This window comes from Nonomuraea sp. NPDC050310, assembly GCF_040655795.1.
Classification (GTDB): domain Bacteria; phylum Actinomycetota; class Actinomycetes; order Streptosporangiales; family Streptosporangiaceae; genus Nonomuraea.
In genome coordinates, this window is record NZ_JBFAKP010000005.1 from 56,285 (window position 1) to 169,867 (window position 113,583).

94 protein-coding genes and 1 pseudogene (2 of these 95 only partly in view) are annotated in these 113,583 nt (G+C 74.0%); 45 read left to right on the forward strand and 50 right to left on the reverse strand.

Annotation, left to right across the window (positions count from 1 at the left end):
- Window positions 1–145, reverse strand: partial view of a hypothetical protein gene (locus AB0I67_RS15380; RefSeq protein ID WP_357923418.1) — the beginning only. 389 nt of this gene lie to the left of the window's left edge; the window shows 145 of its 534 coding nt (coding positions 1–145); its start codon is at window positions 143–145; its stop codon lies off the left edge, out of view.
- 128 nt (window positions 146–273) lie between these two features.
- Here AB0I67_RS15380 and AB0I67_RS15385 point away from each other — a divergent pair, with 128 nt between their 5' ends.
- The gene (locus tag AB0I67_RS15385) at window positions 274–1,026 is read left to right on the forward strand and encodes a hypothetical protein (RefSeq protein WP_357923420.1); all 753 of its coding nucleotides are present in this window, start codon (window positions 274–276) and stop codon (window positions 1,024–1,026) included.
- Here AB0I67_RS15385 and AB0I67_RS15390 read toward each other — a convergent pair.
- The 4 genes from AB0I67_RS15390 to AB0I67_RS15405 form a co-directional block, all read right to left on the reverse strand.
- The gene (locus AB0I67_RS15390) at window positions 998–1,828 is read right to left on the reverse strand and encodes an alpha/beta fold hydrolase (protein WP_357923422.1); all 831 of its coding nucleotides are present in this window, start codon (window positions 1,826–1,828) and stop codon (window positions 998–1,000) included. The two genes, AB0I67_RS15385 and AB0I67_RS15390, sit on opposite strands and share 29 nt — an antisense overlap.
- Window positions 1,803–2,300, reverse strand: a complete 498-nt coding sequence (locus AB0I67_RS15395; protein WP_357923424.1) for a hypothetical protein — start codon at window positions 2,298–2,300, stop codon at window positions 1,803–1,805. Before AB0I67_RS15395 ends, AB0I67_RS15390 begins: the two co-directional genes overlap by 26 nt.
- A gap of 45 nt (window positions 2,301–2,345) precedes the next feature.
- A complete protein-coding gene (locus tag AB0I67_RS15400; protein WP_357923426.1) occupies window positions 2,346–2,897 on the reverse strand; it encodes a VTT domain-containing protein in 552 nt (183 codons plus the stop codon).
- Window positions 2,898–2,990: 93 nt separating this feature from the next.
- Window positions 2,991–3,824: an NmrA family NAD(P)-binding protein gene (locus AB0I67_RS15405; RefSeq protein WP_357923428.1), complete on the reverse strand. Its 834-nt coding sequence runs from the start codon at window positions 3,822–3,824 to the stop codon at window positions 2,991–2,993.
- Window positions 3,825–3,948: 124 nt separating this feature from the next.
- Between AB0I67_RS15405 and AB0I67_RS15410 the strand changes: the two genes are divergently transcribed.
- The 3 genes from AB0I67_RS15410 (at window position 3,949) to AB0I67_RS15420 (ending at window position 6,211) form a co-directional block, all read left to right on the forward strand.
- On the forward strand, window positions 3,949–4,698 hold the full coding sequence (locus AB0I67_RS15410; RefSeq protein ID WP_357923430.1) for a class I SAM-dependent methyltransferase: 750 nt from the start codon (window positions 3,949–3,951) through the stop codon (window positions 4,696–4,698).
- Between the two features lie 65 nt (window positions 4,699–4,763).
- On the forward strand, window positions 4,764–5,621 hold the full coding sequence (locus tag AB0I67_RS15415) for a metalloregulator ArsR/SmtB family transcription factor (RefSeq protein ID WP_357923432.1): 858 nt from the start codon (window positions 4,764–4,766) through the stop codon (window positions 5,619–5,621).
- A 2-nt stretch (window positions 5,622–5,623) separates the two neighbouring features.
- Window positions 5,624–6,211: a dihydrofolate reductase family protein gene (locus AB0I67_RS15420; RefSeq protein ID WP_357923434.1), complete on the forward strand. Its 588-nt coding sequence runs from the start codon at window positions 5,624–5,626 to the stop codon at window positions 6,209–6,211.
- Window positions 6,212–6,232: 21 nt separating this feature from the next.
- On the opposite strand, the gene AB0I67_RS15425 is transcribed toward AB0I67_RS15420, so the two are convergent.
- Window positions 6,233–6,886, reverse strand: a complete 654-nt coding sequence (locus AB0I67_RS15425; RefSeq protein WP_357923436.1) for a TetR family transcriptional regulator — start codon at window positions 6,884–6,886, stop codon at window positions 6,233–6,235.
- Between the two features lie 88 nt (window positions 6,887–6,974).
- Here AB0I67_RS15425 and AB0I67_RS15430 point away from each other — a divergent pair, with 88 nt between their 5' ends.
- On the forward strand, window positions 6,975–7,916 hold the full coding sequence (locus tag AB0I67_RS15430; RefSeq protein WP_357923438.1) for a zinc-binding dehydrogenase: 942 nt from the start codon (window positions 6,975–6,977) through the stop codon (window positions 7,914–7,916).
- Window positions 7,917–8,055: 139 nt separating this feature from the next.
- On the opposite strand, the gene AB0I67_RS15435 is transcribed toward AB0I67_RS15430, so the two are convergent.
- Window positions 8,056–8,772 (reverse strand): MerR family transcriptional regulator, encoded by a 717-nt coding sequence (locus tag AB0I67_RS15435; RefSeq protein WP_357923440.1) that lies wholly within the window; start codon window positions 8,770–8,772, stop codon window positions 8,056–8,058.
- Between the two features lie 41 nt (window positions 8,773–8,813).
- On the opposite strand from AB0I67_RS15435, the gene AB0I67_RS15440 reads away from it, so the two are divergent.
- Window positions 8,814–9,287, forward strand: a complete 474-nt coding sequence (locus AB0I67_RS15440) for a DUF6194 family protein (RefSeq protein WP_357923442.1) — start codon at window positions 8,814–8,816, stop codon at window positions 9,285–9,287.
- A 53-nt stretch (window positions 9,288–9,340) separates the two neighbouring features.
- Here AB0I67_RS15440 and AB0I67_RS15445 read toward each other — a convergent pair whose 3' ends face one another.
- Both AB0I67_RS15445 and AB0I67_RS15450 read right to left on the reverse strand, forming a co-directional pair.
- On the reverse strand, window positions 9,341–10,546 hold the full coding sequence (locus AB0I67_RS15445; protein ID WP_357923444.1) for an MFS transporter: 1,206 nt from the start codon (window positions 10,544–10,546) through the stop codon (window positions 9,341–9,343).
- Window positions 10,543–11,499, reverse strand: a complete 957-nt coding sequence (locus AB0I67_RS15450; protein WP_357923446.1) for an EamA family transporter — start codon at window positions 11,497–11,499, stop codon at window positions 10,543–10,545. The genes AB0I67_RS15445 and AB0I67_RS15450 overlap by 4 nt, the downstream gene beginning before the upstream one ends.
- A gap of 105 nt (window positions 11,500–11,604) precedes the next feature.
- Here AB0I67_RS15450 and AB0I67_RS15455 point away from each other — a divergent pair, with 105 nt between their 5' ends.
- Window positions 11,605–12,105, forward strand: coding sequence for a MarR family transcriptional regulator (locus AB0I67_RS15455; RefSeq protein ID WP_357923448.1), 501 nt, complete (start codon window positions 11,605–11,607; stop codon window positions 12,103–12,105).
- Here AB0I67_RS15455 and sigJ (AB0I67_RS15460) read toward each other — a convergent pair.
- Window positions 12,102–13,025 carry an RNA polymerase sigma factor SigJ gene (gene sigJ, locus AB0I67_RS15460; protein ID WP_357923450.1) on the reverse strand — a complete coding sequence of 308 codons (924 nt, stop codon included), beginning with the start codon at window positions 13,023–13,025 and terminating at the stop codon, window positions 12,102–12,104. The two genes, AB0I67_RS15455 and sigJ (AB0I67_RS15460), sit on opposite strands and share 4 nt — an antisense overlap.
- 128 nt (window positions 13,026–13,153) lie before the next feature.
- On the opposite strand from sigJ (AB0I67_RS15460), the gene AB0I67_RS15465 reads away from it, so the two are divergent.
- The 5 genes from AB0I67_RS15465 (at window position 13,154) to AB0I67_RS15485 (ending at window position 17,687) form a co-directional block, all read left to right on the forward strand.
- Complete coding sequence (locus AB0I67_RS15465; RefSeq protein WP_357923452.1) at window positions 13,154–13,675, forward strand: YceI family protein; 522 nt, start codon at window positions 13,154–13,156, stop codon at window positions 13,673–13,675.
- Between the two features lie 42 nt (window positions 13,676–13,717).
- Window positions 13,718–14,410 (forward strand): TetR/AcrR family transcriptional regulator, encoded by a 693-nt coding sequence (locus AB0I67_RS15470; protein WP_357923454.1) that lies wholly within the window; start codon window positions 13,718–13,720, stop codon window positions 14,408–14,410.
- Window positions 14,411–14,549: 139 nt separating this feature from the next.
- Window positions 14,550–15,677, forward strand: coding sequence for a VOC family protein (locus AB0I67_RS15475; RefSeq protein ID WP_357923456.1), 1,128 nt, complete (start codon window positions 14,550–14,552; stop codon window positions 15,675–15,677).
- Window positions 15,674–16,393 carry a hypothetical protein gene (locus tag AB0I67_RS15480; RefSeq protein ID WP_357923458.1) on the forward strand — a complete coding sequence of 240 codons (720 nt, stop codon included), beginning with the start codon at window positions 15,674–15,676 and terminating at the stop codon, window positions 16,391–16,393. Before AB0I67_RS15475 ends, AB0I67_RS15480 begins: the two co-directional genes overlap by 4 nt.
- 82 nt (window positions 16,394–16,475) lie before the next feature.
- Window positions 16,476–17,687 carry a serine hydrolase domain-containing protein gene (locus AB0I67_RS15485; protein WP_357923460.1) on the forward strand — a complete coding sequence of 404 codons (1,212 nt, stop codon included), beginning with the start codon at window positions 16,476–16,478 and terminating at the stop codon, window positions 17,685–17,687.
- 2,544 nt (window positions 17,688–20,231) lie between these two features.
- Here the strand turns inward: AB0I67_RS15485 and AB0I67_RS15490 are convergent.
- Both AB0I67_RS15490 and AB0I67_RS15495 read right to left on the reverse strand, forming a co-directional pair.
- Window positions 20,232–21,050: pseudogene (locus AB0I67_RS15490) on the reverse strand (AfsR/SARP family transcriptional regulator); the annotation flags it as partial.
- Between the two features lie 215 nt (window positions 21,051–21,265).
- Complete coding sequence (locus tag AB0I67_RS15495; RefSeq protein ID WP_357923462.1) at window positions 21,266–22,000, reverse strand: NAD(P)H-binding protein; 735 nt, start codon at window positions 21,998–22,000, stop codon at window positions 21,266–21,268.
- 87 nt (window positions 22,001–22,087) lie between these two features.
- Between AB0I67_RS15495 and AB0I67_RS15500 the strand changes: the two genes are divergently transcribed.
- Entirely contained in the window at window positions 22,088–22,750 is a 663-nt protein-coding gene (locus AB0I67_RS15500) for a TetR/AcrR family transcriptional regulator (protein ID WP_357923464.1), read from the forward strand.
- Here AB0I67_RS15500 and AB0I67_RS15505 read toward each other — a convergent pair whose 3' ends face one another.
- Entirely contained in the window at window positions 22,751–23,494 is a 744-nt protein-coding gene (locus AB0I67_RS15505) for an NAD(P)-binding domain-containing protein (RefSeq protein WP_357923466.1), read from the reverse strand. It abuts the gene before it with no gap.
- Window positions 23,495–23,601: 107 nt separating this feature from the next.
- Here AB0I67_RS15505 and AB0I67_RS15510 point away from each other — a divergent pair, with 107 nt between their 5' ends.
- Both AB0I67_RS15510 and AB0I67_RS15515 read left to right on the forward strand, forming a co-directional pair.
- Window positions 23,602–24,462 (forward strand): helix-turn-helix transcriptional regulator, encoded by an 861-nt coding sequence (locus AB0I67_RS15510; protein WP_357923468.1) that lies wholly within the window; start codon window positions 23,602–23,604, stop codon window positions 24,460–24,462.
- Window positions 24,463–24,498: 36 nt separating this feature from the next.
- On the forward strand, window positions 24,499–25,233 hold the full coding sequence (locus AB0I67_RS15515) for a VOC family protein (RefSeq protein WP_357923470.1): 735 nt from the start codon (window positions 24,499–24,501) through the stop codon (window positions 25,231–25,233).
- On the opposite strand, the gene AB0I67_RS15520 is transcribed toward AB0I67_RS15515, so the two are convergent.
- Window positions 25,230–25,592, reverse strand: coding sequence for a nuclear transport factor 2 family protein (locus AB0I67_RS15520; protein ID WP_357923472.1), 363 nt, complete (start codon window positions 25,590–25,592; stop codon window positions 25,230–25,232). The two genes, AB0I67_RS15515 and AB0I67_RS15520, sit on opposite strands and share 4 nt — an antisense overlap.
- Window positions 25,593–25,709: 117 nt before the next feature.
- On the opposite strand from AB0I67_RS15520, the gene AB0I67_RS15525 reads away from it, so the two are divergent.
- The 5 genes from AB0I67_RS15525 to AB0I67_RS15545 all read left to right on the forward strand — a co-directional run bounded on the left by AB0I67_RS15525 (window position 25,710) and on the right by AB0I67_RS15545 (window position 29,983).
- Window positions 25,710–26,078 carry a metalloregulator ArsR/SmtB family transcription factor gene (locus tag AB0I67_RS15525; protein ID WP_357923474.1) on the forward strand — a complete coding sequence of 123 codons (369 nt, stop codon included), beginning with the start codon at window positions 25,710–25,712 and terminating at the stop codon, window positions 26,076–26,078.
- A complete protein-coding gene (locus tag AB0I67_RS15530) occupies window positions 26,071–27,387 on the forward strand; it encodes an alpha/beta fold hydrolase (protein ID WP_357923476.1) in 1,317 nt (438 codons plus the stop codon). Before AB0I67_RS15525 ends, AB0I67_RS15530 begins: the two co-directional genes overlap by 8 nt.
- A complete protein-coding gene (locus AB0I67_RS15535) occupies window positions 27,384–29,087 on the forward strand; it encodes a prolyl oligopeptidase family serine peptidase (RefSeq protein ID WP_357923478.1) in 1,704 nt (567 codons plus the stop codon). Before AB0I67_RS15530 ends, AB0I67_RS15535 begins: the two co-directional genes overlap by 4 nt.
- 69 nt (window positions 29,088–29,156) lie before the next feature.
- The gene (locus AB0I67_RS15540) at window positions 29,157–29,501 is read left to right on the forward strand and encodes a metalloregulator ArsR/SmtB family transcription factor (RefSeq protein WP_357923480.1); all 345 of its coding nucleotides are present in this window, start codon (window positions 29,157–29,159) and stop codon (window positions 29,499–29,501) included.
- Entirely contained in the window at window positions 29,498–29,983 is a 486-nt protein-coding gene (locus AB0I67_RS15545; protein ID WP_357923482.1) for an SRPBCC domain-containing protein, read from the forward strand. Before AB0I67_RS15540 ends, AB0I67_RS15545 begins: the two co-directional genes overlap by 4 nt.
- Window positions 29,984–30,082: 99 nt before the next feature.
- Here AB0I67_RS15545 and AB0I67_RS15550 read toward each other — a convergent pair whose 3' ends face one another.
- Window positions 30,083–31,030 (reverse strand): hypothetical protein, encoded by a 948-nt coding sequence (locus tag AB0I67_RS15550; RefSeq protein ID WP_357923483.1) that lies wholly within the window; start codon window positions 31,028–31,030, stop codon window positions 30,083–30,085.
- Between the two features lie 122 nt (window positions 31,031–31,152).
- Here AB0I67_RS15550 and AB0I67_RS15555 point away from each other — a divergent pair, with 122 nt between their 5' ends.
- From AB0I67_RS15555 to AB0I67_RS15565, 3 genes are read left to right on the forward strand one after another with little or no spacing between them, the layout of a single operon-like run.
- Entirely contained in the window at window positions 31,153–32,292 is a 1,140-nt protein-coding gene (locus AB0I67_RS15555; RefSeq protein ID WP_357923484.1) for a histidine kinase, read from the forward strand.
- The gene (locus tag AB0I67_RS15560; protein WP_357923486.1) at window positions 32,232–32,879 is read left to right on the forward strand and encodes a response regulator transcription factor; all 648 of its coding nucleotides are present in this window, start codon (window positions 32,232–32,234) and stop codon (window positions 32,877–32,879) included. Before AB0I67_RS15555 ends, AB0I67_RS15560 begins: the two co-directional genes overlap by 61 nt.
- A complete protein-coding gene (locus AB0I67_RS15565; protein ID WP_357923488.1) occupies window positions 32,876–33,778 on the forward strand; it encodes an aminoglycoside phosphotransferase family protein in 903 nt (300 codons plus the stop codon). Before AB0I67_RS15560 ends, AB0I67_RS15565 begins: the two co-directional genes overlap by 4 nt.
- 14 nt (window positions 33,779–33,792) lie before the next feature.
- On the opposite strand, the gene AB0I67_RS15570 is transcribed toward AB0I67_RS15565, so the two are convergent.
- Window positions 33,793–34,734: a haloalkane dehalogenase gene (locus tag AB0I67_RS15570; RefSeq protein WP_357923490.1), complete on the reverse strand. Its 942-nt coding sequence runs from the start codon at window positions 34,732–34,734 to the stop codon at window positions 33,793–33,795.
- A gap of 127 nt (window positions 34,735–34,861) precedes the next feature.
- Between AB0I67_RS15570 and AB0I67_RS15575 the strand changes: the two genes are divergently transcribed.
- From AB0I67_RS15575 to AB0I67_RS15585, 3 genes are read left to right on the forward strand one after another with little or no spacing between them, the layout of a single operon-like run.
- Window positions 34,862–35,449 carry a peroxiredoxin-like family protein gene (locus AB0I67_RS15575; protein WP_357923491.1) on the forward strand — a complete coding sequence of 196 codons (588 nt, stop codon included), beginning with the start codon at window positions 34,862–34,864 and terminating at the stop codon, window positions 35,447–35,449.
- Window positions 35,446–36,315 (forward strand): RNA polymerase sigma factor SigJ, encoded by an 870-nt coding sequence (sigJ, locus tag AB0I67_RS15580; RefSeq protein WP_357923493.1) that lies wholly within the window; start codon window positions 35,446–35,448, stop codon window positions 36,313–36,315. The genes AB0I67_RS15575 and sigJ (AB0I67_RS15580) overlap by 4 nt, the downstream gene beginning before the upstream one ends.
- Before the next feature lie 31 nt (window positions 36,316–36,346).
- Window positions 36,347–37,156: a 3-keto-5-aminohexanoate cleavage protein gene (locus AB0I67_RS15585; RefSeq protein WP_357923495.1), complete on the forward strand. Its 810-nt coding sequence runs from the start codon at window positions 36,347–36,349 to the stop codon at window positions 37,154–37,156.
- Here the strand turns inward: AB0I67_RS15585 and AB0I67_RS15590 are convergent.
- The 3 genes from AB0I67_RS15590 to AB0I67_RS15600 form a co-directional block, all read right to left on the reverse strand.
- On the reverse strand, window positions 37,128–37,844 hold the full coding sequence (locus AB0I67_RS15590; RefSeq protein ID WP_357923497.1) for a TetR/AcrR family transcriptional regulator: 717 nt from the start codon (window positions 37,842–37,844) through the stop codon (window positions 37,128–37,130). The two genes, AB0I67_RS15585 and AB0I67_RS15590, sit on opposite strands and share 29 nt — an antisense overlap.
- A 45-nt stretch (window positions 37,845–37,889) precedes the next feature.
- Window positions 37,890–38,222, reverse strand: coding sequence for a YnfA family protein (locus tag AB0I67_RS15595; protein WP_357923499.1), 333 nt, complete (start codon window positions 38,220–38,222; stop codon window positions 37,890–37,892).
- Between the two features lie 88 nt (window positions 38,223–38,310).
- Window positions 38,311–39,456, reverse strand: a complete 1,146-nt coding sequence (locus AB0I67_RS15600) for an MFS transporter (protein ID WP_357923500.1) — start codon at window positions 39,454–39,456, stop codon at window positions 38,311–38,313.
- A 152-nt stretch (window positions 39,457–39,608) separates the two neighbouring features.
- On the opposite strand from AB0I67_RS15600, the gene AB0I67_RS15605 reads away from it, so the two are divergent.
- The 6 genes from AB0I67_RS15605 to AB0I67_RS15630 are packed head-to-tail and all read left to right on the forward strand — an operon-like array spanning window position 39,609 to window position 47,233.
- On the forward strand, window positions 39,609–40,805 hold the full coding sequence (locus AB0I67_RS15605; RefSeq protein ID WP_357923502.1) for an ROK family transcriptional regulator: 1,197 nt from the start codon (window positions 39,609–39,611) through the stop codon (window positions 40,803–40,805).
- The gene (locus AB0I67_RS15610; protein WP_357923504.1) at window positions 40,802–41,740 is read left to right on the forward strand and encodes a sugar ABC transporter permease; all 939 of its coding nucleotides are present in this window, start codon (window positions 40,802–40,804) and stop codon (window positions 41,738–41,740) included. The genes AB0I67_RS15605 and AB0I67_RS15610 overlap by 4 nt, the downstream gene beginning before the upstream one ends.
- Window positions 41,733–42,539, forward strand: coding sequence for a carbohydrate ABC transporter permease (locus AB0I67_RS15615; protein ID WP_357923506.1), 807 nt, complete (start codon window positions 41,733–41,735; stop codon window positions 42,537–42,539). Before AB0I67_RS15610 ends, AB0I67_RS15615 begins: the two co-directional genes overlap by 8 nt.
- A 13-nt stretch (window positions 42,540–42,552) precedes the next feature.
- Window positions 42,553–43,806 carry a sugar ABC transporter substrate-binding protein gene (locus AB0I67_RS15620; protein WP_357923508.1) on the forward strand — a complete coding sequence of 418 codons (1,254 nt, stop codon included), beginning with the start codon at window positions 42,553–42,555 and terminating at the stop codon, window positions 43,804–43,806.
- A 26-nt stretch (window positions 43,807–43,832) separates the two neighbouring features.
- Complete coding sequence (locus AB0I67_RS15625) at window positions 43,833–45,026, forward strand: glycoside hydrolase family 15 protein (RefSeq protein WP_357923510.1); 1,194 nt, start codon at window positions 43,833–43,835, stop codon at window positions 45,024–45,026.
- Window positions 45,023–47,233, forward strand: coding sequence for a TIM-barrel domain-containing protein (locus AB0I67_RS15630; protein WP_357923512.1), 2,211 nt, complete (start codon window positions 45,023–45,025; stop codon window positions 47,231–47,233). The genes AB0I67_RS15625 and AB0I67_RS15630 overlap by 4 nt, the downstream gene beginning before the upstream one ends.
- Here the strand turns inward: AB0I67_RS15630 and AB0I67_RS15635 are convergent.
- From AB0I67_RS15635 to AB0I67_RS15650, 4 genes are all read right to left on the reverse strand, one after another.
- Window positions 47,212–47,970, reverse strand: coding sequence for a MerR family transcriptional regulator (locus tag AB0I67_RS15635; RefSeq protein WP_357923514.1), 759 nt, complete (start codon window positions 47,968–47,970; stop codon window positions 47,212–47,214). The genes AB0I67_RS15630 and AB0I67_RS15635 overlap by 22 nt on opposite strands.
- A 48-nt stretch (window positions 47,971–48,018) precedes the next feature.
- Window positions 48,019–48,903 (reverse strand): DUF2268 domain-containing putative Zn-dependent protease, encoded by an 885-nt coding sequence (locus AB0I67_RS15640; RefSeq protein ID WP_357923516.1) that lies wholly within the window; start codon window positions 48,901–48,903, stop codon window positions 48,019–48,021.
- Window positions 48,904–49,010: 107 nt separating this feature from the next.
- Entirely contained in the window at window positions 49,011–49,766 is a 756-nt protein-coding gene (locus tag AB0I67_RS15645; protein WP_357923518.1) for an NAD(P)H-binding protein, read from the reverse strand.
- A gap of 13 nt (window positions 49,767–49,779) precedes the next feature.
- Complete coding sequence (locus tag AB0I67_RS15650) at window positions 49,780–50,241, reverse strand: carboxymuconolactone decarboxylase family protein (RefSeq protein ID WP_357923520.1); 462 nt, start codon at window positions 50,239–50,241, stop codon at window positions 49,780–49,782.
- Window positions 50,242–50,398: 157 nt separating this feature from the next.
- On the opposite strand from AB0I67_RS15650, the gene AB0I67_RS15655 reads away from it, so the two are divergent.
- Window positions 50,399–51,307 (forward strand): RNA polymerase sigma-70 factor, encoded by a 909-nt coding sequence (locus AB0I67_RS15655; protein WP_357923522.1) that lies wholly within the window; start codon window positions 50,399–50,401, stop codon window positions 51,305–51,307.
- 324 nt (window positions 51,308–51,631) lie between these two features.
- The gene (locus AB0I67_RS15660; RefSeq protein ID WP_357923524.1) at window positions 51,632–52,372 is read left to right on the forward strand and encodes a VOC family protein; all 741 of its coding nucleotides are present in this window, start codon (window positions 51,632–51,634) and stop codon (window positions 52,370–52,372) included.
- Between the two features lie 3 nt (window positions 52,373–52,375).
- Here the strand turns inward: AB0I67_RS15660 and AB0I67_RS15665 are convergent, their stop codons facing one another.
- The 5 genes from AB0I67_RS15665 to AB0I67_RS15685 form a co-directional block, all read right to left on the reverse strand.
- On the reverse strand, window positions 52,376–53,296 hold the full coding sequence (locus AB0I67_RS15665; RefSeq protein ID WP_357923526.1) for an aminoglycoside phosphotransferase family protein: 921 nt from the start codon (window positions 53,294–53,296) through the stop codon (window positions 52,376–52,378).
- A gap of 72 nt (window positions 53,297–53,368) precedes the next feature.
- Window positions 53,369–54,253, reverse strand: a complete 885-nt coding sequence (locus AB0I67_RS15670) for a LysR substrate-binding domain-containing protein (RefSeq protein ID WP_357923528.1) — start codon at window positions 54,251–54,253, stop codon at window positions 53,369–53,371.
- 301 nt (window positions 54,254–54,554) lie between these two features.
- Window positions 54,555–55,208 (reverse strand): PepSY domain-containing protein, encoded by a 654-nt coding sequence (locus AB0I67_RS15675; protein ID WP_357923530.1) that lies wholly within the window; start codon window positions 55,206–55,208, stop codon window positions 54,555–54,557.
- Between the two features lie 86 nt (window positions 55,209–55,294).
- Window positions 55,295–55,840 (reverse strand): pyridoxamine 5'-phosphate oxidase family protein, encoded by a 546-nt coding sequence (locus tag AB0I67_RS15680; RefSeq protein WP_357923532.1) that lies wholly within the window; start codon window positions 55,838–55,840, stop codon window positions 55,295–55,297.
- A 5-nt stretch (window positions 55,841–55,845) separates the two neighbouring features.
- Complete coding sequence (locus tag AB0I67_RS15685; protein WP_357924069.1) at window positions 55,846–56,076, reverse strand: helix-turn-helix domain-containing protein; 231 nt, start codon at window positions 56,074–56,076, stop codon at window positions 55,846–55,848.
- 191 nt (window positions 56,077–56,267) lie between these two features.
- On the opposite strand from AB0I67_RS15685, the gene AB0I67_RS15690 reads away from it, so the two are divergent.
- Window positions 56,268–56,492 (forward strand): hypothetical protein, encoded by a 225-nt coding sequence (locus tag AB0I67_RS15690; protein WP_357923534.1) that lies wholly within the window; start codon window positions 56,268–56,270, stop codon window positions 56,490–56,492.
- Window positions 56,493–56,589: 97 nt separating this feature from the next.
- Window positions 56,590–56,757, forward strand: coding sequence for a hypothetical protein (locus AB0I67_RS15695; protein WP_357923536.1), 168 nt, complete (start codon window positions 56,590–56,592; stop codon window positions 56,755–56,757).
- Window positions 56,758–56,767: 10 nt separating this feature from the next.
- Here AB0I67_RS15695 and AB0I67_RS15700 read toward each other — a convergent pair whose 3' ends face one another.
- A complete protein-coding gene (locus AB0I67_RS15700) occupies window positions 56,768–57,175 on the reverse strand; it encodes a MerR family transcriptional regulator (RefSeq protein ID WP_357923538.1) in 408 nt (135 codons plus the stop codon).
- Between the two features lie 48 nt (window positions 57,176–57,223).
- On the opposite strand from AB0I67_RS15700, the gene AB0I67_RS15705 reads away from it, so the two are divergent.
- Window positions 57,224–58,108, forward strand: coding sequence for an NAD(P)-binding domain-containing protein (locus AB0I67_RS15705; RefSeq protein WP_357923540.1), 885 nt, complete (start codon window positions 57,224–57,226; stop codon window positions 58,106–58,108).
- Window positions 58,109–58,112: 4 nt separating this feature from the next.
- Here AB0I67_RS15705 and AB0I67_RS15710 read toward each other — a convergent pair whose 3' ends face one another.
- From AB0I67_RS15710 to AB0I67_RS15720, 3 genes are read right to left on the reverse strand one after another with little or no spacing between them, the layout of a single operon-like run.
- Window positions 58,113–59,186, reverse strand: coding sequence for a hypothetical protein (locus AB0I67_RS15710; protein ID WP_357923542.1), 1,074 nt, complete (start codon window positions 59,184–59,186; stop codon window positions 58,113–58,115).
- A gap of 22 nt (window positions 59,187–59,208) precedes the next feature.
- A complete protein-coding gene (locus AB0I67_RS15715; protein WP_357923544.1) occupies window positions 59,209–60,228 on the reverse strand; it encodes an ArsO family NAD(P)H-dependent flavin-containing monooxygenase in 1,020 nt (339 codons plus the stop codon).
- 57 nt (window positions 60,229–60,285) lie between these two features.
- Window positions 60,286–61,467 carry an MFS transporter gene (locus AB0I67_RS15720; RefSeq protein ID WP_357923546.1) on the reverse strand — a complete coding sequence of 394 codons (1,182 nt, stop codon included), beginning with the start codon at window positions 61,465–61,467 and terminating at the stop codon, window positions 60,286–60,288.
- Window positions 61,468–61,552: 85 nt separating this feature from the next.
- Here AB0I67_RS15720 and AB0I67_RS15725 point away from each other — a divergent pair, with 85 nt between their 5' ends.
- Complete coding sequence (locus AB0I67_RS15725; protein ID WP_357923547.1) at window positions 61,553–62,146, forward strand: TetR family transcriptional regulator; 594 nt, start codon at window positions 61,553–61,555, stop codon at window positions 62,144–62,146.
- Here the strand turns inward: AB0I67_RS15725 and AB0I67_RS15730 are convergent.
- Window positions 62,136–62,774, reverse strand: coding sequence for a TetR/AcrR family transcriptional regulator (locus AB0I67_RS15730; RefSeq protein ID WP_357923549.1), 639 nt, complete (start codon window positions 62,772–62,774; stop codon window positions 62,136–62,138). The two genes, AB0I67_RS15725 and AB0I67_RS15730, sit on opposite strands and share 11 nt — an antisense overlap.
- A gap of 86 nt (window positions 62,775–62,860) precedes the next feature.
- Here AB0I67_RS15730 and AB0I67_RS15735 point away from each other — a divergent pair, with 86 nt between their 5' ends.
- Window positions 62,861–63,505, forward strand: coding sequence for a DUF4386 domain-containing protein (locus AB0I67_RS15735; RefSeq protein WP_357923551.1), 645 nt, complete (start codon window positions 62,861–62,863; stop codon window positions 63,503–63,505).
- On the opposite strand, the gene AB0I67_RS15740 is transcribed toward AB0I67_RS15735, so the two are convergent.
- Together AB0I67_RS15740 and AB0I67_RS15745 are read right to left on the reverse strand one after the other, a co-directional pair.
- Window positions 63,498–64,256: a PIG-L family deacetylase gene (locus AB0I67_RS15740; protein WP_357923553.1), complete on the reverse strand. Its 759-nt coding sequence runs from the start codon at window positions 64,254–64,256 to the stop codon at window positions 63,498–63,500. The genes AB0I67_RS15735 and AB0I67_RS15740 overlap by 8 nt on opposite strands.
- Entirely contained in the window at window positions 64,256–65,209 is a 954-nt protein-coding gene (locus tag AB0I67_RS15745) for an aminoglycoside phosphotransferase family protein (protein WP_357923554.1), read from the reverse strand. Before AB0I67_RS15745 ends, AB0I67_RS15740 begins: the two co-directional genes overlap by 1 nt.
- A gap of 121 nt (window positions 65,210–65,330) precedes the next feature.
- Between AB0I67_RS15745 and AB0I67_RS15750 the strand changes: the two genes are divergently transcribed.
- Both AB0I67_RS15750 and AB0I67_RS15755 read left to right on the forward strand, forming a co-directional pair.
- Window positions 65,331–66,590, forward strand: a complete 1,260-nt coding sequence (locus tag AB0I67_RS15750; RefSeq protein WP_357923556.1) for a carotenoid oxygenase family protein — start codon at window positions 65,331–65,333, stop codon at window positions 66,588–66,590.
- Between the two features lie 20 nt (window positions 66,591–66,610).
- Window positions 66,611–67,489, forward strand: a complete 879-nt coding sequence (locus tag AB0I67_RS15755) for a GntR family transcriptional regulator (RefSeq protein ID WP_357923557.1) — start codon at window positions 66,611–66,613, stop codon at window positions 67,487–67,489.
- A gap of 15 nt (window positions 67,490–67,504) precedes the next feature.
- On the opposite strand, the gene AB0I67_RS15760 is transcribed toward AB0I67_RS15755, so the two are convergent.
- Window positions 67,505–67,855 carry a VOC family protein gene (locus tag AB0I67_RS15760; RefSeq protein ID WP_357923559.1) on the reverse strand — a complete coding sequence of 117 codons (351 nt, stop codon included), beginning with the start codon at window positions 67,853–67,855 and terminating at the stop codon, window positions 67,505–67,507.
- Window positions 67,856–67,913: 58 nt separating this feature from the next.
- Here AB0I67_RS15760 and AB0I67_RS15765 point away from each other — a divergent pair, with 58 nt between their 5' ends.
- A complete protein-coding gene (locus AB0I67_RS15765) occupies window positions 67,914–68,456 on the forward strand; it encodes a TetR/AcrR family transcriptional regulator (protein ID WP_357923561.1) in 543 nt (180 codons plus the stop codon).
- A gap of 3 nt (window positions 68,457–68,459) precedes the next feature.
- Here the strand turns inward: AB0I67_RS15765 and AB0I67_RS15770 are convergent, their stop codons facing one another.
- From AB0I67_RS15770 to AB0I67_RS15820, 11 genes are all read right to left on the reverse strand, one after another.
- A complete protein-coding gene (locus AB0I67_RS15770; RefSeq protein WP_357923563.1) occupies window positions 68,460–69,215 on the reverse strand; it encodes a glucose 1-dehydrogenase in 756 nt (251 codons plus the stop codon).
- Between the two features lie 81 nt (window positions 69,216–69,296).
- Window positions 69,297–70,154 (reverse strand): helix-turn-helix transcriptional regulator, encoded by an 858-nt coding sequence (locus AB0I67_RS15775; RefSeq protein WP_357923565.1) that lies wholly within the window; start codon window positions 70,152–70,154, stop codon window positions 69,297–69,299.
- Window positions 70,155–70,237: 83 nt separating this feature from the next.
- A complete protein-coding gene (locus AB0I67_RS15780; RefSeq protein WP_357923567.1) occupies window positions 70,238–72,049 on the reverse strand; it encodes a non-ribosomal peptide synthetase in 1,812 nt (603 codons plus the stop codon).
- Window positions 72,046–77,361 carry an amino acid adenylation domain-containing protein gene (locus AB0I67_RS15785; RefSeq protein WP_357923569.1) on the reverse strand — a complete coding sequence of 1,772 codons (5,316 nt, stop codon included), beginning with the start codon at window positions 77,359–77,361 and terminating at the stop codon, window positions 72,046–72,048. Before AB0I67_RS15785 ends, AB0I67_RS15780 begins: the two co-directional genes overlap by 4 nt.
- On the reverse strand, window positions 77,358–77,525 hold the full coding sequence (locus tag AB0I67_RS15790; protein WP_357923571.1) for an MbtH family NRPS accessory protein: 168 nt from the start codon (window positions 77,523–77,525) through the stop codon (window positions 77,358–77,360). Before AB0I67_RS15790 ends, AB0I67_RS15785 begins: the two co-directional genes overlap by 4 nt.
- A gap of 5 nt (window positions 77,526–77,530) precedes the next feature.
- Entirely contained in the window at window positions 77,531–82,585 is a 5,055-nt protein-coding gene (locus tag AB0I67_RS15795) for an SDR family NAD(P)-dependent oxidoreductase (RefSeq protein WP_357923573.1), read from the reverse strand.
- A gap of 11 nt (window positions 82,586–82,596) precedes the next feature.
- Window positions 82,597–85,914 carry an amino acid adenylation domain-containing protein gene (locus AB0I67_RS15800; protein WP_357923575.1) on the reverse strand — a complete coding sequence of 1,106 codons (3,318 nt, stop codon included), beginning with the start codon at window positions 85,912–85,914 and terminating at the stop codon, window positions 82,597–82,599.
- Entirely contained in the window at window positions 85,911–88,940 is a 3,030-nt protein-coding gene (locus tag AB0I67_RS15805) for a thioesterase domain-containing protein (protein ID WP_357923577.1), read from the reverse strand. Before AB0I67_RS15805 ends, AB0I67_RS15800 begins: the two co-directional genes overlap by 4 nt.
- Window positions 88,937–90,547 carry a beta-ketoacyl synthase N-terminal-like domain-containing protein gene (locus AB0I67_RS15810; RefSeq protein ID WP_357923579.1) on the reverse strand — a complete coding sequence of 537 codons (1,611 nt, stop codon included), beginning with the start codon at window positions 90,545–90,547 and terminating at the stop codon, window positions 88,937–88,939. The genes AB0I67_RS15805 and AB0I67_RS15810 overlap by 4 nt, the downstream gene beginning before the upstream one ends.
- Window positions 90,544–91,905 (reverse strand): DUF6002 family protein, encoded by a 1,362-nt coding sequence (locus AB0I67_RS15815; RefSeq protein ID WP_357923581.1) that lies wholly within the window; start codon window positions 91,903–91,905, stop codon window positions 90,544–90,546. Before AB0I67_RS15815 ends, AB0I67_RS15810 begins: the two co-directional genes overlap by 4 nt.
- A gap of 15 nt (window positions 91,906–91,920) precedes the next feature.
- Window positions 91,921–92,991, reverse strand: a complete 1,071-nt coding sequence (locus AB0I67_RS15820; protein WP_357923583.1) for a hypothetical protein — start codon at window positions 92,989–92,991, stop codon at window positions 91,921–91,923.
- Between the two features lie 270 nt (window positions 92,992–93,261).
- Here AB0I67_RS15820 and AB0I67_RS15825 point away from each other — a divergent pair, with 270 nt between their 5' ends.
- A complete protein-coding gene (locus tag AB0I67_RS15825) occupies window positions 93,262–94,290 on the forward strand; it encodes an LLM class flavin-dependent oxidoreductase (RefSeq protein ID WP_357923585.1) in 1,029 nt (342 codons plus the stop codon).
- A 63-nt stretch (window positions 94,291–94,353) separates the two neighbouring features.
- On the opposite strand, the gene AB0I67_RS15830 is transcribed toward AB0I67_RS15825, so the two are convergent.
- From AB0I67_RS15830 to AB0I67_RS15840, 3 genes are read right to left on the reverse strand one after another with little or no spacing between them, the layout of a single operon-like run.
- A complete protein-coding gene (locus tag AB0I67_RS15830; RefSeq protein WP_357923587.1) occupies window positions 94,354–99,768 on the reverse strand; it encodes an SDR family NAD(P)-dependent oxidoreductase in 5,415 nt (1,804 codons plus the stop codon).
- A gap of 3 nt (window positions 99,769–99,771) precedes the next feature.
- Complete coding sequence (locus tag AB0I67_RS15835; protein ID WP_357923589.1) at window positions 99,772–104,835, reverse strand: amino acid adenylation domain-containing protein; 5,064 nt, start codon at window positions 104,833–104,835, stop codon at window positions 99,772–99,774.
- Window positions 104,832–105,956: a thioesterase domain-containing protein gene (locus tag AB0I67_RS15840; protein ID WP_357923591.1), complete on the reverse strand. Its 1,125-nt coding sequence runs from the start codon at window positions 105,954–105,956 to the stop codon at window positions 104,832–104,834. Before AB0I67_RS15840 ends, AB0I67_RS15835 begins: the two co-directional genes overlap by 4 nt.
- 475 nt (window positions 105,957–106,431) lie before the next feature.
- Here AB0I67_RS15840 and AB0I67_RS15845 point away from each other — a divergent pair, with 475 nt between their 5' ends.
- Together AB0I67_RS15845 and AB0I67_RS15850 are read left to right on the forward strand one after the other, a co-directional pair.
- The gene (locus tag AB0I67_RS15845) at window positions 106,432–112,683 is read left to right on the forward strand and encodes an amino acid adenylation domain-containing protein (protein ID WP_357923593.1); all 6,252 of its coding nucleotides are present in this window, start codon (window positions 106,432–106,434) and stop codon (window positions 112,681–112,683) included.
- Window positions 112,680–113,583 carry the 5' end (the start) of an amino acid adenylation domain-containing protein gene (locus AB0I67_RS15850; RefSeq protein WP_357923595.1) on the forward strand. The gene runs 2,180 nt beyond the window's last position, so 904 of the gene's 3,084 nt are visible here — the first part of the coding sequence; the start codon lies at window positions 112,680–112,682; its stop codon lies beyond the right edge, outside the window. The genes AB0I67_RS15845 and AB0I67_RS15850 overlap by 4 nt, the downstream gene beginning before the upstream one ends.

The following is a 113,583-nucleotide window of genomic DNA, read 5'->3' on the forward strand; positions in this document are numbered from 1 at the left end:
TGTTGTCCGACACGGTGCCGGAGTTGATGGAGAGCAGCCCCCCGGTCAGCGTGACGTTCGTCAGCGCGTGCGCCGGCGCGGCGGCCAGCACCAGCGGTGCGGCAGCCAGGAGGCCGACGGTGAGGGCCTTGAACGTGGTGCGCATGGTTCTCCTCGACGGAATCGGTTGTGTCGAGGGGAAGTACATCCTGTGCACCCGCCCGCGCTCCGCGTCCTCCTGCACACTGCGACTGTGTCATCTTCCGTTGCCTTTTGTGGTGAATGATGAGGGCCGTGAGTCGCATCATCACCCCCATCGCGGTCGCCGCGGCCGTCGTCGTCCAGGTGTTCCATCTCGTGCTCGTGCTCAGCGGCATGTTCCTGCTGGACGGCTACTGGCTGCTGCTGGCCGTTCCCCTGCGCCTGGCCGCGCTGGCGTGGGCGTTGCGGGAGGTGCTGCGGCTGCGGACGCTCGTGCTGCGCGGCGCGCTGCGGGTCCTCCTCTACCTGTCGATCATGTACGCGCTGCTGGGGTCCTTCCTGGTAGACCTCCTGCTGGCCTGGAGCGGGCCGCAGCCGCTCGGTGACGCCGTGGAGGCGGCCGTCCCGCGGGCCTTGCAGGCGCCGCTGACGGTCCTGCTGGTCCTGGCGGTCAGCCGCGGCCGGTCGCGCCTGCGGATCGGCGGGCTGGCCTTCGCCGCCTTCTACATCGCGGTGCTGGTCATGGAGGTGATCCAGGAGGTCCCGTTGAGCGGGGTGGTGGTGTCGATCCTGGTCTCCTACGGGGCCGAGGCGGCCTGGCTGCTCGTGGTGCTGGCCGGGCAGTGGGCCGACGGGCGCTGGAGCAGGACGACCGTCCTGGTCGGGGCGGCGGCGTTCCTGCTGGAGGTCCTGTGGCTGGCGTTGCTCGCCGCCGGGGTGGAGACGGCCGTGCTGGCCTTCCAGGGCGTCGGCGTCATCGGCGTGGTCTGGCTCGCGCGCACCGCCCGCGAGTTGGAGGCCCCCATGCCGCCGCCGGTCAGCGTGCTTCGTCCAGGAACCGCCTGACCAGGTCGCCGACCGCCTCGGGCTGCTCGGTGAGCATGGTGTGGCCCGCCTCCATCTCCACCACCCGTACGGCAGGCGGCAGCCCGGCCAGGTCGCGCTGGACCCCGCGCCGGAAGGCGGCCATCAGCTCGCCACCGGCCAGCCCCGGCGGGTCCTGGGTCGCGACGACGACCAGCGTGGGGCAGCTCAGCTTGTGCAGCAGCGGGATGCTGTCGCGAAACTCCGGCGTGTAGCGCACCGCCTCCAGCAACTCCGCCGCCGGCCGGGCGTAGACCTGGCCGTCGCGCTCGACCAGCGCCCGGGGCGGGAACATCGGGCGGGCCTCGGCCGGCAGCGGCGCCCCCATCAGGGCGGCCTGCCCGTCGAACATGGCCTTGAGCCGCGCCAGCGCCTCGTCCCGGGCGGCCGGATCCATGCCCGGGTAGTTGTCCGGATGGTTCTCGGCCGAACGCAGGCCGTCCAGGTTGACGACGGCCGGGGTGCGCGGGTGGCGCAGCGCCCACTGCACGGCGATCATGCCGCCCAGCGAGTGCCCGACGACCGCCGGGGCGCCCAGCCCGAGGGCCCGCACGACCGCCTCCAGGTCGTCCAGGACCGCCTCCCACGACCAGGGGCCGTCGCCGGAGTGCCCGTGCCCGCGCAGGTCCACCGCGACCGTGCGCCGCCCGCCCAGGTCGAGGCCCGCCCAGGCCTCCAGTGTGCCGCCCAGCCCGTGCAGCAGCAGGACGGCCTCGCCGTCCCCGCCGGAGTCGCGCACGGCCAGCGGGATCTCGTGCTCAGTGATGACCTTGTCGTACGGCATGGCGCTCCTGGGGGTGGTTGAGCCGTTCGCGGATGGAGTCGGTGCTGACGCCGCCGTCCGGGTGGCGGTCGAGCTTGGCGCGTTTGACCAGGTCGTGGACGCCTTGGCGGGTGATGCCGAGCATGGCCCCCGCCGTGGCGAACGACACCGCCGCCCGGCCCGGGAACCCGGCCCGCCGGGCCGTCGCCCGCCCGAAGGCCGTGCCCCACCACTCGTCCGGCGGGTCGAACGGGGCGTCCGGGTCGTCGCCGGGGAACAGCGCGGCGATCAGCCGGGCCGAGGTGCGCACGGCCAGCCGCTCGTCCGGGCCGAGGAGCTGGGCGGCCCAGACCTCGGCCTCGATGCGCAGCCGCTCGCGCACCGGCGCGACCGGTCCGGCCTCGCCGAGCAGGATCTCCAGGGGATCGGTGACCCGCCGCTCGACCAGCGCGGCCAGCTCGGTGGCGAGGGCGACGTGCTCGCTGGTACTCACTTGACGGACAATAGCAAGTACTTGCTCTAAAGTGTCAAGTAGCGCTCAGGCCGGGCGGCGCAGGCGCTGGACGAGCAAGGTGACCCCGGCGACCAGCAGGGACACCCCCGGCCCGATCAGCAACGCCCCCGGGCCGCCCACCGGGAGCAATCGGCCACCGAGGTAGCCGAGTCCCACGGTGCAGGAGACGAAGATGAGCTCGGACAGGACGGCGGCGAGCAGGAACCTGCGGAACGGCAGGCCGACGATGCCCGCGGTGACCGCCCCCATGCCGCGCCCTCCCGGGATGAAGCGCACCCCGATCACCGACGGCACGCCGTACCGCTGGAAGCGGTCGGTCGTCCAGGCGAGTGCCGTGCGGCGCTTGGGTTTGCGCGACAACCACGTGGTGGCCGGCTCGCTCCACTTCCGGCCCACGCCGTAGACGGCCAGGTCGCCCAGGACCGTCCCGGCCAGGACGAGCGAGGCCAGGAGCGGAAGGCTGAGGCCGCCCGTGGCGGCGAGCGCGCCCGCGCCCGCCAGCAGGGCGGAGTTCGGGATCATCGGCGGGACGGTGGCGAGAAGCAGGAGCGCGTAGAGGTGCAGCGCGCTGTCCATGCCGCCCAGGCTTCCAGGCGGACTCCGGCCGCGGCAACGGGCGCGAGCCGGTCCCAGGGGGATCTCCGAGATCGCCCCTAGGGGACCGCAGGGTTAAGGAGCGGGCTGGAAGTGGGCGGCGTGGTCGCGCACCCACTGCTCGAAGGAGCGCGGCTCCCGGCCGGTGAGCTGGGCCACGAACGGGGAGACGGTACGGGCCTCGGCGGGCGGGTCGCCCTGCCAGGCGGCCAGGATCTCGACCAGCTCCTCGGCGTGCCCGGCCTCGCGCCAGCGCTGCTTGGCCTGCTCCTCGGTCAGCTCGTCGAAGGCGAGGTCGCGGCCCACGACCTCGGCGATGGTCGCCAGCCGCTGGCGCGGCGTGAGCGGCTCGGGGCCGGTCAGCGGGTAGGCCCGGCCGCCGTGGCCGCCGTCGGCCAGCACCCGAGCCGAGACCGCGCCCACGTCGCCCTCGTGCACGACGGCGATCGGCACGTCGCCGAACGGCTCGCTCACCCCGGCCCGCGAGCCGATCGCCGCCGCCCAGCCGAGCGTGTTGCCCATGAAGTCGGTGGGCTGCAGCAAGGTCGTCTCCAGGGAGCCGGCCAGGAAGGCGTCCTCGACCGGCCCGCTCTGCCCGTTCCACAACACCGCCACCCGCGCCACGCCGGCCTCCTCGGCCAGGGCCGCGAGCTCCGGGCCGGTGCGCAGGGTGGCGTAGTCGTCGCCGCCGACCGTCAGCAGGTGCACGCCGACCACGCCCTGCAACGCCTGCCGTACCGTCCGGGGGTCGGTCAGGTCGCCGCGGACGATCTCGGCCCCGGCGGGCAGGACGGCGGCGGCGCGCTCGAGGTCACGGGTCAGGGCGCGCACCGGGTGGCCCTCGCTGAGCAACTGGCGCACGACGTGGCGGCCGGCCCGGCCGGTGGCTCCGGTCACAAGGAATGTCATGCCGGCTCACGCTAGGCGGATGCCCCGCCGGCCGCCTCGGTCCGCGGACCGAGGCGGCTCGGACTTTCGGCCTAGTCCGTTAACCGGTGGACATCGCGCCGCGCCCGAGGCGAGGGTGTACGGCATGCGACAGGAGGACATCTGGGACGCCGAGGCGGCCCAGAGCTATGACACCCCGGGCCGTGGCATGTTCGCGCCGGAGGTGATCGGCCCCACCGTGGAGCGCCTGGCCGAGCTGGCGGGCGGCGGGCGAGCGCTGGAGTTCGCGATCGGCACCGGCCGCGTGGCGGTGCCCCTGGCCGAGCGCGGGGTGCCGGTCGCCGGGATCGAGCTGTCGCAGCCGATGATCGACCAGCTCCGCACCAAGGCCGGCGAGCAGGCCATCCCGGTCGTCGCCGGCGACATGGCGAGCGCGACCGCGCCGGGCGAGTTCACGCTCGTCTACCTGGTCTACAACACCGTCGCCAACCTGCTCACCCAGGCCGAGCAGGTGGCCTGCTTCCGCAACGCGGCCCGCCACCTGAGGCCGGACGGCCGGTTCGTGATCGAGCTGTGGGTGCCGGAGCTGCGCAAGCTGCCGCCGGGCGCGGCGGCCACGGTGTGGCACCACGAGCCCGGCTACCTCGGCCTGGACACCTACGACGTGCTCGGCCAGCAGGTCGTCTCGCACCACTTCCGCTTCGGCGAGGGCCGCGAGGCCCGGGTGTATCGCACCCCGCACCACTACATCTGGCCGGCCGAGCTCGACCTGATGGGGCAACTGGCCGGGTTCGAGCTGGAGTCGCGGCACGCCGACTGGTCGGGGGCGGAGTTCACCGCCGACTCGCGCTCGCACGTGTCGGTCTACCGCTTGCCGGAGGCGCTCGAGCGGTGAGCCAGGAGCGCGCGGTTAGTCATATTCCTTGACACGAATATTCTCTATGACGAATACTTCTCGGCATGGACGGACTTCTCGCCGCGCTGGCCGATCCGGCCCGGTGGCGGCTCGTGAGGTTGCTGGCCGAACGGCCCCGGGCGGTCGGCGTGCTGGCCCGGCTCGCCGAGGCGCGCCAGCCGCAGACCACCAAACACCTGCAAGCCCTCGAACGGGCCGGCCTCGTCGCGGTCCAGCGCTCCGGCCAGCGCCGCATCTACGCGCTGCAGGCCGAGCCGCTGCGGGAGCTGGCCGCCGAGCTGAACCGGCTCGCCGAGCTGGCGGAACAGGCTCGGCAGACCTTCGACCGCTACGGGCTCAACCTCGACGCCGAACGGCTCGCCGCCGCCGAGCCGGGGTGGGCCGACCAGCGGTCGTTCCGCTTCCGGCGCTCGCTGGCCGGGCCGCCCGAGCTGGTCTGGCGGCACCTCACCGACGCCGGGCTGCTGGCCCGCTGGTGGACGCCCGACGACCTGCGTGTCTCCGAGCTGGTCTTCGAGGCTCTGCCCGGCGGGCGGATCGTCCACGAGTACCGCGACGCCGAGGACCTCGACGGCGCCGACCCGGTCGCCGGACGGGCCCTCGGGACCGTCGAGGAGGTGCTGCCGGGGGAGCGCCTGACCTACCGGCTCTCCCCGCTGCTGGCCGACGGCGGGGTCGCCTTCACCGCCCACCTCGACCTGAACCTGCGGCCCGCACCCGGTGGCAGCGAGCTGGACGTGGACTTCCGCATCACCGGCAGCACGATCGGCTCCGCGGACTTCATCGCGGGGATCGAGCTCGGCTTCGGCCAGAGCCTCGACCGGCTCGTGACCACCATCGCCACCACGCAAACCGAGGGCCCAGCCCCCTCCGCCACGAACCCTTCCTCGTCAGGAGCATGAGCATGTCCCGCAAGGTCACCGCCAACCTCGCCCTCACCCTCGACGGCCGCTACAACGGCCCCGGTGGACCCGGCGACTTCGGACCGTTCGCCCCGTACGTCGCCACCGACGTCGCCCGCGACCACATGACGCGCATCTGGGAGCACGCCACCACCGCCCTGCTCGGCCGGCTCAACGCCGAAGGCTTCCTGGGGTACTGGCCCCCGGTCGCCGACGACCCCGGCGCCGACCCGCGCGACCGCGGCTACGCCAAGTGGCTGGTCGACGCCGAGAAGATCGTCTTCTCCAGCACCCTGACCGAGGCGCCCTGGGAGCGCACCCGCGTCGTCAACGCCCCGGCCGCCGACGTCGTCACCGAGCTCAAGGCCACCGGCAGCGGCGACCTGCTGGTCAACAGCAGCGCGAGCCTGATCAAGCCGCTCCTGGCCGCCGACCTGATCGACCGCCTCCACCTCCTGATCTGCCCCGAGATCGCCGGCGGCGGCGAGCGGCTGTTCCTGGACGGCCTGCCCGGCACCCGCTGGACCCTCACCGACCGCCAGGCCGGCGACCTCGGCGAGCTGGCCCTGATCTACGACCGCGCCCGCTGACCCGGGCGTTCCATCCGGCGGTCAGGGCTGGTGCTCCCAGCGTTCGGTGAGGAGCTCCGGCGCGGGCGCCTCGCCCGGCAGCGGCGGGTGACCGGCACGCAGGCCGTCGAGCGCGATGGCGATGGTACGGCGGCGCGCCGCGCGGGCGGCCTCGATCAGGTCATCCCGCCCCTGCCGCTCCAGCTGCTGCATCAACGGCGACTTGGCGAGCTGCTCGATCAGCAGCGAGACGTCCATGGCTGTCGCGTCAGGCCGGAGTACCCCGGCGGCGTGCGCGCGCTCGATCAGCTCGCCGAGGAGCTCGTCGGAGCGGGCGAAGCGGGCGGCCATCTCGTCGGTCACCGCGATGCTCCCCGCCAGCGGCCCCAGAGACCCGCCGCTGAACTCGACGGCGGCCGTGACGTAGTAGGCCAGCCCCGCCCACGGATCCTCGTGCGCCAGGCCGTGCTCGCCTGCCCGCACCCACTGCTCCAGCGACAGCTCGCACAGGTGCTGGAACAGCTCGTCCTTCGAGCGGTAGCGCCGGTAGAGGCTGGCGATGCCCACTCCGGCCCGGGCGGCGATGGCCGCGACCGAGGCATGAGCCCCGTCCACGGCCAGCACGCTCCGGGCCGCCTCCAGCAGGGCCTGGTCGTTGCGCGCGGCCTCGGCGTGCCTGGGGGCTTTGCGTGCCATGCGTCCCACTGTAGCCCCGTTGCGAAGCGATTCGCTCCGTTATAGGTTCGCCATGAAACGAAGTGAATGTATCCGTTTGGGGTGGGTCATGCGCGCAGTGGTGATGGACGAGTTCGGCGGGCCCGAGGTGTTGCGGGTGCGGTCCGTGGAGGACCCGGCGCCCGGGCCGGGACAGGTGCTGATCGCGGTGCAGTACGCCAGCGTCACCTTCGTCGAGACGCAGGTGCGGGCGGGTGCCGGGCCGTTCGGCCGGCCCGCCTTGCCGCGGGTGCCCGGCAACGGGGTGGGCGGCCGGATCGTGGCGGCCGGGCCGGAGGCGGACCCGGCGCTGGTCGGCACCCTGGTGGTGAGCACCACCGGCGGCGTCGGCGGCTACGCCGAACTGGCCCTCGCCCAGGCGCGGGACGTGGTCGCGGTGCCCGCGGGGCTGGACCTGGCCGATGCGGTGGCGCTGCTGGCCGACGGCCGGACGGCGGTGCTGCTGCACGGGCAGGCCGAGGTGAAGCCGGGGGAGCGGGTGCTGGTCGAGGCGGCCGGCGGTGGGGTCGGCAGCCTGCTGACCCAGCTCGCCGCCGCCTCCGGCGCGCACGTCATCGGGGCCGCCCGCGGGGCGGCCAAATCCTCGCTGGTGCTCTCGCTGGGCGCCGCCGCCTACGTGGACTACGGGCAGCCCGGCTGGGAGGAGCAGGCGCGTGACCTCGACCTGGTCTTCGACGGGGTGGGCGGGGAGCTCGGCACCCGGGCCGCCGCGCTGCTGCGCGACGGCGGGCGGATCAGCGTGTACGGCATGGCCAGCGGCGCCGAGGCCGAGATCGACCGGGACCGGGTGCGCGTGCTGGGACTCACCGGACCGCCCGGCCCGGCCGAGCAGCACGCCCTCATCACCGAGGCGCTCACCCTCGCCGCCGAGGGCCGCCTCCGGCCGGTGATCGGCCAGACCTTCCCCCTCGACCAGGCCGCCGCCGCCCACCAGGCGATCGAGACCCGCGCGACCACCGGCAAGACCCTCCTCACCGTCTCAGCTTCCTGACCACCGCCGCGACCTTCCACCCCGGCCCGCTGCAGCCCGCGGTGAGGGTGGCTGGGGCGGGCCGGTGGGCGCGGGCACCCCTGGTCCACTGTGCTGGTGCCCGCCTGTCGACAATCTGGGTTGCCGGGCGGCTGGTGGCCTAAGGGCGTCCGGGGTTGCCGGGCGGGGTGAGGTGGTCGAGGACGGTCGCGAGGTCGGCGCCCGCTCGGAGCAAGGCCACCGTGCGGACGGCGATGCGGTCGAGGCGCTCGCGCAGGATGCGGTCGGCGTCGTCCAGCCGGGGCAGCGCGCCGACGATCTCGCGCACCGCGGCGATGCCGTACCCGCTGCCCCGCAGGGCGGCCACCACCCGGGCCGCCCGGATGGCGGCGACGCCGTACCGTCTGGCGCGCAGGGAGGTCACCCGCTCGGGGACCACCAGCCCCTCCTGCTCCCAGAAGCGCAGGGTGGAGGGCCGCACGTTGAGCGCCCCGGCCAGCTCGGTGATGGTCATCGCGTCCTCCTCCTGCTCCGGCGCGCCGGGCTCGGCCTGGATCGCGCGCAACGCCTCCAGCGCGCCGAGCGTCTCCTCCCGCTCCCGCGCCAGCCGTACGTGCACCGCCCCCACCGCCGCCGCGGCCTCGGCCAGGGGCCGGCCCCAGAGCTCTGCCAGCAGCCGCCGCGCCTCCACCGGCCCGGCCGCCGCCGCGAGCCCTCTGTAGGCCCGCAACGCCAGCACGTGCGTCTCGTGGTAGGCCCGATACCCGTTCTCCTGCCGTACGGCAGGCGGAACCACGCCCAGTCGCTCCAGGTCACGCACCTGCTGCAGCGAATACCCCGACCGCCGGGCGACCTCGGCCGTCCTCAGCACCTCCACGGTCCAACCCCACATGAGCACTTGAAGGACATGCTTGAACCATGAGTATGGACCAGATCCTGACGACCGTGCGCACCTTCGACGGCGTGCTGGTGGTGACCCCCGGACCCGGCGACGGCCTGCCCGAGCTGGCGTGGGGTGACGCGTTCTTCTACTACGCCCCCGACGGCGAGATGCCGCGCACCACCCAGCCCTACGGCACGATCGTGACGAAGGACTACCCCGACGACACCGCCTCCGACCTCGACCCCGAGGGCCGCTGGCGGCTGAACATCCACGTGGACCGCGCGACCTTCCAGACCCTGACCGGTGAGGAGCCGCGCACGCTCACCCGGCCCCGCGACTACGCGGCGGCCGACACCGTCGTCCCGCACCCGGTGTACGGCTCGCTCGGCTGGATCTCCGTCGTCAACCCCGGCCCGCAGACCCTCGACCTGGTGCTCGGCCTGCTGCGCGAGGCGCACGACGCGGCCCGGGCGCGCCACGACCGCCGCCACGGCCAGCCGTACCCCTGAAAAACGCCGAGGACCGGCCCCCGGAAAGGAGGCCGGTCCTCGGGCCGCTCGGATCAGGAGCGGGCGACCTCGCCCTTCTTGGCGCTCCACACCGACAGCACGGTGAGGACGGTCAGCGCGGCGCCCACCCACAGGACCGCCGTGGTCGAGGCGGCGTCCACGATCAGCCCGCCCACCAGCGCGCCGAGCGCGATGGCCAGGTTGAACACCACGGTGTTGAGCGCGGTCGCGGCCTCGGTCCGGTCGGGCGCGGCCTTGAAGATGAGCATCTGCACGCCGACCGGCACGGCCCCGAAGGCCGCACCCCACAGCAGAAGCAGGACGATCGCGGCGGCCAGGTTCCCGCCGGCGAGCGGGAAGAGCGCCAGCACCGCGGTGAGCAGCACGCCGCCGCCGATCACGGTGGCGTACACGTTCCGCCCGGCGGCGCCGCCGGCCAGGGCGGTGCCGGCGATGCCCGCCGCGCCGAAGCCGAGCAGCATCGGGCCGATCAGCTCGGCGTCCAGGCCGGAGATCTCCTGGAGGATCGGGCTGATGAAGGTGTAGGCGGCCATGTGCCCCATGACCAGCAGGAACGTGGTCAGGATGGCGGCACGGACGACGCGGTCCCCGAACAGGCCGACCAGCGTGCGCACCCGCAACGACTGGTGCGCGGGCAGGCTCGGCAGCAGCAGGAACAGCGCCGCCACCGCCAGCACGCCGAGCCCGGCCAGCGTGATGAAGGCGATGCGCCAGTCGGTCAGCCCGCCGATCAGCGTGCCGGCCGGTACGCCGAGGACGTTGGCCGCCGTGGCGCCGCCGAAGGCGATCGCGGTGGCGCGGGCCACGTGCTCACCCGGCACCAGGCGTACGGCGATGCCGGCCGCCAGCGCCCAGAAGCCGCCGATGCTGATCCCGACCAGGAACCGCGCCACCAGCAACGGCACGAAACCCGAGGCCAGGAAGGACAGCACGTTGGCGGCGACCATCAAGGTGATCAGGCCGAGCAGGACCTTGCGGCGGTCCATCCGCCCGATCGCCACCGGCACCAGCAACGCGCTGGCCGAGGCGACCAGGCCGGGCACGGTGACCATCAGCCCGGCGGTGCCCTCGCTGATGCGAAGGTCGCCGCCGATCGAGGTGAGCAGGCCGACCGGGAGCTGCTCGGCGGTCACCACCAGGAAGGTGCCGACCGCCACGGCGATCACGGCCAGCCAGTTCTTCAACGTGACGCGCTCGGCGCCGGCGCCGGCGCGGGAGGGGGACTCAACGGGACTCATACTCTGACCTTCTTAGGAGACACGACGACTTCCTCAGGGGAAGTGACTGCAGGCTGTCCAGGGCGCGGCGGGGCACCCGGTCTGGCGGGGGTCTGGCCGAGGAAGGTACCGCCGAGGGCGATCGCCATCCCCAGCACCTGGAGGGGCGACAGGCTCTGGCCGAGCGCGGCCCAGCCGATGATCGCGGCGGACAGCGGGCTCAGCAGGGCGAGGAAGGAGACGGAGGTGGCCGGCAGCCGGGAGATCCCGCGGAACCAGATCCAGTAGGCGACCGCGGTGCCCACGACGCCGAGGTAGGCGTAGCCCAGCACGGCCTGGCCGTCGAGCACGGGCGGCGCCCCTTCGACGAGGAAGGCCACCGGCAGGAGCAGCAGGCCGCCGGCGGTGAGCTGCCAGGCGGCGATCGCGGCCGGTCCGGCGCCGGCGGGCCGGCCCCAGCGCTTGGCCAGAACGGTCCCGGCGGCCATCGCCGCCGATCCGGCGACCCCGGCCGCGATGCCGGCCGCGTCCAGCGCCGCGTTCGCCCGCAGGACCACCAGGCTGACGCCCAGCACTCCGGCGAGCCCGGCCAGCACCTTGCGCCGGGTGGGCGGCTCGGCCAGCCACGCGGCGGCGAAACCGAGCGCGAACAGCGGCCCGGCCGCGCCCAGCACCGCGGCCACCCCGCCCGGCAGCCGGTAGGCGGCCAGGAACAGCAGCGGGAAGAACGCCCCGATGTTCAGCACCCCGAGGACGGCCGCCCGCCAGATCCACACCCCCTTCGGCAGGGTCCTGGCCACCGCCAGCAGGACCAGTCCAGCGGGCAGCGCTCGCATCAGGGCGGTGAACAGGGGGCGGTCGGGCGGCAGGAACTCGGTGGTCACCGCGTAGGTCGAGCCCCAGGCCAGCGGCGTCAACGCGGTGAGCGCGACGGTGCCCCAGAGCGGGACGGCGCGCGTCGGCAAGCTGGACATCTGTTCTCTCCTCGTTAATAATCTCAACGTTGAGATAATCTCCCAAGACAGCTTCAACGTCAAGTTGCTTAACGTTAAGATAGTTACCGTTGAGAGGGTGCGCCGATGAGTGACGCCGTGGACCAGCTTCTGGAGCAGTGGAAACGGGAGCGCCCCGACCTGGCCCCCTGGCCCATGGGCATCGTCGGGCGCATCACCCGGCTCTCGCTCCTGCTCGACCGGGAGCTCAAGGAGTTCTTCAACCAGCACGGCCTCGAACGCTGGGAGTTCGACGTCCTGGCGACCCTGCGCCGCTCAGGGCCGCCCTACGAGCTCACCGCCGGCGCGCTCAACCGCGCCGCCATGGTCACCTCCGGCGCGATCACCAACCGCATCGACCGCCTGGCCGGTCGCGGGCTCGTCGAGCGCATCCGCGACGAGGACGACCGCCGCTCGGTCCGGGTACGGCTGACCGACGAGGGCTGGCGGCTGATCGAGGAACTGGTCCCGCTGCACGTGGCCAACGAGGCCCGCATCCTGCACACCCTCGGCGAGGAGGAGCGCGAGCAACTCGCGGGCGCGCTGCGCGGGCTGCTGGAGTCGCTGGGCGACACCTCCCTGGACTAGTTTTCGGTCCAGGGGCGCAGCTTCTCGGGATTGCGGACGGCCCAGAGCTGGGTGATGCGGTCGCCGACGACCTCCAGCGCGATCACCGCGACCGTCGCGCCGTCCAGGTGTGCCACCAGGCCCGGCCGGCCGTTGACCGTACGCTCGCGGAAGGCCAGATCCGGGACCAGCGTGGCGAGCTCGACCAGCACCCGGGCGATCTCCCTGGCCCCGTTGATCGGCTCCAGGACGGCGGAGACCAGCCCGCCGCCGTCGGCCAGGCCGGTCGCCTCCGGGTCGAGCAGGGCGACGAGCGCCTCGATGTCCTTGGCCGCCCAGGCCTGCTTGAAGCTCCGGACGATCTCGGCGCTGCGCGCGGCCGGAGCCTGCGCCGGGGCCGAGTCCCGGATGCGCCGCCGCGCGGAGGAGGCGAGCTGCCGGCAGGCCCCCGGCGTGCGGCCGACGATCTCGGCCACCTCGGTGAACGGATAGCGGAAGACGTCGTGCAGGACGAAGGCGACCCGCTCGGCCGGCGTCATCTCCTCCAGGACCACCAGAAAGGCCATGGAGACCGATTCGTCGAGCGTCACCCGGTCGGCCGGGTCCGGTGAGCGCCCGCTGATCCACTCGCTCCGGTCCGGCACGGGCTCGGGGATCCACGCCCCGACATAGCTCTCCCGCCGCACCCGCGCCGAACGCAGCAGGTCGAGGCAGACGCGGCCGGCGACCTTGGTGAGCCAGGCGCCCGGCGACTCGATCGCCTCCTGCTGCGCGCGGGACATCGCGTACCAGCGGGTGTAGGTCTCCTGCACCACGTCCTCGGCGTCGGCCAGCGAGCCGAGCAGGCGGTAGGCGAGGTTGATGAGCTGCCGCCGCTCGCTCATGATCGCGCTCAGGCCCGGGTCGAGCTCGCCGCCGTCCGGTTCGGGTCGCGTGGTCATGGTTCTCCCTCGTCGTCGCGGCCTGTCCCTCCTCCTGACGAGACACCGCCGCCGAACGTGAGGCCTCACCTTCCGGGCGGCTACCCCGTCGTATCGCTGTCACCCCTTCGACCTGGGAGTCAGCACCGATGTCCGACCTCCGTACCTCCGAGCTCACCGGCCACTACACCCTCGACCCCGCCCGCACCCGCCTGGCCTTCCTCACCCGCCACACCATGGGCCCGTGGGTGCGCGGCCGGTTCGACGCCTTCGAGGGCAGCGCCCGCCTCGACGGCCACGACCCGGCGAACTCCACGGTCGAGGTCGCCGTCCAGGCGGGCAGCATCCAGACCGGCAACCCGCAGCGCGACGAGCACCTGCGGGCCCGCTTCCTCGACGTCGCCGCGCACCCGCTCATCCGCTTCGCCTCGACCGGGGTGGCCCAGCTCGGGCCCGCCGCCTTCCGGGTCACCGGTGGCCTCACCATCCGCGGCGTCACCCGGCCGATCACCGTGGACCTCGGGCTGCGGTACGGCGAGCAGGACGCCCTGGTGTTCGAGGGCTCGGTCGGCGTCAACCGGATGAAGTGGGGCGTGAACTGGAACGCGGCGACGAGCCTGCTGCTCGCCAAGGAGGTGACGCTGGAGCTCGAGATCACCGCAATCCCGTGACTGTGTTAGCGTTCTGGTCACGAGTTAGCCGGAGGTGAGGTCGTGGCCAGGACGCAGCGGACCGATCTGCGCGAGCGCGCCGACGCGCTCCTGGACGCCGCGGCGACCCTGCTGATCGAGGTGGGGTCGCGGGAACTGCGCATCGACGAGGTGGCGCGGCGGGCCGGGGTCGGCAAGGGCACGGTCTACCTGCACTGGCGCAGCCGGGAGGAACTGCTGCTGGCGGTGGGCGCGCGGGCGGCGGTCGCGATGCTCGACGAGGTCCTCGCCGCCATCCGCGCCGACCCTGTCGAGGCCGCCCTGCACCGCTACCTGCGGCGGCACTTCCTCGCGGCCATGCGGCGGCCCCTTTTGCGCAGCCTGTTCGCCGACCCCGCCCACCCCGGCGCCCACCCGGCCCGGGCCGGGGTCCTGGCCGCCAAGCTCGTCGCGGCCCGCGCGCACCTCGCCGCCCTGCGCGAGCACGGCCTGTTGCGGCCCGGTCAGGATCTGGCGGACATCGACCACGCCGCGCAGGCCATCGCCTACGGCTTCTTCGCCGCCGGACCGCTCCTGCCCGCCGGCCCCCGCTTCACCCTGGAGCACCGGGCCGACCAGCTCGCCGACGTCATCCGCCGCTCCTTCGAGCCCTCCACCCCGCCCGCACCCGAGCTCTTCGCCGCCGCCGCGCCCCAGGTCCTGGCCGCCTTCGCGGAGCTCAGGACCGAGTTCCACCACCTGGCCTACGGCCCATAGCCCCGGCCCCTTCAGACCCGCCGCCCGACCCCTCCCTGACCCGCGATCACTCCCTGCCCCGCGATCACTCCCTGCCCGCGCCCTTCACGCCCCGCGACCCTTCACGCCCGAACCGCAGACCCAGAGAGGCCCTCCCCTCATGGCCAGCAGCGACCTCACCGGCCTTCACCACGTCGGCCTCGTCGTCCACGACCTGGGCGCCGCGATCGACACCTTCCGCCGCCTGGGCTTCCGAGTCGGCCCGCCCGCCTACCCCGCACTGCCACCCACCCCCGGCGCGCCACCCGAGCCGGTCGGCGCGGGCAACACCCACGCCGACTTCCCCCGCGGCTTCGTCGAACTCCTCGCCTTCGCCCCCACCGATCGGACCGGACCGCCCGCCTCCGCCCCCGCCGAGCAGGCCGGACTGCCCGCTTTCACTTCCGGGCTGCCCGCTGACGCCCGCCTCGTCCCCCTGGCCGTCCCGGACGCCCAGCTCGCCGCGGTGCGTGACGGGATCCGGAACACCCTCGCCGGGCTGGCCGACCGACTCGGGCAGGCCGAGGGAGCGCACATCCTGGTCCTCGCCTCCGCCGACGCCGAGGCCACCGCCGCCCGGCTCGACGCGGCAGCCGTCCCGCACAGCGGAGCCCGCCCCGGCCAACGTCCCATCACCACCGCCGCCGGGACGACGCTCGCCCCGATCAAATACCTCGACCTCCTCGCCACCTCGGGGTCAGGTCTCCTGCCCGAGGGCCGGATCGGGGCAGCCGAGGACGCCCCGGCCGACCTCCTGGACGCCCAGCTCGGCCTCGACCACCCCAACGGCGCAACCGCCCTGACCGAGGCCCTGCTCTGCGTGGCCGACGCCGACCTCGACCCGACCACCGAGCGATACGAGCGGTATCTCGGCGTCCCGGCCGAGGCGGCAGGCTCGACCCGCCGCTTCACCCTCACCCACGGCCGCCTCACCCTCCTCACCCCCGCCGAACTGGCCCGCCTCCTCCCGGGCGAGCACCCGAAGCACCTGCCCACCCTCTGCGCCTACGTCATCGAGGTCACCGACCTCCCCGCCACCGAAGCCCTCCTGCGAGAAGCCGATCCCGCACGACCCGCCACCGAAGAACCGCCACGGAAAGCCGAGCCCAAGCAGGCCACCACCGAAGAACCACTGCGCGGAACCTGGCTCCAGCGCGCCGCCACCGGTGAGCCGTTCGTCCCCGCCGCAGCGGCACACGGCGCGGCGATCCTGTTCCGCCAGGCCACCACCCCGAAGCAGGCCCGATGAACGCCCGCCGCACGCTGACGACCGCCGCCCTCCTGCTGGCCGCCACCGCCTGCGGAGCCCCGGGCGGCGCCGACTCCCCACCGGACGGCCCCTGGCCCAAGACCGGCGTCCTGGAGGTGACCCTCTGCCGCGACTCCACCGCCGTCGGCTGCGACCGCGACGAGCGAGACGCCGACTGGGCCGCCATCGAGGCCAAGGTCCGCGCCATCCCCGGCATCCGCGACGTCCACCTCAAACCCCGCGAACAGTCCCGAGCCGAGGCGGCGGTCAGCCCCCGATCCCTCGAAGCCGACAAACTGGTCGGCACTCTCGACACCGTCACATCCGGCCGCGAACTGGAGCGCACCCTCTCCAACCTGCCAGGCGTCGGCATGGCCCTGGTCTTCCACCAGCACTTCTGGTCCGCGAAGGCCGACGTCTCCGTCCTGCTCTGCCACCGGGGCGGCCTCCTCGACAGCCTCCTGCCCACCTGCGAGCACCCCCCGACCGGCGAGGACCGCGAGGCGGTCGTCCGAGCGCTCCTGCCGCGCGCCGAACGCGTCTACTACGAGGACCGCGAGCACAACGCCCGCGTGTGGAACCACTACCTGCGCGAGCAGGGCACCCCAGGCCAGGAGATGCTGCACGTCAAGGGCCTGACCGTCGAACAGGCCCGCGCCGCGCTCAAGGGCGTGCCGGGCGTCGGCGGGGTGATCTCCACCCGCTTGTACGGCTGACAGCGCGGTGCGAGCGGTTTGTGAGCGACGGGCTGGAAGGTAAAGGCGTCCCTATCGCCCGAGTGCCCGAAGGAAGTCCCCGATGCCCCGCCACGCCCGCCTCCTGTCTCGTACGGCTGCCGCCGCGAGCCTGGCCGTGTTCGCCGCCCTCCCCGCCCCGGCCGCGGCGGCGACGCCGTACGAGCAGCTCAAAGACCTGGCCCGCCAACTGGTCGCCGCCGGAGCGCCCGGCGTGATCGTCCGGGTGGACGACGGACGCGGCCGGCCGGTCGAGATCGCCGAACAGGCGCCCTGGACCAGACGCGACCACGTGCTCAAGACCGGCGACAAGTTCCGCGTCGGCTCCAACACCAAGACCATGACCGCCACCCTGGTCCTGCAACTGGTCGCCGAGGGACGGCTCGCGCTGACCGACCCGGTGGAGAAGTGGCTGCCCGGCCAGGTGCCGAACGGTTCAGCCATCACCTTGCGCATGTTGCTCAACCACACCAGCGGCCTGGCCGACTACACCGAGGACCCCGTGCTGCTGCCGTCGATCCTGGGCAAGGACCGGCGCCGCTGGACCTCGGCCGAGCTGCTGGCCGTCGGGGTGAAGCAGGACCCGCTGTTCAAGCCGGGCAAGAAGTGGGCCTACAGCAACACCGGCTACGCCGCGCTCGGCGCCGTCCTCGAACGGGTCACCGGCAAGAGCCTCGCCGACCTGGTGCGCGACCGCATCGCCCGGCCGCTGGGCCTGGAGCACACCTACGTCCCCACCGGCTCCTCCTGGCACGGCTCGTACGCCCGCGGCTACGAGAAGGACGCCGCGCACCAGCCGCCCGCGGTGCCCGTCGCCTGGCGGGCCCTGGTCGGCCCACGCCGCAACGGCCACATCGATGTCTCGGCCAACAGCCCGAGCTGGGGCGGGGCGGCCGGGTCAGTGGTCTCCTCGGCGGGCGACTGGTCGCGTTTCACCCGTGCCCTGATGTCCGGCAAGCTGCTGCCCGCCGCGCAGCTCGCCCAGCTTCGCACCCTCGTCCCGATCGACCCCCAGCAGCCGGACGGGCCCGGTTACGGGCTGGGCATCCAGAGCGCCACCACCCCGTGCGGCACCTTCTGGGGGCATGACGGCGGTATGCCCGGCTACCTCACCGTCGGCCTCACCGACCGCACCGGCAGCCGGGCGGCGACCGTCCTGATCGCCACCGAGTACTGGAGCGAGTTCGGGGCCGACGCCAAGCTCGCCAAGGCGGCGCAGGCGCTCCAGCTCGCGGCGATCTGCTCCATGTTCGCCAAGCCCGTCCCCCGCGGCTGACCGGGCGATGTCCGCGGCGGGAGTGGGGCGAACGGGGGGAGCGGCGGAGGCGGCCGGGGCGGCGGCGGTGAAGGTGGCGGTCACCAGGGTCTCGACCTCGGCTCGCGGCATTGCCGCCGCAGCCTCCCTCGCGGCCCCTGCTTTCCGCGCGCCCTCGGCCGCGTCGCCACCCAGGGCGGCGGCGATCTGCCGGCTGACCTCCTGGACGTCGGGGTCGTCCGGCGCCGCCCACCCCCGCAGCACATCGGCCGCCCCCAGCAGCCGCGCGGCCTCGACCGGCCGGTTCCGCGCCACCTCGATGCCGGCCACCGCCACCGCGACCGCCCCGGCGACCGGCGTACGCCAGGACAACGCCAGATGTACGGCAGGCGCGTCGAGCAGCCGCAACGCCCGCTCCGGACACCCCTCACCGGCCGCCACCCGCGCCAGCACCCCCAGCAGCAGAGCGTCCAGGTGCGGCGTCGAGCGCCCGCCCCGCGCCGGGTCCGCCGAGGGCGCGGCGGCGGCCAGCCCGGCGAGAGCATGGGCCCGGGCGGCGGCGGGACGGCCGGCGTGCCATTCGAGCTGAGCCAGCCCCAGGTGGACCTGCGCCTGAGACTCCGCGGAACCGGCCCGTTCGGCGCGGTCGAGCAAGCGCGCGAGCCGGCCCCGCCCACCGGCCACCTCCCCCGACCGCGCCCGGTGCAGAGCGGAGGCGACCTCGTTCTCCATGGTGTGCTCGGGCATGCCGAGCTCCTGGAAGTACCGCCCGGCCCGATCCGCCAACGCGGGGGCGTGCTCGGGACGGCCGGAGCGCCGCAGGGCCGAGCCGAGGGTGCTGAGCGTGGTGGCCACCCCCCAGCGCTCGCCCACCTCCTCGAACCCGGCCAGCGCCGCCGACAACACCTCGACGGCCTCCTCGGCGCGCCCGCCGTTGAGGGTCAGCACACCACGCACCAGGAGCGTCAACGACCGTCGCCACGAATCGGCGGACTGCTCGCCAGGCGCGGGGAGGTCGCCTCCTGAGGCGATGGCGAGGGCCAGACCGGCCATCTCCAGCACCGGGTGCGTCTCGGCGGGAAACTCCGACAGCACTTCACGGATCTGGGCGAAGGCCGCCTCCGCCTCCTCCGGCCGGGTCAGGACCTCCGTCATGGCCAGGGCATGCGCGGCCACCACCACCGCCCGCCCACCCGGATCGGCAGGTCCCCGCACCTGGCGGACTCGGGCGAGCAGGTCGAGCGAGTCCGGCGGGAAGTCCCGCAGGAGCCAGAACCAGCTCAACGCCACCGCCAGACTGGTCGCCAGGTCGGCGTCGCCCGCTTCCGCCGCCCAGCGGAGGGCGGCCGCCAGGTTGTCGCGTTCGGCGCTCAGCCGTACCAGCCAGGGAAGCTGACCGGACGTGCGCAGGTGCGGGTCGGCGGTCCGGGCGAGGTGGAGGAAGTGCCGGGCGTGGCTCCGCCGTACGGTCTCCAGCTCGGCCCGGTCGGTGAGGCGGGCCACGCCGTACTCGCGGATGGTCTCCAGGGCCCGGTAACGGGGCTCGGCCGGCTCGGCGGAGGTGGCGAGCTGGAGCAGCGACTTGTCCACCAGGGACGCCAGCAGCTCGCCGACGTCGTCCGCCGGGTCGCCGACGTCGTCCGCCGGGTCGAGGGCGGCGAGCGCGGCGGCGGTCTGCTCGGTGAAGCTGCCGGGGATGATCGCGAGGCGTTCGAGGAGGGTGCGTTCGGCAGGGGTGAGCAGGTCCCAGCTCCAGGCGACCGCGGCGCCCAGGGTCTGGTGCCGGGGGAGGGCGGTGCGGGTGCCGTGGGTCAGAAGCCGGAAGCGGTCGTCGAGGCGGGCGGCGATCGCCTCGACCGGCAGGGTGCGCAGGCGGGCGGCGGCCAGTTCGATCGCCAGGGGCAGGCCGTCGAGGCGGCGGCAGATCTCGGACACCGCGGGGAGGGTGGCGTCGTCGAGGGTGAAGCCGGGGTGGACGGCGGTGGCGCGGTCGTGGAAGAGGCGTACGGCGGCGCGGTCGCGGGCCTGGTCGGGGGTGGCGCCTTCTTCGGGGAGAGCCAGCGGGTGGACCTGGTGGAGGGTTTCGCCGTCGACGCGGAGGGGTTCGCGGCTGGTGGCGAGGATGCGCAGGCGCGGGCAGCGGGTCAGCAGGGTCGCCGCCAGGGTGGCCGCGTGCTCGACGAGGTGCTCGCAGTTGTCCAGGACCAGCGTGAGGTCTTTGCCGGCGAGCAGGTCGATCAGGGTGTCCGGGGTGATCGGGCGGCGGGGGGTGGCGGGGTCGGCGAGGAGGTCGTGGAGGGCGCGGGGCAGGTCGTCGGCGGTCAGGGCGGCCAGCGGGGCGAACCACACGCCGTCGGGTGGGGTCAGGTGGCTGCCGACCGTGCTGGCCAGCCGGGTCTTTCCCGCGCCGCCCGGGCCTACCAGGGTGACCAGGCGGGTGTGGGTGAGGAGGCGGAGGACGCGGCGGACGTCGTCGTCGCGGCCCACGAAGCTGGTCAGGGGCACGTCGAGGTTGCCGCGGGGGCGTTGGTCGGGCTGGGGGGTGCGGAGGGCCTCCAGGTGGGCTTGCTGGAGGTCGGGGCCCGGGTCGGCGCCGTAGTCGTCGGCCAGCTTCTCGCGGATGCGCTGAAAGACCGCCAGCGCCTCGGCGTTTCGCCCGGCGGCGGTCAGGGCGCGCACGAGTTGGGCGTGCAGGCGCTCGCGCAGGGGATGAGCGGCGGCCAGAGCCTCCAACTCGGCCACGAGGTCGAGGTGGGACGGCTGGCACGGACTCGACAGGACGAGGGACGGGTCGGAGGGGAGGGTGAGGTCGGTGGTCGGGTGGCGGTCGGGGGGTGGCAGGGCGGTGGTGAGGATGAGGTCGGCCTCGATGCGGTCTTCCAGGGCTGCCAGGTGGGCGCGGGTGAGGCGGTCGGCCTCGGTGGGGGCGAAAGGGGCGGTGAGGACGTCGGCCAGGGCCGGGCCGCGCCACAGGGCGAGGGCGGCGCGGAGGTGGGCGGCGGCATCGGCCGGGCGGGACCGGGCCTGGCGGCCTTGACGGGCCAGGCGTTCGAAGCGCAGGGCGTCGACCGCGTCCGGCTCGATGGCGAGGCGGTAGCCGGCGGGGCCGGAGGTGAGCAGGGCCGGGTCGCCGAGGACGCGGCGCAGGCGGGAGACGAGGGACTGCAAGGCGTGGAGCGGCTCGTCCGGCGGATCCTCCGCCCAGAGGGCCTCGATCAGCGCCCCGGGGGTCACGGGGCGGCCGGCGTCCAGGGCCAGGCGGGCGAGCAGGGCCCGCAGCCGGGCGCCGCCGACGGGGGCCGGGCCGGTGGCGGTGTCGAGCAGCAGCGGCCCGAGCACCCCGACCCGGACCCGCCCCCCGCTGGGCTCGATCGAGTTCGCCATGCCCCCAGCCTGGCAGACACCCCCGGGCACCCGCGCACGCAGCAGACCCGAGCAGGCGTGCGCCCGCCTCCCAGAGAGATCCCCCGGTGGTCCCGGCGGGTGAGCTCACCCCCGTACGGCCGGCGCGCTGGCTGGGTTGGCGGGGTGAGCCGGCCGGCTGGCCGCACCGGATGAGGCCAGCCGACAGGGCCGGCGTGGACAGAGCAGAGGGGAGGTCAGTCGGCAAAGGGGGTGTGGGCGAGGGCTGAGGGGGTGAGGCGGCCGACGATGGCGGGGGCTTCGTGGATGAGGGAGTCGTCCTCCACGGCCTCGACCATGAAGCGCGCATAGTCCACCCGGCGGGTCCGGTTGCTGGCCAGCACCGGGTCGCCGACGTGGCGGCTCCACACCGGGAGCCCCTGGCCGGCGCCCTCCTCCAGGTCACTGCCACGCACCACCGTCCACCGGCGGTCGCTGGCGAAGATGCGGCGGCACGCCTCCTCCTGGTCACGCACGTCCACCACCCGGGCCAGCCGGAGCAGCGGTCCGGCGACGGCGGTGGCGAGCCGGAAGGTCCAGGGGTAGACGTCCAGGCCGTCACGGCTGATGTGCCAGCCACAGGAGAACACCAGCCGGGCGTCCAGAGGCGCATGGTCGAGCACGGCCTGGGCGGTGCCGGACGCGTAGTGGTGCACGCCGAAGGGCACCAGCACGGTCAGGACGGCGGAGCAGTCCCGCACGGCCCGCGCGACGACGGCGGGGGAGTCGGTCGGCCCGGGAACCACCTCGATCCGGTCGCCGAAGTCGGCCAGCTTGCCCACGCTCTTCTCCCGGCACACCCCCACCACGTCGTATCCGCGCTCCAGCGCCTGCGCCACCATGTACCGCCCGAGCTTGCCGGAGGCGCCGATGACGCAGATCCGCTTGCCCGCCCCCGGCTGGTCGCCCGCGCCTGACCCGATCGGTTGCACGTCCGTCTCCTCGTCCCCGACAGCAGCCTAACGCCGTTAGGTTCTCCCTAACAGTGTAAGGTTGTCAAGCCGTACGAAGGGAGAACCATGGAGGCCACCCCCCGCCGCCCCGCGCTGAGCCGGGAGGCGGCGCTGCGCACGGCGGTGGCCCTGGCCGACGAGGCCGGCTCGGGGGTGCCGAGCATGCGCCGCCTCGCCGAGCGGCTCGGCGTCGAGGCGGCGTCCCTCTACCACCACTTCCGCAACAAGGACGTGATCCTCGACGGCATGCTCGACCTCGTGTTCGCCGAGATCGAGCTGCCGTCGGACCAGGACGGCTGGCGCACCGCGATGCGCCGCCGGGCCGACTCGATGCGGGCCGTACTGCTGCGCCACCCGTGGGCGATCAGCCTGATGGACTCGCGGACCAACCCCGGCCGCGCGACCCTGCGCCACCACGACGCCGCCATCGGCTGCCTGCGCTCGGGCGGCTTCACCCTCTCCGGCACCGCCCACGCCATCTCGGCGCTGGACAGCTATGTCTACGGGTTCACGCTGCAGGAGCTCGGCCTGCCGTTCAACTCCCCGGCAGAGCTGGAGGACGTGGCGGGCTCGATGCTGGACCGGCTGCCGCGCGAGGAGTTCCCGCACCTGGCCGAGATGATCGTCGAGCGCGCCCTCAAGCCCGGCTACGCCTACACCGAGGAGTTCGGGGTCGGGCTCGACCTCATCCTCGACGGCCTGGACCGCGAGCGCGACCGCTGGCGGTAGCTACGACGCCGAGGGCAGCCGCGCCTCCCCGGCCGCCTGCCGTACCGCTGCGGCGACCAGCTTCCTGACCTGCTCCGCCGGTACGGCGAGGCCGGGCGTCCGGTAGGTCCAGGCGAGGAAGTCGGCGACGTCCAGGGCGGGGATGTCGCCCAGGTAGGGCCGGATGTAGGCGGGCGTGCCCGGTTCGATTCGCCAGCTCTCCGCCAGCGGGCCGACGCGCACCGCGTCGAAGCCCAGCCGGTCCAGCAGCCCGGCCGCCTCGGCGCTCGCCGCGTCGTCCCCGGCGATGGGCAGGGCGCTGCGGTCCGGCGCCCCGGCGGGCCGGGCGAGGGCGCCGAGCTGGTGCGGGGTGATGGTGTTGAACGCCTTGACCACCCGCGAGCCCGCCAGGTGGCGCTGCGCCAGCGCGCTGGAGGTCAGCTCGCCCGTCTCCAGTTCCGCCAGCCGGCCGTCGCGTTCGGGGTAGTAGTTGGCGGTGTCCAGGACGGTCCTGCCGGCCAGCGCCTCGGCGGGAAGCCTGCCGTACACGTGGAGCGGGATGGCGGCCACCACCAGGTCGGCGGCCCGCGCGGCCTCGGCCGGGGTGGCGGCCCGCGCCCGCGGGCCCAGCTCGGCCACGAGCCCCGCGAGGGTGCCGGGCCCTCGCGAGTTGCTCACGACGACGTCCATTCCGGCGGCGACGGCCAGCCGGGCGACGGCCGAGCCGATCATCCCGCTGCCGATGACGGCCAAGGGTCCAGACATGAGTGCTCCACAGGGTGTCGGGGATTTCCTCCGGACAGCCTGGAGCCGCCGCCCGCACCCGGCCAGGCCCGTGCTGTGGGTACGCACGGCGTGATTAGGCTGGCCGGGTGGACGAGCGGACCGAGTTGCGGGACTTCCTCCGATCACGCCGGGCCCGGCTGCGGCCCGAGGATGTCGGGCTGCGCGACTACGGCCGCATGCGCCGGGTCGCGGGGCTGCGACGGGAGGAGCTGGCCCGGGTGGCCGGGGTGAGCATCGCCCACTACACCCGCCTCGAACAGGGCAGACCCGAGAGCGTCTCGGACGACATCCTGGACGCGGTCGGCACCGCCCTGCGCCTGGACGCCGACGAGCTGACCTACCTGCACGAGATCGCCAGGCCGCCGCGGCCGTGCCCGGCGGTGACCTCGCCGCAGGCGCCGCCGAGCCTGCGTTACCTGCTGGAGTCCTTCGTGCTGACGCCCGCGCTCGCGCTCGGCCGGCACACCCAGCTCGTCGGCTGGAACGGGCTCGCGGTCGCGGTCTTCGGCGACTTCGCCGCTCTGCCGGAGGAGCGCCGCACCCTCTCGCACCTGCTGTTCACCGAACCCCGGCTGCGGGAGCTGTACGGCGCGGGGTGGGAGGCGGCGGCGCGCGAGCACGTGGCCCACCTGCGGGTGCTGCTCGGGCGCTTCCGCGGCGACGCCGGGCTCGCCGCGCACCTCGACGGCCTGCTCGCGCTGAGCGCGGACTTCGCTCGGCTGTGGGCCGAGCACCCGGTCGCACGCGCCCGCTCGCGCGCCCACGTCCTGCACCACCCGGCGGCCGGGGAGCTGACCCTGTACGGCGAGCGCGTCAGCCTCCCCGACGCGCCGGCCTGCTGGGGGCTCGACCTGTTCGCCGCCGAACCCGGCTCGGCCTCCGAGCGGGCGCTGCGCCGGCTCGCCGGAGCCGATATTCGCTGGCCCCGCGACCGTCCGGCGAGCTAGCGTGCCGCCAGAATGCCCGTCGAGGGGAGAACCAGGATGACGTCCCAGCTCGTAGCGCTCTGTTTCGACGCGAACGACCCGCCCGCCCTCGGCCGCTTCTGGTCGGGCGTCTTCGGCTGGGACCTGGTCGACGACCCCCAGGGCGGGCCGACGCTGGTGCCGGACGACGACACCGGGTTCGCCATCCGTTTCCTGCCGACGCAGGAGAAGAAGGACCGGCCCAACCAGATCCACTTCGACCTGACCAGCGCCTCCCCGGAGCAGCAGCAGGAGACCGTCGCCCGGGCGCTGGCGCTGGGCGCGCGCCACCTCGACATCGGGCAGGGTCCCGACGCCAGGCACGTCGTGCTCGCCGACCCCGAGGGCAACGAGCTGTGCGTGCTGCCCGCCGGCAACAAGTTCCTGGCCGACTGCGGCTTCCTCGGCGCGCTGTCCAGCGACGGCACCCAGGCGGTCGGCTACTTCTGGGCCGCGGCGCTGGACTACCCGCTGGTCTGGGACCAGGACGAGGAGACCGCCATCCGCTCCCCGCACGGCGGCCCGAAGATCACCTGGGGCGGGCCGCCGGTGAACCTCAAGACCGGCAAGAACCGCCTGCACTTCGACCTCGCCCCGCCGCCCGGCGGCGACCAGGAGGCCGAGGTCGCCCGGCTGATCGCCCTCGGCGCCACCCGGATCGCCACCGGCCACACCGGCGGCGGCCGGATCCTGATGGCCGACCCGGACGGCAACGAGTTCTGCGTGGCGCCGCCCGCCTCGGTGATCGGCTAGGGCACGGCGAGCGGGGCCAGGTCTACGAAGATGCGGTAGTCGGTGATCAGCCCGTCCGCCCCCTTCCGCCAGATCGACACGGCCACGACGCTCACCTCCTTGCCGTCCAGCCGCCGGTAGGTGACCTCGGTCTCGGCGATGGTGTCGGCCTCCACCCGCCACGAGCGGACGATGCGGTGGGACAGCCCCGCGATGGTGGCGAAGAAGGCCTCCAGCCCCGAGGCGATGGCCGCATGCCCGGCCATCGGCTCGGCGTTCCCGAACACCAGCCGCGCGTCGGGCGCGAGCAGCCGGACGAACCGGCCGACGTCGAACGAGTCGACCTCCTGGAACACGCGGCGTGCCTCGTCGTGGGCCATGCGCTCTCCTTGGCGGGGGCGGGGGTCGCTGCTTCGGACGGTACGTGCGGCAGCGCCGGGCGACAAGCCTCCGCATATGTGCTTGCGTGTATATACGCCGCTGTGTATATTCGAGGTGTGGTCAACAGCGTGCAACAGCGGCTGACGGCGATCTCCGAGCCGAACCGGTTCCGGATCGTCGAACTGCTCAGGGACGGCCCCCAGCCCGTGGGAGCCATCGTCGACGCGCTCGGTCTCGGCCAGCCGCAGGTCTCCCGGCATCTTCGGTTGCTGGCCGAGGCCGGGGTGGTCGAGTCGAGCAAACGGGCGCAGCAGCGGATCTACCGGCTCCACCCCGAGGCGATGCGCGAGCTGAGCGACTGGGTGCAGCGCTTCGCCGAGCTGTGGTCGGAGCGGCTGGACCGCCTCGGCTCCTTTCTCGACGAGGACGACCGCGCCACGACAGGGACGACCGCACCGACCGGCAAGGAGGACGACCATGCCTGACGGCATCACGATCGACCGGGCGAGCAACACCGTGCGCATCGCCCGCACCTACACCGCGGGCGTCGAGCGCGTCTGGTGGGCCTGGACCGACGCGGAGGCGATCAGCCGCTGGTGGGGCCCGCAGGGCTGGGACGCGACCGTCTACGAGATGGACGTACGGCCCGGCGGCCGCTGGCGCTTCCAGATCGCGCCCGCGGACGGATCGGCCGACCCGGTCCGCACCCTCGCCACCTACCAGGTCGTCGAGACCGGCGCCCGCCTCGGCTACGACGGCGCCTTCGCCGATCAGGAGTGGCGCGCCGACGGTCCCGACACCTTCCCCACGACGGCCACCTTCACCCCGGCCGGCACCGGCTGCACGGTCGAGGTCGCCGCCACCTTCCCCGACGAGCAGGCCCTGCAGCGCGCGGTCGAGCTCGAGATGGCCGAAGGCTACGCCGAGGCCCTCGACCGGCTGGCCGGCCTGGTCGACACCCCGAACAACGAAAGCGAGCCCATCATGTCCGAGCTGAACACCCTCACCTCCGCCGACGGCACCACCATCGCCTACGAGCAGACCGGCTCCGGCCCGGCGATCATCGTGGTCAGCAACGTCACCGAGGACCACACCAGCGTCGCCGGCCTGGCCAAGGTGCTGGCCGAGGACTTCACCGTGATCACCTTCGACCGCCGGGGCCGGGGCGCCAGCGGCGACCCGCAGCCCTACGACCCGGCGCGCGAGATCGACGACATCTCCGCCCTGATCGACGTGGTCGGCGGTACGGCAGCGCTCGCCAGCGGGTCCGGCGGCTGCGGGATCACCCTCGACGCCGCGAGCGCCCTGGGCGCGAAGGTGACCGGCGTCTACCTCTACGAGCCGCCCTTCATCGTCGACGACTCCCGCCCGCCGGCGCCCGCCGACTACCTGGAGCACCAGCGGGCCCTGGTCGCGGCCGGCCGGCGCAGCGAGGCCGTCGAGTACTTCATGACGGAGATGATCCGCGTCCCGGCCGAGTACCTGCCGATGATGAAGGCGGACCCGTCCTGGGAGGCCATGGCCGCCAACGCGCACACCTACACCTACGACGGCCTGATCCTGAAGGGCCTGCAGGACGGCAAGCCGCTGCCTGCCGACCGCTGGTCGATCGAGGCGCCGGTCGCGGTGGCCGTCGGCGGCAACGGCGAGGAGTTCATCCGCCGCGGCGCGCACGCCCTGGCCGCGATCCTGCCGAACGTCACCGTGCTGACCCTGCCCGACCACGACCACTCCGCCTTCTGGATGGCGCCCGAGGCGGTCGGTCAGCAGATCCGCGCCTTCCTGCTCGGATGAGCCTGCCGCTGAGCGCCGGCCTGGTGGCCGACGCCGGGCTGCCGGTCACCCCGGTGCTCTCGCCCGACGGGCGGAGGATCGGGTACGGCCGGCAGCCCGGCGGCACGTTGCACGTGGTCACCGTCGGCGGGCCGACCCGGACCGTGGGGGAGGGGCGCACCCCCAGGTGGTCGGCCGACTCCCGGCACCTGTTCTTCCTGGCCGGCGGCGAACTGTGGCGTGAGCGGGCCGACGGGGGCGACCGTACCTCCTGGCCGGTGGCGGCCCGTGACTTCGTCCCGCTCGCCGACCTCGCAACGGTCGTCGTGCTGTCCCCGGATCCCGGCGAGCCCGACCCCTGGGTGTGGAGCGAGGCCGCCGGGCACGACCGGCTGCGCCTGCTCGACCTGCGCGACGGCACGGTCACCACCCCGGACGTCTTCTCTGGCCGGCACGTGGCCGAGGTCGCCGAGCGGCCCGGGGGCGGTCCGCTCGCCGTCCTCACCCAGGAGTCGGCCGACCCCGACCCCGGCGAGCTGGCGCCCCGGCTGCATCTGTTCCACCCGGCCACCGGGCAGGTGCACGACCTGGGCCGGACCGCAGCCGCGGCCCACTCGCTCACCTGGTGGGCGGCGGCCGACGGATGGCACCTGCTCTACCTCGCGACGACCCCGCCGGGCCTCGCCGGCGGGAACGCGGTGCTGGACGTCGCGCTCACCGGCGAGCACGCCTGCCCCACGCCGGTCAGCCGCGGCTCGAACCCCGCGCACCGCAACCTCACCGAAGGCCTGCCGTTCTGCCCGGTCGACCTGGCCGGCGGCGGGCTGATGCTGGCGGCCCACGGGCTGGACTCGGCGCTGCACCGCCTCGATCCGGCGACCGGCCGCTTCACCGAGCTCCGCCGCCTGCGCGGCCAGGCCGTCCGGCTCAGCGCCGCAGCGGACGGGGCGACGGTCGCGCTGGCCAGGAGCGAGGCGCACGAGCCGCGCTCGGTCTTCGCCGGGCCCGCTGAGCCCACCGGGCCCGCCGACGGCCCGCTGGTACGGCAGAGCGACACCGCCCCCGAACTGCGCGCCGTCGCCTGGGGCCGCCAGGAGCGCCTCGCCTACCGGGCGGCCGACGGCCTGAACCTCGACGGCCTGCTCGTGCTGCCGCCCGGCAAGACCCGCGCCGACGGCCCGTTCTCGCTGGTCACCTTCCTGCACGGCGGGCCGTACGGGCGCTGGGCCGACCAGCTGCTCCTGCAGACCCACGAACCGGCGCAGTGGCTGGCCGCCGACGGGCACGCCGTCTTCCTGCCCAACCCGCGCGGCGGCCAGGGCCACGGCCACGCCTTCGCCGCCGCCGGCACCGTCGGCCAGGAGGAGTGGCAGGACGTGCTGACCGGGCTCGACCTGCTAATCGAGCAAGGCGTGGCCGACCCCGGGCGGCTGGGCATCGGCTGGGAGGGCGCCGGGCCGCATCCGCACGACGAGCGGAGCCCGATCTCCTACGCGGCCAGGATCACCACCCCGGTGCTGATCGTGCACGGGGCGGAGGATGCCAACGTGCCGCTCGGGCAGGCGGTGTTCCTGCACCGGGCGCTGCGCCGGTTCGGGGTCGAGCACGAGTTCGTCGTCTATCCGCGGGAGGGACACACCATCGCGGAGCGCGCGCACCGGGTGGATCTGCTGCGCCGTACCAGGGAGTGGTTCCGCCGGCTGAATCCCGGCAGGTCGTAGCGGGTGGGTGGTGGACAGCAGGTGCCGTCGGCGGTAACCTACAACCAAATGGTTGTAGATGATGGGGCCGTGGATCAGACGTTCCACGCGCTGGCCGACCGGACCCGCCGGGACATCCTGCGACGGTGCGCCACGGGCGAGCTGTCGGTCTCCCGGCTGGCCGAGGCCTACCCGATGAGTTTCGCGGCGGTCCAGAAGCACGTCGCGGTGCTGGAACGGGCCGGTCTGGTCACCAAGGAGCGGAGAGGACGGGAACAGATCGTGCGAACCGCCCCCGACGCCCTGGCCCGTGCCCGCCAGTCGCTCGACGAGCTCGAAGCGCTCTGGCGGGGACGCGTGGACCGCATGGCCGCCCTGCTGGCCGAGGAGCCGGCCCCGGGGCAAGCCGAACCGAGGAGAGGAACGGAAAGATGAGCGTCACCGACGTCAAGACCGATTTCGACAGTCTCACCCTCACCCTGACCGCCGACTTCGACGCACCCGTCGAGCAGGTCTGGGAGCTGTGGGCCGACCCGCGCAAGCTGGAGCGCTGGTGGGGCCCGCCCACCTACCCGGCCACCGTCGAGGAGCACGACCTGACCCCGGGCGGCAGCGTCACCTACTACATGACCAGCCCCGAGGGCGAGCGGCACCGCGGCTGGTGGCGCATCTCGTCGGTCAACCCGCCCAAGTCGCTGGAGTTCATCGACGGCTTCGCCGACCCCGACGGCACGCCCTCCGCCGAACTGCCGACGAACACCGCCCAGGTGCGGCTGGTCGAGCACGAGGGCGGCACGCGAATGGAGCTGCGCTCGGTCTTCGACTCGCGCGAGCACATGGAGCAGATGGCGGCCATGGGCATGGTGGAGGGCCTGCGGCTGTCGGTCGGGCAGATGGACGCCCTGCTGGCCAAGTAGCCGCCGCGGCGGGCGACCGGCGGCCCTCCCGCGCCGGTCGGCCCGCCACGCCTGCTCCGCCGGGCGGCCTGCCGTACCGGGCGGCCTGCCGTACCGGGGTCAGGCTCGGCGGCGGCGGTAGCTGATCGCGGCGGTCGCCAGCGCGGCGCCCCAGATCGGCCAGAAGCACTCCGGCAGCCACGCCCCCCATTCCGCCCAGCGGAACCGGCCCGCGATCGTCGCCCGGAGGTAGGTGATCCCGGCGACCGTGATGATGACCGACACGAACCCGGCGGGGATCACCGCGAGCAGCGGCGGCACCCGCCGGCCACGCAGCCACGGGATCCAGCGCGGGAAGATCTCCCCCCACCGCTGGACGAGGCCGAGCGTGAGCACCCCGCCGAGCGCGCCGAAGGTGGCCAGGTAGGCCCCGGCCAGCCAGAGCCTCGGCTCACCCCCGGCGAGGAAGGCGTCGCTCACGCCGAGCGGGATGCCGAGCGCCCACGCCCAGCGGGTCGCGCAGTACACCAGCGGCACCCCGACCGCCACGTAGACCGCGACGCGGCCCCGCTGCGGCGTGAACCAGCGCAACCCGCCCTGCCCGCGCGCCGAGGCCAGGGCCACCGACGCCAGCAGCAGGCCGCCGGTGATGCAGAGCAACTGGTTGAAGACCGGCCAGTGCCAGGCGTCGGCCAGGCCGGCGCCGTCGAGCAGGCCGAAGAGCGGGCCGATCAGCAGGAGCGGCGTGTAGGCCACGCCCATCATCAGCCGCGAGTCCGGGATGACCAGGATGAGCAACGCGGCGATGACCCAGGCCAGGAAGCTCGCCGCCCGCACGCCCCGGGCCACCCCCACGGCCACGCCGGCGGTCAGCAGCCCGAAGGCCGCGACCACCCAGCCGAAGCCGGGGGTCGTCCAGGCCAGGATCGACAGCGCGCCGTCCGGGTCGGGGTCGGCGGCGCCCCAGGGGTATCCGGGCGCGCCCAGGGCCCACGCGGCGCCGAGCCCGCCGTAGGCCAGGCCCCACAGAGCCGCCGCGGCCGACCGGTGGTGAAGGGAGATCGTCATGGGACCAGCCTCCTGGCCAGGGCCGATGTCCTGACAGATGCCGTTCGGCACGTTCAGAAGCCCCGAGGGGTGCCGTTCGGCACCTTCGATCGGGTGCCGTTCAGCCCCGTATCGTCACCCTGGTGAGTGTTCTGGGGGTTGTCGCCCTGTTCGTGGCGTTGCTGGCGGTCGTGGCCGGGTCGGTGCCGCGCTGCCGTCCCGGCCTGCCCGTGGCCGCCGTCGTCGCGGCGGGCACGTCGCTGCTGGTCACCGCGGCACACCTGACCGGCCCGGTGGTGGCCGGTCCCGGCGGTGACGCGCTGTCCATGGCGGAGAGCGTGGTCCTGACCGCGCTCACCGGGGTGGTCGTCCGCTTCGTCCCCGGCCGGCGAGCAGCCGTGCTCGCCGCGCTGGTCGCGCTGGCGGCGGCGACCTGGCTGCTGCGCGTCTTCGACGCGGCCTCGCCGCTGGAGGCGGTGGGGGCCTGCGCGTTCTGGGGCGCGGGCGCCGCGCTGGCCGCCGCCGTGGGCGGCCACCTGCGCCACACCGAGGTACGGCAAGCGCGTGCGGTCGCCGGCACCCGCCTGGAGCTGCGCCTGCGCCTGGCCAGAGACCTGCACGACTACCTCGCGCACGACATCAGCGAGATGGTCGCCCACGCCCAGGCCGGCACGGTCGCCGGCGACCCCCGCGAGGCGCTCGGCCGCGTCGAGGCGGCCGGGCAGCGCGCGCTCGCCATGCTCGACCGCACCCTCGACATGCTGCACCACGACACGCTGAACCACGACACGCTGCACCACGACACGCTGCACCACCACATCCCGCTCACCCCCGGCGGCGACCTGGAGGGCATCCGGGAGGCGGCCGGCCGGTTCGCCGCCGCCGGGCCCGCCCGGGTCGAGCTGACGCTGGAGGCGGCGGACGTGCCACCGGAGACCTCGGCCCTGGCCTACCGGGTGGTGCTCGAAGGGCTGACCAACATCCGGCGGCACGCGCCGCAGGCCCGGCTGGTCGGCCTGCGGGTCAGTGCCTCCGCCGGAAGCCTCGACCTCAGCCTGACCAACGACGGCGTGCGCGCGGCCCAGCCCGTCGGGCGGCGCGGCGGCACCGGGCTGGCCGCCCTGACCTCGCTGGTCGAGGCGCACGGCGGGGAACTGCGGGCGGCAGCCGTACCGCAGGGGTGGTCGTTGACCGTCCGGCTGCCGCTGGCACAATCGCCGGAATGGCCACCCGCATCCTCCTCGCCGACGACCAGGAAGGCATCCGCAGCGCCTTCCGGCTGATCCTCGACGCGCAACCCGACATGAGCGTGATGGCCGAGGCCGCCGACGGCCGGACCGCCATCGACACCGCGAAGGCGATCAAGCCGGACGTGGTGCTCGCCGACATCCGGATGCCGGGCGCGGACGGCATCGAGGTCACCCGGGCGCTGCGGGACACCGGCATCCACGTCGTCGTGGTCACCACCTTCGGCCTGGACGAGTACGTGGACGCCGCGCTCCGGCACGGCGCCGCCGGGTTCCTGCTCAAGCGGTCGGGCCCGGCGCTGCTGGTCGAGGCGGTTCGTGCGGCGATGAGCGGGGACGTCCTGATCAGCCCGCAGCTCACCGTCGGGCTGCTCGCGCGGCGTGGTGAGGCTCGGGAGGGCTCCGACGTGGTCCTGACCGAGCGGGAGGAGCAGGTCGTCACGCTCGTCGCGCAGGGGCGGACCAACGCGGAGATCGCCGCCGAGCTGTTCCTGTCGCCCGGGACGGTGAAGAACCACGTCGCCACCCTTCAGCGCAAGGTCGGGGCCCAGAACCGGGTCGCCGTCGCGGGCTGGGCGTGGGCGACCGGCCGGGCCGGCACGAGCGGGGGAGAGCTGGGATGAGGATGCACGACGACCAGCTCACGATCACTCCGGAGCTCGTGCGTGCCCTGGTGGCCTCTCAGTTCCCCGAGTGGCGCGATCTCCCGGTCACCGAGGTGACCGGGCCCGGCACGGTCAACGCCATCTTCCGCCTCGGCGACGACCTGACCGCCCGCTTCCCCCTCCAGCCCGGCGTCACCGCCTCGGTGCGTGACGGCCTTCGGGGGGAGTTGGAGGCGGAGGCGGCGGCTGCCCGGGAGCTGGCCGGTCGCACCCGGTTCCGTACCCCGGAACCCGTCGCGCTGGGTTCCCCCGGCGATGGTTACCCGCTGCCCTGGTCGGTGCAGACCTGGCTCCCAGGCACCATGGCCACCCCGGACTCCGTCGCCACCTCCACCGCCTTCGCCCACGACCTGGCCGACCTCATCACCGACCTACGCGCCGTCGACACCCGCGGGCGCACCTTCACCGGAAAGGGACGAGGCGGCGACCTGCGCTCCCACGACGCCTGGATGGAGACCTGCTTCCAGCGCAGCGAACACCTGCTGGACGTCCCCCGCCTGCGCGCGCTGTGGGAGCGCCTGCGGGTGCTGCCGCCCGCCGGGCCGGACGTGATGTGCCACAGCGACCTCATCCCCGGCAACCTGCTCGTCTCCGGCGACCGGCTCACCGGCGTCCTCGACGTGGGCGGCTTCGGCCCGGCCGACCCGGCCCTGGACCTCGTCGCAGCCTGGCACCTCCTGGAGCCCGGCCCCCGGAAGGTGCTCCGGGAGCGGCTGGACAGCGACGACCTGACGTGGGAGCGCGGCAAGGCCTGGGCCTTCCAGCAGGCGATGGGCGCCGCCTGGTACTACGTGACGAGCAACCCCGCGATGAGCCGGATGGGCCTCACCACCCTGGAGCGGATCTTGGCCGACTGACCCCGCCGCCACCCTCACCGAGCCGCCGCTGGCCCCGCCCCCGTCTCCGCGATGAACTCGTTGATCACCGCGGCCAGCTCCGGCCCGGCGTCCTCCTGGAGGAAGTGCGCCGCCCCGGTGATGAGCGGATGCGCCCGCCCCTTCGCCCCCGGGATCCGGTCGCTCAGCCCCCGGTGGTCACCCCGGCTGACATGGTCGAGGTCGCTGAACGCGCACAGGAACGGCACGTCCAGCCCCTCCAGCGCCCGCCAGGCCTGCCGCAGCACCGGAGTGACCTCGTCCTGCGGCGTGATCGGGATGAGCAGCGGGAACTGCCGCACCCCGGTCAGGTACGCCTCCCCGGGATAGGGCGCGTCGTAGGCGGCCAGCGCCCCCGGGTCCAGTTCGGTGACGGTCATCGCGTCGATCACGGCCGACGGCTTGAACGGGTGGGTCCGCTGGCTGGACTGCAACCAGGAGGCCAGCATCGGCCAGCCCTCGCCGAGGTCCTCCTCGCCCGTGCTCAGGCCGGTGTTGGCGGCCACGACCCGGCGGAACCGGCCGGGCCGGGCGGCCAGCAGAGGCAGGCCGAGCGCACCGCCCCAGTCGTGGCAGACCAGGGTGAGCTCCCGCAGGCCGAGCACGTCGAACAGGGCCTCGCCGAGCCAGTCGAGGTGCCGCTGGTAGGTGTAGCCGAAGCGGTCGGCGAGCTTGTCCGACTTGCCGAACCCGATCAGGTCGGGCGCGACGCACCGGTGTCCCGCCGCGACCAGCGGCGGGATGACCCGGCGGTACAGGTAGCTCCACGAGGGGTTGCCGTGCAGCAGCACCACCGTCTCCCCGGACGCGGGCCCGGCCGGGCGCTCGTCGAGGTAGTGCATCCGCACCCGGCCGCCGTCCAGCGCGGCGTAGTGGGGGGTGAACGGGTAGTCCGGCAGGTCGGCGAACCGCTCCTCCGGGGTCCTCAGCACGTTCATGTCCATTTCCTGCGATGTTCCGGTCATGCCGATGAGAGATCCGGCGAGGGCGAAGTGTGACGTCACATTCCGGGCGCCGGATCCCTCTTATGGACATGAGCCGACACGACTCGTCGCGGGAGCGGCGATGAACAAGATCGAGCGGTACCTTCTCGACCGGGCCAGGTTCGCGCCCGGCGACCGCGTCACGCCCCGCCGGCCGGCCGGGCTGCGCGGGCCGGTGTCGTTGCCCGCGCCCGGCGGGCTGACCCACCTGCAGTTCCGCCGCTACGCCGGCTGCCCGGTGTGCAACGTGCACCTGCGCACGTTCGCGGTACGGCACGCCGACCTCACCGCCGTCGGCCTCCACGAGATCGCCGTCTTCCACTCCCCGGCCGAGGACCTGCTGCCGCACCACGAGGCGCTTCCGTTCGACGTCGTCGCCGACCCCGGCAAGGAGCTCTACGAGGCGTTCGGCGTCGGCCGGTCGGTGCGCTCGGTGCTGCATCCGCGGGCCTGGCTCGCGCCGGTGCGGCCCAGCACCTACGGTGTGGTGATGCGTGGCGTGTTCCGTGGCGGCCGGCCGTACCCCCGGAGCGGCGAGAACGTCACGGGGCTGCCCGCCGACTTCCTGCTCGACCCCGACGGCGTCCTGCTCGCCGTGCGGTACGGCAGGCACGCCGCCGACCAGTGGAGCGTCGAGGACCTGCTGGCGCTCGCCCGGAGCCACGCGTGAACGAGCAGGTCTTCGCCGAGCACCGCGAACTGCTGTTCTCCGTCGTCTACGGCATGCTCGCCACCGTCGGCGACACCGAGGACGTCCTGCAGGAGACCTGGCTGGCCTGGTCCGGCACCGATCTGGCGCGGATCGAGAACCATCGCGCCTACCTGGTCCGGATCGCCGTCAACCAGGCCCTGGCCCACCGGAAGGCCCTCGACCGCCGCAAGGAGACCTATCTAGGCCCGTGGCTCCCCGAGCCGCTGGTCACCACCGGCGACGCCGCCGAGCCGGCCGAACGCGCCGAGTCGGTGTCGCTGGCCATGCTCGTGGTGCTGGAGACGCTGACCCCGGCCGAGCGCGCGGTGTTCATCCTGCACGAGGTCTTCGGCTACCGGCACACCGAGATCGCCGAGATGCTCGAACGCACTCCGGCCGGCGTCCGCCAGCTCGCGCACCGGGCCCGTGAGCACGTGCGGGCCCGCCGCCCGCGCGCACGCGTCGACCAGCGGACGCACCGGGAGGCGACCGAGCGGTTCATCGCGGCCGCGTTCGGCGGCGACCTGGCGGCGTTGCTGGAGCTGCTCTCGCCGGAGGTCACCCTGTGGGCCGACAGCGGCGGCAAGTCCGCGGTCGGCGGGCCCAGGCCGGTGCATGGCCGGGACAACGTCGCCCGGGTGCTGCTGGCGGGCGCCCGCGAGGTCGGCGACGTCGAGGTGCGTTACCGGCAGGTCAACGGCGACCCGTCGGTGGTCCTGTTCGCCGACGAGACGCCGTTCGCGGTGATGGTGCTCGACCTGGAGGACGGCGGCGAGCAGGTGCGGGACGTCTACGTGGTGAGCAACCCCGACAAGCTCGCCACCCTCGGCGACGCGGCACCGTGACGGGCGCGCCGCCGGGGGAAGGTCTTCCCGCATGCTGCAGGTCTGCCTGAACGGCTCGCGAAGCCGCAGCGAGCACCCCGCTCTGCCGACGACCCCGGCCGAACTGGCCGTCGCCGCGCGGGCGGCGGTCGCGGCCGGCGCCGAGGACATCCACCTCCACCCCAAGGACGACGCCGGGGCCGACACCATGGCGGCCCCGCAGGTGGCCGCCGCGGTCTCGGCCGTGCGCGCGGCCGTCCCCGGCATCCCGGTCGGCGTGACCACCGGCGCCTGGACCGGCCCCGACCGGGCGGCCCGCGTGCGGGAGTGGGGCGTGCTGCCCGACCACGCCTCGGTGAACTGGCACGAGGACGGCGCGGCCGACCTCGCCGAGGCCCTGCTCGCCCGAGGCGTCGCCGTCGAGGCCGGCCTCTTCTCCGGGACCGGGGCCGGCGGGGCGGGAGTCTTCGCGGGGGTGGACGTCGTCGAGCGCTTCTTCGCCTGGCCGGGCGCGCACCGGGTGACGCGCGTCCTGGCGGAGATCACCGACACCGACCCGGACACCGCCGTGTCCACCGCCGCCGCCCTGCTGGACCGCCTGGCCGCCCACGCCGAACGGCCGCACGCCGCCCGCGCCGGAGGGCCGAAGGTCGCCCGCGCCGGACGGCCGAACACCGCCCGCGCGGCCAGGCCGATCCTGCTGCACGGCGAGGACGGCTCGGCCTGGCCGGTGCTGGCCCTCGCCGGTGCGCGCGGGCTGGCGGCCAGGATCGGCCTCGAGGACACCCTCCATCTGCCCGGCGGCTCCCCGGCCCCGGACAACGCCGCCCTGGTCAGGGCCGCTCGGCGGCTGCTTCGGTGAGGGCCAGGGCGATGCAGTCGAGGACCCGCTCCAGCCCGTGCCGGAACCGCTCGTCCGGGCTGAGCCGCGGCTGCCGCGCCTCCAGCGTGATCTTGGTGAAGATCGGGTACTCGCCGCTGTCCACGATCTGCCGGATGCGCGGGTAGCTCTGCGCCAGCCAGTCGGCCTCGGATAGGCCGCTGCGGCGCAGTTCCCCGGCCCAGGTGACCTCCTCGCGGGCGGCGCCTTCGACGTAGCCGTTCAACAGGGCCATCAGGCTGAGGTTCTCGTCGACGGGAACGTGGGCGTCGAGTGTCCCCATCACCCGCTCGATCAGCCGGAGCTGGTTGGGGCCGAAACCGGCACGCGAGCGCTGGACGCCGGCGATCCACGGGTGGCGCAACCACATCGCCCGCAGCTCGCAGGCGTAACGGGTCAGGTCGGCGCGCCAGTCGCCGGAGGGCAGCCTGGCGAGGTCGAGCTCGCCCATCAGGTGGTCGGCGATGAGATCGACCAGGTCGTCGCGGCTCGGCACGTACCGGTAGAGCGACATCGCCCCGGCGCCGATCTCGGCCGCGATCCGCCGCATCGTGGCGGCCTCCAGCCCTTCGGCGTCGGCGAGCCGTACCGCCGCCTCGGTGATCTGCGCCCGGCTGTAGGCCGGTTTCGGGCCCCGGGCGGGGCGCTCGGGCCGCATCCAGATGTTCACGTGGCCACGCCACCTCCTTGCTGCGTACAGGGTACTCAGTGGCGGCTAGGAGCGGGGCGCGTACATGATCACAGCGACGCCGGCCAGGCAGATCAGCGCCCCCGCGACATCCCACCGGTCGGGCCGGAACCCGTCGACGACCATGCCCCACACCAGCGACCCGGCCACGAACACCCCGCCGTAGGCGGCCAGGATACGGCCGAAGTCGGCGTCCGGCTGCAGGGTGGCGACGAACCCGTACAGCCCCAGCGCGATCACCCCGGCGCCGATCCAGACCAGCCCGCGCTGCTCGCGCACGCCCTGCCACACCAGCCACGCCCCGCCGATCTCGGCCAGCGCGGCCAGGGCGAACAGCACCAGGGAGCGGATGATCGTCATGCCTGCCAGTACAGCGCATCCCGGAGGTGACACGTGCTGCAGCCGGCGGGCCCGCGACGAGCTGGTGTGGACCCTCGCCACCGTCCGGCTACGGTGCGCGGTGCCGGACGGTGAGGGCGGCGAGGACGGCCAGCAGACCGGCCAGCGCGGCGAAGCCGTACCCCAGGAAGGACACCGTCGCGACGCCGGCGACCAGCAGCGGCCCGCCCGCGTCGCCGAGTTCGCGGCCGAGTTCGGCCGAGCCCATGGTCTGGCCCAGGCGTTCGGCCGGGGTGGTGGCCGCCAAGGCGGCGAAGCCGAGCGGGGTGATCAGGCCGGTCCCCGCGCCGATCAGCACCGCGGCGGCCAGGAGGCCGCCCAGGCCGGGGAGCATGGCCGCGGCGAGCCCCGCGGCGGTGGTCAGCAGCCCGGCCGTGAGACCGGTGCGGGTGCTGAGCCGTCCGGCGTCGAGGGCCCGCCCGGCCAGCGGCTGGACGAGCGCGGCGCTGGCCGCCAGCGTGGAGACCGCGGCCCCGGTGGCCACGGTGCCGAGCCCGGCCGCCGCGCCGGAGACGGGCAGGAAGCCGACGCCGACCGACAGCGCCGCGGTCGCCCCGGCCAGCGCGGCGGTCGGGGTCAGGAAGGAGCGGCTGCCGAGTCGCCGGGCCAGGTCGAGGACGGTCTGGCGGGCGCGCGGCAGCGGCGGCACGGCAGGGACGGCCAGCGCCGCCCAGAGCGCGACGGCGAGGCCGAGCCCGGCCGTCGCCGCGAACAGCAGCCGCAGCCCGCCCGCCCAGACCAGGACGCCGCCGAGCAGCGGGCCGAGGGTGTAGCCGAGCGACTTGTAGAACCCGTATCCCCCGAAGGCGCGCCCGTGCTTGGCGCCCGGATTGAGCCGGGCGACCAGCGCGGAGGCCGCGGGGGAGAAGGCCGAGGCCGCCGCGCCCTGGCCGAGGCGAGCCGCCCACAGCCACCCCGGGCTGTCGGCCAGGGCGTAGAGCGCGGAGGCGGCGGCGAAGGCCAGCAGCCCGCCGAGCAGTACCGGCCGGGCGCCGACGCGGTCGGCCAGCGTGCCGAAGACCGGCTTGAGCAGCACCTCCGCGCCGTCGTAGAGGGCCAGCAGCCCGCCGAGGACCAGCAGCGAGGTGACCGCGTCGGAGGAGAAGCCGCCGAGGTTGGCCGCGACGGCGTGCGCGCCGAACGCCGTGGTGAAGCCCGCCGCGTACAGCGGCCACATGGCCGCCCTGGCGCTCACCCGGACTCGGCTCGGCAGTTCTGCACAGCGCAGAAGGTAGCAGGGCCACGCCGGTTGGTTTCGGAACGGTTTCGGAGGGTTGACACCGGCCGAAGCCCGGCTCCATATTTTCACCACTAACTTTATTGCCGAAGAAAGCCTGGTACCCCCACATGGCAGGCACTGACCGCGGCGACCTGACCCGGACGGCGATCCTCGCCCTCCTGGGCACGCTCGGGCCGCTGAGCCGTACCGATATCGCCCGCGAGCTCGACCTCAGTCCCGCCACCGTCACGCAGCTCACCCGCGAGCTGATCGGGGCGGGGATGCTGGAGGAGCTCGACCTGAAGCCCTCGCGCGGCGGGCGGCCCGCGCAGTTGCTGGGCCTGATCGGCGCGGCGGGCCGCGCGCTGGGCGTCAAGGTGACCGCCGACCACCTGGTGCTGGTCGACGTCCGCCTGGACGGCGTCGTGCTCGGCTCCTGGGAGCGCCCGTTCGACCCGGCCTCGCCGCACGCGCTGGACGAGCTGGCCGACGCGGTGGAGGCCACGCTCGGCGCGCTCAGCGACGGGCCGCCGCTGCTCGGGCTCGGCGTCGGCGTGCCCGGCGCCGTGGACGACCAGGCGGCCGGCACCGTCAACGCGCCCACGCTGGGCTGGCAGGGCATGCCGGTCGGCGAGCGGCTGCGGCGCAGGCTCAAGCTGCCGGTGCTGGTGGAGAACGACGTCAACGCGCTGGCGGCGGCCGAGCGGCTGTACGGCAGGGGCCGCACGCACCGCGACTTCCTCGTGCTGACCATCGGCCGTGGCGTCGGCGCCGCGATCGTCACCGACGGGCGGGTGTACCGGGGAGCGCGCGGCGGCGCGGGCGAGTTCGGCCACGTGCCGGTGGCCGAGGACGGCCCGCGCTGCGGCTGCGGCTCCTCCGGGTGCCTGGAGGCGTTCGTCGGCACCGCCGGACTGCTCGCCGCCGCCGGTGAGCAGGACCTGGGCCCGGTCGCCTCCGTCGACGAGTTGGGCCGGGCCGCCGCCGAGGGCTCGCGGGCCGCGCTCGGCGTCTTCGCCGAGGCGGGCGCGATCCTGGGCCGGGCCACCGCCGGGCTGATCAACGTGGTCGACCCCGAGGTCGTGGTCGTGCTCGGCGAGGGCGTCGCGCACTGGCCGTTCTGGCAGCCCGGCTTCGACCGCGCCGTGCGCGCCCAGCTCATGCCCGGTCGGCGCGACATCTCCATCGAGGTCGAGGCCTGGGACGAGACGAGCTGGGCGCAGGGCGCCGCGGCGCTGGTGCTGGCCACGCCGTTCGACGCGGCCGGAGCCGCGGGCGAGCAGGGCAGGCTGGTGCGCGCCCGGCTGATCGGGACCCAGTCATGAGCGTGACCACGCGGGCGGCGTCGCCGGTCGAACGGGCCACCGCGCCGCCCCGCCGTACCGCGGGACAGCGCTGGCGGTACGCGGGCACGGTGGCGATCTTCCTGCTGCCGAGCCTGGTGCCGCTCACCCTGTTCACCCTGGTCCCGATGGCCGGGTCGCTGTGGGTGAGCCTGCACGAGTGGGACCTGCTGCAGCCGATGCGCTGGGTCGGCCTGGCCAACTACGCCGACCTGCTGGGCGAGGAGGAGACCAGGGCGGCCTTCGGGCACACCCTGTACTTCATCGCCGGCTACCTCCCGCTGGTGTACGCCGGTGGCCTCGGCCTGGCGATGTTGCTCAACCGGGCGATGAAGGGCCGCAACCTCTTCCGCGCCGTCTACTTCCTGCCGGTGATCACCAGTTGGGTGGTCGTGGCGCTGATGTGGAAGTGGCTGCTCAACCCGGCCAGCGGCATCGTCAACTGGGCGCTCGGCCTGCTGGGCGTCGAGGGTCCCGGCTGGTGGACCGATCCGGACTGGGCGATGCCGTCGATCATCCTCGCCTCGGCCTGGAAGGACCTCGGCTTCGTCATGATCATCCTGCTGGCCGGGCTGCAGGCCATCCCGGGGGAGTACCACGAGGCGGCCCGCGTCGACGGCGCCTCCCCCTGGCAGCGCTTCCGCAGCATCACGCTGCCGTTGCTGTCGCCCTCGACCTTCTTCGTCGTGGTGATCTCGCTCATCAACGGCTTCCAGGTCTTCGACCAGGTGCACGTCATGACCGGCGGCGGCCCCGGCGGGGCCACCCAGGTGGCGGTGGAGCAGGTCTACAAGCTGACCTTCGAGTACGGCAGAGCCGGCGCGGCCTCGGCGTTGTCGTGGCTGCTGTTCGCCGTCGTGCTGGTGGTCACCCTCGTCCAGGTCCGCGGCCAGCGCAGGTGGGTGACCTATGGGTAAGGCGCTGAAGTACCTGCTGGTGATCGCTGGCGCGCTGGTGATGCTCTTCCCCTTCGCCTGGGCGGTGATCACCTCGCTGACGCCGGACGGCGCGGTGCTCGCCTCGCCGCCCGACTTCACCCCGGAAGGGGCCGGGCTGGGCGCCTACGAGCGGCTGCTGGCGGCGATGCCGTTCTGGCGCATCCTGGCCAACAGCCTCTGGATCGGCCTGGCCTCGACCGCGCTGCAACTGATCACCAGCGCGATGGCCGCCTACGCCTTCGCCCGGCTCCCGTTCCCTGGGCGCGGCGCGTTGTTCGCCGTCTACCTGGCCACGCTGATGGTGCCGCTGCAGGTGCTGATCGTGCCGCTGTTCATCGAGATGCGCACCCTCGACCTGACCGACACCTACTTCGCCGTGCTGGCGCCGACCGTGGCCTCGGCGTTCGGGGTGTTCCTGCTGCGGCAGGCCATTCAGCAGGTGCCGCGCGAGTTCGACGAGGCCGCGGTGCTCGACGGCGCGGGCCACCTGCGGATCTTCGCCTTCGTCGTGCTGCCGCTGATCCGGCCCGCGCTGGCCACCTTCGCCATCTTCGCCTTCATGGCGAGCTGGAACAGCTACCTGTGGCCGCTGGTGATCCTGCGCTCGCCGGAGTTCTTCACGCTGCCGCTCGGCCTGGCCGAGCTGCACGGCCGCTTCACCACCGAGTGGAACGTCGTCATGGCCGGCTCCGTGGTCAGCGTCGTGCCGATCCTCATCCTCTACCTGTTCGCGCAGAAGCACGTCATCGCCTCCGTCGCCCAGTCCGGCCTCAAGTAAGGACGAACCCCCCATGAAGAAGACCCTCGCCCTCCTGGCGCTCGCCGCGCTGGCCACCGCCTGCTCGCAGGGCTCGGCCACCAGGGACACCACCACCGCCGAGGGCGGCAAGGTGACGTTGCGCTACTTCACCTTCTCCGCCGCGCCCGACCACGTCAAAGACCTCGACAAGATCGTCCAGGCCTTCGAGAAGGAGAACCCGGCGATCGACGTGGTGGTCGAGACCGCCCCCTACGACCAGTACTTCACCAAGCTGCAGACGGCCATCGCCGGCGGCACCGCGCCCGACACCTTCGAGCTGAACTACGAGAACTTCGTGACCTACGCCGGGGCCGGCTCCCTGCTCGACCTCGGCACCGTCGCCGGCGACACCGCCCCGGCCGGCTACGCCGAGGAGTCGCTCAACGCCTTCCGGCACGAGGGCAAGCAGTTCGCGCTGCCCGCCTCCTTCTCCACCGTCGTGCTCTTCTACAACAAGGACCTGTTCGAGAAGGCCGGGGTGGCCCTGCCCACCGCCGACTGGACCTGGGCCGAGGAGCAGGCCGCCGCCGAGAAGCTGACCGACAAGGGCGCCAAGGTCTACGGCGACTTCCAGCCGGTGCAGTTCTTCGAGTTCTACAAGGCGCTCAAGCAGGCCGGCGGCGAGTTCCTGGCGGCCGACGGCAAGAAGTCGGCCTTCAACAGCCCGCAGGGCGTCAAGGCCGCCACCTGGCTGGTGTCGAAGGTCGGGAAGACCATGCCGACCGAGGCGGAGATCGGCGGCACCGCCGACTACGACACCAACCTCTTCAAGTCCGGCAAGCTCGCCATGTGGCACAACGGCATCTGGCAGTTCGCCGGGCTGAAGGACGTGCCGTTCGAGTGGGACGTGGTCGTCGAGCCCGGTGACGTGACCAAGGCCAGCGCGGTCTTCCATAACTCGGTGGCCGCCTCGGCCGGCACCAAGCACGGCAAGCAGGCCTACGCCTGGGCGAAGTTCCTGTCCTCGTCGAAGGTCGCGGCCACCACCCGCATCGAGTCGTCGTGGGAGCTGCCGCCGATCTCCGACCAGGCCGTCCTCGACGGCTACCTGAAGGACCCCGAGCCGGCCAACCGCCAGGCGGTCTTCGACTCGCTCAAGTCGATCGCGCTGCCCCCGGTGATCAAGCGTCAGCAGGAGATGCAGGACGCGGTGACCCAGGAGCTCGGCAACGCCGCCGCCGGCCGCGTCAGCGTGCAGGAAGCGCTGACCGCGGCCGCCGCCAAGGTCGACGCGCTGCTCGGCTGACCCCATCTACCAGGAGAACTGACCCAGTGATCGTAGGAAGCGACCTGGCGCGGGCGCGGCTCGTCACGCGCAGCGTCGAGGTGATCGGCGCGCATCAGTCGCCCTCGGGGGCCTACCCGGCCAGTCCCACCTTCTCGGCCTACCGCGGCTACGCCTGGCTGCGCGACGGCGCGTTCATCGCCGAAGGCATGAGCCGGTCCGGGCAGGCCGAGAGCGCGAGCGCCTTCCACGCCTGGTGCGCGCGGGTGATCGGCGCCCGCCGCGACCAGGTCGAGAGCCTGATCGCCCGGGCCCGCGCCGGGCTGCCGGTCTCGGCGGCCGAGATGTTGCCCACCCGCTTCACCCTCGACGGCGGCGACGGCGCCGACGAGTGGTGGGACCACCAGCTCGACGGCTACGGAACCTGGCTGTGGGCGCTGGCCGAGCACACCGCCCGGCACGGCGCGCGGGTGCCGGGAGCCGAGGAGGCGGTCGGCGTCGCCGCCCGCTACCTGATCTGGTTCTGGAACCAGCCCTGCTACGACTGGTGGGAGGAGCACGTCGACCAGCGGCACGTCTCGACGCTCGGCGCCGTGCACGCGGGACTGCGCGCCGCGGTGGCCGGCGGCCTGCTCGACAACCGGGAATCCGCCACCGCCGCGCAGGCCGTGGCCGACATCGCCGCGTTGGTGGCCGAGCACGGCGTCGCCCCCGCCGGTCACCTGCGCAAGTGGCTGCCCTCCGGACAGGGCACGGTCACGCTGGTGGATCCGGACCAGGCCGTGGCCCCGCTGCACGACCTCGACGCCCAGGGTCTCGGCGGCGACGCCGTGGACGCCTCGCTGCTGGCCTGCGTGGCGCCCTTCGGGCTCTACCCCGTCGGCCACCCGGTGGCGGTGGCCACGGTGGCCGAGGTGGAGCGGCAGCTCGCCCGCGACGGCGGCGTGCACCGCTTCCTGGCCGACAGCTTCTACGGCGGCGGCCGCTGGGTGCTGCTGGCCGGCTTCCTCGGGCTCAACCACGCCGCCGCCGGCCGTCGCGCGGAGGCGCTGCGCTACCTGGACTGGATGGCCGCGCAGGCCGACGAGTCGGGGCAGTTGCCGGAGCAGGTCTCCGACGTCCTGCTCGCGCCGCGCCGGCTCTCGGAGTGGACGCGCCGCTGGGGGCCGGTCGCGCGGCCCCTGCTGTGGTCGCACGGAATGTACCTGATGCTCGCCGACGCGCTGGAGGTCCGCGCATGATCACCCACCGCCCGTACGGCTCGGGCCACCCCTACGCCGACACCCCCGACCAACGGCTGCCGGTCACGCCCCTGGACGGGCAGCCGGTGGAGCTGCGGGTGCGGGCCGCCGCCTCGGTGCGCGAGCTGACCTGCCAGTGGCGCGTCGACGGGCGCGACGCCGCCGAGTTCGGCCTGACCAGGGTGGGATCGGCCGAGGATCCGGCCGGGGACGAGCAGCTCGACGGCGGGCACCTGGCCGCCGCGCAGGCGCGGGCCGCCCGGGCGGCCTCCGGCTCGTGGCGCGTCACGACGCCGCCGCTGCGCGCCGGGCATCGGTACGGCTACCGCTTCGTCGCCACGACCGACGGCGGTGCCCGCCGTACCAGCCGGTGGTTCGAGGTCACCGCGGCGAGCTGGCAGGACGGCGGCGGCAAGCTGACCACGCGTGGCGCCGACCGGATCGTGCCCGGCAGCGTGCGCTGGCTCGCCGACGGCGACGGCGTACGGCGGAGCCGGTTCGAGATCGCCCTCGCGCCCGGCGAGCACGTGGTCGGCTTCGGCGAGCGCTTCGACCACGTCGACCAGCGCGGCCGGACGCTGGACGCGGTGGTGTTCGAGCAGTACAAGGCCCAGGGCGAGCACGGCCGCACCTACCTGCCGATGCCGTTCGCGATCGTCGTCGGCGGCCCGCGCACCTGGGGCTTCCACGTGGCCACCTCGCACCGGACCTGGTACGACGTCGGCGACACCCTCACCGTCGAGGCCGACGGCGCCGAGGTGCACGTCACCTTCTACGAGGGCGAGCCCGCCCGCGTCCTCGACGCCTTCCTCGACGACGTCGGCCGGCCGGCCGAGCTGCCCGACTGGGTGTTCCGGCTGTGGGCCAGCGGCAACGAGTGGAACACCCAGGCCCGCGTCATGGCCGAGATGGACGCCCACCGCGAGCACGACATCCCGGTCGGCGCGCTGGTCATCGAGGCGTGGAGCGACGAGAGCACCTTCACCGCCTTCCGCGGCGCGCAGTACGAGCCGGGGGAGGAGCCGCACACGCTGGCCGACTACACCTTCCCGGCCGACGGGCCTTGGCCCGACCCGAAGGGGATGGTGGACGAGTTGCACGAGCGCGACATCAAGGTGCTGCTGTGGCAGATCCCGCTGCAGAAGATGCGCCCGCACCCCGCCCACCAGGCCGCCGTCGACGCCCGGCAGATCCTGGAGCACGGCGTCCGTGAGGCCGACGGCCGGCCGTACCGCAACCGGGGCTGGTGGTTCCCGCTGGCGCTGATGCCGGACCTGTCCAGCCCGGCGACCCGCGAGTGGTGGACGGCCAAGCGCCGCTACCTGGTCGAGGAGGTCGGCGTCGACGGGTTCAAGACCGACGGCGGCGAGCACGCCTGGGGTCACGACCTGCGTTACGCCGACGGGCGGCGCGGCTCGGACGGCAACAACCTGTTCCCGGTGCACTACGCCCGCGCCTTCGGCGACCTGCTGCGCGCGGCCGGGAAGGCGCCGGTCACCTTCAGCCGGGCCGGGTTCGCCGGGTCCCAGCCGCACGGCGCCTTCTGGGCCGGGGACGAGGACTCCACCTGGGAGGCCTTCCGCGCCTCGATCCGGGCCGGCATCACCGCGAGCGCCTGCGGCATCGTCTACTGGGGCTGGGACCTGGCCGGCTTCTCCGGGCCGGTGCCCGGCGCCGAGCTGTACCTGCGCGCCGCCGGGACCAGCGCGTTCATGCCGATCATGCAGTACCACTCGGAGTTCAACCACCACCGCACCCCGCGGCGGGACCGCACGCCGTGGAACATCGCCGAGCAGACCGGCGACGAGCGGGTCCTCCCGCTGTTCCGCGCCTTCGCCAAGCTGCGCGAGCGGCTGGTGCCGTACCTGGCGGCGGAGGCGGCCAAGGCCGTGCGCGGCGGCGCGCCGCTGATGCGCGGGCTGTTCTTCGACCATCCGCGCGACGAGCGGATCTGGGCCTACCCGCTGCAGTACAAGCTGGGCGACGCCCTGCTGGTCGTGCCGGTCACCGAGCCGGGCGCCGACGGGGTGGAGGCGTACCTGCCCGAGGGCGAGTGGATCGACGTCTGGACCGGCCAGGCCCGCCCCGGCGGTCAGGTGCTCACCCTGGACGCGCCCCTCGACCGGCCGCCGGTGCTCTGCCTGGCCGCGCACTGGCCCGGGCTGTCGGCCGTGTTCGGCTCAGGTCACATGCCCGACCGCGCGTAGGCGTGCAGCGCGTCCTGGACGAAGGCCGCCCCCGCCGCGTCGTCGTACATGCCGGCGTAGCGGGGGTCGTCCACGTACATGTCGCCCACGCCGATCACCATCTCGATCGAGCGTTCCCGGTCGCCGTCGAACGTGGGCGTGCCCGGGATCCGGCTCAGCCACCGCACGTGCCGGGCGGCCAACTCCTGAGCTTTGTCCGACTGCGGGGAGATCCCCGCCTTGGCCAGGTCGACCCAGGCGGCCACCAGGTCCTCGGCGTCGCGCTTCCAGGCCCGCTGCTGCTCCAGGGTCTTGCCGTGCCACCAGTCGTTGCTCACCCGGAAGGCGCGCTCACCCCAGCGGGCGATCACCTCGTCCTTGTAGTAGTCGTTGAACCCGGCCAGCATGACGTCCATCCGGGGCTCCCCGCCCGCCTCCAGGACTTCGAGCGTCTGCCGGACCGACCGGATCTGCCGGTCGAGGCGCTCGCGCTCCTCCTCCAGCGCCGCGATGTGACCGCGCAGCCCTTCGGCCGCGTCCACCTCCTCGGCCAGCACCTTCGCGATGGCGGGCAGACCCATGCCGAGCCGGCGCATCAACAGGATCCGCTGCAACCGCAAGACCGCGCCCGCGTCGTAGTACCGGTACCCGTTCGCCCCCACCCGCGACGGCGTCAGCAGCCCCGTGCTGTCGTAGTGCCGTAGCGCGCGGCTGGTGATGCCGGCCCTGGCGGCGAGTTCCTGGATCGTCCACTCCACCGTCCCAGTCTCACCGCTCGTCGGCGAAGCCCGGCACCCGGGTGCCGATCACCCTTCCCGACGGGTGATGGCGATGACCTCGGCGGCGTCGGCGTGGAGGGCCTGGGCGGGGGTCTGCCCGGTGGCGGTCAGGTAGGCGTCGGCCAGGCGGTTGCCCGCGGCGTAGCCGGCGCCCATGGGCAGGCCGACGGGGGTGAGGCCGAACAGCTCGGCGCTCGGGTCGCCGTGCACCCAGGCGGTGAAGTTCTCCATGCCGGTGACGTCGAGCCCGGTGAGCACCTTGGCGAACACCTCGTCGTCGTGCAGGTGCGGGACGCCGATGCGGGTGTGGCCGAGCTCGTCGCCGTAGAGCTGGCGGGCGAAGGCGTCGGCCAGGCCCTCGGAGACGATGTGCTCGCCGACCGTGACGGTCGCCGGGTCCCACAGCACCCCGCCGGGCGCGAACCGCAGGTTGTGGTGGAGCTCGTGCACCGCGGTCACCTCCAGCCGCGCCACGTTCTCCGGGCAGGGCCAGAGGGTGATCACGATGGTCCCGGTGATGCCGCCGAACCCGGTCACGCCCTTGCAGGGACCCATGAAGTGCTCGTCGCCCGGGTCGCCGAGGATGACCGCCACGGTGATGTCCGGGGCTTCCAGCCCCGGGTTCGCCTCCACCAGTACGGCAAGCGCGTCGTCGAAGGCCCGCCGCAACCGCTCCAGGGCGCCGGCCGCCTCCAGGGTGTCGAGCGCGTCGAGGCAACGCTCCTCGTCCCGGTCGAGCGGGAACCCGGAGGTCTGCCCGTGCAGGGCCACCAGGTCGAGCTCACCGGGGTGGTAGCGGTACATCGGCCTGGTGGGCTCCAGCATCTCGCCCAGCAGGGCGGCCCGGCCGGCGGGCGGGGCGAGCAGGATCCGCCGCATGGCGGAGAAGGTGTCAAGAACAGTGATGGACATGGCGGCGATGCTAGAAGTTGACGCAACGTCAAGGTCAAACCGCTGCACCCCAAGGGTGTTCCCACGCCCTCGGCAGAGCCACGGGCGTGGGAACACCCCGGCAGGGGTCACTGGGTGGCGAGCCACTCCTGGAAGGTGGGGCCGGCGAGCTTGGCGTGCGGGCCGGGCAGGAAAGCACCCTCGGCGGCGAGCTCGCCGTCGGGCACGGCCGAGCCGTCCACGCCGACGACCTTGACGCCCCGGCGGGCGCCCAGGAGCGCGGCCGCCTCGGCCAGGATCTCCGCCCTTGGCCCGGCGATCTCCAGGACCGGCGCGGCCGGGTCGGGCTCGGCGGGCCGAAGGGCCAGGTCGGCGAGTTCTTCGGCCACGGTACGGCAGGCGACGAGTTGGGCGGGCAGCGCCGGGACGTGGGCCACCTCGCCCGGCTGCCAGTCCAGGAGCTGGCCGACGAACTCGTGGAACTGCGCGGCGCGCAGGATCCGGACCGGGAGCGGGCCGGCCGGCAGGAGGTCCTCGTGCGTCTTCTTGGCGGCGAGGAACCCGGCGGTGGCCTTGTCGGCCCCGATGATGGAGGCCACCACGAGCCGGGCGGCGCCAGCCTGCCTGCCGTACTCGTGCAGGTTCCGGGCGGAGGTGCGGAAGAAGGCGGTGGCCGCCTCCTGCTCGGAGGCGTGCCAGGAGGCGACGTCGACGATGATCTCGACGCCGGTGAGCGCCTCGGCCAGGCCGTCGCCGGTGATGATGTCCACGCCGGTGGCCCGCGACATCGGCACTACGTGGTGCCCGCGCTCGGTGAGGACGTCCACGACGTGCCGGCCCAGCCGTCCGGTGGCTCCGGCGACCGCGATCTTGGTGGTGCTCATGAGGGGTTCCTTCCTAGTCGGTGTAGTTCTGGCCGGGCGGCATGCCGGGGATCGGCTTGGCGATGAGCGCGGCGGGGGTGAAGAAGCCGATGTGCGCGATGGCCATGATCAGCGTCCACATCGCCTTGTCGTCGTAGTGCTCGGTGGCCCTGGCGTACAGCTCGTCCGGGACCCGCTCTCCAGACGGGTTCGGCGTCAGGACCGCCTCCACCAGCTCCAGCGCGACGCGTTCCGCGGCGGTGAACACCGTGGCGTCCCGCCAGGTCGCCACCGCGGTGATGCGCTCCTCGCTCTCCCCGGCCTGGCGCAGGACGCCGGTCTCGCGGACGGTGAAGTACGTGCTGCCCAGGAGCTGCCCGGCGCGCAACTGCAGCAGATGGACGTTGGTCTGCGGGATCGCGCCGTTGCGCAGGACGTTGTGCAGGCCGGCGGCGACCTCGGCCATCTCGGGGACGAACGGGAGCGGGCTGGGCATCCGCGATCGCTGATCTGCTGTCATGGCGAGACCTTCCTTCTCGTGAGGTGCGTGAACACGAGACGCCGGCCGCCGCGACCCTGTGACGGAGTCGCGTTGTGACATACGCCATCGGTCCCGGCCGTCACAGACGGGCGGGCTGCGGCGTCTAGTGCGCATGAGGGAACGCAGCGACCGAACCGAGGCGGTGGACTCGGCCACCGGGGTGTTCGTCACCCACCGCAACCTGCTCTTCACCGTGGCTTACGAGCTGCTCGGCTCGGCGGCCGACGCCGAGGACGTGCTGCAGGAGACCTGGCTGCGCTGGGCGGGCGTGGATCCGGAAACCGTGCGCGAGCCGCGCGCCTACCTGGTGCGGATCGTCACCCGGCAAGCGCTGGACCGGCTGCGGACGCTCGGCCGGCGCCGGGAGTCCTACGTCGGGCCGTGGCTGCCCGAGCCGCTGCTGACCGCGCCCGACGTGGCCGAGGACGTGGAGCTGGCCGACAGCGTCTCGATGGCGATGCTCCTGGTGCTGGAGACGCTCCAGCCGACCGAGCGGGCGGTGTTCGTGCTGCGCGAGGTGTTCGACGTGGACTACGACGAGATCGCCGAGGCGGTCGGCAAGAGCCGGCCCGCGGTGCGCCAGATCGCCCGCCGGGCCCGCGAGCACGTCGCCGCGCGCCGGCCCCGCGGCGCCGGCTCCCCGGCCGAGCATCGCGCCGCCCTCCAGGCCTTCCAGCGCGCGGTCGAGACCGGCGAACTGCAGAACCTGCTCGACGTCCTCGCACCGGACGTCGTCGCGCTCAGCGACGGCGGCGGCATCCGGCACGCCCTGCTCCAGCCGATCGTGGGCGCCGCCAACGTCGCCCGGCTGCTGGCCGCCGGCTGGTGGCGGCGGCAGGCCCCGCGGACGGCCGAGTTCGTGCAGATCAACGGCGGCCCCGGCCTGCTCGTCCGCGTCGGCGGCGAGATCGACGGCGTGGTGGCGGTGCGCGTGGAGAACGGCCTGGTCACCGGCGCCTACCACGTACGCAACCCCGAGAAGTTGTCCCACGTCGGCCGCGAGGTCGTGGTGAGCCGCTGATCCCTTCACCCGGGAGCAGCCCGGCGCTGGATCAGGCGCCGGGATCGGCCTCGCCGTTGAGGTAGCGCCCGGGTGAGGTGCCGACGGTCCGGCGGAACGCCGCGAGGAAGGCGCTCGGGGTGGCATACCCCACCGTGTGCGCCACCTGCGACGAGGAAGACGCGGCGGCGGCCAAGCAGATCCGCCATCCGGCCGCACGACAGCAGCAGCCCGCCGAAGGCCAGGAAGTAGGCGTTGACGACCCAGGACTACCCGGACGCGCTGAACCCCAGCTCATCGCGGATGCGCCCTGCCCCCTCGCCGGGCGGGCATAGGGTGGTCGCCATGTCATTGCAGCTTGTTCAGGCGAACTTCAAGGCCAAGGACGACGTGGCACTCGGCGGGTTCTGGGCGGCGGCGCTCGGCTGGGACGTCTCCAGCGAGGGGCCCGGCGTGACCAACCTGCAGCCCGCGGGCTTCACCTGGCCGGACCCGAACGGTTTCTACCTCGACTTCGTGGCCGTCCCCGACCCGGAGACGGTGACGTACCGCGTGCACCTCGACCTCGCCACCACCTCCCAGGCCCACCAGGCCGAGCTGGTCGCCCGGCTGACCGAGCTCGGCGCGACCCCCGCCGACGTGGGCCAGGGCGACGTGCCGTGGGAGGTGCTGGCCGATCCGGAGGGCAACCTCTTCTGCGTGCTGGAGCCCCGGGAGCTGTACCGCGACACCGGGCAGATCGCCGCGGTGGTGGTCGACTGCGCCGACCCGCGGGCGATGGCGCGGTTCTGGGGCGAGGCGACGAGCTGGACCGTGCACGAGGTGGACGACGAGCACGCGCGGCTGCGCTCGGCCGGCGGCGTCGGGCCGTTCCTGGAGTTCCTGCGCATCCCGCCCGGCGGGACCCCGGTGGCCAACCGGGTGCACCTCGACCTGATCCCGGACCCGATCGAGACCCAGAAGGCCGAGGTGGCCCGGCTGCGGACCCTGGGGGCGGCCTCGGCCGACGTGGGCCAGGGTGAGGTGCCGTGGCAGGTGCTGGCCGATCCGGAGGGCAACCAGTTCTGCGTGCTGGGCCGGGCCTGACGCTCAGTCCGGAGCCAGGGCCTGGGTGATCTGCCGGGTGGTCTGCGCGGCGACGCGCGCATCGACGGCGGCGTAGGCGACGTAGGCGTTCAGGCCGGTCGCCAGCGCCCAGCCGCGTCCGCGCAGCCAGGTGGCCTCGTCCACCTCCAGCGCCTCGCGGAAGGCGGAGCGGGCGCGGGGCGTCATCAGCGTGTAGGCGACCATCAGGTCGCAGGCCGGGTCGCCGACGCCCAGGCCGCCGAAGTCGATGACCGCGCTGAGCGCGCCGCCGGTGGTCAGCAGGTTGCCGGTGTGGAAGTCACCGTGGAACCACACCGGCGGGCCCGCCCAGCCTGGCGCCGCCAGCGCCGCGTCCCACACCGCGGTCATGGCCGCGGCGTCGAAGACCCCGGCCACCTGGGCGATCGCCGCCCGCGTCGCCCCATCCCGTACGGCCAGCAGCCCGCCGTCCGCGTGCTGATCCCCGTCCTCGGTGCCTTGAGCCGCGGGCTCGACCGCTGCGGTGGCCTGCGGAAACGGCGCCGGTTCGACGGCCTGGAGTGCCCGCAGGAACCCGGCCAGCTCGACGGCCGCTTCGACGGAGTCGCCCAGCCCCTCGACGGTCGCCACCTCGCCCTCAAGCCAGCGCGACACCGCCCACGGCCACGGGTACCCGAACCCCGGCTCGCCCACCGCGACCGGCTCCGGCACGGCCAACGGCAGGTGCGGCGCGAGCCGGGGCAGCCACTCCAGCTCCTTGGCCGCCTGCTCGATCGCGTCCGAATGCCGCGGCAGCCGTACGGCAAGCCCGTCACCGAGCCGGAAGATCATGTGGTCGGACCCGCCGGGCTCCACGAGCGTGAGCGGCAACCCCGACCACTGCGGGAACTGGGCCTCCACCAGCCGCGCGGCCAGCGCGGCATCGACCTGCGGACGGAACGACAAGCCGCCTCCCGGCGAACACGGAGCATGGACCCCTGATTGTCGCCCCAGACGCCGCGCCCGCACGACGGGTTTTCAGCCAGCCAGCGCCTCGCTCAGGTGCGCGCGGAAGCGGTGAGCCGCCTCCGACAGGTAGCCCCCCTCCCGCCAGTACAGCCGCAACACCCGGAAGGCCCCCGGCGCCAGCAGCCGGATGGCCGAGAAGCGAGGCCGCCCGGCCGCCATCGGCGAGTCGAGGTACCACGCGGGCCCGAACCCCACGCCGAGCCCGGCGGTGACCAGCTCGATGGCCGTCGCCGCCTCGTCGATCTCGCAGGCGACCACCAGCTCCAGCCCCGCCTCGGCGAAGAGCCGTTCGGCCAGCGTGCGCTGCCACAGGCCCGGCCGCGTGGTCACCACCGGTTCGCCGGCGACCTCGGCCATCGTCACCTCCCGCCGCCCGGCCAGCCGGTGCCCGAGCGGTACGGCGAGCACGACCTCCTCGCGCAGGAGCACCTCGTGGACCAGCCCCGGCCCGTCGAGCGTCTCGGAGGCCAGGCAGAAGTCGACCTGTCCCTCGCTCAGCCGCTCGGCCATCGCCGCGGGCGTCGCCTGGAACAGCCGGACCGCGACGCCGGGATGCTCGGCGAGGAAGCTCTTGACCGGTTCGGTGACCGTGAGCAGCGTCTCGGAGGCCAGCGAGACGCTGCCGTGGGTGAGCCCGGCGGCGTCGGTGAGCTCGCGTCTGGCGTCGTCCAGCTCGGCCAGCGCCCGGTCCACCCGGCGCAGGAACGCCGCGCCGAACCGGTTGAGCCGGATCCGGCGGCCCTGCCGGTCGAACAGCGGCACGCCCAGGTCGCCCTCCAGCCGGGCGATGGTCCGGCTGAGCGAGGGCTGGGCGACGCGGAGCTCCTCGGCCGCCCGGCTGATGTGCTCGTGCCGGGCCACGACCTGGAAGTAGCGCAGCGACAGCAGATCCATGATGCCTCTGACGTTATGGCTGCTCGGGAGAATCGATCCCGGACAGCATAGAACCGGGCGTGGCGCGCTAGAGGCCGAAGGAGTCGTGCGGTCCGGGCTTGGTGCTCGGCCGAGCCCTCGGCGGTCTCGGCGGGCAGCAGGCCCCGTGGCGGCGGTGCGCGGCGATCACCCCGGTGGCGTAGGGCAAGCACCCGGTAGCAGGCGGGCAGCTCCTCGCGCCGCGGCGGGCGGGCCTGAGGAGTCATGCCGGGCATCGCAGCACTCGATCACCCGGCCCTCAAGGGCCCGCCCGCGGCCGCGTTCAGCTGTTCTGCGCGTCCGTCTGGACGGTTCCGTCCTTGGCGTTCACCTTGACCTCGCGCTTGGCGCCGTCGGCGGTGACCACGTCGGCCTCCCAGACCGGCTTGCCGTCGTCGCTGTCCAGGTTCAGCTCGGTGATCCGGCCCTCGGGCACGGCCTCGGCCACCTTCTGCGCCGCTTCCTTGTAGTCGAGCGTGGCCGCCTTGACCAGGGCCGCCAGCTCGGCCTTGTCCGAGGCGTCGTCCTGCTCGGCGGCCGGTCCCGCGACCACGCGGCCGGAGGCGGCGTCCACGTCGAGCTGCTGCTCGGTGCCGTCCGGCTCCGCCAGGTGCACCTCCCAGACCTTGCCGTCGCCCTCGGCCTCGATCGAGATCAGCTTGGCGCCCTCCACCGCGGCCATGGCGGCCGCCGCGGCCTTCTCCAGGCCTTGCGTGTCCACCGGCCCGGACGCGCCCGCCGAGGGCGAGGACTCCGCCGGGTACGAGCCGGTCGGCTCACCCGACGGTGAGGCGGCCTGCCGCTCGGCCGCGAGACGCACCGCTGAACTGTCGCTGCCGGCCGATTGGCCGCCTGTGCCGCAGGCCGTGCCGCCGACGAGCGACGCCCCCAGCAGGACGATGCCGAGCAGGCCTGTCTTTCGGATTCCTTGTCGCATGTACGGCTTGCTCCCCGGGACTCGGCATAGGCAATACCAAGATTTCCTTTGCGCGGATCCCGCGTTTCATGGGAGCGGTCCGGTTTCTAGAACGTGTAGCGGGTGTGGCTGAACACCTGGCCGTCGTGCCCGAACCCGTAGGCCGTGCCGGGCGCCACCGCGAACAGCAGGTCGCCGCCCTTGCGGATGTTGTCGCCGAAGCCGAAGAACAGGCCGTCGGGCGAGGTGACATGCTCGCCGTACTGCTCCTCGAACGCGGCGATGACCTCGTCCTGCCGCGCCGGGTCGGTCACCTGCTCGGCCCTGCCCTCGACCACGATGTCGAGCCCCTCGGACAGGGACGCCTGCCCGGTGGTGAGGGCGCACTGCGGGTTGCCGGCCAGGTTCCTGGCCTTCTGCTCGGCCCGGCCGGTGCTGAAGTGCAGGGCCCCGTCGTGCCAGGCGGCGATCAGCGGCGTGACGTGCAGCCGGCCGTCGGGCCGTACGGTGGTGATCCAGAAGACCTCGGCCGCCCGCAGCCGGCGCTGGACCTCGGCCCAGTCGGTGGCGGTGACGTCCTCCGCCCCGGGGCGCGGGTGCAGCGCGGAGCTGTAGCGGGCGTCGAGTTCGGTCTTGGGCTGCTTCGCGGTCATGCGGGTCACTCCCTTCCCGAGCCGCCTACCCCGCCCACCGCGAGGGAACCGCCGGGCCGGGCGGGAGCCGGGCAGCCCTGGCGGCGGTACTTGCCGGGGGCCGTGCCGTACTCGCGCTTGAAGGCGTTGGCGAACGCGAACTCCGAGCCGTAGCCGATCGCCGCGGCGATCTCGCTCAGCGCGGCGTCGGTGTCGCGCAGCAGGCGCGCGGCCGTGCTCAGCCGCCACCAGGTCAGGTACGCGAGCGGCGGCCCACCCCTCGGCCCTGCAGTGCTTGGCCGGGGCGTCGAACCAGGCGCGCAGGATGTACGGCAGCAGCAGGTCCACGAGCGAGGAGACCACCAGGTCGGCGCCGGGGCCGCGGGTTGCGCAGGGCGACCGCCGACGTGATCACGCTGGAGGAGGTGCCGAGGCCCGGGCGGGTGAGGTGCTCGTCAAGGTGGCCGCGACCTCGTTCAGCCCGTCGGAGATCGGCCTGCGCCGTGGCCTGCTGCACGACGTGCTCGGCCTCACGCTCCCGCACCCGCTCGGCTGGGACGTGGCGGGGAATCGTGCTCACCGGCTCGGGCGATCTGGCCCCCGGTGGCCGGGCTGGCCGCGTGGCGGGCGGTGTTCGAGCACGCCCGCCTCCGCCCCGGCCACCGGGTGCTGATCAACCTGGCGCCCGGTGTGCCCGCGTCGGTTACAGAGCTGGCCGGCTCGTTCGTCTCCGTCACCCAGCCGATCGAGCACCGCGAGCCGTGCGGTTCGTGGCCCGAAACGAGCCCGGCCAGCTCGCCGAGCCGGTGACCTTGATCGACAAGGGCGTGGTGGCCGTCGAGGCGGAGACCCGCCCGCTGACGGCGCTGCTCGGCGTGCATCGCGCCGCCGAGCGCGGCCTCGTCCGCGGGAAGGTCACGCTGTCCGTGGAAGGGTGAGCGCCGGGGCTCAGGCCGGGACGGCGTCCGCCTCGGCGTCGCAGAACGGGCGGTAGCGCTCGTCCATCGACTGCTCGGCCGCGTCGATGTAGCCGGCCAGCGCGGCACGGGACCGGGTCAGCCGCTCGATCTGCTCGTCCAGGCGCTGGAGCCGGGAGCGGGTCGCGACCAGCAGCTCGGGGCAGGCCAGCAGCTCCGGCTCCTCCCCGGTCGCGCACGGCAGCAGGTAGGCGATCTCCTCGGAGGACAGCCCGGCCCCGAGCAGGTGCCGGATCTGCTTCACCCGCAGGATCGCGTCCTCCCCGTACTCGCGGTAGCCGTTCGAGCCGCGCTCCGGGGTCAGCAGCCCCTGGGCCTCGTAGTACCGCAACTGATGGGCGTTGACCTGCGTCCGGCGGCTCAGTTCCCCGATCAGCATCGAATCCCCCTTGACCTTCATACCAGCCTCAAGGTTGACGATAACCCCATGAACTGCACACCCAAGACCTCTGTGACCGTCCTCGGCCTGGGCCTCATGGGCCAGGCGCTGGCCGCCGCCTTCCTGCGGGCCGGGCACCCGACCACCGTGTGGAACCGCACGAGCGCCAAGGCCGACGCCCTGGTGGCCGAGGGCGCGTCGCTGGCCCCGAGCGTCGGCGCCGCGCTCAAGGCCGGCTCCTTGACCATCATCTGCCTCACCGACTACGAGGCCGTGCGCGAGCTGCTCCGCCCGAGCGAGGGCGAGCTCGCCGGCACGATGGTGATCAACCTGACCTCGGGCGACTCGGCCCAGGCCCGTGCCGCCGCCCGCTGGGCCGAGCAGCACGGCGCCGGCTATTTGGACGGCGCCATCATGGCCGTCCCGCCGGTGATCGGCACCCCGGAGGCGCTGATCCTGCTCAGCGGGCCGCAGGCGCACCACGAGAAGCACCGGGCGGCGCTCGGCTCGCTCGCCACCATCACCTATCTGGGCGAGGACCCCGGGCTGGCGGCGCTGTACGACGTGGCCGGGCTCGCCATGATGTGGAGCGTCCTGAACGCCTGGCTGCACGGCACGGCCCTGCTCAGGACGGCCGGCATCGACGCGGCCACCTTCGCGCCGTTCGCCCAGGAGCTCGCCACCGGCGTGGCCGGCTGGCTGCCCGGGTACGCCGAGCAGATCGACCGGGGCGCCTTCCCGGCCGAGGTGTCCGCCCTGGAGACCGACGTGCGGGCCATGTCCCACCTCCTCGAGGAGAGCGAGGCCGCGGGGATCAACGCCGAACTGCCGAGGCTGATCAAGGCGATCGCCGACCGGGGCATGGCGGCCGGGCACGGCGGCGAGCAGTACCCGGTGCTGATCGAGGAGTTCAGCAAGCCCACGGGCCGTTGACCGGTCAGTCGACCTTGCCGAGCTGGAGCCGCACGCCGTCCGACTTGATGCCCATCGTGTCGCGGTGGCGGCTCTTCCCGGTGCGCACGTCCACGACGGCGAAGCCCTTCGCGTCGTCGCCGTCCCTGAGCATGACCAGCACCTCGCGCCCGTTGAGCCACCGGTCCACCCCGGCGGCCAACGGCAGGCTTCCGCGCAGCGACGGCCGGTGGGCGGCGATCTTCCCGGTCCTGACGTCGATGCGGACCAGGCGCAGGTCCTCGGAGAGGCTGGCCAGGGTGCGGCCGTCGGGCGCCAGGGCGAACTCCCGCCCGAGCAGCCCGGCCGGGACGCGGAACCGTTTGACGGTCGACAGGTCCAGGTCGTTGAGGGCCAGCGTGGTGGTGGAGCGCCCGGTCACCAGCGACAGCCACCAGCCGTCGTCGCGCAGGGCGACGACCTGCTCGCTCGCGTTGTGGGTGAGGCCCGTCCGGAAGTCCAGGAAGGCGGTTCCCTCCCACTGGACGTCTTCCGACTCCTGGGGCTGGCCGGGGGAGGAGTCGCTGCCGTAGGCCACCCCGGCGAAGCGGCCGTCGGGGGAGAAGGTGAAGGCGGGCTCGCCGCCCCTGAACCGCACCTCGATCTCCTTGATCGCCCCGGTCGGCAGGTCGCGGACGAGGTAGCGGCCGTCGCCGGCGTCCACGTAGGCCAGCCGGTGGCCGTCCGAGCTCACCCTCAGCGCCTTCCCGGGGTGGGCGGCCGCGACCAGGAACTCCTTCCCGGCCGTCGTCACGATCCGCCAGCCGGGCGGCTCCAGCCCTTCCATGGCGTAGGCGTGCCGGATCGGGGCCGGCAGCTTGTCCGGCAACACGCCGGGCTCGTCGTCCGGTACCGTCTCGGGCGCGCTCAGCTCCGAAAGCGCCGAAGGCAGGGCTTGCGGTACGGCTGCCGCCGGCTGCGGGCGCGGCGCCAGCGCGAGGGCGCCGAACCGCAGCACGATGAACGCACTGACCCCGGCGACGGCCACGAGGCCTACGACGATCAAGACCGAGGAGAGCCGCCGCCGGGGCGCGGCTAAGGCCCCGTTCGGGTTGTCCATGATGATCCTCCTAGTGGATCGATCACTTAACCATGGACAGGCCGGCGACGGTGTCGCGGGCGGTGCGGGCGGCGCCGATGAGGGTGGCGGAGGCGGCGCCGGTCCAGTCGCCGTAGCCGAGGAGGTGGAGGCGGGGCTCGCCCACGGCCCGGGTGCCGTGGACCGGGATGTGCCCGCCGGCCGTACGCAGCCGCAGCGGGGACAGGTGGCCGAGGGCGGGGCGGAAGCCGGTGCACCAGATGATCGCGTCACACTCCAGGTGCGACCCGTCGGCCCAGGCCACGCCGGACGGGGTGAGCCGGGCGAACATCGGCTGGGCCTTGAGCACGCCCCGCTCCCGCGCCTCGCGGACCGGCGGGACGGCGACGATGTCGCCCAGGTCGCCACCCGCCGCGCCGCGGAGACGGCTGGTGGCGAGCTCGAACAGCGCCCGGCCGTCGAGCTCGTCGGGCAGCAGGCGGGGCGGGCGCAGGGTGACCCAGGTGGTGTCGGCGACGGTGGAGACCTCGGCGAGGATCTGCGCGCCGGAGTTGGCGCCGCCCACGACGACCACCCGCTGCCCGGCGAACCGTTCGGGCCCCCGGTAGCCGGCGGTGTGGATCTGGTCGCCCCGGAAGTCCCGCAGACCGGGATAGTGCGGGACGTAGGGGCGCGACCAGGTGCCGGTGGCGCTGATGACCGTGCGGGCCCGCCAGACGCCCGCGGGGGACTCGACGCGCAGCCGGTCGCCGTCCCGCCGCACGGCCTCGACCCGCGCGGGGCGGATCACGGGCAGGTCGTAACGCTGCTCGTAGCCGGTGAGGTAGGCGACCGTGTCGGCGGCGGACGGGTAGCCGCCGCCGGGCGGGGCGGGCATCATGCGGCCGGGCAGGGAGCTGTACTGGGCGGGGGAGAACAGCCGCAAGGACGGCCAGGCGTGCTGCCACGCGCCGCCGGGCGCGTCCTGCGCGTCGAGGATGACGAAGTCGGCCTTCGCGCGGCGCAGGTAGTACCCGGCGGCGAGCCCGGCCTGGCCGCCGCCGATCACGACCACGTCGGTCATCGCCCCTCCCCGATTCGAGCCGCTCCAGTTAAGGCCGTTGATTAGAGGGGTGTCAAATCAGCGGCGAGGGCGAGCCGCGTACACGGCCGCACCCGCGACCAGGTACAGCCCGGCCAGCACGCCGAGCGCCCCGGCGAGACCGCCCGGAAGCTCGACCGCGTAGGAGCCGAGCCCGGCGCCGAGGAACAACACGAAGCCGTTGACCGCCATCCCGGTGCCGCGCGCCGGATGGGCGGCCGCCCCCCACAGCGCGATCATCGCGGGCACCAGCAGGGCCACCCCGGCGACGAAGACGACGCTCGCGATCACCAGACCCGCCAGGCTGCCGCCCAGCACCGCCTCGCCGCCCAGCCCGGCCGCCGCGACGGTGAAGCCGAGAAGCGCGGTGCGCGGCACCCCCAGGCGTACGGCCAGCGGCCCCGCCAGGAGCGAGCAGAACAGCGCGGGCAACGCCGCCGCCCGGACCAGCATGATCTCCCCGGCGGACAGCTCGGCCTGGGCCAGGTGCGGCCCGAGCAGGCTGTACATCCCGACGAACCCGCCCAGCACCACCAGGTGCCCCGCGGCGAGCAGCAACGAGCCGGGCCGCACCGCGAACCGCACGAGCCCCGCGTAGCGGCCGGCCAAAGACTGCCCGGGCCGGTCCACCTCGGGCTCCCGGATGACGACGAAGGCGGCGAGCGTCAGCACGGCGAGCACGAGGCCGCCCGCGAGGAACGTCCCCCGCCAGCCGGTGAGCGCCGAGAGCGAGGTCGCGGCCACCTGCCCGAGAATGCCCGCGGTGAGGAAGGCGATCGAGATGGCCGCGATCGCCCTGGCCCGCCGGGGCGGAGGCAGTGCCTCACCCAGGTAGGCCAGAGCCGTCGGCGCGAAGGTCGCGGCGGCCAGTCCCTGCACGGCTCGCGCGACGGCGAGGACGCCCGTCGACGGGGCGAGGCTCACCGCGAACGTGGCGAGCGTGAGGGCCGCCAGGCCGTACACCAGGATGCGGCGGCGGCCGAAGTGGTCGGAGAGCGGCCCGTAGATCAGGAACCCGACCGCGTAGGCGAAGGAGTACCCCGCGGCCAGCGCCGCGGTCACCCCCTCCGGCCCGAGGTCGGCGGCGACCGGCTGGCGCAGCGGGATGGACGCGTACAACTGGATCAGCACGACCAGGGCGGTCCCGACCAGCAACGGGACCGTGCCGGCGCGCGGCGCGGACGGCCGGACGGCGGGCGGGGTGCTCACGATGGCAGACATCAATCTCCAACTCCAACGTTTTAGTTGGAAACACTGTAACGCGCCGCCCGGGATTTGCAACGCGAGCGTTGGATATGCTGCCGACATGGCCTGGAACACCGCCGAGACCAAGCGCCGGCTCAAGGAGTCCGCGACCGCCGAGTTCGCCGCGCACGGCCTCGGCGGCACCACCATGGAGCGCATCGCGCGCCGGGCCGGGATCAACAAGGAGCGGCTCTACACCTACTTCGGCGACAAGTCCAAGCTCTTCGCCGCGGTCCTGGCCGACGAGCTGAACAAGGTGGCCGCCGCCGTGCCGGTGGAGCACCTCGACGGGCCGGAAGCGGTCGGCGCCTACGCCGGGGCGGTCTTCGACTACCACGCCGCGCACCCGGAGCTGACCCGGCTCCTGCTGTGGGAGGGCCTGCTCGACCTGCCGCAGGTGCCCGAGGAGCCGGCCCGCGGCGAGACCTACCGCCGGAAGGTCGAGGCCTTCGACCGGGCGCAGCGGGCGAAGCTGATCAGCGACGACATCCCCGCGGCCGACCTCGCCTTCCTCGTCCTGGCCCTGGCCGGCTGGTGGTACGCGGTCCCGCAGATGGCCCGGATGATGCACCCGGGCGAGCCGTCGACGCCCGCCAGCAGCAGGACGGCCCTCACCCGCGCCGCCACCAAGCTGGCCACCCCGTTCACCGGCTGAGCAGCCGCTCCAGGGCGTCCAGGATGAGCTCGAAACCGAAGGCGAACTCCTCGGCGGGGGTGTAACCGGCCCGCTGCGCCTGCGCGACGGCCGTCTCCCGCAGGTGCGGGTACGACCCCTCGGCCAGCCGTTCGGCCAGCTCGCCCGCGGCCTCGTCGACCGCCTCGAAGGGGAGCTGGCGTTCCTGCAGCGTGAAGCCGTACACGTAGCTGTCGATCACCGAGACCGCGTGCACGGCCCCGGCGGTCGAGAAGCCAGCCCCGCGCAGGCAGCCGAGCACCGCGTCGTGGTGCCGCAACGTGGCCGGGCCGGTGGTGCGCCGCGACTCCATCAGGCCGAGCGCCCAGCTGTGCCGGGCGAGGGTCTCGCGGGCCGAGCCTGCTCGGCGGCGCATCGCCGTACGCCAGTCGAGCTCCGGGTCCGGGAGCTCGATCTCGGCGAACACCGCGTCGACGGTCCCGTCGAGGATCGCGTCCTTGTTGGCGACGTGGTGGTAGAGCGACATGGCCTCGACGCCGAGCTGCGTGGCGACGTTGCGCATGCTGACCGCCGCGACGCCGCGCTCGTCGGCGACGGCCACCGCCGCCTCGATCACGCGTTCCCGGCTGAGCTGCGGGCGTGCGGGCACTCGGACCTCCTGCTTGACGGCCTTACAGGCGTAAGTGTAGCGTCGGCCTCCTTCCTTACGGGTGTAAGGCAGTAGAGGAGCGGGATGTGCTGAAGACGGACAGAATGGCCGGTGTCCTGGCCCTCGCAGGCATGCTCGCCGGCGTGCTGAGCATCGTTCCGGTGCTGGAGGAGCCGGGGTTCCTCGCCCTCGTCCCGGCGCGGGAGGGCCAGCTCCTCCTCGGGGCCGTGGCGCAACTGGTGATGATCCCGGCCTACGCCGGGTTCGCGCTGTGCCTGCATCGGGCGCTGAAGGCCGAGAACGAGACGCTCGCCCTGGGCTTCGTCGGCTTCCGGCTGATCGCGGCGGCGTTCCACGTCGTGGGCGTGATCAGCCTGCCCCTGATCCTGCTGCTGGCCCGGCAGGAGGCCGCGCCCGACGTGGAGGTCCTGGCCGAGCTGCTGCGGAGCGGGCGCGACCTGGTCAACCACGTCGCGCTCATCATCGCGCTCGGCCTCGGCGACCTGCTGATGTTCGCCGTGTTCTTCCGGTCGAGGCTCGTTCCCCGCTGGTTGTCGGTCTGGGGCCTGCTCGGAGTGGGGCTCGCCATCGTGGCGAGCGTGCTCGTGCTGCTCGGGGTGACTGGTGTGGTCACCCCGTTCTACCTGGCCCTGAACGCGCCGCTGGCCGTGCAGACCCTGGTCCTGGCGCTCTGGCTGATCGTCCGGGGCCTCGGCCGGCCGGTCAGGTGAGCAGGCCCTCGTGCGGGCCGGCGGTGAAGGAGATGCGCCGGTACCACTCGTTGGCCAGCATCTGGGCGCGGGCCGGCTCCGGCAGCGAGGTCAGCAGGGTCATCGACGCGCCGCGCGCGACCTCCGACTCGTGGGCGTGCATGGCCGCCCACTTGACCTCGGCCCACCGGGCGACGTCGACATGGGCGCTGACCTGGTCGTCCGTAACGCCGGGCAGGGTCAGCCCGGGCGCGGGCGGCGACCCGAACACCGCCTCCCAGTGGGCGGCGACGACGGAGCGCGGGATGGTCGCCAGGTAGAGGGCCTTCGGCCGCCAGGGCTCGCCCGCCTCCGGGTAGAGCTGGTCGTAACCGGCCGCCTCGACCGCCGCCACGGTCACCCGGTGCGTGTGCACGTGGTCCTGATGGCCGGAGGACCCGTACCCGTCGAAGGTGAGCACGACATCCGGCCTGAACTCCCGGATGTGCGCCACCACCCGGCCCACCGCCTCGTCCAGCGGCACGTCCACGAAGCGGGGACTGCCCGGAGCCGACTCGGGCTTGCCCGCGTCGGCGTACCCGAGCAGCCGAGGCTCACCCGCGCCGAGGATCTCCAGCGAGCGCGCCAGCTCGGTCACCCGCACGCCCTCCGCCCACGTGCAGGTCAGCACCGCGGTCCTCGCGCCCTCGGCGGCGTACTTGGCGAGAGTCCCGCCCGTCCAGATCGCCTCGTCGTCCGGATGCGCGTAGACGCCCAGCACCCCGAGAGCCATCAGCCCACCCTGACGCCGCCCGCGAAGGGCGACGCCTGCCAGTGCTCGACGGCGGGCTTGAGGTAGTCCATCAACTGCGGCAACTGCGGGACCAGGCTGAGCGTGGCGATGACCCGCAGCATGCCGACCGCGTTGACGAAGGCCAGGACGTCCTTGTCCAGCGGCCTGAGGCCGTGGCGCTGCGCGCCGCGGTCGTAGGCGGCCTCGTACTCGGGCCCGAGCGCGGCCAGGTCCCACTCGACCGGACCCAGCGTGACCAGCTCGAAGTCGGCGTAGCGGTCGCCGTCCACGCCGGAGAAGATGTTGGCCGGCGGGGAGTCGCCGTGGATCGGCTGCAGGTCGATGCCCGGGAAGCGGGCCTCGAAGGCCTCGCGGGAGCGCACCAGGGGTTCGAGGATCTCCCACTCGCGGCGCGCGCGGTCGAGCTCGGCCGCGCCGATCAGGTCCGGCTGCCCGTCGAGCTGCGCGAGGGCGGCCTCGACGAAGTCCGGGTCGGCCGCGGACAGGAACTCCAGCCGCCCCGGGTAGTCACGCAGCGCCGCGTGCAGGCCGGCCACGCTCTCTGAGTTGGCCACGTAGTCCGGCTCCTTGGCCCGGTCCTCCGCGACGAGCTGCCAGAACGTCATCGAGAACCCGTCCCGCTGCACGGGCTCGCGCGGCACCAGCGGACTCGGGGCGAGCACCGGGACGCCCTGACCGTCGAGCCAGTGCGTCACGGCCAGCTCGTCCCGCTGGCGGCGCGCGACGCCCGCCAGGTCGTCCGTGCTCGGCAGGACGGTCGGCATCCTGGCCACGACCGGCGCGGGCGCGAGGTGGACCACGACGGAGAACAGGTCGTGGAGCACCACGGGGTCGGTCACGGTCAGGCCGAGCTCCCGCCCGGCCGCGACAGCCGCCTCCACGGCGGCGGAGGTCCGGGCGGCCAACTGATCCGGTGTCAGGAAGGTGGTCATGGCTCCCATCTTTCCAGCACCGCCGCCCGGGCAAGATCCCGACGCCTTCTGCACTAGTGCACAGAGGAGCCTTTCCCCTTGTCGGAGCGGGATTGCCGTCGTCCCTGCGTACGGTGTCCCCATGAGATACCTCGAAGGGGACTTCGCCCCCGTCACCGAAGAGATCACCGCTTTCGACCTGCCGGTCACCGGCCGCATCCCCGCCGAGCTGAACGGCCGCTACCTGCGCAACGGGCCCAACGCCCTGGGCGTGGAGGACCCGGCCGTGCACATCTGGGGCATGGGCCAGGGCATGGTCCACGGGGTACGGCTGCGCGAGGGCCGGGCCGAGTGGTACCGCAACCGCTTCGTCCGCACGCCGGGGTTCGCCCCCATAGTGAACGTGATCGAGCATGCCGGCCGTACCTTCGCGATGGCCGAAGGCGGCCTGCCGCCGGCCGAGCTGGACGCGGAGCTCGACACCGTGGGGCTGTGCGCCCTGGGCGGCACCGCGGAGGGCTTCACCGCCGGGGCGCACTCCAAGCACGACCCGCGCACCGGCGAGCTGCACTCCCTGTCGTACATGCCGGGGCACGCCTTCGTGCAGCACATCGTGACCGACGCCGGGGGCACGGTCGTCCGGAGCGTCAGCATCCCCATGGCCCGCACGCCGTTCCTGCACGACTTCGCGCTCACCGAGAACCACGTCGTGCTGTGGGACACCCCGCTCGGCTTCGACGGGTTCGAGTGCCGGTGGGAGCCCGGCCGGCCGACCCGGGTGGGCGTGATGCCCCGCGCCGGGGGCGAGGTGCGCTGGCACGAGATCGAGCCGGTCCACGTCAGCCACACGCTCAACGCCTACGACGACGGCGGGTCGGTGGTGGTCGACCTGGTCACCGCCCAGGGCCCGTTCGACCCGGCCGACCCGGGCGCGATCCGGCCCGTCCTGGACCGCTGGACGATCACTCAAAACGCCCTCCACCAGCGGCGCGTCGACGACCGGCCGCAGGACTTCCCCCGGGTGAACGAGGCCCGGCTGACCCGGCCCTACCGCTACGGCTACTCGGCCGCGACCTCGTTCTACGGGATGCCGTCCGTGCCCGAGGGCGCGCCGCCGGACGACGCCTTCGTCAACGCCCTGGTCAAGCACGACCTGGAGCGGGGGACCGCCGAGGTGCACGCCTTCGGCCGGGACGAGGCGACCGGCGAGGCCGTGTTCGCCGCAGCGGGGGAGGGCGAGGACGACGGCTACCTGCTCGCCTACGTGCACAACCCGGCGCGCGGCGCGGGCGACCTGGTGATCCTCTCGGCCCAGGACTTCACCGGCGAGCCCGTCGCCCGCGTCCACCTGCCCGCCCGGGTGCCGCTCGGCCTGCACGGCAACTGGCTGCCCGACCGCTGAGGCGTGACAGCATGACCGGTGTGAGCGATCCGCATCCGCCGTACCTCCGGATCGTCGCCGAGATCGAGCGCCGCATCGCCGACGGCGAGCTGCGGCCCGGCGACCCCGTCCCGACCACCCGGGCGATCATGCACGACTGGGGCGTGGCGATGGCGACGGCCACCAAGGCGCTGGCCGCGCTCAAGCAGGCGGGCGCGATCGAGTCGAAGCCCCGCGTCGGCGCGGTGGTCGCTTCGCGCCGGCTTCCCTCCCGTACGGCAGGCGGCATCGCACGGGACCGCGTCGTCCGCGTGGCCATGGAGATCGCCGACGCCGACGGGCTGGCCGGCCTGTCCATGCGGGCCGTGGCCGCCAAGCTCGGCGTCGCCACCATGACCCTCTACCGGCACCTGGAGGCCAAGGCCGAGCTCACGCACCTGATCGCCGAGGCCGCCTTCGCCGAGATCGTCTACCCGGAGCCGCCGCCGGGCTGGCGTTCCCACCTGCGGGTGGCCGCCCAGCTCCAATGGGCGGCCTACCAGCGCCACCCCTGGCTGCCCCGGCTGGTGTCCATCACCCGCCCGGCGATGCTGCCCGCGCAGCTCGCGTACGGCGTGTGGACCCTGCGCGCCCTCGACGGCCTCGGGCTCGACCCGACCACCCGCATGCACGTGTACGGCACGCTGGTGAACTACGTGCGAGGCACGGCGATCAACATCGAGAGCGAGGCCGCCGCCGAACTGGACACCGGGATGACCAGCATCCAGTGGGGCAGGGCCCGGCTGTCGGCCGAGGGGCCGCTGGTCGCCCAGGTCGCCGGGGCCGACGCGGAACTCGACCTGGAGTCGCTGTTCGCCTTCGGCCTCGAACGGGTCCTGGACGGCCTCACCTTCGTGATCACCCCCCACCGCCGGGGCTGACCCCGGGTCCTGAGCCTACGAAGCGGTCTGGTCGGTGGACTGGTCCATGACGATGAGCGTCGCGCCGCCCGGATCCCGGTAGGTGGCCTGGAAGCCGCCGGGGATCTCCGCGGGCTCCTCGACGACGGCGAGCGTCTCCGGGCGGGCCGCGTGGAAGGCCTCGACGCTCTCGACCACGAACACCGGCGCGACCGGCGCGGACGAGTCGTGCGTGTCCAGCATGATCTGCACGTCCGAGCCCGGCAGGCCCAGCGCGACGGTGGTGTCGCCCTCGCGCCACTGCTCGCTGAAGCCGAGGCTGTCGCGGTAGAGGGCGAGCGAGGCCTTGAGGTCGGAGGTCGGGATGAACAGGAACTCGAGCTTCATGGGAGCTGCCTCCTGGTCGTAACTGGATTTCCTCTGAGCATAACGGCATTATGGTGGCGTGCGCGAATGGATCCCGGTTTCGACGTCCCCCAAGGGCCGACTCGTCCTCGCCGCGGTCAAGGAGTTCGGCGCCCGGCCTTTCGAGGAGGTGACGGTCGCCGAACTGGCGGCGGCGGCCAAGGTCACCACCGGCGCGCTCTACCACCACTTCGGCAGCAAGCTCGGCCTGTACGCCTTCGTCCGCGACGACGTCGAACGCCGCCTGCTGGACCGCATGGAGGGCGCCCTGGCCGCCGCCTCCCCGACGTCCCCCAGCCCTGACGGGCCGGCGCCCGTCAACTCGGCCGCCGTGATGTCCGCCCTGCTGGTCGGCCTCGACTTCGCGGTGCGGGAGAACTTCCTGCACATCCTGGGCGAGCCACCCTCCGGCACCGCCCAGGATGCCCTCGCCGACCTGCTCGGCCGCCACGCCCCGGCGCCCCTGCTGGGCCGCATCCTCGCCGCCGCCTGGCGCGCCGCCCTCGCCGCGATCGCCGACGGCGCCCCGCCCGGCCAGGCTCGCGCCGCCCTCGCCGCCCTCCACCTCCGGTCACCCGGCTGACCTCTACCGGTGGGGAACCGACCCGACCAGCCCTCCGTCGACCACCAGGTCCTGCCCGGTGATGTAGGACGCGTCATCGGAGGCCAGGAACGCCACGGCGGCGGCCACCTCGGCAGCGTGCCCGATGGAGCCCAGTGGCACCTCGGCCGCGTTACGCCGGTCGGCCTCCGGGTCCGGGTTGGCCCCGCGGTACATCTCGGTGTCGATGTAACCCGGGCTGACCGAGTTGACGCGGATGCCGCGCGGCGCCAGCTCGGATCCCAGCGTGCGGGCCAGGTTGTGCACCGCGGCCTTGGTCGCCGAGTAGACCGAGGCGACCGGCAGCCCGCGGTGGATCGTCCACGAGGCGTTCAGCACGATCGCGCCGCCCTCCTTCAGCAGCGGGAGCGCCTTCTGCACGGTGAAGTAGACCCCCTTGAAGTTGACGTCGCTCGCCTGGTCGAAGTCGGCTTCGGTCAGCTCGGAGCTCAGTTTGAAGACGCCGGTGCCGGCGTTGGCGAAGACCGCGTCGAGGCCGCCGCGCCACGTCTCGACCCGGCGCATCAGCCGGTCCAGGTCGGCCAGGTCGGCGGCGTCGGCGCGGACGGTCAGCAGGCGCGGCCCGGCGTCGAGCTCGGCGGCGGCCCGCCGCAGCCGGGCCTCGTCGCGGCCGGTGATGACGACGTAGGCGCCCTCGTCGAGCAGGCGGCGGGCGGTGGCCAGGCCCATGCCCGAGGTGCCGCCGGTGATCAGGACTGTGCGGTTGGTGAAGCGTTCCATGACCATCATCCTGGGCGGCTCGCCGCCGGACCGGCAGTGCGTGACGAACCTGGGTCCGTCACCACCACCTTCCGGCCCGCCTCACCCGACGGCGGCCCCCAGGAGGGCGGCGAGGCGCTGCTCGGTGTCCGTGCCCGCCGCGGGCGTGTGCAGCAGCAGGCGGTGACCCGGAAGGTCGGGGAGGGTCAGCGTGGCGTAGTCGAAGGTCAGCTCACCCACGTCCGGGTGCAGGACGGTCTTCCTGCCGGTGCTCGCGCCTCGGATGTCGTGCTCGGCCCAGATCTCGGCGAACTCCGGACTGACCGCGCACAGGTCCGCCGCCAGGCGCCCGAACTCCGCGTCGTCGGGGTAGCGGGCGGCATCCGCCCGGAACTGGCCCGCGATGGCGTGGGCGGCATCGCGCCAGTGCAGCAACGACGAACGGAAGCGGGCGCCGGCGAAGAAGGTGACCAGGCAGTTGTGGTCGTCCTCGCCGTACCCGAAGACCGCCTCGGCCGCCCGGTTGACCGCCACCAGGTTCCAGTGCCGGTCCAGCAGGTAGGCCGGGCGCGGCAACCAGGAGTCGATCACCTGGCGCAACCCGTCCGGCACCCGCCGGACCGCCACCGGTGGCGCCTGTGGCGGGTTGAGACCGGCCAGCAGGTAGAGGTGTTCCCGTTCGGCCGCGTCCAGGCGGAGCACCCGGGCGATCGCGTCCAGGACCTCGCCGGACACGTTGATCTCGCGGCCCTGCTCCAGCCACGTGTACCAGGACACGCCCACCCCGGCCAGGACCGCGACCTCCTCGCGCCGCAACCCCGGGGTACGGCGCGCGCGGCTGTCCCCAGCGGCCAGCCCCGCCTCGACCGGGGTGACCCTGGCCCGGCGCGAGCGCAGGAACTCCCGCATCTCCGCGGACCGCCTGGCCCGCGCTTCGGCGGGCAGCTTCGCGATGTGCACGAACGCCATGCTAGGCCCAGCCCCGAAGCCGCCCAGTCCGAGGCCCGGGCCAACCTGTCCAGTGCGGCCGCAAGCTGCTCGGCTCAGGTGCCGGGGCGGGTTCGGGCCTGGCGGCGGCGGGCGGCGCGGTCGGTGGCGGCGGAGGTGAGGGAGACGTCCGGCGCCGAGGATCGGGTCTGGCTGAGGTGGGTGGCGAGGGAGGTGACCGTCGGGTGGGCGTAGAGGGTGGCGAGCGGCACCTTCACCCCCAGCGACTCCTCCAGGCGACGCTGGACGCGGCCCATGCGCAGCGAGTCGCCGCCCAGGTCGAAGAAGGCGGTGCTCGCTCCCACCCGCTCCACGCCGAGGACCTCGGACCAGATGGCCGCGATGGTGCGGGCGGGCTCGCCCACGGGTGCGGGGGAGTCCTCGGGCACGATGACGGGGTCGGGCAGGGCGTTGACGTCGATCTTGCCGGTCGGCGTCAGCGGGAAGGCGTCCACCGGAACGACCCGGGAGGGGACCATGAAGGCGGGCAGGGCCTCGGCCAGCGCCTCGCGGACTCCGGTGGCACGGCCCTTCACGTAGGCGACGAGCGAGCCGTCGCGCACCGCGACCGCGGCCCGGTCGACGTCCGGGAGCGCGGCCAGGGCCGCCTCCACCTCGCCCAGCTCCACCCGGTTGCCACGGATCTTCACCTGCCGGTCGGCCCGGCCCTGGTAGAGCAGGAGGCCGTCGGGCAGCCAGCGGCCCAGGTCGCCGGTGCGGTAGAAGCGGGTGCCGTCGGGGTCCACGCCGAAGCGCGGGTCGTCCACCCGCCAGTACGAGGCCAGGTGGGCGCTGCGGATGACGATCTCGCCGATCCCGTCGGTGACCGCCCGCAGCTCGACTCCGGCGCCGTCCAGGGGCCGGCCGATCGGCACGACCCCGGCGCCCACGCCCTGCCCGGCCTCGATGGCGGCCGTCGTCAGGTGGTTCTGGACGGCGAAGGAGATCTCGGTGGCCCCGTAGCCGTTGATGAACACCGACCCGTCGGGGAAGTGCGCCACGAACCGTTCGAGGTCTCGCCGTACCACCTCCTCGCCGCCGAGCAGGACCGCGCGCACGCTCGCCAGCCGCCGGCCGGGGGCCAGGGAGTCGAGCAGGTGCCGGTAGACGGTCGGCGTCGAGTGGTAGACGGTGACGCCGTGCGCGTCCAGGTGCGCGGCGAGGTCGTTGAGCCCGTGCCGGTGCAGGTCAACCGGTACGGCGGCGCCCCCGTTCAGCACGGCGGAGAACCCGTCGGTCACCGCCATGTCGAAGCTGAACGACGACAGCACGCTCACCCGGTCGCCCGGCCCCAGCCGCAGGTTCGCGGTGTGGGTGCGCACCTGGAACAGCGCGTTGCGATGGGTCTGCACGACGCCCTTGGGCACCCCCGTGGAGCCGGAGGTGAACAGGATGTAGGCGGGCGCGTCCGGATCCACCGCCACGGGCGTGAAGCCTGCCGTACCGGTGGGGACGACGTGCGGGACCCCGGGAGCCAGCCGCGCGGCCAGCTCCCGGTGCCGCGGCGAGATGACGACCGCGTCGGGCTCGGCCAGCTCGGCCATCTGCTCCAGCCGCCGGACCGGGTAGAGCGGGTCCAGGGGGATGTAGAGCGCCCCGGCGCTGAGCGCGCCGAGGATGGCGGCCATCAGGTCGGGCCCGTGGTCGACCAGAATGGCCACCCGCTTGGCCCCGTCGACGGCCGCGGCGACGGCCCGGGCGCGGGCGCCGAGTTCGGCGTAGCTGAGCGTCTCGTCGGTGCCGATCACCGCGGGCCGGTCGGGGTGCTCGGCGACGACCTCCCAGAACCGGCCGTGGAGGCTGCCGGCCTCCCAGGAGGTGTGGGCGGGGTCGCCGCGGTGCAGGTGGGCGAACTGTCCGGTGGTCATGAGCGGGCCGCCAGTTGCTGGATGCCGATGAGGTCGTCGGGCAGGGCGTCGGGCAGGTCGGTGTCGAGCCCGGCCAGGACCTTGGTGCGCAGGCCGATGGCGGCGGCGAGCGCCAGGCCCGCGCCGCACAGCAGGTACGCCAGGGCCAGGCCGCGGCCGGGTCCGGTGCCGATCAGCGTGCCGAGGGTGCCGGCGAGCGCGCCCTGCTGCTGCATCAGCGGCTCCAGGACGCTGCCCGCCAGCGGCGTCAGCACGCCGAAGCCGAGCGGGAAGGCCGCCCACGAGATGGCCTGGTTGATGGAGACCACCCGGCCGTGGAAGCGCTGCGGCACCTTGATCTGCACGATCGTGGTGTAGACGCCCTGGCTGAGCGCCAGCCCGAAGCCCATGCCGAACAGGCCGAAGGCGATGAGCGGCAGCGAGGGCCGCAGGCCCGTGACGAAGCAGCACGCGGCGACGAGCAGCGTGAAGGTCATCAGGCGGACCATGCGCCGCTTCTGCGGGCCGCCCCACACCGCCATGAGCAGGCCGCCGAGCACGGTGCCGATGCCTTCGGCGAAGGCGACCGCGCCGACGTCGGCGGTGGTGCCGAAGCCCAGGACCATGGGGGAGACCAGGAACAGCGGGGCGGCGAGCAGCAGGTTGAGCACGGAGAAGTAGATCAGCATCGCGCGGAAGCCGCGGTTGCCCCACGAGTACCGCAGTCCTTCCGCCATCTCCTTGAGCAGCGGCTCGCGGCGGCGGCGGCCGAGCAGGTCGGGGAAGCGGACCATGACCAGGACGGTGACCGCCACGACGTAGCTGGCGACCGGGATGGCCAGGACCCCGCCGAGGCCGAGCGCGGCCAGCAGGCTGGCGGCGATCAGCGGCATCACCAGCATCGCGGTGCCGTTGACGAGCTGCGCGACGCCGTTGGCGTGCCCGAGGTAGCGCTTGGGAGCGAGCTGCGGGATGGAGGCGGTGAAGGTGACGCGTTCGAAGACCGAGGCGATGCTGAGCAGGCCCACCAGGACCAGGATCGGGACCACGCTGGTTCGTCCGGTGAAGACGAGCGCGGCCATCGCCGCCTGGCAGGCGCCCGCCGCCAGGCTGGACAGCAACAGCACGCGGCGGCGGTCGTGCCGGTCGGCCAGCGCGCCGGCCAGCGGCATGACGATCAGGCCGGGAGCGTACGCGAGCACGCCGACCAGGCCGAACCACACGTACGAGCGGGTCTCGGTGAAGATCCACACCGGCACGGCCCACTGGGTGAGCGCCGAGCCGAGCAGGGACAGGAGCTGCCCCAGCGTGACGGCCAGGAAGCGCCGCAACGCCGGATCGGCCGGGGGAGCCGCAGCAGGCGTCGCAGCGGCCTGCCCGGCAGCCTCCGGTGCAGCCGGGGTCGCCCCGGAGACGCCTTCGAGCCGCCAGGTCTCCCCGTCGAGCTCGCCGGTCAGGGAGAGGTGCGTCTCGGTGAGGATGCGCGCCAGCTCGCCCGCCCGGTGCTTGACGAAGAAGTGCCCCGCCTCGTCCAGGACCACCAGCGCGGTCGTGCAGGTGAGGAAGCCCCACTCGGTGTAGCGCTCCTGGTGGTAGTCGGTCAGCGGGTCACGCTCGCCGACGACCGAGATGATCGGCGCCCGCAGCGGCGTGGCCTTCTCCTCCAGCAGCCGGGTGAAGTACGCCTCGGCGTTGCGCGTGTCGTGCCGCATGTTGGCCACGATCCGGTCGGCCTGCGCCGGGTCGAGCTCGTCCATGTCGACGCCCATGCCCTTGAGCCAGTTGGCGTGGTGGCGGTTGCTGGACTTGCTGTCGAACCAGGTCAGGAACTTGCTGACCGCGCCGGTCGGCCGGGCGGCGGGGAAGACGCCGCCGGTGTAGACGGCCCGCACCTCGCGCCCCGCCGCCTCCAGCCGGCGGGCCAGCTCGATGACCAGCGCGCCGCCGACGCCGCAGTGCCCGTAGAGCACGATCGGGCCGGACACCCGTGCCAGGATCTCCTCGGTCGAGCGGGCCGCCAGCTCCTCGAAGGGCAGTGCCTCCTCGTCCAGGCCGACGTCGTGGCCGGGGATGGCCAGGGAGTACAGCGCGTGCCCGGCGGGCAGCGACTCGGCCAGCGGCAGGTAGACCACCGCGCTGCCCCCGCCGTACGGCACGCAGACGATCGACAGCTCGGCCTCGCGCGAGGAGCGCTTGGTGAGCTGGTGCAGCAGCCGCCGCTCGGTCTCCTCCGGCCCGTCGATCAGCTCGGCGAGCTGCCGGATGGTCGGCGAGGCGAACAGGTCCATGACGCTGACCTGCCGCCCGGTGGCGTCGGTGAGCCGGCGCAGCTTGGCCACGACCTGGGTGGCCAGCAGCGAGTGGCCGCCGAGCTCGAAGAAGTCGTCGTCCACGCCCAGGCCCTCGATACCGAGGACCTCCGACCAGATCGCGGCGATCTCGCGCTCGGTGTCGGTGCGCGGGGCGACGCTCTCGGCGACCAGCAGACGCTGGCCCTCGGGCGCGGGGAGCGCCTTGCGGTCCAGCTTGCCGTTGGTGGTGGAGGGGAAGCGGTCCATGGTGACGAACGCGGTGGGCACCATGTGGTCGGGCAGCCGCTTGCGCAGCTCGACGCGGAGCTGGGCCAGGTCCGGCTCGGCGTCGACCGCGAGGTAGCCGACCAGGCGCTTGTCACCCGGGGTGTCCTCGCGCACCAGCACGACCGCGTCGCGCACGCCCGGCTGGTCGCGCAGGGCGGACTCGATCTCGCCCAGCTCGATGCGCAGGCCGCGCAGCTTGATCTGGCCGTCGGTGCGGCCCAGGAACTCCAGCGTGCCGTCGGGCCGCCAGCGGGCCAGGTCGCCGGTGCGGTACAGGCGGCTGCCCGGCGGGCCGTACGGGTCGGGGACGAAGCGGTCGGCGGTCAGCGAGGGCCGCCGGTGGTAGCCGCGCGCGACCTGGACGCCGCCCACGCACAGCTCGCCGGCCACGCCGGGCGGCTGCGGGCGCAGGGCCGCGTCGAGCACGTAGATCGTGGTGTTCTGGATGGGTCCGCCCAGCGGCGCGACGGTCTCGCCGTCGATGCCCTCCGGGGTGACCGGCCACCAGGTCACGTCCATGGTCGTCTCGGTCGGGCCGTAGATGTTGACCAGCCGGCAGCCGGGCAGCGTCCGGCAGAAGCGCGCCCCGACGTGCCCGGGCAGCGCCTCGCCGCCGCTGGTCACCACCCGCAGCGAGGTGCAGGAGGAGACGTCCTCCTCCAGGAAGACCGCGAGCATCGACGGCACGAAGTTGGTCACCGTGACCCGCTCGGCGTTGATCAGGTCGCGCAGGTAGGCGGCGTCCTTGTGCCCGCCCGGCTTGGCCAGCACCATGCGGGCGCCGGTCTGCAGCGGCCACATGAACTCGCGCATCGACACGTCGGCGCTCATCACCGTCTTCTGCAGCATCACGTCGCCGGGGCCGAGCCCGTGGCGGCGCTGCATGTCGTCGATGTGGTTGACCGCGGCCGAGTGGGGCGTCGGCACGCCCTTCGGCCGGCCGGTCGAGCCGGAGGTGTAGATCATGTACGCCAGGTTGGCCGAGGTGGCCAGCGGCTCGGGGTCGTGGCCGGGTTCGTCCCAGGGCTCGTCCAGCGGCACGACCTGCACGCCTTCGGGCAGCAGCCCGAGCAGGTGGCTCTGCGCCAGCAGGACCGGCGCCTGCGCGTCCTCGACCAGGAAGGCCAGCCGGTCGACCGGGTACTCGGGGTCGAGCGGCAGGTAGGCCCCGCCCGCCTTCATCACGCCGAGGATCGCCGCGACCAGCTCGAAGGAGCGCTCGGCGCAGACGCCCACGAGCGTCTCCGGCCCGACGCCGCGCCCGCGCAGGCCGTGCGCGATGCGGTTGGCCATGGCGTTGATCTCGGCGTAGCTCAGCGTGCGGCCCTCGAAGGTCACCGCGGGCGCGTCCGGGGTGCGGGCCACCTGCTCCTCGATGAGGCCGTGCAGGGTGGCCTGGTCCTGGTACGGCGCGGCGGTGTCGTTGCGCCCGTGGACGTGCCAGTCGTACTCCTCGGGCGACACCAGCGGCAGCTCGGAGACCCGCAGTGAGGGCCGGCCGACCGCCTCGGCCAGCAGCCGGACGTAGCGCTCGGCCAGCGCGGCGGCGCTCGCGGCGTCGAACAGGTCGGTGGCGTACTCCAGGCGGCACTCGCCGGAGGTCAGCTCGAAGGCCAGGTCGCGCCGCGAGGTCCCGTTGCCGTAGCCGGTGCCCGAGTGCGGCAGGTAGTTGAGGCTGATCTGGAACAGCGGGTGCACGCCCGGGTCGCGGCGCGGGGAGACCGCCTCGACGACCTTGTGGAAGGGCACCTCCTGGTGCTCCCAGGACTCCAGGATCTGCTCGCGCTCGCGCTCGACCAGTTCGGCGAAGGTCGGGTCGCCGCTCAGGTCGCTGCGCAGGACCACGTTGTTGACGAACATGCCGATCAGCGGCGCCAGCTCGGCCCGGTCGCGCCCGGCGACCAGCGCGCCGATCACGATGTCGGACTGGCCGGACAGCCGGTGCAGCAGCGCGGCCAGGGCGGCGTGCAGCACCATGTAGGTGCTGGCCTTGTGCTGCCTGGCCAGCGCGTTCACCGCCGCCAGCAACTCGGCGCCGAGCGTGAAGGTCACGTCGGCGCCCCGGTGCGAGGGCAGCGCCGGCCGGGGCCGGTCGGTGGGCAGGGCGTGCACGGGTGGCAGGTCGGCCAGCCGCGCGCGCCACCAGTCGAGCTCCGCCTCCAGCGCCTCGCCCGACAGGCTCTCGCGCTGCCACGCGGCGAAGTCGGCGTACTGGATGGCCAGCTCGGGCAGCTCGGCCGGGCGGCCCTCGACCGCCGCCGCGCACAGCTCGCGCAGCTCGGCGGCCAGGTTCTGCTCGGAGCCCGCGTCGACCACGGTGTGGTGGGCGACGAAGGCCAGCCGCCAGCGTTCGGGCGCCAGCCGGACGATCGTGGCCCGCCACAGCGGCGCAGACTCCAGGTCGAGCGTCAGCTTGCCGTACCCGGCCAGCAGCTCCTGGAGCCGCGCCTGCTGCTCGGCCTCTGGCAGGTCGCTCAGGTCGGCCAGGTCGGGCGCCACGGGCACCTCGTCCAGCACGACCTGGGTCAGAGCGCCGTCGACCACGCGCAGGCCGGTGCGGAGCGTCTCGTGCCTGCGCACCACCTCGGCCAGCGCCTCGGTGATCGTCTCGGGGTCGAGCGGCAGGTCGAGCGGGGCGGCGTCGACCACGTTGTACGCCGGGACGTCCCCGGCGAGCTGCGCGGCCAGCCAGACGCGCTCCTGCGCGAAGGAGGCGGGCGCCAGCCACTCGCCCACCTGGACAAGTTCGGTCACCGGCGCACCCGCTTCGGCCGCATGTCGGTCCAGACCTGGTCGATGTGGTCCAGGCAGGCCTGCCTGTCACCCTCGAAGCCGGCGGGACGCCAGCCCGCGGGCAGCGGGCTCTCGGCGGCCCAGATGGAGTACTGCTCGTCGTCGTTGAGTACTACCAGCCACATGGTGGTCACCTCCGGGACAGTCTCGGGATCGTGGTGGGCGCCGGCTCCTTGACGCTGAGCTGCTCGACGCGGGCGGCCATCTGGTCGACCGTGGGCGCCTCGAACAACGTGCGCATGGGCAGCTTGACGCCGGTCGCCGCCCTGATCTGGGCGATGAGCTGGACGGCGACCAGGGAGTTGCCGCCCAGGTCGAAGAAGTCGTCGTCGCCGCCGACGCCGGCCACGCCCAGCACCTCGCCCCAGATGCGGGCGATGGTGCGGCCGAGCTCGGTGGCCGGCGCGTTGTACGGCGTGGCCCGCTCGGCCGGCGCGCCCGCGGCGGCCTGCGGGGCCGCGAGCGGTTCGCGTTCGCGTTCGGCCACCTCGGCGAGCGCGACCGCGCTGACCACCACCTGCGGCCCGAGCCCGGAGGCCAGGACCGCGCGGAAGGCCTCGGCGCCTTCGGCCGGCCGGATGCCGGTCCGGTCGGCCTCCTTGACCGGGGCGGCGGCCCGGGCGACGTCCAGGCCCGCCGCGTCCACCCGGCGCAGCAGGAACTCCTCGATCTCCACCAGCACCGCGCCGCTCTCGTCGAACAGCGTCAGGTCGGCGGCGACCAGCTCGGCAGTGGTGCTGCGGTGGCGCAGGTGGCTGTAGAAGCGGGCGGGCAGCGGCGCGTGCACCAGCAGCCGGCCGTAGCCGAGCGGCAGGTAGGTGCCGGTGCGCGAGGCGCCGAAGGAGGTGGCCACGTCCAGCAGCGCCGGGTGCAGCACCCACTGGCCGGCCTCCTCGGGGAAGACCGCCTCGACCAGGGCCAGCTCCTCGCCCTCGCCGTGCCAGACCTGCCCGGGCTCGCGCCAGTGCGGTCCGAAGGTGATGGCGCTCTCGCCCGGCTCGGGCGTGGCCGGCCGCAGCCGGCCGAGCAGCTCGCCCGGTTCGACCTTCGCCGGGATGGCGCTCACCCAGGCGGCGCCGCCGGAGGTGCGGGCCCGGCCGCCCGCGGCCACCTCGAAGCGGCCGTCGGTGACCGTCACGCTGACCTCGGTGGGCTCCAGGACGGCCAGCGGCTCGGCGAACACCACGTCGCTCAGCTCGATCGCCTGGCCGTCCTGGCCGGGCACGCAGGCCTCGAAGGCCGCGCGGGCGAGCTCGAGCTGGGCGGTGCCGGGCAGGACCGGGGTGCCGCCGATGCGGTGCTCGTCCAGGACCCAGTGCGCGGCGGCCGACAGCACGCCCCTGACCACCGGGCCGCTCCTGGAGCCGAGCAACTGGTGGCGCACGGGGTCGCCGCCGGTCTCGACCGCCATGCCCACCTCCAGCCAGCCGCCCCAGTTGATGGCGACCACGCCTTCGTGGGCACGGGCGAAGGCGTCCTGGAAGGCGTTGGCCGCGGTGTAGTCGACCTGGCCGAGGCCGCCGGTGAGCGCGGTCACCGACGAGCACAGGGCGAAGAAGTCGAGGTCCTGGTCCTTGAAGGCGTTCCAGAGCGCGATCGTGCCGGCGACCTTGGGCGTCAGGACCCGCTCGACCTGGTCGGGGTCGCGGACCTCGATCATGCCGTCGCCGGGCAGGCCGGCGGCGTGCACGACGCCGTCGAGCCCGCCGTAGGCGGCCAGGACCCGCTCGGGCGCCGGGTCGGTGACGTCGGCCTCGACCACGGTGACCTGGCCGCCCGCCTGCTCGATGCGGCGGATCGCGGCCAGCGCCCGGGCCGTGCGGCTGTCGTGGGCCGACAGCCCGGTACGGCTCAGCAGCACGAGCCGGGCCTTGTACCGGGTGCCCAGGTCCTCGGCCAGGGTGATGCCGATCCCGCCGAGGCCGCCGGTCACCAGGTAGCGGCCGCCTTCGCGGATCGCCTCCCCGGCCGGTTGCGGGGTGACCGGCTCGAACGCGCGCCGCCAGCGCCGGGCGCCGCGCAGGGCGACCGGCTCACCGGCGGGGGCGCGCAGCTCGGCCAGGACGGCCGCGTCCTTGGTGGCGGCGTCCACGTCCACGTGCGTGACGGTCAGCCCGGTCAGCTCCAGCGGCGCCACCTGGACGATGCCCGCGACGGTGGCGTGTTCCGGGCAGGTCAGGTCGCCGCCGAGCGGGTCCTGGGTGCCCTGGGTGAGCACGTCCAGGCGCAGGCCCTCGGCAGGCACGGACTGGAGCAGGTGGAGCAGGCTGAGGAAGCCGCGCTCCTGGACCGGCTCGCCGTCCAGCGCCCAGGCGTGCACGATCCGGGTGGCCGGGAGCGCCGCGGCGAGGGCCTGGTAGTCCTCCGCCGCGCCGGGGCGCAGGGTGTAGCCGCCGTCCACCGCCTCGAAGGCGGCGCCGGGCCGTACCTCGACGACGGTGGTCCCGGCCGCGCGCAGGGCGGCGGCCAGGCGGGAGCCGCGCGGGCCGTCGGCGAACAGCAGGCAGGCCTCGATCGGCTCGCCGGGCTCCGCGGGCGGGAGCTGGTTCCAGACCGGGACCTCGTACCAGGAGGTGCGCCTGGGCGCGGGGGTGACGGCTCCGGCGCCCGGCTCGACGAAGTGGCGGGTGCGCTCGTAGGGGTAGCCGGGCAGCGAGACCCGGCGGCCCTGCGAGGGCAGCTCGACCGGGACGCCCGCGACCCACAGCCGGGCGGCGGCGCCGTACAGGACGGTGAGGTCGGAGGCCTGCTCGCCGGGGCCGGGCAGGCTGGAGGCCGGGGCGAAGGCGCCGGCGGCGACCGCGTCACGCAGCTGCATGCGCGCCAGGCTGGACAGTTGCTTGCCCGGCCCGCACTCCAGCAGCGCCCAGTCGCCGGGGGAGGCGGTCAGGGTGCGGACGCACTCGCCGAACAGCACCGGCTCGCGCAGGTGGCGGGCCCAGTAGGCGGGGTCGGTGGCCTGGGCGTCGGTGATCCAGGTGCCGGTCACGTTGGACAGGAACGGCACCTGCGGCGCCTGCCGCGGCACGGCGGCGACCAGGGCGGTGAACTCGTCCAGGATCGGGTCCATCATCGCCGAGTGGAAGGCGTGCGAGGTGCGCAGCGGGGTGCAGCGCATGCCCTTGGACCGCAGCAGGGCCGCGAACGCCTCGATCGCCTCGGTCGGCCCGGCCACGACGCAGGCGCCGGGCCCGTTGACCGTGGCGACCGAGACGCCTTCCGGCAGCAGGTCCGCCAGCTCGGCCGGGTCGCGCTGGACGGCCAGCATCGAGCCGGGCGGCATCGACTGCATGAGCCGCCCGCGCGCCGCGACCAGGCGCAGCGCGTCCGGCAGGGCGAAGACACCGGCGACGGTGGCGGCCACGTACTCGCCGATGGAGTGGCCGATCATGGCCGCCGGGCGCACGCCCCACTCCTGCCACAGGCAGGCCAGGGCGTACTCGACGGTGAACAGCGCGGGCTGGGTGAGCCTGGTCTGCCCGAGCTCCTCGGCGGTCAGCTCCGCGCGCACGTCCACGCCGAGTTCCGGCAGGAGCAGCTCGGCGCAGCGGTCCACCGCCGCGGCGTAGGCGGGCTCGGCGGCGTAGAGCGCGGCGCCCATGCCGGGGTACTGCGCGCCCTGGCCGGAGAACAGGAAGGCGACCGAGGGCTCGCCCGCCTGGCCGCTCTCCCAGCGCTTGGCCAGCGCCGAGGCGTCCTCGGCGACGATCGCGGCGCGGTGCGGGTAGGCGGTCCTGCCCACCCGCAGGGTGTGGGCCACGTCGGCGAGCGTCACGTCGTCGGCGGGCGACAGCCCGTCCACGTGCTCGATCAGGCGCTTGCGCGCGGCCTCCAGCGCCTCGGGCGTGCGCGCCGACACCTGGATCAGCGCGGGGCCCTCCGCCGCGACCGGCGTGCGGGGCGGCGCCTCCTGCAGGACCAGGTGCGCGTTGGTGCCGCCGATGCCGAACGAGCTGACCGCCGCCCGGCGCGGGCCCTGCGCGTTGTCCCACTTGGTGAGGCTGGAGGTGACGTAGAACGGGGTGGCGTCGAAGTCGATCGCCGGGTTGGGCCGCTCGTAGTTGACCGTCGGCGGGATCAGGCCGTGCTCCATCGCGAGCACCGCCTTGATCAGGCCGACCACGCCGGAGGCCTGGCTGAGGTGGCCCAGGTTCGACTTGACCGAGCCCAGGCCGCACCAGCCGCTGTCGTCGTGGTCGCGGCCGTAGACCGCGGTCAGCGCCGCGACCTCGATCGGGTCGCCCATGGCGGTGCCGGTGCCGTGCGCCTCGACGTAGCCGATGGTGCGCGGGTCGACCTCGGCCATGCCCAGCGCCTGCGCGATCACCTCGGCCTGGCCCTGCAGCGAGGGCGCGGAGAAGCCGACCTTGGTCGCGCCGTCGTTGTTGATGGCGTTGCCGAGCACGACGGCGCGGATGTTGTCGCCGTCCTCCAGCGCGTCCGACAGCCGCTTGAGCGCCACGACGCCGACGCCGTTGCCCCACATGGTGCCGTCGGCCCCGGCGTCGAAGGGCCGCACGTGGCCGGAGGAGGAGGTGTAGCCGTCGAGGGCGACGTAGCCGCGGCTGTAGGGCAGCTCGATGCAGACGCCGCCGGCCAGGGCCATGTCGCACTCGGCGTTGCGCAGCGCCTCGCAGGCCAGGTGGATGGCGACCAGCGAGGTCGAGCAGGCCGTGGTGACGCTCAGGCTCGGTCCGCGCAGGTTCAGCCGGTAGGAGACGGTGGTGGCGATGTAGTCGGGGTTGTTGCCGACCGACAGGCCGAGCAGGCCCGCGCCGGCGACGCGCGGGTTGGTGCGCAGGTTGAGCCACTGGTAGGTGCTCGGGCCTGCTCCGCCGTACACGCCGATCTCGCCGTCGTACTGCCCCGGGTCGTAGCCCGCGTCGGCGAGCGCGGCGTGCGACTGCTCCAGGAACAGCCGCTGCTGCGGGTCGGCCAACTCCGCCTCGCGCGCGCTCATGCCGAACAGCGGCGCGTCGAAGCCCTCCATGTCGGCCAGCACGTGCACGGCCGGCACGAACGCCGGGTCGTCCAACTCCTCCTCGGTGACGCCCAGCGCGAGTTGCTCCTCGCGGCTGAAGACGGTCACCGACTCGACGCCGTCGACCAGGTTGCGCCAGAACTGCGTCAGGTCGCCGGCCCCCGGCACCCTGGCGCTCATGCCGATGATCGCGATGGGTTCCACGCTGAACTCCGTCACAGCCGGCCTCGCTTCCTGCGTTGGTCGGACCGCTGGCGGCGGGCCTGCGCCCGCTGGTCGGCCCGGTTGAGAAGGGGTGCGCCCGTGTCGCCGTCGAGATAGCTCGCCAGCGCGCGGACGGTGGTGTGCTGAAAGAGGTCCACGACGGCGGGCCGCCGTCCGGTCCGTTCGGCCAGGCGGTCCTGCACGACGAGCAGGGACATCGAGGTCCCGCCCGCGTCGAAGAAGTTGTCACTGACGCCGACGCTCTCGCGGCCGAGCACCTCGCACCAGACGGCGGAGACCAGGAGCTCGGTCTCGGTGACCGCGACGCCGCCCCTGGCGGCGGGCCGTTCCGGTACGGCAGGCGCCAGGACGCCGGCCCGCAACGCCTCCAGCCCGTCGGCGTGCAGGCCGGTGACCGGGCGGCCGGGCTCGGCCGTGCCGCCTTCCAGGAGGGCGGCGTAGGCGGCGACGAGCGTCTCGATCCTGTCCCGGTCGAACAGGTCGGTGTTGTAGACGCAGTCCACCGCGTGCCCGCCGTCCCGTTCGGCCACGTAGACGGTCAGGTCGAAGGGCGAGCCGGGCTGGCCCGCCTCCAGGCTGCCCGCGCGCACGCCCGGCAGATCCAGGTGCGGCGCGGGGAAGTTGTAGACGTTGAACAGGACCTGGACCAGCGGCGAGCGCCGCGGGTCGCGGGGCAGCGCGAGCGCCTCGACCACCGTCTCCAGCGTCGCGCCCGGATGGGCCAGCGCCGACAGCAGCTCGTCGGAGGCGGCGGCCACCCGGTCGGCGAAGCTGTCGCGCTCGCCCATCCGCAGCCGCAGCGGGGTGATCTCGACGAAGAAGCCGACCAGGTCCTGGAAGGCCTCGTGCCGCCGGTCGTCGATCGGGGTGCCGATCACCAGGTCGTCGCGGCCGGTGACGCGGCGCAGCAGCTCGCCCAGCCCGGCCAGCAGCACCGCGGGCACGGTGACGCCCAGCTCGCGGGCGGCCCGGTCGAGGTCGGCGCCGAGCCGCCGGGTGACCATCGCGCCGTTGTAGGTCTGCGCGGCCGGCCGGGGCCGGTCGCCGGGCAGTTCGAGCACCGGAGCGACGCCCGCCAGGTGCTCGCGCCACCAGGCCAGGTCGCCGGGGCCGCGCCGGGCGTCCCTGGCGGCCCGCCAGGCCGCGTAGTCGGCGAAGGCCGCGGGCGGCGGCTCCAGCGGGCCGTGCCGGTAGGCGCGCGAGAGGTCCTCCAGCAGGGGCCGCTGCGACCAGCCGTCGAAGACCGCGTGGTGGAAGGTCAGCACCAGCACGTGCTCCTCGGGCGCCCGCCGGACCAGCACGGCCCGCCACAGCGGCCCGGTGGCCAGCTCGAAGCGGTGCCCGGCCTCGGCCTGCACGATCGCGTCGAGCTCGCCGTCGGTCACGGTGAACGGCGCCTCGCCGGGCGGGTCCACCTCCACGTACGGCAGGCCGCCCGCGTCCGGCACCCGCCAGCGCAGCACCTCGTGCCGGGCGGCCACCGAGGCCAGCGCCTTGCCCAGCGTCTCCACGTCCAGCGGGCCGCGCAGGTGCTCGACGAGCTGGATGTTGTAGGCGGAGCTGTCGGGGGCGAGCTTGTCCAGGAACCACAGCCGCCGCTGCGCCGGGGTGAGCGCGGGGGCGCTGCCGTGCGGGAGCGGGTCGGGTTCGGTGAGCGCCGCGGCCACGCCCTCCAGGGTCCTGGCCGCGTAGACGTCCTCTACGGCCACCTCCAGGCCGAGCTCCTCGCGCAGGGCGGCGACCAGCCGCATGACGCCGATGGAGTCGCCGGAGGCGAAGAAGTCGTCGTCGAGCCCCGCCTCGTTTGTGCCGAGCACGTGCTGCCAGACGGCGGCGACCTGCCGCTCCCGCTCGGTCACCGGCGGGCGGGCGGGCGCGGCCGGCTGCTCGCGCAGCGCGGCGGTGTCCACCTTGCCGGAGGGCAGCAGCGGCAGCTCGGGCAGCAGCAGCACCCGGGTGGGCAGCATGGCGCCGGTCAGGTGCCTGGCGCAGTGCTCCAGGACCTCCTCGGCGGTGGCGGTGTCGGGGGTGCAGTAGGCGACGAGCCGGCCGTCGACCAGTTCGACGACGGCGTGGGCGAGCTTGGGGTGGGCCCGCAGCACGGTCTCCACCTCGCCGATCTCCACCCGCTGGCCCCTGATCTTGACCTGCCGGTCGGCGCGGCCCAGGAACAGCAGCTCGCCGTCGTCCTGCAGCACGACCAGGTCGCCGGTGCGGTACAGCCGCCCGCCCGGCTCGCCCCACGGGTCGGGCACGAACCGCTCGGCCGTCAGCCCGGGCCGTCCGAGGTAGCCCCGGGCCAGGCCGGGCCCGCCGATCAGCAGCTCACCGGGCTGGCCGGGCGGCACCGGCCGCAGCCGCTCGTCCACGACGTGCAGGTGGTGGCCGCCGAAGGCCCGGCCGAACGGCAGGGGACGCGTCCAGGTGCCGCTGGTCTCGAACGCGGCGACCGCGACGGTGGCCTCGGTCGGGCCGTAGGCGTTCAGGAACCGCCGCCCGCCGGCCGACCAGCGCTCGACCTGCTCGGGCCCGGGAGCCTCCGCGCCGGTCATCATGACGCGCAGCGCCGGCAGCCCGGCCGGGTCCAGCAGCGGCAGGAGCGGCACCGGCAGGATGGCGAAGCTGACCTCGTGCTCGGCGGCGAAGCGCTGGGTCCTGGCGGCGTCCCGGCGGTCCTGCTCGTCGACCAGCATGAAGGTGCCCCCCGCGGCCAGCGTCACGGCCAGCTCGGCCACCGAGACGTCGAACAGCAGGCTGGTGAAGCCGAGCGTCTTCAGGTGCTCGCCGGCTCCGATCAGCTCGCCGCAGCCGGCGGCGAAGGCGGACATCGCGGCGTGGCTGATCATCACGCCCTTGGGGCGGCCGGTGGAGCCGGAGGTGAACAGCACGTAGGCCAGGTCGTCCGGCCCTGCCGTACCGGCGGAAACCGAACCGCTCCCGCCGGTCACGGGCACCAGGTGCGGGGCCTCGACCAGGCCGGCGGTCTGCTCGTCGACCACGATCACGTCGAGCCCGGCGTCGGCGGCGATCTCCGCCCGGCGCGCGGGCGGGCCGTCCGGGTCGAGCGGCACGTAGGCGCCGCCCGCGAGCAGTACGCCGAGCAGTCCGGTCACCATGGACGGCGTGCGGCGCAGGCAGACGCCGACCAGGCGGTCGGGGCCGACGCCCAGCAGGCGCAGCTCGGCGGCGAGCGCGCGCATCCCGGCGGCCAGCTCGCCGTAGGTGACGACCTGGTCCCACTGCCGTACGGCAGGCGCGTCCGGACGGCGCGCGGCGTGCTCGAGGACCAGGTCCGGCAGCGTGGTCATGGCATCCCCAGCGGGTCGGTGGTGTGCAGGCGGAGCTCGGTGAAGTAGCGGCGGCCCTCGGCGTCGGTCAGCCAGGCCTGCTCGGGACCCGGCAGCATCTCCGTGATCACCAGCCGGGTGCCCGGGTCGCCGGCCCGGCGCACCATCGCGCACAGCAGGGCGGCGTACAGCGGGCTGCCCAGGTCGACGTAGGTCGGCTTGATCTCGGTGGACAGCTTGACGAAGACGCGCTCGGGCAGCCCGAGGCGGCGGCGCCAGGCACGCACCGCCAGGTAGGCCTCCTTCTCCCCGCGCACCTCGCCCAGGCCGCTCTCGCCGGTCGTGGTGCGCCAGGTCTCGCGCGCCACCACCAGCCGGTCGATCGTCAGGCGCGGGGTGTGGCCGCGGGCGGCGGTGAGCTTGAAGCCGTCCACGGCGTGCATCGACATCAGCCCGGCGAACATCTCCAGCAGCGGCCGGACGGTCCCGTCCGGCCAGGTCGCCACCAGCTCGCCGTCCTGCTCGCCGACCAGCACGGAGGCCGCGCTCAGCAGGGCGCCGGGGTCGGCTCCCTGCGCGGCCGTCCAGCCGAGCTGCCGGTCGGTCGGGCCGTCCAGGGTGGCGGCCATGCGGCCGGTGAAGCGCGGCCAGCCCTCGGGCGGCAGCGGGTGCACCCGGTCGGGGCCGAGGTCGGTGACCATCGCGGTGCGCAGGAACTCGGGGTCGGGATGGGCCCGGGTGAACACCGCGCAGTTGAAGGTGGGCCAGGCCGCGTGCAGCTCGCCCAGGACGATGAGGAAGTCGCCGTTCCTGATCGCCTCCGCGCTCTCGGCGCAGATCTGCAGGTCGGGGCTGTGCAGCCGGGCGGTCGACCAGCCGGGGAGCACGGCGGGGAAGGCCCGCTCGGCGGCCTCGGCCAGGTCGGCGGCGGTGAAGCGGAGCTCCTGGACCGGCTCGTCGGTGAGGCCGAACAACCTGGTCCAGCGGGCGGCGAACTCCTCGGCGACCGTGTCGACCGGGCGGTGCCCGGCGCCGAACAGCGCCCCCTGCGCCAGGAACCACAGGTCGGCCAAGCGCACCCGCTCGTCGGTGGCCCGCAGCTCCTCGTACAGCTCGCGCAGCGCGGCCCCGTAGGCGGCGGCCAGTTCGGCGGTGAGCCACCGGGCCGCGCGCAGCAGCAGCGCCAGCGGCTCGGCCAGGGCCTCCAGCACCGGAGCGCCGAAGGCGACGTGCACGTCGCGGACGGTGTCCTCGTAGACCAGGCCGCGCCCGGCGTAGGTCTGGCCCGCCTTGCGTTGCGCGTCCAGGCCGGTGACCTCGGTGAACTCGCTGTCCATGGCGCCCAGCGCGCGCAGCAGCGCCTCGGGGTCCCCGGCGGCGGCCGCTACCCGGTCACGGGCCGCGCACAGGCGGTCGAGCCCGGCCAGCGCCGCGTCGAGGGCCTCCTCGGCGGAGGCGGGCGCAGCGGCCTTGGCCTCGGTCAGCAGGCGGTGGAGCCGTACCTCGGTGTCGGGCGCCTGCGGCAGCTCGCCCCAGGACAGCAGCCCGCGCTCGGCCAGCCGCTCCAGCAGGACCATCGCGTCGTCGGCGGTCCGGATGCCGGCCTGCCCGCTGACCCCGTCGGCCACCGCCGCGGCCGACCTGCGGCCGTCGCACAACGCCAGGACGGCGGCCTCGGCGGCCGACAGCACGATCGGCGGCTGCGCGGGCCGGTGCAGCTCGCGGCCCTCCAGCGCCAGGTGTGGCTGGAGGGCGAGCGGCAGGCAGGGCCGGATGTCCGGGTCGGCGGCCAGGCGGGCGGCGTAGGCGCGGATGGCCCAGTCCTCGAACCCGACCCGCCGCTCGCGCACCAGCCCGGGACCGGGCTCGACGGTGATCGCGGGGCCGTCGGCGTCGATCCTGGTCCAGGTGACCGGGCCGAAGAAGCCGATGGTCTCGTTCTTGGCGCAGTAGCGCTGCCAGTACTTGGCCAGCATCAGCTCCCGCGAGCGCCGCCGGTGGTTGCGCGGCCCGGGCGTGGCCAGGCCGTCCAGCGACGGCAGCATGGTGCGGTTCTGCCAGATGACGGCCTCGCGCAGCAGCGGGTCGGCGGCCAGCTCGGTGGCGCGGGCCGCCATCTCGGCGACGGCGGCCTCGAAGGTCTTGTCGAACAGGTCGCCGCCGGCGTCGGGACCGTCGGGGTCGCCGGCGGCGTCCAGGTGCTCGTCGGCGGCCAGCGCCAGGTCGGGCGCGGCGAACAGCTCCAGCCCCTCGGCCGGGAAGCCGGTGCTGCGCAGGATCGCCTCCCGCCACACCGACCAGCCGGTCCGGCCCAGCGGCGTCAGATGCGGCCGCTCCAGCAGGTCACCGGCCACGACGCCCAGGATGCGCTCCATCGACTCGTGCAGGAAGAAGTGCCCGCCCGGCTCGACGTGCAGCTCGAAGCCGGCGCTGGTGTGCTCCTCCCAGTACGGCATGGCCCCGGTGACCGGGTCGTCGGCCCCGCCGAAGGCGGTGATCGGCACCGGCAGCGGCTCCTCGGCCTCGTAGCGGTAGCCGTCCAGCCAGGCGAAGTCGCCGCGCAGGATGGGCAGCACCAGCTCCAGCAGCTCGGGGGAGTCGAGCACCTCCCGCGGCATGCCGCCCAGGGCGCTGACCCGGGCCAGCAGCACCTCGTCGGGCGCCTGGGACAGCCCGTCCAGCGGGTCGATCCGGTCCGGCGGGCGGCAACCGCCCAGGTACAGCCGCTCCGGCAGGCGCTCGCCTCGGCGGCGCAGCTCGCGCACCACCTCGAAGCCGACCCGGCCGCCCATCGAGTGGCCGTACAGCGCGTACGGTCGGTCCGCCCGCGCGGCGATGACCTGCGCGAGCTCGGCTACGTCGAAGCCGATCGGCTCGGTGATGCGGCTCTCGCGGCCGGGCGGCACCACCGAGAGCACCTCCAGGCCGGGATCGGCCGCGGCGGCCCAGCCGTGGAAGGCCACGGCGCCCGACCCGGCGTACGGCAGGCAGAACAGCAGCGCCCTGGCCTGCGGCCGGGGGCGGGGGACGCTGAACCAGCGGCTCATGATGCTTTCTCGATCCAGTAGGGCTCGCGCTGGAAGGGGTAACCGGGTAGCGGTACCCGGCGGGCGTGCGCGGCTGCCGGGAGGTCCACCGCGTCACCGCGTTCCCAGGCCGAGGCCAGGTCCCGCAGGTCCGCGGGGGCGTCCGGGGCGGGGCCTCCGCGCAGCAGGGCGACGGCCTCGGCGGCGTCCCGGGCCACGACGGCGAGGCGGTGCGGGAAGGCGCGGCGGCCGGCCAGGGTGAACGCCACGTCGTCCAGGCGGCACGGCTCGGCCTCCAGGAACCCGGCCAGGTTCGCCGCGGCCTCCCGCAGGGCCTGCTCCGACCGGGCCGACAGGACCAGCACGTGCCAGCCGTCCTGCTCGGGGGCTCGCTCGGGGGCCTCGAAGGACTCCACGATGACGTGCGCGTTGGTGCCGCCGAGCCCGAACGAGCTCACGCCCGCTCGCCGAACCGCCAGCTCGTGGTTCTTGACCGGCACGAAGAACGGCCCGAACTCGATCTCCGGGTTCGGGGTGGTGAAGTGCAGGTTGGCCGGGACGATCCCGTGCCGCACCGCGAGCACGGCCTTGATCAGCGCGGCGGCGCCCGCGGCGGCGTCGAGGTTGCCGATGCCGGTCTTGACCGAGCCGAGCGCGCACGAGCCGGCCGGCAGCCCCGCGCCGAAGGCCCGGGTGAGCGCGGCCACCTCGATGGCGTCGCCGGTCGCGGTGCCGCTGCCGTGCGCCTCGACGTAGCCGATGTCGCCGGGCGACAGTTCGGCGCCCGCCAGCGCCTCGGCGACCACCATGGCCTGCCCGGCCAGGCCGGGGGCGGCGAAGCCGGCGCGGGCGGCGCCGTCGTTGCCGACCGCCCAGCCGCGCAGCACCGCGTAGATCTGGTCGCCGTCCTGCACCGCGTCGTCCAGGCGCTTGAGCGCGAGCACCGCGACGCCGCTGGAGTAGGCGGCGCCCTGGGCCTCGGCGTCGAAGGCGCGGCAGCGGCCGTCGGGCGAGACCAGCCCGCCCGGCGTGTGCCGCCAGCGCGGCTCGGTGACGCTGACCCCGCCGGCGAGGGCGAGGTCGCAGCGGAAGTCCAGCAGGTTCTGCGCCGCCGTACAGATCGCGACCAGCGAGCTGGAGCACGCCGTCTGGACGGCCATGGCGGGACCGGTCAGGCCGAGCCGGTAGGCGGCCTGGGCCGGCAGGTAGTCGGGCGCCCAGCCCGCCGGGTGCTCCCAGTCGCCGTCGAACTGGCGGAACAGGAAGTAGCGGTTGGCAGAGGACCCGGCGAACACGCCGACCAGGCCGTCGAAGCGCTCCGGATCGCACCCGGCGTCCTCCAGCGCCACCCAGGACTGCTCCAGGAAGAGCCGCTGCTGCGGGTCCATGCGCAGCGCCTCGGCCGGGGAGACGCCGAAGAAGCCGGCGTCGAACCCGGCCACGTCCTCCAGCCGGCCGCCCGCCGGGACGCCGGTGCCGGGCTCGATGCCCAGCTCCAGCAGTTCCTCCGGGCGGTAGTCGTGGATCGCGTCCACCCCGCCGAGCAGGTTGCGCCAGAAGGCCCGCACGTCCGGCGCCTGCGGGAAGCGGCCCGCCATCCCGACGACGGCGACTGCTAGCTCGCTCACGGACGCAGGACCGCCTCGGCCACGTCCTCGACCGACGCGACCTGGATCATGGCGTCGCTCTCCAGCAGCCGGTAGTCGGCGGCGCCGTAGGAGCCGGACCCGTGCACGACGATGTCGCGGCCCTCCTCGACCAGCCCGCGGTCCACGGCGTTGGCCACGCCGGTGAGCGCCATCACCAGCGACCACTCGCGCAGCGCGCGCAGGTCGGCGGGCAGCGCGCACGAGGTGGGCGCCAGGAGCTCGCGAAGCTGCGGGTAGCGCTCGACGCACTCGGCCAGGGAGACCACGATGCCGTCGCCGCCGAAGCGCTCGATCAGGTCGTTCATCGCCGGGGAGGTCGCCGGGCGGTGGGTGTAGAACGTCGGGTCGAGCACCTCCTGCGGGTCGTAGGTGACCTGCGGGAAGCGGGGGTCGGCCGACTGGCGGAACAGGCCCTGGCCGTCGGGCTCGTAGGCCGGCAGGCCCTCCCGGTCGAAGCTGCCGTGCCGCAGGTTGAGCACCATGTCGGGGGTGCCCAGGTGCTGCACGAGCAGCGTGGCCGGGCGGGTGTCCGGCGAGGCCAGGCCGTCCTCCTCCAGGACGTCGCGGCCGCGGTGGTAGCCCAGCATGCCGAAGGCGCTGGAGACGGCGTGGGCGTGCAGGCGCGGCACCGGGCCGATCGGGTCGACCTCCTGCTCGAAGAAGGCCCGCGCGGTGTCGGCGACCAGGTAGTTGGCCAGGTCCAGGGAGTACCACAGGCGGCCGGGGACCTCGGCGGCGTGCTTGTCGGCGAAGGCCCGGCCGATGGCCTTGACCTCCTCGGGCTCGGGGCCGGTGTAGAGCAGCAGCGGGTTGAGCGCGCGCAGCGCGGGGTCGGTCGACAGCCGGCTGGAGCGCAGCTTGCCCAGGCAGGAGGCGGGGGCCAGCACCACGACGCGGAGCTGCTCCGGCTCGACCAGGCCGGCCTCGATGGCACGTAGGACCGCGTCGCGCAGGGCGGTGCCCTTGTTCGCCGAGGTGGGCGAGAAGATCGTGACCGGCTCGTCGTAACGCCGGATGTACTCCACCGCGCGGGCCACGATGAGCAGCGAGGCGAACGTCTTGGTCGTGCCCGTGCCCGGGTTGCGGGTCAGGTCGAGCAGCGTCAGGCGGTGCCCGCCGTACTGACCGAGGTGCTGCCAGGCGGCGGTGGCGGGCGCCAGGAAGTCACGCAGCGGCTGGTCCAGTTCGGGCAGCAGGAAGCCGGGGGAGAACGAGCCGCCGTCCCGGATCGGGGCCGGGTCGCTCACGCAGGCGGCGATCGCGCGCGGCAACCTGTCGTAGAAGTCGACGAGCAGGTTGGCTTCCCGGGTGGCGGGAGACAGAACGGAATTCGGCATGCTGGCGGACCTCGTTCAGGCGTGGGGATGCTCGGATGGGTGCCGGTCACGCAGCCGGGTCCTGAGCTGGTCTAACTCAAGTCGGACCCGGTCGAGCTCGTGCACGGGGAATTTCGGAATTTCGGTCAAGTCGGAAGTGAAGGAAATAGTGTCGTTTTCAACAATGACGCCGTCGCGAGCGGCGGACCGCTGGTTGAAGGCGACCGCCTCCTCGCGGCTCAGGCCCGCGGGAAGATCGAGTTCGAGCCGGGAGCCGGTCAGGCGCACCGGGTAGCCGCCCGGCAGCCCGAGCGGCCCGGGCAGGCTCACGCGCTGCTCCTCGCCGGCGAGCACGCCGAGCAGGACGCGCGCGGCGGCCAGTCCGGTGACGTGGTTGAGCTCGCTGCGGGTGGTGGAGCGTTGGGCGGCGAGGAGCCCGCCCACACCGGCCACCGGTTCGCCGCCCACCCAGGCGCGCGCCTCCTCCGGCTGCGCGTGCAGGTGCGCGTGGTGCGCCAGCACGGCCAGGTGCTCGTCCGCGCCCAGGCGCAGGGTGCCCCGCAGGCTCGCGGCCAGCAGGTTCACGTTGCCGATCCCGCACAGCACCGGCACGTCCAGGGCCGACAGGACCGGGTTGACCGCGTCGGGGAAGCAGGCGTTCACGAACCACGCGTCCGGGCAGGCCTCGGCGACCGCACGGCCGGTGCGGACGGCGAAGTCGGCCTGGAAGGGGAGGGTGAGACCGAACCCGGCGCTCCGGACCAGGGACGTCCAGGCGGACGGGGCGTGCGTCGCCTCCCAGGGGGACTGGGTCGAGGCGGCCAGCACGACCCCGGCGGGGTTCAGCCCGGCCAGGGTCGAGACCAGGTCGCCGGCGGGGTCGCCGGTGAGGTCGACAGGGACCGGCTCGGCCACGACCGGGGCGCCGGTCAGGGCGGCTCGGGTCGTGGTGACGTAACAGACCTCCGCGGCCCGCTCCGGGGTGCGGCCCGCGACGACGAGTCGGAGCGGGGTGCGGGCGAGGGTGGCCAGGGCATAGGCGAGGCCTCGGGCCAGCCCGCCGGTACCGATCAGCACGAGGGGCCGCCCGCCGAAGGTTTCGGTCAAACCGTAATTCTCCTCGGGTGGGGCTGTAATTCACCTGGGATCGCCAGGCCGGGACACATTGTGATGATCAACCTGGATTTATGTCAAACGTCCGGTTAGTCCGCACTTCTAAGATGGTTTGTAGCGCGAAGTATGACTGTCCGAAATATCATCACTTTCCGGCAATCCCGATTGACTTAGTCGACAATGCCGCTTGGCCGGAGGATCTTCGCAGAGGCCGTCCGACGGGGGATGATGCGGAGCGGAGGCATCCCCACACGAGGAGCGGACGTGCGGCTCGGATTCAGCATCGGAACACTCGGCCCGGTGGCGGCCAGTCCTGACGACCAATTACGGCTGGTCAAGGAGGCGGAGCGGCTGGGCTACGCCTCCGTCTGGGCCGCAGAGGGCTACGGCGCGGACCCGGTGACGACGATGGCGTGGCTGGCGGCCGGCACCACGCGCATCGAGCTCGGCACCGGCGTCGTCCAGATCACCGGACGCAGCGCCGTGGCCACCGCCATGGCCGCCGCCACCGTCGACCGGTACTCCCAGGGACGGTTCCGGCTGGGGCTCGGGGTTTCCGGCCCGCAGGTGACCGAGGGCTGGCACGGCCGGCCCTACCACCGGCCGCTGGCCCACCTCCGCGACTACGTGGCCGTGGTACGGCAGGCGCTGGCCGGGGAGCCGGTCAGCCACAAGGGCGAGACCCTGGAACTGCCGCTGCCCGGCGGCAAGGAGCTGAGCCTGGCGATCTCGCCGGTGCGCAAGCCCCTCCCCATCCACCTGGCCGCCATGGGCCCCAAGGCGATCGCGCTCGCGGGCGAACTCGCCGACGGGTGGCTGCCCATCCACTTCCCGCCCGAGCACCTGGCCGCCTCCACGGCCCACCTGCGCGAGGGCGCGGCACGAAGCGGCCGGGCGCTGCCCGAGGTCTCGCCCATGGTGCTGGCCATGGTGGACGAGGACCCCGGCTACGCCTGCGACCTCGTCCGTCCCATGCTGACGCTGTACCTGGGCGGCATGGGCACCCGCGCGGTCAACTTCTACAACCGGCTGGCCCAGCGGCTCGGATTCGGCGAGGTGGCCCGGCGGGTGCAGGAGGTCTACCTCGAAGAGGGGCTCGGCGCGGCCATGGACGAGCTGCCCGACGAGCTCGTGGCGGAGCTGGCGCTGTGCGGCACGCCCGCCCGCGTGCGCGAGCGGCTGGAGGCCTACCGCCGGGCGGGCGCGACCAGCGTGATCGTCGGGCCGGCGGCGCCCACCGTGGAGGACCGGGCCGAGCAGCTCGGCTGGCTCGCCGAACTGCTCGGCCCCTGAGGCCCTGAAGTCCCCGAGGCCCCGAGACCCCGAGACCCTCTGAGGCCCTGAGGCCTCCTCAGGTCACGCGCGGGGCCTCGGCGTGATGCGGGCGGGGGCGGACTGCCCCTGCTCGCGCGCCTCGGTCACCAGGGCGCCCATCCCGCGGATCGTCGCCACCTCGAACAGGCTGCGCATCGGCAACCGCACCCCCAGCTTGCGCCGGATCAGCGCGATGAGCTGGACCGCCACCAGCGAGTTGCCGCCGAGCTCGAAGAAGTCCTCGTCGGCGCTCACCCGCCTGGTGCCCAGCACCTCGCACCACAACGCCGCCAGCGTGGTCTCCACCTCGCCCTGCGGCGCGATGTACCCGGTGTCGCCGTGCTCGTCGCCGCCGTCGGTGCCGGTGCCGACCGGCCGGAGGCCGTCCTCGATCGTCTCCTTGGTCAGCGTGCGCACCCCGGCCACGAAGTCGGCGAGAGCCGTGGCGTTCACCACCACCTGCGGGCCGACCGCGAAGGCCAGCAGCCGGCGGAAGGCGTCGGCCCCCAGGACCGGCAGGATGCCCAGCCTGGCGCCCTCACGGTCGAGCGCCACACCGGCCGCCGCCGACTCCTCGGCCACCTCCGGCACGTCCGCGCTCTCCCGCGCACCCTCCTCGACCCGCTGCGACATCGCGCCGGCGTCCACGCGCCGCAGCACGAACTCGGCGATCTCCACGATCCGGCGGCCGGTGTCGTCGTAGAGCGTCAGGTCCACGGCGATCACCTCGCCCCCGGTGTCGCGGTGCACCGCGTGGCTCCACACCCGGGCCGGCATCGGGGCGTGCACGGTCAGCTTGCCGTACCCGAGGGGCAGGTAGCTGTGCTCGCCCGCCGCGCTGACGAACGCGGTGGCCTCGTCCAGCAGGGCCGGGTGCAGCCCGAAGCGGTCGAGCTCGGCGGCCGTCTCCGGGCAGGCCTCCAGCCGGGCCAGCTCCTCGTTGACGCCGTGCGCGACCGAGCGCAGGCTCCGCCAGCGCGGGCCGAAGGTGACCAGGCCGGAGGCGGAGGCGAACAGGTTCTCCTCCCGCACGCCGAACGAGCAGCGCTCCTGGATCCCGGCCAGATCGGCGAGCGGCGCCGGCTCGGGCAGGTTCCAGGCCGCGCTGCCCTTGACGTGCGTCTGGGAGCCGCCGCTGATCACCTCGAAGTCGGCGCCCTCGGCCGTCGCGGTGAACAGCACCCGAAGGTCGGCCGAGGCGTCCTCGGCCACCGGCAGCGGCGCGACGAACGCGACGTCGCGCAGGACGACGACGTGCTCGGCGCTCGGGCTCGGCACCACCGCGGCGAAGGCGGCGCGGGCGCACTCCAGGTAGCCGGTGCCGGGCATGACCGGCACGCCCGCCAGCCGGTGCTCGGCCAGCACCCAGTGGGTCGCGGGCGAGATCCGGCCGCCGCACCAGGGCAGCCGACCGTCGGCCGGCTCGTGCAGCTCGGTGAGGATCGGGTGGTCCAGCGGGCTGAGCTGGTCGCCGCGCTGCAACGCGCGGAAGGACTTGGGCGCCTCCACCTCGGCGGCCATGCCCACCTCCAGCCACGCGCCCCAGTTGGCCGAGATGACGCGGCCCGGCCAGGTGGCGGCGTAGGCGTCCAGGAAGGCGTTGGCCCCGCAGTAGTCGACCTGCCCGAAGCCGCCGGCCACCGCGGTGACCGAGGAGCACAGCAGGACGAAGTCGAGCTCGCCGAAGACCTCCCGCAGGGCCTGCGCGCCCAGCAGCTTGGGCGCCATGACGGCCAGGGCCGCCTCGCGGTCCTTGACCTCCGCCATGCCTCCGCCGGGCAGGCCGGCCGCGTGCACCAGGCCGTCGATGCGGCCGAACCGGGCCAGGACGGTGTCGCGGACCTCCCGCAGCGCGGTCGCGTCGGTCACGTCGGCGGCCAGGACGAGCACCTGGGCGCCCGCCTGCTCCATGCGGGCGATCGCCTCGGCCGCCCGGGCGCCGCGGCTGCCGTTCAGCCCGGAGCGGCCGAGCAGGACCAGCGCGCCGCGGGTGCGGGTGGCCAGGTCCTCGGCCAGGGTGAGGCCGATGCCGCCCAGGCCGCCGGTGACGACGTAGACGCCGCCCTCGCGCAGGCCCGCCATCGGGTCGGCCGGCTCGGGCAGCTCGACGGGTTCGTAGCCGCGCGTCCAGCGCCGTCCGGCGCGCAGCACAACGGGGGAGGGTATGCCGCCGTCGGGCTCGGCCGGGTCGGTCGCCAGCTCGGCCAGCGTCGCTTCGAGGTCGCCGGACGCCGACTCGACGTCGAGGTGGCGCACCGACAGCCACGGCGCCTCCAGCGGCAGCACGCTGGCGATGCCGGTGACGGTGGCGTGCTCGGGCCGGCGCACGTCGTGGCCGAGCACGCCCTGGGTGCCCTCGGTGAGCACGTCGAGATGGACCGCCGCGTCCTGCTCGCGCGGGCTCTGCGCGAGCGCCTGGAACAGGGCCAGCAGGCTGAAGAAGCCGCGGTCCTGGGCGTCCAGGATCGGCTCGCCGCCCTGGCCGTCGAGCGCCCAGGCGTGCAGGATCCGCGCCGGGGTGCCGGTCTCGGCCAGGAGCAGCTCGCAGTCCTCGCGGGAGCCGGGCCGCAGCGTGAAGGAGCCGTCGGCCGCTCTGCCGTACTCCTTGCCCTCCACGGCGCGGATCACCTCCGCGCCCGCCGCTTCGAGCGCGGCCAGCAGCGGCTCGGCGGCCGGGCCGGCGAACGCCAGCCAGCGCCGCCCGGTCAGGTCCGGGGTACGGCGGGCAGCGGCCAGCGGCGCCTGCCGCCACGAGGGCAGCGCGAACCACTGCTCGACGGGAAGCGCCCCGGTCTGCGGCGACTTGGGGTAGATCAGCTCGGGGTCGGCCGCGACCGGCACCCAGTGATGCGTGCGCTCGTAGGGATAGGTCGGCAGCGGCACCCGGCGGCCGGGCTCGCCGAGCGCGTCCACGACCGCGCCCGCCGCCCACAGCGTGCCCGCGGCGGTGTAGATCACCTGGAGGTCGGTCGCGGTCTCGGTGGGCCCGGGCAGGCTGGGCAGCGGGGCGGGCGCGCCCATCGGGAGCTGGCTCCTGATCAGCCCGGCCAGTTGCCGGCCGGGCCCGCACTCCACCACGTGCCACTCGCCCTCAGCCGCCAGCGTCGCCACGCAGTCGGCGAAGCGGACCGGCTCGCGCAGGTGACGCGCCCAGTACGCCGGGTCGGTGGCCTCGGCCGCGGTGATCCAGGTGCCGGTGACGTTGGACAGGAACGGCAACGCCGGCGCCTGCCGGTCGATCGAGGCGACCACCTGGTGGAAGTCGGCGAGGATCGGATCCATCATCGGCGAGTGGAAGGCGTGCGAGGTGCGCAGCGCCGTGTGCCCGATGTCGTCGGCGGCCAGCCGGGCCGCGTACTCCTCGACCAGCGCCACCGGACCGGCGACGACGCACGCGCCGGGGCCGTTGACCGTGGCGATCGACAGGCCCTCGGGCAGGCCGGGCCGTACCTCCTGCTCGTCCAGCCGTACGGCGAGCATCGCGCCGGGCGGCATGCTCTGCATGAGCCGGCCGCGGGCGGCGACCAGCCGCAGCGCGCCGGGCAGGTCGAACACGCCCGCGACGGTCGCGGCCACGTACTCGCCGATGCTGTGGCCGATCATCGCGCCCGGCTCGACGCCCCACGAGCGCCACAGCATGGCGAGCGCGTACTCCACGGTGAACAGCGCGGGCTGGGTCAGCTCGGTGCGCCTCAACCGCTCGTTGGCCGACTCGTCCCCGAAGATCAGCTCGCGCAGGTCCAGCCCGAGCTCGGGCCGCAGCAGCTCGGCGCACTCGTCCACGGTGTCGCGGAAGACGGCCTCGGTCCGGTAGAGCTCGGCGCCCATCCCGGCGTACTGCGCGCCCTGGCCGGAGAACAGCCAGGCCACCCGCGGGCTGCCGGCCACGCCACGGATCAGCCGGCGCGAGTCGCCCAGCGCCCGCACGGCGTCGGCCCGGTCACCGGCCACCACGACCGCCCGGTGCTTCATCTCCCGCCGGCCGGTGCGCAGCGTCTGCGCCACGTCGGCGAGGTCGAGGTCGGCCTCCTCCAGCCGGGCGGCCAGCCGGCTCACCATCGCGGCCAGAGCCGTCGGCGTGCGGGCCGACAGCCGCAGCAGGTGCCGGCTGCGGTGCTCGCGCGGGACCGGGGGCAGGGGCGGCGCCTCCTCGACGACGACGTGCGCGTTGGTGCCGCCGATGCCGAACGAGCTCACACCGGCCCGGCGCGGCACTCCGTTGGACTTCCACTCCGCCAGCTCCGCGGCCACCCGGAACGGGTTCTCCCCGAACGGGATGCGCGGGTTGGGCCGCTCGTAGTTGAGCGTCGGCGGGATCAGGCCGTGCTCGACCGCCAGGACCGTCTTGGTCAGTCCCGCGATGCCCGCGGCCGGGCCGAGGTGGCCGATGTTGCTCTTGACCGAGCCGATCGCGCACCAGCCGGCGTCGTCGGTGCCGCGGCTGAACACGCTGGCCAGCGCGCCGACCTCGATCGGGTCGCCCACCGAGGTGCCGGTGCCGTGCGCCTCGACGTAGGTCACCGTGCGCGGCTCGACGCCCGCCACCGACAGCGCGTTCGAGACCGCGACCGCCTGCCCTTCGAGGCTCGGCGCGGAGAAGCCCGCCTTGGTCGAGCCGTCGTTGTTGATGGCGTTGCCGCGGATGACCGCGCGGATGTGGTCGCCGTCGGCGATGGCGTCCGACAACCGCTTGAGCACGGCGACGCCGCCGCCCCCGCCCCAGATGGTCCCCTTGGCCGAGGCGTCGAAGGCCCGGCAGTGCCCGTCGGGGGCGTAGATGCCGTCCTGGTGGTAGAGATAGCCCCACTCCGGCGGCATCTCGAAGGACGCGCCGCCGGTCAGCGCCATGTCGCACTCGCCGCCGCGCAGCGCCTCGCAGGCCACGTGCACCGCCACCAGCGAGGACGAGCACGCCGTGTGCAGCGTGAGGCTCGGCCCGCGCAGGTCCAGCTTGTAGGAGACGAAGGTCGACAGATAGTCGGGATGGTTGCCGACGTAGACCGCCAGGTTGCCCGCCGAGGCGTGGGTCTTGCGGTCGCGGCGGATGTAGACCCACTGGTACTCGTCGGAGCCGATGGCCCCGTAGACGCCGATGTCGCCGTCGTAGCGGGCCGGGTCGTAGCCGGCGTCCTCCAGCGCCGTGGCCGACAGCTCCAGGAACAGGCGCTGCTGCGGGTCGCGTAACTCGGCCTCGCGCGGCGACATGCCGAAGAACGCGGCGTCCAGCGCGCCGTAGTCGTCGGTGATCGCGGCGGCGCGGACGAAGTTGGGGTCGTCCAGGAGGTAGTCGGGCACGCCGAGGGCGGCCTGCTCCTCCCGGGTGTAGAACCGGACCGACTCCACGCCTCCGACGAGGTTGCTCCAGAACTGCGTCACGTCCTGCGCGCCGGGCAACCGGCAGGCCAGTCCGACGACCGCGATCGGCTCGACCAGCGGTTCGTCCTGCGGACCTGTCATGCGTCACTCTCTCTTTCTGGCCTGGTCAGGCCGCCGAGAAATGGTCCGGGCACGGCTTGCGGCGATTCGCCGGGCGGCGCGGTCGAGACCTGAGGTGGTGCTCTGGCCGTCCAGGTGCACGGCCAAGGAGCGGACGGTGGGAAAGCGGAACAGATCGACGATGGACACCTCGCGGCCCAGCGGGCCGCTCAGCCTGGCCTGTACCTCGGCTGTGGCCAGGGAGTGGCCGCCGATGTCGAAGAAGTTGTCGTCCAGGCCGATGCGGGGCCGGCCGAGCACCTCGCGCCAGATCCCGGCGATGAGCCGCTCGGTCTGGCCGGCCGGCTCCTCCGCCCCGGCCGACGCCGGCCGTGGCGGCGGGTCGGGCAGTGCGGCCCGGTCCAGCTTGCCGTTGGGGGTGAGCGGGAGCGCGGGCAGCAGGATCACCTCCGCGGGCACCGCCGCCTCCGGCAGCCGGGCCCGCAGATGCCGCTGCAGGTCCGCGGCCCTGGTCCCCGGCCCGGCCGGTACGGCGTAGCCGCGCAGCACCGGCCCGCCCGGCTGCTCGACCAGGGCGGCGGCGGCCGCTCGCACCTCCGGGTGCTCGGCCAGGACCCGCTCGATCTCGCCCAGCTCCACCCGGTGCCCTCGCACCTTGACCTGCCCGTCGGCCCGGTGCGCGATCACCACGCGCCCCTCGGGGTCGTAGCGGCCCAGGTCCCCGGTGCGGTAACGAGCGATCCCACCGGCTTGTGTGGCGGGGTGGCCGGCTTCCGTGGCAAGGCGGCGCGTTTCCGTGGCGGGATGATCCGCTTCGGTGGTGAGGCGGTGCGTTCCCGTGTCGAGGTGGTCCGTTTCGGTGGCGAAGCGGTCGGCGGTGAGCTGTTGATCGAGGTAGCCGTCGGCCAGCCGCCTGCTCCTGACCACCACCTCGCCCAGCTCACCGACCGCCGCCGGGACGCCACCCGGGGTGAGCACCAGCAGTTCGGCCCCGTCGACCCCGTGACCCACCGGGACAGAGCCGGTGCCGCACTCCTGCGCGCCCAGCTCGTGGAGCGCCTGGAGCTGCGGCGTCTCGGTGGTGCCGTACCCGTTGACCAGCCGAGCGCCGGGCGCGATCGTGCGTAACCGGGTGACGTCCGCCCAGTCGAGGCGATCCCCGCCCAGCACGACCAGCCGCAGATCCGGCAGCCTCACCCCGGCCGCGGTCAGCAGCCGGGCGAGCTGCGGCGTGAGGTGAACCACCGTGATCGCGTGCTCCTGCAACCAGCGAGCCAGCCGGGCCGGGTCGCGGACACACTCCTGCTCGGGCACGTACAGGGTCGCCCCCAGCACCAGCGGGACGAACGCGTCCCGCAGCAACGGATCATGGGCCAGCCCGGCGAGCAGAGCGAACCGGTCGTCCTCGGTGAGCTGGAAGGCGCGCGGGTACCAGTCGAGGAAGCGGGCCAGGGGGTACTCGGCGGCGTGCACGGGCTTGGGATCCCCGGTCGTGCCGGAGGTGAAGGCCAGGTAACCGCGCTCGGCAAGGGGGACAGCCGGCAGCCCTCTTCCCGCCCGGTCGGCCGGTCCTGGGACGGGCAGTTCCGGAAGGTGGGCGAGCTCGGGCGGGGCCGTGGTGCCGGGACAGCACAGCAGGGCCGTGGCTCCGGCGGCCGCTGCCTGGGCGGCCAGGCGAGCCGGTGGGAGCGCCGGATCGAGCACCGCCCACCGCGCTCCGGCCGCGAGCACCCCCAGCAACAGCCCGGGCAACTCACGACTCCGAGCAGCGAGCACCCCGACCGCCTCCCAGGAAGCGGCCTGCCCGGGAGGGGTGGTGACCGCAGCGGTGGTTGCCGCCGCCAAGGTGACCAGTTGGCCGTAGGTGAGGGTGCCGCCGACGCCGGTGACCGCGGTTCGGTCGGGATGGGCGGCGGCGCGGCGGTGGATCCGCTCGACCAGCCCGTCACCCGTCCACTCCGCCAGCTCCCTCTGCCCGTCCGGGAGCCCAGAACCGCCTGGCAGCCGGTGGCCGGCGGGGCGCAGGGTCGCCTCCTGGACGGGGGAGCCGGGAGCGGCCACGACCTGGTCGAGCAGCCGCACGTACCCCGCCAGCAGCGCCTCGATCCGCTCGGCGCGATACAGGCGGGGGTTGTACACGGCCTGCAGCTCGTAACCCCCGGCCCGCTCCCCGACGTACAGCGTGAGGTCGAACAGGGACCCGGGCAGCCCGGCCGGCAACGGCTCGACGGCCACACCGGGAAGGTCGAGCCGCGGCTCGGTGTAGTCGTACATGTTGAACAGCACCTGCACCAAGGGGTTACGGGCAAGATCCCGGCCCGCCCCGAGCCGCTCGACCACCCCCTCCAGCCGAACGTCCAGGTGCGCCATAGCCTCGGCCAACGCCTGCCGGCACCCCACGACCTGCTCATCGAAGGACACCGAGCCCCGTACGGCCAGCCGTACGGGAAGGACCTGCACCAGGCAGCCGACCAGCGGATCAAAAGCCGGATGCCGCCGGTCCGCCACGGGGGTGCCGACGACCAGGTCGTCGGCCCCGGTCAGCCGGGACAGCACCTGAGCGAAGGCCGCGAGCATCACCGCGTACGGCGTCGCACCGAGCCGGGCGGCCAGCGCCCGCACCGCGTCACCGGACGGGATCGTGGCGTGCGCGGCGGCCCCCTCGAAGGTCTGCACGGCCGGCCGAGGATGGTCCCCGGGCAGGTCGAGCACGCTCGGCACCCCGTCCAGCCGCTCGGCCCACCACCCGAGCGCCTCGCCCGAGGGCCGGGCGTCGAGCCAGGCCGCGTAGCCGGAGAAGTCGACCGGCAGCTCGGGCAGCGCCTCACCCCGGTAGGCACGGGAGAGATCGTCGAGGAGCACCTGCTGCGACCAGCCGTCGAAGACGATGTGGTGCGCGGTGAGCGCGAGCACGTGCTCCCGGTCGCCGACGCGCAGCAGCCGGGCCCGCCACAACGGTCCCGCGGCCAGGTCGAACGGCCGCCGCGCCTCGGCCGCCAGCCACTCGTCCGTGCTGCCGCCGGCGGCGAGGTCCACCGGGAGCGGGACCTCGCCGGGCGAAGCCACCGCGACCTGAGGCACGCCGTCGACGTCCGTGACGCTCCACCGGAGGACCTCGTGCCGCCGATGCACCGCCGCCAGCGCCCTCCGCAGCGCGTCGAGGTCGAGCGGCCCGCTGAGCCGCTGGGCGAGGGCGATGTTGTGCACCGGCGTCCCGGGCGCCAGCCGTTCCACGAACCACATGCGCCGCTGGATCGGGGTGAGCGCCGGGACCGCCCGGGCGGGCGGCTCGTCGGCGGGCGGGGCCGCCTCGGCCCGGCGGGCCAGGGCTTCCACGGTCCGCCCGGCCAGCACGTCCTCGACGGTGATCTCGCGGCGCAGGTCGGCACGCAGGGCGGCGACCAGCCGCATGGCCAGCAGCGAGTGCCCGCCGGAGGCGTAGAAGTCGGTGTCGAGGCCGGGCGGCCCGAGCTCGAAGACCCGTTCCCAGGCGAGCGCGACGGCCTTCTCCACCGGGGTGCGCGGCGGCCGGTCCGGTGCCTGCTCCGGCCCCGCCGTGGCGTCGGCCTTGAGCCGCTCGGCGCTCTCGGCGCGGAGCCGCGCCAGGTCCACCTTGCCGGCGACGGTCAGCGGGAGTACGGCCAGCCGCAGCACCCGGACCGGGATCATGTACCGGGGCAGCCGGTCCTGGCAGTGCGCCCGCACCTGCTCAAGCCCGGGCGCGCTCAGCGGCGCGAGGTAGGCGGTCAGCTCCGGCCGTCCGCCCGGCCCGGGGGCGAGGTCGACGACGGCCTGCCCGATCTCCGGATGGGCCCGCAGGACGACCTCGATCTCGCCCAGTTCCACCCGCTGGCCCTGGACCTTCACCTGGCGGTCGACGCGGCCGAGGAAGCCGATGCGGCCGTCCGGCTCGATGACCACGCGGTCGCCGGTGCGGTAGAGCCGGCTGCCGGGCGGTCCGTAGGGGTCGGGCACGAAGCGTTCGGCGGTGAGCTCGGACCGGTTGAGGTAGCCGCGGGCGAGCTGGGGGCCGCCGATGAACAGCTCGCCCGGCGTGCCGGGCGGGCAGGTCTCGCCGTGCTCGTCCAGGACGCGGGCGATGCAGCCGGGCAGCGCGTGGCCGATCGGCAGTGGCCGGTCCCAGGCGCCGGACAGTTCGGTCCCGACCACGCACACGGTCGTCTCGGTCGGGCCGTACCAGTTGTGGAAGCGGCGCGTCCCGGGGCGGGCCCAGCGGGCGACCTGCTCGGGGCCGGCGGGCTCGCCCGCGGTGAGCACGTCGCGCAGCGTGGGCAGCCGGTCCGGGTCGAGCAGGGGGAGGAGGGCGGGTGGGATGGTGCCCCAGGTCACCTCGTGCTGTTCCAGGAAGCGTTGCAGGCGGGCCGGGTCGGTGCGGTCCTCGTCCGGGATGAACATGACCGAACCGCCCCTGGCCAGGGGGGCGAAGATGTCGAGGACCGAGACGTCGAAGCCGAGCGCGGCGAAGCCGATGCTGCGGCAGCCGGCGTCGAGCTCGAAGTAGCGGCCGGCCATGGTGACGAAGGCGACGGCGGCGGCGTGTTCGACCACGACGCCCTTGGGGCGTCCGGTGGAGCCGGAGGTGTAGAGGACGTAGGCGGCGTTGTCCGGGCGCGGCCGGTCCGGCGGGGCGTCGCCGGGCCGCTTCGCCCGCTCACCCACACCGATCAGGTCAACGCCCATGCCTGAGAGGCCGGGGTCGGTTGAGCCGGTGCCCGGGCCGGAGAGGAGGGCCCGGCCCGGCTCGTCGGTGACGACGATCGAGAGGCCGGCGTCGTCCAGCACGTCCAGCAGCCGAGCCCTCGGATGGGCCGGGTCGAGCGGGACGTAGGCGCTGCCCGCCGCCATGACGCCCAGCACCGCGACCAGCAGGTCGGGGGTCCGGCGGGCGCACACGCCGATGCGCGTCTCCGGCCCGGCGCCCGCCTCGCGCAGCCGGGCCGCCAGGCCGGTGGCGGCCTCGGCGAGCTCGCCGAAGGTGAGCGTGCGCGTCCACTGCCGGATGGCTACGGCGTCGGGGGTCCGTTCGGCCTGGGCCAGGACCAGCTCGTGCAGCAGGGGCCCGGTCATGGGGCCCAGCCCGGGGCCAGGTCGAGCCGGAGCAGGATCCGCTCGTACGGCGCGGCGACCGCCAGGACGGCTTCGCCCTGCCGTACGGGGAGCGGCAGCACCAGCACCCGCCAGCTCTCCAGAGCGGGGTCGCCGACCGGCCGCCACGCCCCTCGGGTGGCCGGGTCGGTGAAGGCGAACCGGTCGGGTGGCACCCCGGTGGCCGAGCCGAGGGCCTGCCGGGCGGCGGCGACCCGGGCGGCCAGCCGGTCGCGCTCCTCCTCGGCGGCCGACTCGATCCAGCCCGCCTCCTCGGGATCGAGCGCTTCGACGATGGAGGCGTACGGCGTCACCCCGCAGATCGCCACCCCAGGGCTCGGCACCGCGCTCACCCGAACCTCCCCGGCACGGGTGCCGAGGTCCTCGGTCGGCGCGCCGAGCTCCTCGGCCAGCAGCCGCGCGAGTTCGGTGGGCGCGTCCCGCAGGAACAGGTGCCCGGCGGCCACGGTCCGCAGGCCGAAACCGGCGCTGGTGTGGCGGGCCCAGCCGAGCAGGTCGCCGGGCCCCACCTCCTGGTCGTCGGCGCCGGCGAAGGCCACCACAGGCACGTCGAGCGGCGGCTCGGCCAGGTAGCGGTAGGCACGGATCCACCGGAAGTCCGCCCGCAGGATGGGCAACGACCACGCCCGAAGCTCGGGCTCGTCCCGCAGTTCGGGCTGCGCGCCCGCCCGCCGTACGAGCTGGTCGATGAAGGCGTCGTCGGGCAGGTCGGTGGTCGCGGCCAGCGGCACCCGCCGGTCGGGCGGGTGCGCCGCACCGACCAGAAGCCGTTCAGGCAAGGGCAGCCCCCGGCGGCGCAGCTCGCGCACGACCTCGAAGGCCAGCCGCGCCCCCATGCTGTGCCCGTAGATCGCGTACGGCCGGCCGGTGTGCGGCGCGATCTCGTCGGCGAGCGCGGAGACGCTGAACTCCGGCGGCTCGTCGCCGCGTTCCTCCCGGCCGGGCAACTGGATGGGAACGACCTCGAACCGCCCGCCCGCCACCCGGCGCAACTCCCGGAATGCGCCGGCGGCACCACCGGCGTAGGGAAGGCAGAAGAGCTGGACGGTGGTGGACAGGGGAGGCTGGGTGGCGATGCTCAAGGCACTCCTGTGGGCTGGCAGGCCAAGGCGTCCCGTTCACCGGGCGGTCATCAAGGGCTGTGCAATAAATCCTTATAACTAACGTTTTGTGGTGCAGTCAACTGCCATATACGGACATGCACAGATGGTAGAAGTCGCCGCACGGAATCCGCCCCCGACCTGGACCCGCCGTCCCTTGGGCCGGATTCGCGCAGTGCGATAAAGGGCTTCTCGGCCTGTCTGAAACGAGCACGCCCGTCTCCTGAACTCTCTCGACTCCCGCCGGATGAATAGGTATGAATAGCTTCGTCCACCTCGTGAATGCCACAAAAGACGACGTTCACCAGAAAGTGAGGCAGGAGTGACCTCCTCGCCGGGGCTGTCCGCAAGCGAGCTAGAGCTTTCCGACCCCAAGCGAGCCTTGCTGGAACAGCGCCTGCGCCGGCGATCGGGCCCCAGACGTGCCGCGATCCCGCGCCGCGAGCCGGGTGCGGAGGTGCCCCTGTCGTTCGCGCAGGAGGGCCTGTGGTTCATGGAGCAGTTCGCTCCGGGGACCGCCGCCTACACCGTGCCGCTCGTGCTGCGCCTGCGCGGGCCGCTCGACAATGGCCGGCTCCAGCACGCGCTCGACTCGCTGGTGGCCAGGCACGAGATCCTGCGCAGCCGCTTCCCCGCCGATGCCGACGGGCGGCCACGGGTCGAGGTGGCCGAGCACGTCCACGTCGAGTTGCGCCACCAGAGCGCCGCGGACGAGACCGAGGCCCGCGCCCTGCTCGGCGCCGACCTGGGCCGGCCCTTCGCCATCGCCACCGAGCCGCCGCTGCGCGCCACGCTGGTACGGCTGGCCGACGAGGAGCACGTGCTGCTGGTGACCCTGCACCACATCGCCGGCGACGGCTGGTCGCTGGAGATCCTGGCCGGGGAGCTGCGTGCCCTGTACGCGGGGGAGGACCTCCCAGAACCGGCCGTGCAGTACGGCGACTTCGCGCTGTGGCAGCGCTCGCGCCCGGCCGACGAGGCGGACCTGGCCTACTGGCGCGAGCAGCTCGCCGGCGTGCCGCCCATCGACCTGCCGCTCGACGGCCGGCGCGGCGCCGTGGCCACCTTCGAGGGCGACTCCCACGCCTTCACCATCGACTCCGGCCTGCTGACCGCCGCCACCAACCTGGCCAGGGAGCACGACGCGACGTTGTACATGGTCGTCCTGGCCGTCTACCAGGTCCTGCTCGGCCGGCACAGCGGGCAGGACGACTTCGCCGTCGGCACCCCCGTCGGCGGTCGCCCGCGCAGCGAGCTGGAGCAGCTTGTCGGCATGTTCGTCAACATGCTGGCCATGCGCGCCGACCTGGCGGGCGACCCGACCTTCACCGAGCTGCTCGCCCGGGTCCGGCGGACCGCCCTGGACGCCTTCGAGCACCAGCGCCTGCCGTTCGAGCAGCTCATCGGGGAGCTCGGCCTGGCCCGCGACATCTCGCGGACCGCCGTCTTCCAGGTCGCGCTGGCCCTGCAGAGCTACGCAGAGGAGAACGCGGACTGGCCCGGGCTGCGGGTGGAGGCCTTCCCGCTGGCCGCCCAGGCCGCGCCGTTCGAGCTGGAGCTGTTCCTCACCGAACGCCGCGACGGGCTCGACGGGCTGTTCGTCTACAACCGCGACCTGCTCGGCAAGCACACGGTCGAGGAACTGGGCGCCCGGTTCGTGACCCTGCTGCGGGCCGCGACCTCCGCGCCCGACCGGCGGGTGTCGGAGCTGGAGATGCTGACCGCCGAGGAGCGGACGCACCTGCTCGCGCTCGCCGAAGGGCCGCGCCTGCCGTACCCGGAGGACAAGACCCTGGGCGAGCTGCTCGGCGAGCAGGTCCTGCGCACGCCGGACGCGGTCGCCCTGGAGCTGGACGGCGAGCGGCTCACCTACGCCGAGCTGGAGCGGCGGGCCAACCGGCTCGCGCACCGCTTACGCGAGTGCGGTGCCGGACCCGGCACCCGGGTCGCGGTCTGCGCCGAGCGCTCGTTCGAGCTGGTGGTCAGCCTGCTGGCCGTGGTCAAGGCCGGGGCGGCCTACGTGCCCCTGGACCCCGACTACCCGCGCGACCGGCTGGAGTTCATGCTGCGTGACGCCCAGGCCGTGGTGCTGCTGGCGCAGGAGGCGGTCCGCGACCGGCTGCCCGACGTGGGGATCACGGCGCTCGCGCCGGAAGCCGACCTGCCCGGCCTCCCGGACGAGGCGCCGGAGCCGGTGGCGACCCCCGACGACCCCGCCTACATGATCTACACCTCCGGCTCCACCGGCCGCCCGAAGGGCGTGCCGAACACGCACGCGGCCATCGGCAACCGGCTCGACTGGATGCAGCGCGCCTTCGCCCTGGACGGGTCGGACGTGGTGCTGCAGAAGACGCCGGCCGGGTTCGACGTGTCGGTCTGGGAGTTCTTCTGGCCGCTCATCACCGGCGCCCGGCTGGTGCTGGCCGTACCGGGCGGGCACCGGGACACCGCCTACCTGCGCGACCTCATCGCCGGCAGCGGCGTGACGACCCTGCACTTCGTGCCGTCGATGCTGGCCGCCTTCGTGGAGGAGGAGGGCATCGAGGCGTGCACGTCGCTGCGCCGGGTGATCTGCAGCGGCGAGGAGCTGCCGCCCCGGCTGGCCGACCGCTTCTTCGAGCGGCTGCCGCACGTCGAGCTGCACAACCTGTACGGCCCGACCGAGGCGGCCGTGGACGTCACCGCCTGGCGGTGCACGCCCGGCGACAGCCGCGTGCCGATCGGGCATCCGGTGCAGAACACGCGCATCCACATCCTCGACGCGCGGCTGAACCCGGTGCCCTTCGGCGTGCCGGGGGAGCTGCACATCGGCGGGGTCCAGGTCGCGCAGGGCTACCACGACCGGCCCGCGCTGACCGCCGAGCGGTTCGTGCCCGACCCGTACGGCCCGCCGGGCGCGCGGCTGTACCGCACCGGCGACCTGGCCAGGCTGCGCCGCGACGGCGCGGTGGAGTTCCTCGGCCGCATCGACGGCCAGATCAAGATCCGCGGCCAGCGGGTCGAGCTGGGCGAGATCGAGGCCGTGCTGCGTGAACAGCCCGGCGTGCGCGAGGCGCTGGTCCTGGCCCGCGACGAGGGGCTCGTGGCCTACGTCGTCACGACCGCCCCCGAAGCCGACCTGCGCGCGGCGCTCAAGGCACTGCTGCCCGATCACATGGTGCCCGGCGCCTACGTGATCCTCGACGAGCTGCCGCTCAGCCCGAACGGCAAGGTCGACCGGGCCGCGCTCCCCGCTCCGCCGCGCCCCGGCCCGGCCGGCGGACGCGGCGAGCTGCCGAGCAGCCCGGCCGAGCTCGCCGTCGCCGAGCTCTGGGGCGAGTTGCTCGGGCGCTCCGACATCCGGCTCGACGACGACTTCTTCGAGATCGGCGGCCACTCGCTGGTGGCCATCCAGGTGGTCGCCCGGCTGCGCCGCCTGCTGGCGCCGGTCGAGGGCCGCTCGGTCGGCGTCATGGACCTGTTCAAGAACCCGACCGTGCGCCTGCTCGCCGAGCTCATCGAGGGGCCCGCGCCGGCCGAGGACCGGCCGCGCGAGCTGCTGCACCGGCTGACCCGCTCGCGGGCCGTACCGGCGCTCACCTTCGTCTGCTTCCCGTACGGCGGCGGCAGCGCCCTGGTCTACCAGCCGCTGGCCGACGCCCTGCCCGAGGAGTGCGCGCTGTACTCCATGGCCTTCCCCGGCCACGACCCCGGCCGCCCCGACGAGCCGGTGATGCCGCTGGAGGAGGTCATCGAGCAGTGCGTGCGCGAGATCCTCGACAACGTGCACGGACCGATCGCCCTCTACGGCCACTGCGGCATCGGCGGCGCGGTCACCGCCGAGGTGGCCCGGCGCTTGGAGGCGCGGGGCCGCGACCTGGAAGCGGTCTACATCGGCGCGATCTTCCCCTTCGCCCGGCCCGAGGGCCGCATCGCCGGGCCGCTGGGCCGGCTGCTGCGCACCGACCGGCTGCGCGGCGACCGGGTCTACGAGAACCGCATGAAGGCGATGGGCAACGACATCAGCGGCCTGGACGAGGAGCAGGTCCGGTTCATGGTCCGCAACCAGCGGCGGGACACGCTGATCGCGGAGGAGAGCTTCACCCGGATGCTGGCCGAGCGGGCCGAGCCGTTGCGCGCCCCGGTCATCGCGGTCGTCGGCGCGCAGGACCCCGCCACCGACTACCACCGCGAGCGCTACCGGGAATGGCGCTTCCTGTCGCCCGACCTGGCCCTGGTCGTCCTCGACGAGGCGGGGCACTACTACCTGAAGTACCGCGCGGACGACCTTGCGCAGATCCTCACCAACACCCACATCGCGATGGGCTACGGCGCCACCGACGCGCTCAGCCGTACCGCCCGGGGACCGGCGGCGGGCTGGTGGATCGAGGAGACCTCGCCGCCGTCGCAACCGGAGCCTGAACCGGACCGGCCGAAGAAGGAGCCGCCGCCGCCCAGCATGCGGCGCTTCCTGACCGTCTCCGCCGCCCAGCTCGTCTCCATGATCGGCACCGCGGTCACCGACTTCGCCATCCCGATCTGGGTCTACACCACCACCGGCTCGCTGGTGAACTTCGCCCTGCTGGTCGCCCTGGCGATCATGCCGGGCGTGCTGGCCGCCCCGCTGGTCGGCGCCATCGTCGACCGGTCCGGCAAACGGTCCATGATGGTCCTGGGCAACTGCCTGGCCGGCGGCGTGCAACTGCTGTTCGGGCTGCTGCTGTGGAGCGGCAACCTGGCCGTCTGGCACATCTACCCGCTCACCGCGGCGCTGTCGGTGACGCTGATCTTCCAGCGGCTGGCGTACTCCTCGGCGCTGCCGCAACTGGTCCCCAAGCGCTACCTCGGTCACGCGGCCGGTGTGGTGCAGATGTTGCTCGGCACCTCCCAGTTCGTCGCGCCGCTGCTGGCCGTCGCGCTGCTGGCCGGGATCGGCCTGGGCGGCATCCTGGTGATCGACGTGGCCAGCTTCGCCGTCGTGCTGGTCGCGCTGGCCCTCATCCGCTTCCCCGCCACCCTCGGGCTGGAGCGGCGCGAGCCGATGGCCACCGAGATCGCCGCCGGGTTCCGCATGTCCCTGGGCAACCGGCACCTGCGGGCCGCGCTGCTGTACTTCGCCGTCCTCAACGTCATGCTGGCCGCGGTGCTGATGTCCGTCTCGCCGCTGGTGCTGTCCTTCGCCGACCTCGGTACGGCAGGCCGCGTCGCCTTCGTCGGCGGCCTCGGCGCCACCCTCGGCGGCGTGCTCGTCGCCCTGTGGGGCGGCCCGCGACGGCGCCGGATGCGCGCGGTGCTGCTGGGCACGCTGCTGCTGAGCCTGTTCGCGGTGGTCACCGGCCTGCACGCCTCGCCGCTCGTGGTCGCCGTGGGCGCGTTCGGCCTGTGGTGCAGCCTGTCCGTGGTCAACGGCGTCTTCATGACGATCATCCACGTGAAGGTGCCGCAACGCTTCCACGGCCGGGTCATGGCGTTCAACCAGATGATCTCCTGGTCGACGCTGCCGATCGGCATGGCCGTCGTCGCGCCGCTGGGGGAGCGGCTGCTGGAGCCGCTCCTGGCCCCCGGCGGGGCGCTGGCCGCCTCGGTCGGCGCGGTGATCGGCGTCGGCCCCGGCCGCGGCATCGCGTTCATGTACGTCCTGCTCGGCCTCGGCATCGCGGTGCACGTGCTGGTCTCGATGCGCATCCCGGTGCTGGCCCGCTTCGACGACGAGGTGCCGGAGGCCGAACCCGACGACCTCGTCGGCGCTCAGGCGCTGCAAGGCCGGGCGGGCAACGTCGTCAGCCTGGCCTGGAGCGCGCCCGCCTTCGCCAAGGCGCTGACCATGCCGCTGTCGGCGGCCAAGGCCGCGGAACTGCTCGGCGAACCCGTCGAGAGCGTGCTGCTGCGCACCGGCGGCGAGATCAGCGCCGTCTACGAGGTCAGGACCGCCACCCGCGAGCTGATCTTCAAGCTCTACCCGGGCCTGTTCACCGACCGCATGCGCAAGGAGCGCCGCGTCTACGAGCTGCTGGCCGGCAGCGGGGCGCCCGCACCGGCCGTGGTGCTGGCCGACGACTCCAAGCGCGACCTGCCCCAGGCGTACCTGGTCATGACCAAGATCCCCGGACAACCGCTGTCCCAGGTGTCGGCCACGCTGGACGAGGAGAGCATCGAGCGGCTCTACCGCGACATGGGCCGAGTCCTGCGGGCCGTGCACAGCGTCGAGCTGACCGCCTTCGGCCCGTTCGACGGGCTCCAGGAGCCGACCAACGACGCCTACGTCGGCGGCGAGTTCGAGACGAAGGCCGCCCGGTTCGCCGAGTTCGGCGGCGACCCCGAGCTGCACGCGGCGCTGGTCGCCAAGCTGCGCACCGGCCGCCCGCTGCTGTCCCGCTGCGCCACGCCCGTGCTGCTGCACCACGACTTCCACGAACGCAACGTCATGGTCGCCGAGCAGGACGGGCGCTGGGAGCTGACCGGCGTCATCGACGTCGAGAACGCCCTCGGCGGCGACCCGCTCATGGACCTGGCACGGACCGACTACTTCGCCGTCCGCGGCGACGCCCGCCGCCGGCGGGCGCTCCTGGAGGGGTACGGCCCGCTGCCGGCCGACTGGGCCGAGCGCCTGGCGTTCTACCGGCTCTACCACGCGCTCGACCAGTGGCACTGGCTGGCCACCATCGGCGAGGTCAGCGCGCTGGAGCCGATCACCGGGGAGATCCGCGAGCACCTGACGGAGGCACCGTGACCGAGAGCGTCTTCCCCGCCTCCTACGCCCAGCAGCGCATCTGGTTCCTCACCGAGCTGACGCCCGACCTGCCGCTCTACAGCATCGGCGGCGTCTACCGGCTGGAAGGGTTGCGGGTGACGCGGCCCGAGCTGGTGGAGGAGGCGCTCCGGCTGGTCGTGCGGCGGCACGAGCCGCTGCGCACCCGCTTCGAGCTGCGCGACGGGCAGGTCGTGCAGCTCATCGCCCCCGACGTGCCGGTGCGCCTGGCGCGGAGCGACCTGTCCGGCCTGGACGCGGCCGACCAGGCCGCCGAGCTGGCCGCGCTCGGCGCCGCCGACGTGGCCGAGCCGTTCGCCCTCGACCGGGCCCCGCTGTGGCGGGCCCGGCTGGTGGACCTCGGCGGCGACCAGTGGCGGCTGGTGCTCGTCACCCACCACACCGTCTTCGACGCCTGGTCCTCCGAGGTCTTCGCCGAGGACCTGGCCGAAGCGCACGCCGCCCTGCTGGAGCAGCGCGAGCCCGCCTTCGGCAAGCTGACCGTGCAGTACGCCGACTACGCCGTCTGGCAGCGCGAACGACTCGACGCCGGCGAGCTCGACGAGGACCTGGCCTACTGGCGCGAGCGGCTGGCCGGTGCGGTTCCCCTCGAACTGCCCACCGACCGGCCCCGGCCGGCCGAGCTCAGCTACGCCGGCGCCAACCACGCCTTCACCGTCCCCGCCGAACTGGCCGAACGGGTCACCACCCTGGCCAAGTCCTCCGGCGCGACCACCTTCGCGGTGCTGCTCACCGCCTTCGCCGCCCTGCTGGCCCGCTGGAGCGGGCAGAACGACGTGGTCATCGGCTCACCGGTGGCCGGACGCGACCTGCCCGAGCTCAACCCGCTGGTCGGCATGTTCGTCAACACCCTGCCGCTGC

Bases quoted from the DNA above. Each gene is read 5' to 3' on its own strand.
- AB0I67_RS15390 (WP_357923422.1), bottom strand. From the start codon at position 1,828: ATGCCGTACGACAAGGTCATCACTGAGCACGAGATCCCGCTGGCCGTG.
- AB0I67_RS15400 (WP_357923426.1), bottom strand. From the start codon at position 2,897: ATGGACAGCGCGCTGCACCTCTACGCGCTCCTGCTTCTCGCCACCGTC.
- AB0I67_RS15405 (WP_357923428.1), bottom strand. From the start codon at position 3,824: ATGACATTCCTTGTGACCGGAGCCACCGGCCGGGCCGGCCGCCACGTC.
- AB0I67_RS15410 (WP_357923430.1), top strand. From the start codon at position 3,949: ATGCGACAGGAGGACATCTGGGACGCCGAGGCGGCCCAGAGCTATGAC.
- AB0I67_RS15415 (WP_357923432.1), top strand. From the start codon at position 4,764: ATGGACGGACTTCTCGCCGCGCTGGCCGATCCGGCCCGGTGGCGGCTC.
- AB0I67_RS15420 (WP_357923434.1), top strand. From the start codon at position 5,624: ATGTCCCGCAAGGTCACCGCCAACCTCGCCCTCACCCTCGACGGCCGC.
- AB0I67_RS15425 (WP_357923436.1), bottom strand. From the start codon at position 6,886: ATGGCACGCAAAGCCCCCAGGCACGCCGAGGCCGCGCGCAACGACCAG.
- AB0I67_RS15430 (WP_357923438.1), top strand. From the start codon at position 6,975: ATGCGCGCAGTGGTGATGGACGAGTTCGGCGGGCCCGAGGTGTTGCGG.
- AB0I67_RS15440 (WP_357923442.1), top strand. From the start codon at position 8,814: ATGAGTATGGACCAGATCCTGACGACCGTGCGCACCTTCGACGGCGTG.
- AB0I67_RS15445 (WP_357923444.1), bottom strand. From the start codon at position 10,546: ATGAGTCCCGTTGAGTCCCCCTCCCGCGCCGGCGCCGGCGCCGAGCGC.
- AB0I67_RS15450 (WP_357923446.1), bottom strand. From the start codon at position 11,499: ATGTCCAGCTTGCCGACGCGCGCCGTCCCGCTCTGGGGCACCGTCGCG.
- AB0I67_RS15455 (WP_357923448.1), top strand. From the start codon at position 11,605: ATGAGTGACGCCGTGGACCAGCTTCTGGAGCAGTGGAAACGGGAGCGC.
- sigJ (WP_357923450.1), bottom strand. From the start codon at position 13,025: ATGACCACGCGACCCGAACCGGACGGCGGCGAGCTCGACCCGGGCCTG.
- AB0I67_RS15465 (WP_357923452.1), top strand. From the start codon at position 13,154: ATGTCCGACCTCCGTACCTCCGAGCTCACCGGCCACTACACCCTCGAC.
- AB0I67_RS15475 (WP_357923456.1), top strand. From the start codon at position 14,550: ATGGCCAGCAGCGACCTCACCGGCCTTCACCACGTCGGCCTCGTCGTC.
- AB0I67_RS15480 (WP_357923458.1), top strand. From the start codon at position 15,674: ATGAACGCCCGCCGCACGCTGACGACCGCCGCCCTCCTGCTGGCCGCC.
- AB0I67_RS15485 (WP_357923460.1), top strand. From the start codon at position 16,476: ATGCCCCGCCACGCCCGCCTCCTGTCTCGTACGGCTGCCGCCGCGAGC.
- AB0I67_RS15500 (WP_357923464.1), top strand. From the start codon at position 22,088: ATGGAGGCCACCCCCCGCCGCCCCGCGCTGAGCCGGGAGGCGGCGCTG.
- AB0I67_RS15505 (WP_357923466.1), bottom strand. From the start codon at position 23,494: ATGTCTGGACCCTTGGCCGTCATCGGCAGCGGGATGATCGGCTCGGCC.
- AB0I67_RS15515 (WP_357923470.1), top strand. From the start codon at position 24,499: ATGACGTCCCAGCTCGTAGCGCTCTGTTTCGACGCGAACGACCCGCCC.
- AB0I67_RS15520 (WP_357923472.1), bottom strand. From the start codon at position 25,592: ATGGCCCACGACGAGGCACGCCGCGTGTTCCAGGAGGTCGACTCGTTC.
- AB0I67_RS15530 (WP_357923476.1), top strand. From the start codon at position 26,071: ATGCCTGACGGCATCACGATCGACCGGGCGAGCAACACCGTGCGCATC.
- AB0I67_RS15535 (WP_357923478.1), top strand. From the start codon at position 27,384: ATGAGCCTGCCGCTGAGCGCCGGCCTGGTGGCCGACGCCGGGCTGCCG.
- AB0I67_RS15545 (WP_357923482.1), top strand. From the start codon at position 29,498: ATGAGCGTCACCGACGTCAAGACCGATTTCGACAGTCTCACCCTCACC.
- AB0I67_RS15550 (WP_357923483.1), bottom strand. From the start codon at position 31,030: ATGACGATCTCCCTTCACCACCGGTCGGCCGCGGCGGCTCTGTGGGGC.
- AB0I67_RS15560 (WP_357923486.1), top strand. From the start codon at position 32,232: ATGGCCACCCGCATCCTCCTCGCCGACGACCAGGAAGGCATCCGCAGC.
- AB0I67_RS15565 (WP_357923488.1), top strand. From the start codon at position 32,876: ATGAGGATGCACGACGACCAGCTCACGATCACTCCGGAGCTCGTGCGT.
- AB0I67_RS15570 (WP_357923490.1), bottom strand. From the start codon at position 34,734: ATGAACGTGCTGAGGACCCCGGAGGAGCGGTTCGCCGACCTGCCGGAC.
- AB0I67_RS15575 (WP_357923491.1), top strand. From the start codon at position 34,862: ATGAACAAGATCGAGCGGTACCTTCTCGACCGGGCCAGGTTCGCGCCC.
- AB0I67_RS15585 (WP_357923495.1), top strand. From the start codon at position 36,347: ATGCTGCAGGTCTGCCTGAACGGCTCGCGAAGCCGCAGCGAGCACCCC.
- AB0I67_RS15595 (WP_357923499.1), bottom strand. From the start codon at position 38,222: ATGACGATCATCCGCTCCCTGGTGCTGTTCGCCCTGGCCGCGCTGGCC.
- AB0I67_RS15605 (WP_357923502.1), top strand. From the start codon at position 39,609: ATGGCAGGCACTGACCGCGGCGACCTGACCCGGACGGCGATCCTCGCC.
- AB0I67_RS15610 (WP_357923504.1), top strand. From the start codon at position 40,802: ATGAGCGTGACCACGCGGGCGGCGTCGCCGGTCGAACGGGCCACCGCG.
- AB0I67_RS15615 (WP_357923506.1), top strand. From the start codon at position 41,733: ATGGGTAAGGCGCTGAAGTACCTGCTGGTGATCGCTGGCGCGCTGGTG.
- AB0I67_RS15620 (WP_357923508.1), top strand. From the start codon at position 42,553: ATGAAGAAGACCCTCGCCCTCCTGGCGCTCGCCGCGCTGGCCACCGCC.
- AB0I67_RS15630 (WP_357923512.1), top strand. From the start codon at position 45,023: ATGATCACCCACCGCCCGTACGGCTCGGGCCACCCCTACGCCGACACC.
- AB0I67_RS15640 (WP_357923516.1), bottom strand. From the start codon at position 48,903: ATGTCCATCACTGTTCTTGACACCTTCTCCGCCATGCGGCGGATCCTG.
- AB0I67_RS15645 (WP_357923518.1), bottom strand. From the start codon at position 49,766: ATGAGCACCACCAAGATCGCGGTCGCCGGAGCCACCGGACGGCTGGGC.
- AB0I67_RS15650 (WP_357923520.1), bottom strand. From the start codon at position 50,241: ATGCCCAGCCCGCTCCCGTTCGTCCCCGAGATGGCCGAGGTCGCCGCC.
- AB0I67_RS15655 (WP_357923522.1), top strand. From the start codon at position 50,399: ATGAGGGAACGCAGCGACCGAACCGAGGCGGTGGACTCGGCCACCGGG.
- AB0I67_RS15660 (WP_357923524.1), top strand. From the start codon at position 51,632: ATGTCATTGCAGCTTGTTCAGGCGAACTTCAAGGCCAAGGACGACGTG.
- AB0I67_RS15670 (WP_357923528.1), bottom strand. From the start codon at position 54,253: ATGGATCTGCTGTCGCTGCGCTACTTCCAGGTCGTGGCCCGGCACGAG.
- AB0I67_RS15675 (WP_357923530.1), bottom strand. From the start codon at position 55,208: ATGCGACAAGGAATCCGAAAGACAGGCCTGCTCGGCATCGTCCTGCTG.
- AB0I67_RS15680 (WP_357923532.1), bottom strand. From the start codon at position 55,840: ATGACCGCGAAGCAGCCCAAGACCGAACTCGACGCCCGCTACAGCTCC.
- AB0I67_RS15700 (WP_357923538.1), bottom strand. From the start codon at position 57,175: ATGCTGATCGGGGAACTGAGCCGCCGGACGCAGGTCAACGCCCATCAG.
- AB0I67_RS15705 (WP_357923540.1), top strand. From the start codon at position 57,224: ATGAACTGCACACCCAAGACCTCTGTGACCGTCCTCGGCCTGGGCCTC.
- AB0I67_RS15710 (WP_357923542.1), bottom strand. From the start codon at position 59,186: ATGGACAACCCGAACGGGGCCTTAGCCGCGCCCCGGCGGCGGCTCTCC.
- AB0I67_RS15715 (WP_357923544.1), bottom strand. From the start codon at position 60,228: ATGACCGACGTGGTCGTGATCGGCGGCGGCCAGGCCGGGCTCGCCGCC.
- AB0I67_RS15720 (WP_357923546.1), bottom strand. From the start codon at position 61,467: ATGTCTGCCATCGTGAGCACCCCGCCCGCCGTCCGGCCGTCCGCGCCG.
- AB0I67_RS15725 (WP_357923547.1), top strand. From the start codon at position 61,553: ATGGCCTGGAACACCGCCGAGACCAAGCGCCGGCTCAAGGAGTCCGCG.
- AB0I67_RS15740 (WP_357923553.1), bottom strand. From the start codon at position 64,256: ATGGCTCTCGGGGTGCTGGGCGTCTACGCGCATCCGGACGACGAGGCG.
- AB0I67_RS15745 (WP_357923554.1), bottom strand. From the start codon at position 65,209: ATGACCACCTTCCTGACACCGGATCAGTTGGCCGCCCGGACCTCCGCC.
- AB0I67_RS15750 (WP_357923556.1), top strand. From the start codon at position 65,331: ATGAGATACCTCGAAGGGGACTTCGCCCCCGTCACCGAAGAGATCACC.
- AB0I67_RS15760 (WP_357923559.1), bottom strand. From the start codon at position 67,855: ATGAAGCTCGAGTTCCTGTTCATCCCGACCTCCGACCTCAAGGCCTCG.
- AB0I67_RS15770 (WP_357923563.1), bottom strand. From the start codon at position 69,215: ATGGAACGCTTCACCAACCGCACAGTCCTGATCACCGGCGGCACCTCG.
- AB0I67_RS15780 (WP_357923567.1), bottom strand. From the start codon at position 72,049: ATGACCACCGGACAGTTCGCCCACCTGCACCGCGGCGACCCCGCCCAC.
- AB0I67_RS15790 (WP_357923571.1), bottom strand. From the start codon at position 77,525: ATGTGGCTGGTAGTACTCAACGACGACGAGCAGTACTCCATCTGGGCC.
- AB0I67_RS15800 (WP_357923575.1), bottom strand. From the start codon at position 85,914: ATGACCACGCTGCCGGACCTGGTCCTCGAGCACGCCGCGCGCCGTCCG.
- AB0I67_RS15805 (WP_357923577.1), bottom strand. From the start codon at position 88,940: ATGAGCCGCTGGTTCAGCGTCCCCCGCCCCCGGCCGCAGGCCAGGGCG.
- AB0I67_RS15815 (WP_357923581.1), bottom strand. From the start codon at position 91,905: ATGCCGAATTCCGTTCTGTCTCCCGCCACCCGGGAAGCCAACCTGCTC.
- AB0I67_RS15830 (WP_357923587.1), bottom strand. From the start codon at position 99,768: ATGACAGGTCCGCAGGACGAACCGCTGGTCGAGCCGATCGCGGTCGTC.
- AB0I67_RS15835 (WP_357923589.1), bottom strand. From the start codon at position 104,835: ATGACCGGGCCCCTGCTGCACGAGCTGGTCCTGGCCCAGGCCGAACGG.